The sequence below is a fragment of the Pseudomonas sp. GL_117 genome (assembly GCF_057835125.1).
Genome location: NZ_CM174418.1, coordinates 4,061,715 through 4,173,343, shown reverse-complemented (window position 1 = coordinate 4,173,343; position 111,629 = coordinate 4,061,715). Strand labels below are relative to the sequence as shown.

At 61.1% G+C, this 111,629-nt stretch carries 110 protein-coding genes, 9 tRNA genes and 4 pseudogenes (2 of these 123 cut by a window edge); 91 read left to right on the top strand and 32 right to left on the bottom strand.

Annotated features, from left to right (window positions below):
* On the bottom strand, positions 1–874 hold the 5' portion of the coding sequence (locus AC3ISR_RS18900; protein WP_192296850.1) for an HlyD family secretion protein. 173 nt of this gene lie to the left of the window's left edge; the window shows 874 of its 1,047 coding nt (coding positions 1–874); it begins with the start codon at positions 872–874; its stop codon lies off the left edge, out of view.
* A 183-nt stretch (positions 875–1,057) separates the two neighbouring features.
* On the opposite strand from AC3ISR_RS18900, the gene gltX reads away from it, so the two are divergent.
* From gltX to AC3ISR_RS18850, 10 genes are all read left to right on the top strand, one after another.
* The gene (gene gltX, locus AC3ISR_RS18895; protein ID WP_053128828.1) at positions 1,058–2,539 is read left to right on the top strand and encodes a glutamate--tRNA ligase; all 1,482 of its coding nucleotides are present in this window, start codon (positions 1,058–1,060) and stop codon (positions 2,537–2,539) included.
* A 147-nt stretch (positions 2,540–2,686) separates the two neighbouring features.
* Positions 2,687–2,762: transfer RNA gene (locus AC3ISR_RS18890), tRNA-Ala, on the top strand.
* Between the two features lie 79 nt (positions 2,763–2,841).
* Positions 2,842–2,917 (top strand) — tRNA-Glu (locus AC3ISR_RS18885).
* Between the two features lie 50 nt (positions 2,918–2,967).
* Positions 2,968–3,043: transfer RNA gene (locus tag AC3ISR_RS18880), tRNA-Ala, on the top strand.
* A gap of 78 nt (positions 3,044–3,121) precedes the next feature.
* Positions 3,122–3,197: transfer RNA gene (locus tag AC3ISR_RS18875), tRNA-Glu, on the top strand.
* Between the two features lie 183 nt (positions 3,198–3,380).
* Entirely contained in the window at positions 3,381–3,920 is a 540-nt protein-coding gene (locus AC3ISR_RS18870; RefSeq protein WP_192296849.1) for a TetR/AcrR family transcriptional regulator, read from the top strand.
* Positions 3,921–3,935: 15 nt separating this feature from the next.
* On the top strand, positions 3,936–4,769 hold the full coding sequence (locus AC3ISR_RS18865; RefSeq protein ID WP_192296848.1) for an alpha/beta fold hydrolase: 834 nt from the start codon (positions 3,936–3,938) through the stop codon (positions 4,767–4,769).
* Positions 4,770–4,807: 38 nt separating this feature from the next.
* Positions 4,808–5,242: an acyl-CoA thioesterase gene (locus AC3ISR_RS18860; RefSeq protein WP_226455105.1), complete on the top strand. Its 435-nt coding sequence runs from the start codon at positions 4,808–4,810 to the stop codon at positions 5,240–5,242.
* Between the two features lie 55 nt (positions 5,243–5,297).
* Positions 5,298–6,257 carry a tRNA dihydrouridine synthase gene (locus tag AC3ISR_RS18855; protein ID WP_226455106.1) on the top strand — a complete coding sequence of 320 codons (960 nt, stop codon included), beginning with the start codon at positions 5,298–5,300 and terminating at the stop codon, positions 6,255–6,257.
* A gap of 123 nt (positions 6,258–6,380) precedes the next feature.
* Positions 6,381–7,634, top strand: coding sequence for a hypothetical protein (locus tag AC3ISR_RS18850; protein WP_463983393.1), 1,254 nt, complete (start codon positions 6,381–6,383; stop codon positions 7,632–7,634).
* 3 nt (positions 7,635–7,637) lie between these two features.
* On the opposite strand, the gene AC3ISR_RS18845 is transcribed toward AC3ISR_RS18850, so the two are convergent.
* The gene (locus AC3ISR_RS18845; RefSeq protein WP_463983394.1) at positions 7,638–10,916 is read right to left on the bottom strand and encodes a sensor domain-containing protein; all 3,279 of its coding nucleotides are present in this window, start codon (positions 10,914–10,916) and stop codon (positions 7,638–7,640) included.
* 65 nt (positions 10,917–10,981) lie between these two features.
* A complete protein-coding gene (locus AC3ISR_RS18840) occupies positions 10,982–11,872 on the bottom strand; it encodes a LysR family transcriptional regulator (RefSeq protein ID WP_192296843.1) in 891 nt (296 codons plus the stop codon).
* A 140-nt stretch (positions 11,873–12,012) separates the two neighbouring features.
* Here AC3ISR_RS18840 and leuC point away from each other — a divergent pair, with 140 nt between their 5' ends.
* The 19 genes from leuC (at position 12,013) to AC3ISR_RS18745 (ending at position 31,057) form a co-directional block, all read left to right on the top strand.
* Positions 12,013–13,431, top strand: a complete 1,419-nt coding sequence (gene leuC / locus AC3ISR_RS18835) for a 3-isopropylmalate dehydratase large subunit (RefSeq protein ID WP_192296842.1) — start codon at positions 12,013–12,015, stop codon at positions 13,429–13,431.
* Between the two features lie 10 nt (positions 13,432–13,441).
* On the top strand, positions 13,442–14,086 hold the full coding sequence (gene leuD / locus AC3ISR_RS18830; RefSeq protein ID WP_015884976.1) for a 3-isopropylmalate dehydratase small subunit: 645 nt from the start codon (positions 13,442–13,444) through the stop codon (positions 14,084–14,086).
* A 146-nt stretch (positions 14,087–14,232) separates the two neighbouring features.
* Positions 14,233–14,997: a class I SAM-dependent methyltransferase gene (locus tag AC3ISR_RS18825; RefSeq protein ID WP_463983395.1), complete on the top strand. Its 765-nt coding sequence runs from the start codon at positions 14,233–14,235 to the stop codon at positions 14,995–14,997.
* A gap of 53 nt (positions 14,998–15,050) precedes the next feature.
* Positions 15,051–16,133: a 3-isopropylmalate dehydrogenase gene (gene leuB, locus AC3ISR_RS18820; protein ID WP_021491199.1), complete on the top strand. Its 1,083-nt coding sequence runs from the start codon at positions 15,051–15,053 to the stop codon at positions 16,131–16,133.
* Between the two features lie 64 nt (positions 16,134–16,197).
* Positions 16,198–17,310 carry an aspartate-semialdehyde dehydrogenase gene (asd, locus tag AC3ISR_RS18815; RefSeq protein ID WP_192296839.1) on the top strand — a complete coding sequence of 371 codons (1,113 nt, stop codon included), beginning with the start codon at positions 16,198–16,200 and terminating at the stop codon, positions 17,308–17,310.
* A 250-nt stretch (positions 17,311–17,560) separates the two neighbouring features.
* Positions 17,561–18,571: an aspartate-semialdehyde dehydrogenase gene (locus AC3ISR_RS18810; RefSeq protein ID WP_192296838.1), complete on the top strand. Its 1,011-nt coding sequence runs from the start codon at positions 17,561–17,563 to the stop codon at positions 18,569–18,571.
* 162 nt (positions 18,572–18,733) lie between these two features.
* Complete coding sequence (locus AC3ISR_RS18805) at positions 18,734–21,313, top strand: FimV family protein (RefSeq protein ID WP_192296837.1); 2,580 nt, start codon at positions 18,734–18,736, stop codon at positions 21,311–21,313.
* A gap of 194 nt (positions 21,314–21,507) precedes the next feature.
* A complete protein-coding gene (gene truA, locus AC3ISR_RS18800; protein WP_192297231.1) occupies positions 21,508–22,332 on the top strand; it encodes a tRNA pseudouridine(38-40) synthase TruA in 825 nt (274 codons plus the stop codon).
* A gap of 64 nt (positions 22,333–22,396) precedes the next feature.
* The gene (locus AC3ISR_RS18795; RefSeq protein ID WP_305391231.1) at positions 22,397–23,017 is read left to right on the top strand and encodes a phosphoribosylanthranilate isomerase; all 621 of its coding nucleotides are present in this window, start codon (positions 22,397–22,399) and stop codon (positions 23,015–23,017) included.
* 244 nt (positions 23,018–23,261) lie between these two features.
* Complete coding sequence (gene accD / locus AC3ISR_RS18790) at positions 23,262–24,182, top strand: acetyl-CoA carboxylase, carboxyltransferase subunit beta (protein WP_192296835.1); 921 nt, start codon at positions 23,262–23,264, stop codon at positions 24,180–24,182.
* Positions 24,179–25,486, top strand: coding sequence for a bifunctional tetrahydrofolate synthase/dihydrofolate synthase (gene folC, locus AC3ISR_RS18785; protein ID WP_463983396.1), 1,308 nt, complete (start codon positions 24,179–24,181; stop codon positions 25,484–25,486). The genes accD and folC overlap by 4 nt, the downstream gene beginning before the upstream one ends.
* The gene (locus tag AC3ISR_RS18780) at positions 25,470–26,129 is read left to right on the top strand and encodes an SPOR domain-containing protein (RefSeq protein WP_226455115.1); all 660 of its coding nucleotides are present in this window, start codon (positions 25,470–25,472) and stop codon (positions 26,127–26,129) included. Before folC ends, AC3ISR_RS18780 begins: the two co-directional genes overlap by 17 nt.
* A gap of 274 nt (positions 26,130–26,403) precedes the next feature.
* On the top strand, positions 26,404–26,961 hold the full coding sequence (locus AC3ISR_RS18775; RefSeq protein WP_003192538.1) for a CvpA family protein: 558 nt from the start codon (positions 26,404–26,406) through the stop codon (positions 26,959–26,961).
* A gap of 41 nt (positions 26,962–27,002) precedes the next feature.
* On the top strand, positions 27,003–28,508 hold the full coding sequence (gene purF / locus AC3ISR_RS18770) for an amidophosphoribosyltransferase (RefSeq protein ID WP_017737850.1): 1,506 nt from the start codon (positions 27,003–27,005) through the stop codon (positions 28,506–28,508).
* A gap of 65 nt (positions 28,509–28,573) precedes the next feature.
* The gene (locus tag AC3ISR_RS18765) at positions 28,574–29,785 is read left to right on the top strand and encodes an O-succinylhomoserine sulfhydrylase (protein WP_017737849.1); all 1,212 of its coding nucleotides are present in this window, start codon (positions 28,574–28,576) and stop codon (positions 29,783–29,785) included.
* Positions 29,786–29,796: 11 nt separating this feature from the next.
* Positions 29,797–30,561, top strand: coding sequence for an SDR family oxidoreductase (locus AC3ISR_RS18760; protein ID WP_124410364.1), 765 nt, complete (start codon positions 29,797–29,799; stop codon positions 30,559–30,561).
* Between the two features lie 107 nt (positions 30,562–30,668).
* Positions 30,669–30,744: transfer RNA gene (locus tag AC3ISR_RS18755), tRNA-Val, on the top strand.
* Between the two features lie 54 nt (positions 30,745–30,798).
* Positions 30,799–30,875 (top strand) — tRNA-Asp (locus AC3ISR_RS18750).
* A 105-nt stretch (positions 30,876–30,980) separates the two neighbouring features.
* Positions 30,981–31,057, top strand: a tRNA-Asp gene (locus AC3ISR_RS18745).
* 237 nt (positions 31,058–31,294) lie between these two features.
* On the opposite strand, the gene AC3ISR_RS18740 is transcribed toward AC3ISR_RS18745, so the two are convergent.
* Entirely contained in the window at positions 31,295–32,578 is a 1,284-nt protein-coding gene (locus tag AC3ISR_RS18740) for an NAD(P)/FAD-dependent oxidoreductase (RefSeq protein ID WP_192296831.1), read from the bottom strand.
* 184 nt (positions 32,579–32,762) lie between these two features.
* Here AC3ISR_RS18740 and AC3ISR_RS18735 point away from each other — a divergent pair.
* Positions 32,763–32,839, top strand: a tRNA-Val gene (locus AC3ISR_RS18735).
* A gap of 83 nt (positions 32,840–32,922) precedes the next feature.
* Here the strand turns inward: AC3ISR_RS18735 and AC3ISR_RS18730 are convergent.
* A pseudogene (locus AC3ISR_RS18730) lies at positions 32,923–33,159 on the bottom strand (helix-hairpin-helix domain-containing protein).
* A 457-nt stretch (positions 33,160–33,616) separates the two neighbouring features.
* Between AC3ISR_RS18730 and AC3ISR_RS18725 the strand changes: the two are divergent.
* The 5 genes from AC3ISR_RS18725 to AC3ISR_RS18705 all read left to right on the top strand — a co-directional run bounded on the left by AC3ISR_RS18725 (position 33,617) and on the right by AC3ISR_RS18705 (position 37,222).
* Positions 33,617–34,333: a DUF969 domain-containing protein gene (locus AC3ISR_RS18725; RefSeq protein WP_463983448.1), complete on the top strand. Its 717-nt coding sequence runs from the start codon at positions 33,617–33,619 to the stop codon at positions 34,331–34,333.
* Positions 34,330–35,280, top strand: coding sequence for a DUF979 domain-containing protein (locus tag AC3ISR_RS18720; protein ID WP_192296829.1), 951 nt, complete (start codon positions 34,330–34,332; stop codon positions 35,278–35,280). The genes AC3ISR_RS18725 and AC3ISR_RS18720 overlap by 4 nt, the downstream gene beginning before the upstream one ends.
* Positions 35,281–35,287: 7 nt before the next feature.
* Entirely contained in the window at positions 35,288–35,917 is a 630-nt protein-coding gene (gene pcp, locus AC3ISR_RS18715) for a pyroglutamyl-peptidase I (protein ID WP_463983449.1), read from the top strand.
* Positions 35,918–35,995: 78 nt separating this feature from the next.
* Complete coding sequence (locus tag AC3ISR_RS18710; protein WP_192296827.1) at positions 35,996–36,448, top strand: anti-virulence regulator CigR family protein; 453 nt, start codon at positions 35,996–35,998, stop codon at positions 36,446–36,448.
* Between the two features lie 108 nt (positions 36,449–36,556).
* On the top strand, positions 36,557–37,222 hold the full coding sequence (locus AC3ISR_RS18705; protein WP_489324401.1) for an HAD-IA family hydrolase: 666 nt from the start codon (positions 36,557–36,559) through the stop codon (positions 37,220–37,222).
* 28 nt (positions 37,223–37,250) lie between these two features.
* On the opposite strand, the gene AC3ISR_RS18700 is transcribed toward AC3ISR_RS18705, so the two are convergent.
* Together AC3ISR_RS18700 and csrA are read right to left on the bottom strand one after the other, a co-directional pair.
* Complete coding sequence (locus AC3ISR_RS18700; RefSeq protein WP_192296825.1) at positions 37,251–37,514, bottom strand: hypothetical protein; 264 nt, start codon at positions 37,512–37,514, stop codon at positions 37,251–37,253.
* Between the two features lie 209 nt (positions 37,515–37,723).
* Positions 37,724–37,918: a carbon storage regulator CsrA gene (gene csrA / locus AC3ISR_RS18695; protein ID WP_003192511.1), complete on the bottom strand. Its 195-nt coding sequence runs from the start codon at positions 37,916–37,918 to the stop codon at positions 37,724–37,726.
* Positions 37,919–38,180: 262 nt separating this feature from the next.
* Between csrA and AC3ISR_RS18690 the strand changes: the two genes are divergently transcribed.
* On the top strand, positions 38,181–38,546 hold the full coding sequence (locus AC3ISR_RS18690) for an SPOR domain-containing protein (protein ID WP_192297230.1): 366 nt from the start codon (positions 38,181–38,183) through the stop codon (positions 38,544–38,546).
* A 31-nt stretch (positions 38,547–38,577) separates the two neighbouring features.
* On the opposite strand, the gene AC3ISR_RS18685 is transcribed toward AC3ISR_RS18690, so the two are convergent.
* The 3 genes from AC3ISR_RS18685 to AC3ISR_RS18675 form a co-directional block, all read right to left on the bottom strand.
* A complete protein-coding gene (locus AC3ISR_RS18685) occupies positions 38,578–39,267 on the bottom strand; it encodes an endonuclease (protein WP_192296824.1) in 690 nt (229 codons plus the stop codon).
* A gap of 4 nt (positions 39,268–39,271) precedes the next feature.
* Positions 39,272–39,523 (bottom strand): DUF1654 domain-containing protein, encoded by a 252-nt coding sequence (locus AC3ISR_RS18680; protein WP_192296823.1) that lies wholly within the window; start codon positions 39,521–39,523, stop codon positions 39,272–39,274.
* 171 nt (positions 39,524–39,694) lie between these two features.
* Complete coding sequence (locus AC3ISR_RS18675) at positions 39,695–40,783, bottom strand: asparaginase (RefSeq protein WP_192296822.1); 1,089 nt, start codon at positions 40,781–40,783, stop codon at positions 39,695–39,697.
* Positions 40,784–41,266: 483 nt separating this feature from the next.
* Here AC3ISR_RS18675 and AC3ISR_RS18670 point away from each other — a divergent pair, with 483 nt between their 5' ends.
* From AC3ISR_RS18670 to AC3ISR_RS18640, 7 genes are read left to right on the top strand one after another with little or no spacing between them, the layout of a single operon-like run.
* Complete coding sequence (locus tag AC3ISR_RS18670; RefSeq protein ID WP_463983451.1) at positions 41,267–42,226, top strand: sugar ABC transporter substrate-binding protein; 960 nt, start codon at positions 41,267–41,269, stop codon at positions 42,224–42,226.
* A 57-nt stretch (positions 42,227–42,283) separates the two neighbouring features.
* Positions 42,284–43,837, top strand: coding sequence for a sugar ABC transporter ATP-binding protein (locus AC3ISR_RS18665; RefSeq protein ID WP_463983452.1), 1,554 nt, complete (start codon positions 42,284–42,286; stop codon positions 43,835–43,837).
* Positions 43,834–44,811, top strand: a complete 978-nt coding sequence (locus tag AC3ISR_RS18660; RefSeq protein WP_226455123.1) for an ABC transporter permease — start codon at positions 43,834–43,836, stop codon at positions 44,809–44,811. Before AC3ISR_RS18665 ends, AC3ISR_RS18660 begins: the two co-directional genes overlap by 4 nt.
* A gap of 3 nt (positions 44,812–44,814) precedes the next feature.
* Entirely contained in the window at positions 44,815–45,837 is a 1,023-nt protein-coding gene (locus tag AC3ISR_RS18655; protein ID WP_192296818.1) for a LacI family DNA-binding transcriptional regulator, read from the top strand.
* A 23-nt stretch (positions 45,838–45,860) separates the two neighbouring features.
* Positions 45,861–46,778 (top strand): ribokinase, encoded by a 918-nt coding sequence (rbsK, locus tag AC3ISR_RS18650; RefSeq protein WP_192296817.1) that lies wholly within the window; start codon positions 45,861–45,863, stop codon positions 46,776–46,778.
* Positions 46,775–47,179, top strand: coding sequence for a D-ribose pyranase (gene rbsD, locus AC3ISR_RS18645; protein ID WP_192296816.1), 405 nt, complete (start codon positions 46,775–46,777; stop codon positions 47,177–47,179). Before rbsK ends, rbsD begins: the two co-directional genes overlap by 4 nt.
* Before the next feature lie 26 nt (positions 47,180–47,205).
* The gene (locus AC3ISR_RS18640; RefSeq protein ID WP_192296815.1) at positions 47,206–48,234 is read left to right on the top strand and encodes a nucleoside hydrolase; all 1,029 of its coding nucleotides are present in this window, start codon (positions 47,206–47,208) and stop codon (positions 48,232–48,234) included.
* 18 nt (positions 48,235–48,252) lie between these two features.
* Here the strand turns inward: AC3ISR_RS18640 and AC3ISR_RS18635 are convergent, their stop codons facing one another.
* A complete protein-coding gene (locus AC3ISR_RS18635) occupies positions 48,253–48,465 on the bottom strand; it encodes a hypothetical protein (RefSeq protein ID WP_192296814.1) in 213 nt (70 codons plus the stop codon).
* Positions 48,466–48,619: 154 nt separating this feature from the next.
* Between AC3ISR_RS18635 and AC3ISR_RS18630 the strand changes: the two genes are divergently transcribed.
* Positions 48,620–48,928, top strand: coding sequence for a hypothetical protein (locus tag AC3ISR_RS18630; RefSeq protein WP_192296813.1), 309 nt, complete (start codon positions 48,620–48,622; stop codon positions 48,926–48,928).
* Between the two features lie 144 nt (positions 48,929–49,072).
* Positions 49,073–49,393, top strand: coding sequence for an I78 family peptidase inhibitor (locus tag AC3ISR_RS18625; protein ID WP_192296812.1), 321 nt, complete (start codon positions 49,073–49,075; stop codon positions 49,391–49,393).
* 73 nt (positions 49,394–49,466) lie between these two features.
* On the opposite strand, the gene AC3ISR_RS18620 is transcribed toward AC3ISR_RS18625, so the two are convergent.
* Together AC3ISR_RS18620 and AC3ISR_RS18615 are read right to left on the bottom strand one after the other, a co-directional pair.
* Complete coding sequence (locus AC3ISR_RS18620; RefSeq protein WP_003234260.1) at positions 49,467–49,679, bottom strand: cold-shock protein; 213 nt, start codon at positions 49,677–49,679, stop codon at positions 49,467–49,469.
* Between the two features lie 289 nt (positions 49,680–49,968).
* Positions 49,969–50,283 carry a hypothetical protein gene (locus tag AC3ISR_RS18615; protein WP_192296811.1) on the bottom strand — a complete coding sequence of 105 codons (315 nt, stop codon included), beginning with the start codon at positions 50,281–50,283 and terminating at the stop codon, positions 49,969–49,971.
* A gap of 366 nt (positions 50,284–50,649) precedes the next feature.
* Here AC3ISR_RS18615 and thrS point away from each other — a divergent pair, with 366 nt between their 5' ends.
* The 9 genes from thrS (at position 50,650) to AC3ISR_RS18570 (ending at position 58,106) form a co-directional block, all read left to right on the top strand.
* The gene (gene thrS / locus AC3ISR_RS18610; RefSeq protein WP_192296810.1) at positions 50,650–52,572 is read left to right on the top strand and encodes a threonine--tRNA ligase; all 1,923 of its coding nucleotides are present in this window, start codon (positions 50,650–50,652) and stop codon (positions 52,570–52,572) included.
* Entirely contained in the window at positions 52,572–53,123 is a 552-nt protein-coding gene (gene infC / locus AC3ISR_RS18605) for a translation initiation factor IF-3 (protein ID WP_169850653.1), read from the top strand. The genes thrS and infC overlap by 1 nt, the downstream gene beginning before the upstream one ends.
* A 60-nt stretch (positions 53,124–53,183) precedes the next feature.
* Entirely contained in the window at positions 53,184–53,378 is a 195-nt protein-coding gene (gene rpmI, locus AC3ISR_RS18600; protein WP_002553160.1) for a 50S ribosomal protein L35, read from the top strand.
* A gap of 30 nt (positions 53,379–53,408) precedes the next feature.
* Complete coding sequence (gene rplT, locus AC3ISR_RS18595) at positions 53,409–53,765, top strand: 50S ribosomal protein L20 (RefSeq protein ID WP_003174975.1); 357 nt, start codon at positions 53,409–53,411, stop codon at positions 53,763–53,765.
* Positions 53,766–53,874: 109 nt separating this feature from the next.
* Complete coding sequence (gene pheS / locus AC3ISR_RS18590; RefSeq protein WP_017737822.1) at positions 53,875–54,891, top strand: phenylalanine--tRNA ligase subunit alpha; 1,017 nt, start codon at positions 53,875–53,877, stop codon at positions 54,889–54,891.
* A gap of 26 nt (positions 54,892–54,917) precedes the next feature.
* Positions 54,918–57,296, top strand: a complete 2,379-nt coding sequence (gene pheT, locus AC3ISR_RS18585) for a phenylalanine--tRNA ligase subunit beta (RefSeq protein WP_192296809.1) — start codon at positions 54,918–54,920, stop codon at positions 57,294–57,296.
* A 3-nt stretch (positions 57,297–57,299) separates the two neighbouring features.
* On the top strand, positions 57,300–57,602 hold the full coding sequence (gene ihfA, locus AC3ISR_RS18580; RefSeq protein ID WP_002553164.1) for an integration host factor subunit alpha: 303 nt from the start codon (positions 57,300–57,302) through the stop codon (positions 57,600–57,602).
* Positions 57,583–57,939 (top strand): MerR family transcriptional regulator, encoded by a 357-nt coding sequence (locus tag AC3ISR_RS18575; RefSeq protein ID WP_010209127.1) that lies wholly within the window; start codon positions 57,583–57,585, stop codon positions 57,937–57,939. The genes ihfA and AC3ISR_RS18575 overlap by 20 nt, the downstream gene beginning before the upstream one ends.
* Positions 57,940–58,029: 90 nt before the next feature.
* A tRNA-Pro gene (locus AC3ISR_RS18570) sits at positions 58,030–58,106 on the top strand.
* A 69-nt stretch (positions 58,107–58,175) separates the two neighbouring features.
* Here AC3ISR_RS18570 and AC3ISR_RS18565 read toward each other — a convergent pair.
* The 5 genes from AC3ISR_RS18565 to AC3ISR_RS18545 form a co-directional block, all read right to left on the bottom strand.
* Positions 58,176–59,357 carry a tyrosine-type recombinase/integrase gene (locus AC3ISR_RS18565; RefSeq protein WP_463983610.1) on the bottom strand — a complete coding sequence of 394 codons (1,182 nt, stop codon included), beginning with the start codon at positions 59,355–59,357 and terminating at the stop codon, positions 58,176–58,178.
* Positions 59,243–59,644, bottom strand: a complete 402-nt coding sequence (locus AC3ISR_RS18560; protein WP_463983453.1) for a hypothetical protein — start codon at positions 59,642–59,644, stop codon at positions 59,243–59,245. Before AC3ISR_RS18560 ends, AC3ISR_RS18565 begins: the two co-directional genes overlap by 115 nt.
* 83 nt (positions 59,645–59,727) lie before the next feature.
* Positions 59,728–60,057, bottom strand: a complete 330-nt coding sequence (locus tag AC3ISR_RS18555) for a hypothetical protein (RefSeq protein WP_463983454.1) — start codon at positions 60,055–60,057, stop codon at positions 59,728–59,730.
* Between the two features lie 50 nt (positions 60,058–60,107).
* Positions 60,108–60,899, bottom strand: a complete 792-nt coding sequence (locus AC3ISR_RS18550) for a DNA-methyltransferase (protein WP_463983455.1) — start codon at positions 60,897–60,899, stop codon at positions 60,108–60,110.
* A 49-nt stretch (positions 60,900–60,948) separates the two neighbouring features.
* Positions 60,949–61,353, bottom strand: a complete 405-nt coding sequence (locus AC3ISR_RS18545; RefSeq protein WP_463983456.1) for a hypothetical protein — start codon at positions 61,351–61,353, stop codon at positions 60,949–60,951.
* Between the two features lie 359 nt (positions 61,354–61,712).
* Between AC3ISR_RS18545 and AC3ISR_RS18540 the strand changes: the two genes are divergently transcribed.
* Entirely contained in the window at positions 61,713–62,105 is a 393-nt protein-coding gene (locus AC3ISR_RS18540; protein ID WP_463983457.1) for a hypothetical protein, read from the top strand.
* A 62-nt stretch (positions 62,106–62,167) separates the two neighbouring features.
* Here AC3ISR_RS18540 and AC3ISR_RS18535 read toward each other — a convergent pair whose 3' ends face one another.
* Positions 62,168–64,252 (bottom strand): DNA cytosine methyltransferase, encoded by a 2,085-nt coding sequence (locus AC3ISR_RS18535; protein ID WP_463983458.1) that lies wholly within the window; start codon positions 64,250–64,252, stop codon positions 62,168–62,170.
* A 76-nt stretch (positions 64,253–64,328) separates the two neighbouring features.
* Here AC3ISR_RS18535 and AC3ISR_RS18530 point away from each other — a divergent pair, with 76 nt between their 5' ends.
* Both AC3ISR_RS18530 and AC3ISR_RS18525 read left to right on the top strand, forming a co-directional pair.
* Positions 64,329–64,529, top strand: a complete 201-nt coding sequence (locus AC3ISR_RS18530) for a hypothetical protein (protein WP_463983459.1) — start codon at positions 64,329–64,331, stop codon at positions 64,527–64,529.
* A 78-nt stretch (positions 64,530–64,607) separates the two neighbouring features.
* Positions 64,608–64,838 carry a hypothetical protein gene (locus AC3ISR_RS18525; RefSeq protein WP_463983460.1) on the top strand — a complete coding sequence of 77 codons (231 nt, stop codon included), beginning with the start codon at positions 64,608–64,610 and terminating at the stop codon, positions 64,836–64,838.
* Positions 64,839–64,882: 44 nt separating this feature from the next.
* Here the strand turns inward: AC3ISR_RS18525 and AC3ISR_RS18520 are convergent, their stop codons facing one another.
* On the bottom strand, positions 64,883–65,278 hold the full coding sequence (locus tag AC3ISR_RS18520) for a protein kinase family protein (RefSeq protein WP_463983461.1): 396 nt from the start codon (positions 65,276–65,278) through the stop codon (positions 64,883–64,885).
* On the opposite strand from AC3ISR_RS18520, the pseudogene AC3ISR_RS18515 reads away from it, so the two are divergent.
* The 6 genes and pseudogenes from AC3ISR_RS18515 to AC3ISR_RS18490 form a co-directional block, all read left to right on the top strand.
* Positions 65,208–65,705, top strand: a pseudogene (locus AC3ISR_RS18515) (phage minor tail protein L); the annotation flags it as partial. The gene AC3ISR_RS18520 and the pseudogene AC3ISR_RS18515 sit on opposite strands and share 71 nt — an antisense overlap.
* A gap of 2 nt (positions 65,706–65,707) precedes the next feature.
* Positions 65,708–66,454 carry a C40 family peptidase gene (locus AC3ISR_RS18510; RefSeq protein ID WP_463983462.1) on the top strand — a complete coding sequence of 249 codons (747 nt, stop codon included), beginning with the start codon at positions 65,708–65,710 and terminating at the stop codon, positions 66,452–66,454.
* A gap of 164 nt (positions 66,455–66,618) precedes the next feature.
* Positions 66,619–67,395, top strand: a pseudogene (locus AC3ISR_RS18505) (PAS domain-containing protein); the annotation flags it as partial.
* A 99-nt stretch (positions 67,396–67,494) separates the two neighbouring features.
* Positions 67,495–67,932 carry a methyl-accepting chemotaxis protein gene (locus AC3ISR_RS18500; protein ID WP_225595239.1) on the top strand — a complete coding sequence of 146 codons (438 nt, stop codon included), beginning with the start codon at positions 67,495–67,497 and terminating at the stop codon, positions 67,930–67,932.
* A 290-nt stretch (positions 67,933–68,222) separates the two neighbouring features.
* Positions 68,223–68,513, top strand: a complete 291-nt coding sequence (locus tag AC3ISR_RS18495; protein ID WP_463983463.1) for a hypothetical protein — start codon at positions 68,223–68,225, stop codon at positions 68,511–68,513.
* Positions 68,514–68,576: 63 nt separating this feature from the next.
* Positions 68,577–68,690 (top strand): annotated as a pseudogene (locus AC3ISR_RS18490) (tail assembly protein); the annotation flags it as partial.
* Positions 68,691–69,009: 319 nt separating this feature from the next.
* Here AC3ISR_RS18490 and AC3ISR_RS18485 read toward each other — a convergent pair.
* The 3 genes from AC3ISR_RS18485 to AC3ISR_RS18475 form a co-directional block, all read right to left on the bottom strand.
* Positions 69,010–69,336 (bottom strand): DUF2388 domain-containing protein, encoded by a 327-nt coding sequence (locus AC3ISR_RS18485; RefSeq protein WP_192296805.1) that lies wholly within the window; start codon positions 69,334–69,336, stop codon positions 69,010–69,012.
* A 118-nt stretch (positions 69,337–69,454) separates the two neighbouring features.
* Positions 69,455–69,697, bottom strand: a complete 243-nt coding sequence (locus AC3ISR_RS18480; protein ID WP_463983464.1) for a hypothetical protein — start codon at positions 69,695–69,697, stop codon at positions 69,455–69,457.
* A gap of 151 nt (positions 69,698–69,848) precedes the next feature.
* Positions 69,849–70,691 carry a lipopolysaccharide biosynthesis protein gene (locus tag AC3ISR_RS18475; RefSeq protein ID WP_489324400.1) on the bottom strand — a complete coding sequence of 281 codons (843 nt, stop codon included), beginning with the start codon at positions 70,689–70,691 and terminating at the stop codon, positions 69,849–69,851.
* A gap of 377 nt (positions 70,692–71,068) precedes the next feature.
* Between AC3ISR_RS18475 and AC3ISR_RS18470 the strand changes: the two genes are divergently transcribed.
* The 6 genes from AC3ISR_RS18470 (at position 71,069) to AC3ISR_RS18445 (ending at position 78,560) form a co-directional block, all read left to right on the top strand.
* The gene (locus AC3ISR_RS18470; protein ID WP_463983466.1) at positions 71,069–71,737 is read left to right on the top strand and encodes a GntR family transcriptional regulator; all 669 of its coding nucleotides are present in this window, start codon (positions 71,069–71,071) and stop codon (positions 71,735–71,737) included.
* Positions 71,738–71,814: 77 nt separating this feature from the next.
* Entirely contained in the window at positions 71,815–72,621 is an 807-nt protein-coding gene (locus AC3ISR_RS18465; protein WP_489324399.1) for an ABC transporter substrate-binding protein, read from the top strand.
* A gap of 11 nt (positions 72,622–72,632) precedes the next feature.
* On the top strand, positions 72,633–73,409 hold the full coding sequence (locus AC3ISR_RS18460; protein ID WP_192296801.1) for an amino acid ABC transporter permease: 777 nt from the start codon (positions 72,633–72,635) through the stop codon (positions 73,407–73,409).
* A gap of 2 nt (positions 73,410–73,411) precedes the next feature.
* Positions 73,412–74,191 (top strand): amino acid ABC transporter ATP-binding protein, encoded by a 780-nt coding sequence (locus AC3ISR_RS18455; RefSeq protein WP_192296800.1) that lies wholly within the window; start codon positions 73,412–73,414, stop codon positions 74,189–74,191.
* A gap of 30 nt (positions 74,192–74,221) precedes the next feature.
* Positions 74,222–75,832, top strand: coding sequence for a gamma-glutamyltransferase family protein (locus AC3ISR_RS18450; protein ID WP_489324398.1), 1,611 nt, complete (start codon positions 74,222–74,224; stop codon positions 75,830–75,832).
* Positions 75,833–76,175: 343 nt separating this feature from the next.
* Entirely contained in the window at positions 76,176–78,560 is a 2,385-nt protein-coding gene (locus AC3ISR_RS18445) for a TonB-dependent siderophore receptor (protein ID WP_463983469.1), read from the top strand.
* A gap of 118 nt (positions 78,561–78,678) precedes the next feature.
* On the opposite strand, the gene AC3ISR_RS18440 is transcribed toward AC3ISR_RS18445, so the two are convergent.
* The 3 genes from AC3ISR_RS18440 to AC3ISR_RS18430 are packed head-to-tail and all read right to left on the bottom strand — an operon-like array spanning position 78,679 to position 83,124.
* Positions 78,679–79,602 (bottom strand): sulfonate ABC transporter substrate-binding protein, encoded by a 924-nt coding sequence (locus AC3ISR_RS18440; RefSeq protein WP_463983470.1) that lies wholly within the window; start codon positions 79,600–79,602, stop codon positions 78,679–78,681.
* Positions 79,599–80,930 carry an LLM class flavin-dependent oxidoreductase gene (locus tag AC3ISR_RS18435; protein WP_192296796.1) on the bottom strand — a complete coding sequence of 444 codons (1,332 nt, stop codon included), beginning with the start codon at positions 80,928–80,930 and terminating at the stop codon, positions 79,599–79,601. The genes AC3ISR_RS18440 and AC3ISR_RS18435 overlap by 4 nt, the downstream gene beginning before the upstream one ends.
* A gap of 1 nt (position 80,931) precedes the next feature.
* Complete coding sequence (locus tag AC3ISR_RS18430) at positions 80,932–83,124, bottom strand: TonB-dependent receptor (RefSeq protein ID WP_463983471.1); 2,193 nt, start codon at positions 83,122–83,124, stop codon at positions 80,932–80,934.
* A gap of 208 nt (positions 83,125–83,332) precedes the next feature.
* On the opposite strand from AC3ISR_RS18430, the gene AC3ISR_RS18425 reads away from it, so the two are divergent.
* The gene (locus tag AC3ISR_RS18425; protein ID WP_226455140.1) at positions 83,333–84,385 is read left to right on the top strand and encodes a LacI family DNA-binding transcriptional regulator; all 1,053 of its coding nucleotides are present in this window, start codon (positions 83,333–83,335) and stop codon (positions 84,383–84,385) included.
* Positions 84,382–84,996: a TetR/AcrR family transcriptional regulator gene (locus AC3ISR_RS18420; RefSeq protein ID WP_463983472.1), complete on the top strand. Its 615-nt coding sequence runs from the start codon at positions 84,382–84,384 to the stop codon at positions 84,994–84,996. Before AC3ISR_RS18425 ends, AC3ISR_RS18420 begins: the two co-directional genes overlap by 4 nt.
* 138 nt (positions 84,997–85,134) lie before the next feature.
* On the opposite strand, the gene AC3ISR_RS18415 is transcribed toward AC3ISR_RS18420, so the two are convergent.
* Positions 85,135–87,891 carry a beta-glucosidase gene (locus AC3ISR_RS18415; protein ID WP_463983473.1) on the bottom strand — a complete coding sequence of 919 codons (2,757 nt, stop codon included), beginning with the start codon at positions 87,889–87,891 and terminating at the stop codon, positions 85,135–85,137.
* Between the two features lie 512 nt (positions 87,892–88,403).
* Between AC3ISR_RS18415 and AC3ISR_RS18410 the strand changes: the two genes are divergently transcribed.
* The 19 genes from AC3ISR_RS18410 to AC3ISR_RS18320 all read left to right on the top strand — a co-directional run bounded on the left by AC3ISR_RS18410 (position 88,404) and on the right by AC3ISR_RS18320 (position 107,956).
* A complete protein-coding gene (locus AC3ISR_RS18410; protein ID WP_192296791.1) occupies positions 88,404–88,628 on the top strand; it encodes a hypothetical protein in 225 nt (74 codons plus the stop codon).
* Between the two features lie 76 nt (positions 88,629–88,704).
* Positions 88,705–90,435 (top strand): type II secretion system ATPase GspE, encoded by a 1,731-nt coding sequence (gene gspE / locus AC3ISR_RS18405; RefSeq protein WP_463983474.1) that lies wholly within the window; start codon positions 88,705–88,707, stop codon positions 90,433–90,435.
* Positions 90,432–91,634 (top strand): type II secretion system inner membrane protein GspF, encoded by a 1,203-nt coding sequence (gene gspF, locus AC3ISR_RS18400; RefSeq protein ID WP_463983475.1) that lies wholly within the window; start codon positions 90,432–90,434, stop codon positions 91,632–91,634. Before gspE ends, gspF begins: the two co-directional genes overlap by 4 nt.
* 20 nt (positions 91,635–91,654) lie before the next feature.
* On the top strand, positions 91,655–92,071 hold the full coding sequence (gene gspG, locus AC3ISR_RS18395; protein ID WP_192296788.1) for a type II secretion system major pseudopilin GspG: 417 nt from the start codon (positions 91,655–91,657) through the stop codon (positions 92,069–92,071).
* 9 nt (positions 92,072–92,080) lie between these two features.
* Positions 92,081–92,512 (top strand): type II secretion system protein, encoded by a 432-nt coding sequence (locus AC3ISR_RS18390; RefSeq protein WP_192296787.1) that lies wholly within the window; start codon positions 92,081–92,083, stop codon positions 92,510–92,512.
* The gene (locus AC3ISR_RS18385) at positions 92,509–92,877 is read left to right on the top strand and encodes a prepilin-type N-terminal cleavage/methylation domain-containing protein (protein ID WP_463983476.1); all 369 of its coding nucleotides are present in this window, start codon (positions 92,509–92,511) and stop codon (positions 92,875–92,877) included. The genes AC3ISR_RS18390 and AC3ISR_RS18385 overlap by 4 nt, the downstream gene beginning before the upstream one ends.
* Entirely contained in the window at positions 92,874–93,494 is a 621-nt protein-coding gene (locus tag AC3ISR_RS18380) for a prepilin-type N-terminal cleavage/methylation domain-containing protein (protein ID WP_192296785.1), read from the top strand. Before AC3ISR_RS18385 ends, AC3ISR_RS18380 begins: the two co-directional genes overlap by 4 nt.
* Entirely contained in the window at positions 93,491–94,213 is a 723-nt protein-coding gene (locus AC3ISR_RS18375) for a general secretion pathway protein GspK (RefSeq protein WP_192296784.1), read from the top strand. The genes AC3ISR_RS18380 and AC3ISR_RS18375 overlap by 4 nt, the downstream gene beginning before the upstream one ends.
* Positions 94,210–95,247: a PilN domain-containing protein gene (locus AC3ISR_RS18370; RefSeq protein WP_192296783.1), complete on the top strand. Its 1,038-nt coding sequence runs from the start codon at positions 94,210–94,212 to the stop codon at positions 95,245–95,247. The genes AC3ISR_RS18375 and AC3ISR_RS18370 overlap by 4 nt, the downstream gene beginning before the upstream one ends.
* Complete coding sequence (gene gspM, locus AC3ISR_RS18365) at positions 95,222–95,833, top strand: type II secretion system protein GspM (RefSeq protein ID WP_192296782.1); 612 nt, start codon at positions 95,222–95,224, stop codon at positions 95,831–95,833. The genes AC3ISR_RS18370 and gspM overlap by 26 nt, the downstream gene beginning before the upstream one ends.
* Positions 95,830–96,354, top strand: a complete 525-nt coding sequence (locus tag AC3ISR_RS18360) for a cupin domain-containing protein (protein ID WP_463983477.1) — start codon at positions 95,830–95,832, stop codon at positions 96,352–96,354. The genes gspM and AC3ISR_RS18360 overlap by 4 nt, the downstream gene beginning before the upstream one ends.
* Complete coding sequence (gspD, locus tag AC3ISR_RS18355; protein WP_463983478.1) at positions 96,351–98,549, top strand: type II secretion system secretin GspD; 2,199 nt, start codon at positions 96,351–96,353, stop codon at positions 98,547–98,549. Before AC3ISR_RS18360 ends, gspD begins: the two co-directional genes overlap by 4 nt.
* 763 nt (positions 98,550–99,312) lie before the next feature.
* On the top strand, positions 99,313–101,706 hold the full coding sequence (locus tag AC3ISR_RS18350) for a TonB-dependent receptor plug domain-containing protein (protein WP_463983479.1): 2,394 nt from the start codon (positions 99,313–99,315) through the stop codon (positions 101,704–101,706).
* 25 nt (positions 101,707–101,731) lie between these two features.
* A complete protein-coding gene (locus tag AC3ISR_RS18345) occupies positions 101,732–102,697 on the top strand; it encodes an amino acid ABC transporter permease (RefSeq protein ID WP_192296776.1) in 966 nt (321 codons plus the stop codon).
* A complete protein-coding gene (locus AC3ISR_RS18340; RefSeq protein ID WP_192296775.1) occupies positions 102,690–103,463 on the top strand; it encodes an amino acid ABC transporter ATP-binding protein in 774 nt (257 codons plus the stop codon). The genes AC3ISR_RS18345 and AC3ISR_RS18340 overlap by 8 nt, the downstream gene beginning before the upstream one ends.
* An 18-nt stretch (positions 103,464–103,481) precedes the next feature.
* Positions 103,482–104,405 (top strand): ABC transporter substrate-binding protein, encoded by a 924-nt coding sequence (locus AC3ISR_RS18335; protein WP_463983480.1) that lies wholly within the window; start codon positions 103,482–103,484, stop codon positions 104,403–104,405.
* A 12-nt stretch (positions 104,406–104,417) separates the two neighbouring features.
* Positions 104,418–106,001 carry a flavin monoamine oxidase family protein gene (locus AC3ISR_RS18330; protein WP_463983481.1) on the top strand — a complete coding sequence of 528 codons (1,584 nt, stop codon included), beginning with the start codon at positions 104,418–104,420 and terminating at the stop codon, positions 105,999–106,001.
* Positions 106,002–106,012: 11 nt separating this feature from the next.
* Positions 106,013–106,447: a RidA family protein gene (locus AC3ISR_RS18325; protein ID WP_463983482.1), complete on the top strand. Its 435-nt coding sequence runs from the start codon at positions 106,013–106,015 to the stop codon at positions 106,445–106,447.
* A gap of 156 nt (positions 106,448–106,603) precedes the next feature.
* The gene (locus AC3ISR_RS18320; protein ID WP_463983483.1) at positions 106,604–107,956 is read left to right on the top strand and encodes an LLM class flavin-dependent oxidoreductase; all 1,353 of its coding nucleotides are present in this window, start codon (positions 106,604–106,606) and stop codon (positions 107,954–107,956) included.
* A 27-nt stretch (positions 107,957–107,983) separates the two neighbouring features.
* Here AC3ISR_RS18320 and AC3ISR_RS18315 read toward each other — a convergent pair whose 3' ends face one another.
* Positions 107,984–108,553 (bottom strand): hypothetical protein, encoded by a 570-nt coding sequence (locus AC3ISR_RS18315; protein WP_463983484.1) that lies wholly within the window; start codon positions 108,551–108,553, stop codon positions 107,984–107,986.
* A complete protein-coding gene (gene ssp4 / locus AC3ISR_RS18310) occupies positions 108,550–109,464 on the bottom strand; it encodes an Ssp4 family T6SS effector (RefSeq protein ID WP_489324397.1) in 915 nt (304 codons plus the stop codon). The genes AC3ISR_RS18315 and ssp4 overlap by 4 nt, the downstream gene beginning before the upstream one ends.
* A gap of 188 nt (positions 109,465–109,652) precedes the next feature.
* Here ssp4 and AC3ISR_RS18305 point away from each other — a divergent pair, with 188 nt between their 5' ends.
* Positions 109,653–110,141 carry an Hcp family type VI secretion system effector gene (locus tag AC3ISR_RS18305; protein ID WP_192296768.1) on the top strand — a complete coding sequence of 163 codons (489 nt, stop codon included), beginning with the start codon at positions 109,653–109,655 and terminating at the stop codon, positions 110,139–110,141.
* Positions 110,142–110,212: 71 nt separating this feature from the next.
* On the opposite strand, the gene AC3ISR_RS18300 is transcribed toward AC3ISR_RS18305, so the two are convergent.
* The 3 genes from AC3ISR_RS18300 to AC3ISR_RS18290 form a co-directional block, all read right to left on the bottom strand.
* Complete coding sequence (locus AC3ISR_RS18300) at positions 110,213–111,049, bottom strand: 5'-nucleotidase, lipoprotein e(P4) family (RefSeq protein WP_463983486.1); 837 nt, start codon at positions 111,047–111,049, stop codon at positions 110,213–110,215.
* A gap of 199 nt (positions 111,050–111,248) precedes the next feature.
* Positions 111,249–111,347 (bottom strand): OprD family outer membrane porin, encoded by a 99-nt coding sequence (locus AC3ISR_RS18295; RefSeq protein WP_489324396.1) that lies wholly within the window; start codon positions 111,345–111,347, stop codon positions 111,249–111,251.
* A gap of 4 nt (positions 111,348–111,351) precedes the next feature.
* Positions 111,352–111,629, bottom strand: partial view of a DUF1835 domain-containing protein gene (locus AC3ISR_RS18290; protein ID WP_489324395.1) — the final stretch only. The gene runs 901 nt beyond the window's last position; the window shows 278 of its 1,179 coding nt (coding positions 902–1,179); its start codon lies off the right edge, out of view; its stop codon occupies positions 111,352–111,354.

Sequence of the window (111,629 nt, the reverse complement as noted above, 5' to 3'; positions counted from 1 at the left end):
CACCGGAGGCGGCGAACAGGCTGTCGACCCGGGCCTCGATGGGCGTGTCGGGGTAGGCGTCGAAGGTCAGCTTGGCCTTTTGCCCGGGTTGCATGTGGCCGATCTGGGTTTCCTTGAAGTTGGCCTGGATCCAGATGTCTTGGTCGGGGACGATCGACAGCAGGTAGGCGCCGGCCTGCACGTACTGGCCGTTGCGTGCGGCACGCTGGCCCACCAGGCCGCTGATCGGCGCGTGGATCTCGCTGCGGGTGAGGTTGAGTTCGGCCTGGGCCAGGTCGGTCCTGGCGTTGGCGATCAGCGCGTCGAGGCGCTTGATCTCGGCGTTGAGGGCGTTGACCTGCTGGCGCTGGCCCTGCAGGTCGGCCTGGGCCATGGTCACCTGGGAGCGGGCGATGTGGTTGTCGGCGGAGAGGGTGGTCACGCGTTCTTCCGAGACGTAGCCGGGCTTGCGCAGGGTTTGTGCGCGGGACAGGTCGATCTGCGCGCGGCCGAGGCTGGCCTGGCTTGACGCGACTTTGGCCGCGCCGGCGGCGATCAGGCTGGCTTGCTGGGTGAGTTTGCTCTGTGCCTGGGTGCGTTCGGCCTCGCGCATGGCCAGGGCGGCGTTGGCGCGGTCGACGGCGAGGTGGAAGTCGTCGGCTTCGAGCTGTACCAGGAGCTGGCCTTTTTGTACGTGTTCGTTATCGCCGACCTTGACCTCGACGATGCGGGCGCCGAGCTGGCTGGACACGCGGGTGATCTCACCCTGCACATAGGCGTTGTCGGTGCTTTCATAGAAGCGGCCCTTGAAGAACCACTGGGCGAAGAAGCCCAGGCCGATCAGGACTACGAGGCACACGAAGATAAACAGTCGGCGTTTCAGTGGAGCTGGCATGGGCGAGGTGTCTGTAACAAGAGGTAATGGAATATAGCCAGCCAAACATCTGTCCAATAGCCATGACTGGCCTCCAGACCGAAGCTTGGCCTAAATGCCCTTCTGCTGGAGCCCAAGTGCCGAGGGCTGTTACCATTCGCGCCTTGTTTCAATTCCAGTTTTATCGCCAATTCGAGACCCGCCATGACCACCGTCCGCACGCGCATCGCGCCATCGCCTACTGGGGATCCCCACGTCGGCACTGCCTACATCGCCTTGTTCAACTACTGCTTTGCCAAGCAGCACGGTGGTGAATTCATCCTGCGGATCGAAGACACCGACCAATTGCGCTCGACCCGTGAGTCGGAGCAGCAGATTTTCGATGCCCTGCGCTGGTTGGGCATTACCTGGGCCGAGGGCCCGGATGTCGGTGGTCCGCACGGCCCGTATCGCCAGAGCGAGCGCAGCGACATCTACAAGCAGTACACCCAGCAACTGGTCGACATGGGCCACGCGTTCCCATGCTTCTGCACCGCCGAAGAGCTGGACCAGATGCGTGCCGAGCAACAGGCGCGTGGCGAAACCCCACGTTACGACGGCCGCGCGCTGCTGCTGTCGAAAGAAGAAGTGGCCCAGCGCCTGGCGGCCGGCGAGCCCCATGTGATCCGCATGAAAGTGCCGAGCGAAGGCGTGTGCGTGGTGCCGGACATGCTGCGCGGTGACGTCGAGATCCCGTGGGATCGCATGGACATGCAAGTGCTGATGAAGACCGACGGCCTGCCGACGTACTTCCTGGCCAACGTGGTCGACGACCACCTGATGGGCATCACCCACGTGCTGCGCGGTGAAGAATGGCTGCCGTCGGCGCCTAAGCTGATCCTGCTCTACGAGTACTTCGGCTGGGAACAACCGCAACTGTGCTACATGCCGCTGTTGCGTAACCCGGACAAGAGCAAGCTGTCCAAGCGCAAGAACCCGACCTCGGTGACGTTCTACGAGCGCATGGGCTTCATGCCGGAAGCGATGCTCAACTACCTGGGCCGCATGGGCTGGTCGATGCCGGACGAGCGCGAGAAGTTCTCGCTGCAGGAAATGGTCGACAATTTTGACCTGTCCCGCGTGTCCTTGGGGGGGCCGATCTTCGACATCGAGAAACTGTCGTGGCTCAACGGCCAATGGCTGCGTGACCTGCCGGTGGAAGAGTTCGCCAGCCGTGTGCAGCAGTGGGCGTTGAACCCCGAGTACATGATGAAGATCGCACCGCTGGTGCAGGGCAGGGTGGAGACGTTCAGCCAGGTCGCACCGTTGGCCAGTTTCTTCTTCGCCGGTGGCGTGAACCCGGATGCCAAGTTGTTCGAATCCAAGAAGCTCTCGGGCGATCAGGTGCGCCAATTGATGCAGTTGATCCTGTGGAAGCTGGAAAGCCTGCGCCAATGGGAGAAGGACGCGATCACCGCGACGATCCAGGCGGTGGTGGAATCCCTCGAATTGAAATTGCGCGATGCCATGCCGCTGATGTTTGCCGCGATCACCGGGCAGGCCAGTTCGGTATCGGTGCTGGATGCGATGGAAATTCTCGGCCCGGACCTCACGCGTTTCCGTCTGCGCCAAGCCCTTGATTTGCTTGGTGGTGTGTCGAAGAAAGAAAACAAAGAGTGGGAAAAGCTGTTGGGCGCTATCGCTTAATCAGCCTGCTGCAACGGCGAAACCCAGGTTTTCCGGGGTTTCGCCGGTAAGTGATTGTTATCCCGGCAAAAAACTTTGGAAATTGTTGAAAATAAATTTGACACACTTCCAAACCGCCATTAAGATTCGCCCCGTCCTCACCGATGAGGGGCTATAGCTCAGCTGGGAGAGCGCTTGCATGGCATGCAAGAGGTCAACGGTTCGATCCCGTTTAGCTCCACCAATTTACAGGTTCAAGGTCTGGCCACACCGTCCTTGAATCGATCAGTTCTCAGCGCTGATCATGTTGTACAGAAGGTTTTGTCCCCTTCGTCTAGTGGCCTAGGACACCGCCCTTTCACGGCGGTAACAGGGGTTCGAGTCCCCTAGGGGACGCCAGTTTCAACAAGCAGTTCGCAAGGTCTGCTGCGTCGCGAGACGAAAAATCCGGGGCTATAGCTCAGCTGGGAGAGCGCTTGCATGGCATGCAAGAGGTCAACGGTTCGATCCCGTTTAGCTCCACCAATTTACAGTTCCAAGGTTCCGGCCACACCGTCCTTGGATCGATCAGTCTCAGCCTGATCAGTTGTACAGAAGGTTTGTGTCCCCTTCGTCTAGTGGCCTAGGACACCGCCCTTTCACGGCGGTAACAGGGGTTCGAGTCCCCTAGGGGACGCCACGATTACCCGCTCTGCGGGATTTTTAAGGGTCATTCAATTATTGAATGGCCCTTTTGTTTGTCTGGCGTTCGGCCAATTCTTTTACTCCCTTCATACTTTCTCTTCAGACCAATGGTCATGTCGGTCGCTTGCCAAATATTATTATGGTAATAATATTCAACCCATGAGAACCGGAGGCTTTGATGAGCGATAAAAAAGCACAAACCCGCGAACGCATTTTGCAGGCGGCCAGCGCGGCGTTGATCCAGCGTGGCCCGGCCGAGCCGAGTGTCGGTGAAGTCATGGGGGCGGCGGGGCTCACCGTCGGTGGTTTTTACGCGCACTTCGAAAGCAAGGACGCGCTGATGCTGGAGGCATTCACTCAATTGCTGGCCAAGCGTCGTGCGGCCATTGACGATATGGATGCGCTGTTGACCGGTGAAGAGCGCCGAGGCCTTGTGGCGGCGTTTTACCTGTCGCGCAAACACCGCGATTCCACCGTTCAGGCCTGTCCGATCCCGGCGACCGTCGGCGAAATGAGCCGCCTGCCGGATGAATTCCGCCAGGCGCTGAACGAGCACTGTGAGCTGATGGCCGCCCAATTGGCCGCCAGCCCGGAAGACACCGACAAGGCCCTGGCCGACATGGCGTTGATGATCGGTGGCCTGGCCCTGGCGCGGGCCCTCGGCCCTGGCGAATTGTCTGACCGTGTATTGCGTGCCGCCAAGTCGGCCGTGCGCTAGAAGAGGGTTCTAAGGATGGGCACGCTGACCTGGATTCGTCGCTTCAACGGCACCCTGGGGCATCTGGCGCCGCAAACCGTGGCCAACCAGATGCGACGTGCGTTCATGACGCCACGCGAGCTGCCGCCACGCGACTGGGAGTTGCCGTTGCTGGCGCAATCAGAGCGCATCACCCTGCGTTTCGGCCTGTCGGCGTTGCGCTGGGGCCAAGGGCCCGCCGTGCTGTTGATGCATGGCTGGGAAGGGCGCCCCACGCAGTTCGCCAGCCTGATCAGCGCATTGGTGAATGACGGTTATTCCGTGATTGCCCTCGACGGCCCCGCCCACGGGCGTTCGCCCGGGCGTGAAGCCCATGTGCTGCTGTTCGCCCGCGCGATGTTGGAGGCGGCGGCCGAGTTGCCGCCGCTGCACGCCGTGATTGGTCACTCCATGGGCGGCGCCAGCGCGATGCTGGCGGTGCAACTGGGGCTGCGTACCGAAGCACTGGTAAGCATTGCCGCGCCGTCGCGATTCCTTGATGTGCTCCGAGGGTTCACCCAGATGGTCGGCTTGCCGGCGCGGGCCCGCTCGGCGTTTATCCAGGAGGTCGAACACACCTTCGGCATGCCGTTGAAGCATCTGGATGTGGCCCACTACCAAATGAACATCCCCGGCCTGATCGTGCATGCCGAAGACGACACCTTCGTCCCCGTCAAAGCCTCCCAGGCGATCCACGAAGCCTGGTTCGACAGCCGCCTGTTGCGTCTGGAGCAGGGCGGTCATCAGAAAGTCCTGGCCGACCCCCGGGTGACCGACGCGGTGCTGGCGCTGTTGGCCGGCCGCCGTCTACAGGCGCGGCAAACCGCCTGATACACTGCCCGGCCGAGATCAATCGACTGGAGCAAGGCATGGGCTGGGATCTGGCAACGCCGTTTATCATCGACCTGCAGGTCGGCGCCGAAGACATCGACGGCCTGGGCCACGCCAACAATGCCGTTTACGTGTCCTGGCTGGAACGCTGCGCCTGGCGCCATTCCCAGCGCCTGGGCCTGGACCTCACCGAATACCGCAGGCTGGATCGCGCCATGGCGGTGGTGCGCCACGAGATCGATTACCTCGCCGCCGGCTACGAAGGCGACGAACTGCAACTGGCCACCTGGATCGTCGACTGGGACCAGCGCCTGAAAATGACCCGCCGCTTCCAATTGGTCCGCCCCCGCGACGGCGCGACCCTGCTACGGGCACACACCACCTTTGTCTGCATCGAGCTGTCCAGCGGCAAGCCCAAGCGTATGCCCGCCGAGTTTCTTGACGGTTATGGCCCCGCCCTGACAGGGGGTTAACGGTTGCCGCAGGAAACCCAGTAAACTGCGCCACGATTTTTGTTGAGTGTTTTCCATGCAAATTGCTTTGGCGCCCATGGAGGGGTTGGTCGACAACATCCTGCGGGACGTGTTGACCCGCGTGGGTGGGATCGATTGGTGCGTGACCGAATTCATCCGCGTCAACGACCGCCTGCTCACCCCGGCGTATTTCCACAAACTTGCTCCCGAGCTGCTGCACGGTGCCCACACCGCGGCGGGCGTGCCGCTGCGCGTGCAGTTGCTTGGTTCCGACCCGGTGTGCCTGGCGGAAAACGCCGCGCTCGCTGCCGAGTTGGGCTCCGAGGTGATCGACCTGAACTTCGGTTGCCCGGCCAAGACGGTCAACAAGTCCCGTGGCGGCGCGGTGTTGCTCAAGGAGCCGGAGCTGCTCAACCAGATCGTCGAGCACGTACGCCGTGCCGTTCCCGCGCACATCCCAGTTACCGCGAAGATGCGCCTGGGTTTCGACAGCCCGGATGGCGCCCTGGTCTGCGCCACGGCTCTGGCCGAAGGCGGCGCCGCGCATATCGTGGTGCATGCGCGGACCAAGACCGACGGCTACAAACCGCCGGCGCACTGGGAGTGGATTCCGCGCGTGCAGGATGTGGTCAAGGTGCCGGTGTTTGCCAACGGCGACATCTGGAGCGTTGAAGACTGGAAGCGTTGCCGCGAAGTCAGCGGCGCCGAAGACATCATGCTCGGCCGTGGCCTGGTGGCGCGGCCCGACCTGGCGCGGCAGATTGCAGCGGCGCGGGCCGGTGAAGAAGTCGTGGAAATGACCTGGGCGCAGATGCAGCCCATGCTCCAGGAGTTCTGGACCCAATCGGTGGCGCAACTGACCGAGCGCCAGGCGCCGGGCCGTTTGAAACAATGGCTGGCAATGTTGACGCGCAACTACCCTGAAGCGGTTGAACTGTTCACCGCGATGCGCCGGGAGACCGATCTAGAGCAGGTCAGCCGGCTGTTGGGCATGCCCCATCCGGCGGCGGCATAACGCGAAGAGATCTGCAGCAAGGGCGCCATCGGCGCCCTTTTCTTATTGTGAAACGTGATCCTCGGAACCGGGCAAGGCAAAATCCCACGAACTTCTGGGCATATCTCACAGGAATCTTCGCCCATGAATGCTTCGAACTTGAAATCCCCTACCTTTGCCTTCACTGCCCCGTCGACGCTCTCTGCATCAAAGGCCATAAAGTCTGTCGTGAACGCCTTCGACGTCGGCGAGCGGCGCTTTGGTGAGCACTTTGACGTAAGCACCCATGCTGCCGTCATCAAAATGATGATGGCGACGCTTGGCCCCACGCCTGCCGATATGTTCAATCAAGTGACGCCTACCGCAAACGGCTACGACGTGATGATGAAGGATGAGTTCAACGCTCGCATCACGCACGAAGAGCTGCAGCTAGTCGCGCAGGTGTCCAAATTCAGTGGCAATGATGCGCAAGCCGTCAGGGCCGCCAACTTTGCGTTGACGGTGTTTGTAAAGCGCAGGCAGCAGATCGGTGGCTACGCCAATTTTCACGCGGCGCTGACAAAGTCACTCCAGGGCGAAACCACTCTGCGGTGCTTGCAGGGTATGGGGGTGTATGGGCTTTCCCAGTATGTGCCGCCGAGCAGGATGGTTGGCGAAGGCGTAGTGGCAGTGATGGAGACCCATAATTTTGGCAGTGCGCTGGTAGTGGACGGGCTTGGGCACGCTAACGGCAAGCCGCGTCAGGTAGGCGGTCGCTATGGTTACAGGCTGTTCGCCGACAAGCCTCGGGGAGGCGCACCCACACCGAAGGTGGTTGCGGGCCGAAGACCCCTGGATATTTGGGGTGGTTTCTACCAAGGGACACCGGGGAACTGCGTGACGGTGTCGGCAATCAAGGCGGCTATGATGAGGTTCGGGCAGTGCCCCGCGGATATTTTTCGGGAGGTCACTGCCACTGCCGAAGGTTATGCAGTCGTTATGCGCGATGGTTTCAGGCTGACGCTGACCCATGAGCAATTGCGCAAGGCGAGGGCCGCTTCCGGCTTTCGCGGCAACGACTGTGCAATGCTGGAGGATGCCTATTTCCTGTTCGCCGTGAGCGCCAGGCGCGCGCAGCTGGAAAACAACGACTTTCGTGGCGGGCAGAGTTTCGACGTTGCCATCGATACCCTCAATGACGGTGAATACCCCGGGCAGGCGCTGCGTCGGTTGGGGTTGTACGCCTATATCCGCGAAAGCGATGTGAACGAGTTGATTGCCGGCGCTATCGGCACCCTGTCTGACGGTGGTCACTCGATGACGGTGATTGGCGGCGTGCTCGATTATTATGGGAGCCGGCACACGCTGCAGACGTCGCAATGGAAGGGGACTTATTTGCGGGCGCTGAAATTGGTGTGACAGCTATTCCAGCAAGCGCCTGAACGCCTCAATCGGCAACGGCCGACTGTGCAGATACCCCTGAAACACATGGCACCCCAACCGTTGCAGGAACGCCAACTGCTCCAGTGTTTCCACACCCTCGGCAATCACTTCCAGGTTCAGGCTGCGAGCCATGGCCACGATGGCGCGGATGATTTCCGCGTCGTTCGGGTCATGAGTCGCATCGCGCACAAACGACTGGTCGATCTTCAGTGCATCCACCGGCAGGCGCTTGAGGTAGGTCAGCGATGAATAGCCGGTGCCGAAATCATCCATCGCGAAGCTCACGCCGAGCTTTTTCAGGCGGCGCATCTTGGCCACGGTGTCGTCCAGGTTCTGGATCACGATGCCTTCGGTAATCTCCAGTTTCAGCAGGCTGTAGGGCAGGTCGTGCTGATCGAGGCTGTGCACCACGCGTTCAACGAAGTCGTTCTGGCGAAACTGCCGGGGGCTGATATTCACGCACAGGCTGAAGCGCAACGGGTCCACCAGGCCGTCAGAGATCAATTGCTGAAATGCACCGCAGGCTTCATCGAGAATCCAGGTGCCGACTTCCAGGATCAGCCCGCTGTCCTCCAGCACCTTGATGAACTCGGCAGGGGACTGCGCGCCCAGTTGCGGGTGCTGCCAGCGCACCAGGGCTTCGGCGCCGATGATGTGGTTGCCGCGTGCATCGACCTGGGGTTGGTAGTGCACGCTGAATTCGCCGCGTGACAGGGCCAGGCGCAGGTCGGTTTCCATGCGCAGGCGTTCGCTGGCGGTTCTTTGCATGCTGTTGTGGAACATCTGCGTGGTGTTGCGCCCCGAATCCTTGGCGCGGTACAGGGCGATGTCGGCGCGCTTGAGCAGGTCGGCCGGCGTCGAGCCATGGTCGGGGATCAGCGCTACGCCAATGCTCGGGGTGACCTGCAGGCGGTGGCCGTCGAGAAACATCGGCTCCGAGAGCAACTCACGCAGGGTGTCGGCCAATTCCTGCACCTGGGTACTGACCTGCGAACGCGTGCCGTCGAGGCCGCTGAGCAGTACCACAAACTCATCGCCGCCCAGGCGGGCCACGGTGTCTTCCATGCGCACGCTGGCTTCCAGGCGGGCGGTGACGATTTTCAGCACGGTGTCGCCGACCGGGTGGCCAAGGGAATCGTTGATGTGCTTGAAGTGGTCCAGGTCCAGGAACAGCAGCGCGCCTCGCAGGTTGTGGCGCTTGAGCAGGGCGATCTGCTGGCTCAGGCGGTCCATCAGTAGGGCGCGGTTGGGCAGGTTGGTCAGCGGGTCATGGTAGGCCAGGTGGCGGATCTGCGCCTGGGCATTCTTCAACAGGCTCACATCGCGGGCGGTCAGCAGCAGGCACGGCGTTTCATTCAGGGTGATCGGCTCGACCGAAACTTCCACCGCCAACACATCGCCGCGCTTGTTGTGCCAAAGCATCTCCAGGTGGTGGATGCGCCCCTTGATCTGCAATTCAGCCAGCAGCGCCGAGCGTTGGTTTTCATCGGCCCAGATGCCGATTTGATACAGCGTGAGCCCGATGGCTTCTTCCGCGCGGTAACCCGTGAGGCGGCAAAAGCCATCGTTGACCTCGACATACCGACCGGTGTCGCGCTCGGTAATGGAAATGGCGTCGGGGCTGGAATGGAACGCCTTGGCGAACTTCTCTTCGCTGGCCTTGAGCGCGGCTTCCGAGCGTTGCTGCTGGGTGATGTCGCGCAAGGTGGTGACGATGCACGGTTGGTCGCCGACCTTGATCAGCCGGCTGGCGATCACGCAGGTCAGGCTTCGCCCATCCTTGTGGCGAGCGATGATGGCCACATTGCTCAATGACTGTTCGCGAATCACCCGCTCGATGCGTTGCAGGCGCTTGCTGGAGTCGTCCCACAGGCCGATCTGCTCGGCACTTTTGTCGAGCACTTCGGCCGCGGTCCAGCCAAAGGTCTGGGTAAACGCGGGGTTGATTTCGATAAATACGCCGCTGTCCAGGCCGGTGACGCAGATCGGATCGGGGCTGGCCTGGAACAGGCTGGCGAATTTCTCTTCGGAGGCGCTCAGGCGTTGCTCGCGTTCGACCTGGTCGGTGATGTCCAGCAGGGTGCCGGCCATACGCAATGGCGCGCCCTTTTCGTCGCGGTAGAGGCGCGCGCGGCTTTCCAGGTAGCGCGAACTGCCGTCCTCCATGGGCACGCGGTAGGTCAGTTGGTAGTTGCCGGCCGGGCCTTCGCGCAGGGTGCGATAGGCATTGCGCATGTTGTCGCGTTCTTCATCGGGCATGCCTTCGAAAAACGCGTCGAAGGACTCGTGGAACGGCTCGGGTGGCAGGCCGTGCAGTTGCGCGGCGCGAGCCGAGCCGTAGAGCATGCCGGTGGGAATGTGCCAGTCCCAGGTGCCCAGTTGCGCGGAATTGAGCGCCAGGTCGAGGCGTTCCTGGCTGTCCTTGAGCGCCTGATCGGCGTTTTTGCGTTCGGTGGTGTCAACAAAGGTGCTGATCAGATAAGCCTCACCCTCCAGCTCGACCTTTTGCGCGCTGAGGGTGCCATCGTGGATCTGGCCGTTGCTGGCGCAAAACTGCACCTCCATGGTGATCGGCTCGCCCTTGCGCTGAGTAGCCTTGACCAGCTGCGCGCGCTGCTCGGGGTGGCGCCACAGGCCCAGGTCCAGGGTGGTGCGGCCGATGGCATCGGCGACCGGCCAGCCGAAATGGATCTCGAAATACTGGTTGGCTTCACTGATCAAGCCGTCGGCCTGGCGGGTCAACAGCACCATGTTCGGGCATAGGTGAAACAGCGTGGCGAAGCGCTTTTCGGAGTGGCCGAGGGCGGTTTCCCGTTCACGCTGCTGGGTGATCTCACGGATCACCCCGATCATCCGACGCCGCCCGGTCTTGTCCGGCGCCAGGCTGCCGTTGATTTCCAGCCAGTGATAGCTGCCGTCGGGCCACTGGATGCGGTGGCGCATCGCCTGCTCGAACGGTTCGCCGGCCAGCACCGCATGGAAGGCCCGCACGACCTTGGCGCGGTCGGCCGGGGCGAGCAGGTCGAGGTAATCCAGGTCTTTGGGCAGTGGCGCGCGCGGGTCGAAGCCGAACAGCGCCTGGGTCCCCCGTGACCAACTGATCCTGCCGGTGTCGATTTCCCAGCACCATGCCCCCAGCCGGGCACCGTTGAGGGCTGCCAGCAATTGCGGGGCGCTGTCCCAGCTCTGTTCCGCCTCTTGGGGGTCCAGAGCGTAAATGCGGGGCAGGGGTGGCACGGAATCGACGGGATTGCGCATTATCAAAGGGCCTTGGCTCAATGGGCGTAAGGCGCGGTTTCACGTAAACCTGAGGCCGCACGGCTTCATGCCGGTATTCCTGGCAGATCGACCTGTGCATCCAATAGGCTCATGAAAGCCCGCGCTGCGTTCGACAACGTCCTTTCGGTGTGCACGATATAGCCTAGCTGGCGACTGAGTTGTATGCCCGGTAAAGCGATGCTCGCCACCTGATCATCCAGCATGGTGCGCGGCAAGACGCTCCAGGCCAGGCCGATGGACACCATCATCTTGATAGTTTCCAGGTAGTTAGTACTCATCGCGATGTTCGGCGTCAGGCCCTGGGCTTCGAACAAGCGCCTGACGATATGGTGTGTAAAGGTGTTGCCGCCGGGAAAAACCGCCGGATGACCGGCAATATCGGCCAGGCTGACGTGGCCGTTGCTGGTCAGGCTGTGCTCCGGCGCCACGACAAAATCCAGCGGGTCATCCCAGACCGGGGTCGCACGCACCAGGTGATGGGGGTCGGGCGCGAGGGTGATCACTGCCACCTCGGCGCGGCCGTGGAGGATTTCCTCGTAGGCCACTTCCGAATCGAGGAACTGAATATCCAGCGCCACGTTCGGGTATTTACGGGTAAAGGTGCGCAACACGGGCGGCAGGCGGTGCAGGCCGATGTGGTGACTGGTGGCCAGGGTCAGGCGCCCGCTGACTTCGCCCGTCAGGTTGGTGAGGGCGCGACGGGTGTCGTCCAGCACGTTGAGAATCTGATAAGCCCGTGGCAATAGGGCCCGCCCGGCCTCGGTCAAGCCGACTTCGCGGCCCAGGCGGTCGAACAGGCGCACCTTCAATTGTTGCTCCAGGCCGGCAATGCGTTTGCTGATGGCCGGCTGGGTCAGGTGCAGGCGCTCACCGGCTCCGGAGAAGCTGCCGGTCTCGGCGATGGCAATAAAGGCATTGAGGTTGGCCAGGTCCATGGTTGTATTCCAGTTGGTAATCCAAAGCATAAAAAATATGAATTTGAGTTATTTAATGTAGCGCCATACCATCAGCCTCACAAGCCAAAGGGTTATTGAAATGCCCAGGGCATAGAAAGACCGATGATGAGGACCGACTGATGGCCGGCAAAACGCTTTACGACAAACTTTGGGATTCCCATGAAGTGAAACGGCGCGACGATGGCTCGTCGCTGATCTATATCGACCGTCACATCATCCATGAAGTGACCTCGCCACAAGCGTTCGAAGGCCTGCGGCTGGCAGGGCGCAAGCTTTGGCGCGTCGACTCCATCATCGCCACCCCGGACCACAACGTACCGACCACCCCGGAACGCAAGGGCGGCATCGACGCGATCGTCGACACCGTGTCGCGTTTGCAGGTGCAAACCCTCGATGACTACTGCGACGAATATGGCATCACCGAATTCAAGATGAATGACGTGCGTCAAGGGATTGTCCACGTGATCGGCCCGGAGCAGGGTGCAACCTTGCCGGGTATGACGGTGGTCTGCGGCGACTCCCACACCTCCACCCACGGTGCCTTCGGTGCCTTGGCCCACGGCATCGGCACGTCCGAGGTTGAGCATGTGTTCGCGACCCAGTGCCTGGTCGCCAAAAAGATGAAGAACATGCTGGTGCGCGTCGAAGGCCAATTGCCGTTCGGCGTGACCGCCAAGGACATCGTCCTCGCCGTGATCGGCAAGATCGGCACCGCCGGCGGTAACGGGCATGCCATCGAGTTCGCCGGCAGCGCGATTCGCGACTTGTCCATCGAAGGCCGCATGACTATTTGCAACATGTCCATCGAAGCCGGTGCCCGTGTGGGCATGGTGGCGGCGGACGAAAAGACCGTTGAATACGTCAAGGGCCGCCCATTCGCACCGACCGGCGCAGACTGGGACGCTGCCGTCGAAGCCTGGAAAGACCTGGTCTCCGACGCCGACGCGGTGTTCGACACCGTGGTCGAACTCGATGCCGCACAGATCAAGCCGCAAGTCAGCTGGGGCACCTCGCCGGAAATGGTCCTGGCCGTCGACCAGAACGTGCCGGACCCGGCCAAGGAAGCCGATCTGGTCAAGCGCGGTTCCATCGAACGTGCCCTGAAGTACATGGGCTTGCAGGCCAACCAGGCGATCACCGACATCCAGTTGGACCGCGTGTTCATCGGCTCCTGCACCAACTCGCGGATCGAAGACCTGCGCGCTGCGGCGGTGATCGCCAAGGGCCGCAAAGTCGCCTCGACCATCAAGCAAGCCATCGTGGTGCCGGGTTCGGGCCTGGTGAAGGCACAAGCCGAAGCCGAAGGCCTGGACAAGATCTTCCTCGAAGCCGGTTTTGAGTGGCGCGAGCCGGGCTGCTCGATGTGCCTGGCGATGAACCCGGACCGCCTGGAGTCGGGCGAGCATTGCGCGTCCACCTCCAACCGTAACTTCGAAGGGCGCCAGGGCGCCGGTGGGCGTACCCACCTGGTCAGCCCGGCCATGGCTGCTGCGGCGGCCGTCAACGGTCGTTTCATCGACGTTCGCGAATTGATCTGAGGAATACCCGATGCGTGCTTTTACCCAACACACCGGCCTTGTCGCCCCTTTGGATCGCGCCAACGTCGACACCGACCAGATCATCCCCAAGCAGTTCTTGAAGTCGATCAAACGCACCGGTTTCGGCCCGAACCTGTTCGACGAGTGGCGCTACCTGGACGTGGGCTACGCCTACCAGGACAACTCCAAGCGCCCGCTGAACAAGGACTTCGTGCTCAACGCCGAACGTTACCAGGGTGCCAGCGTGTTGCTCGCCCGCGAGAACTTCGGTTGCGGCTCCAGCCGTGAACACGCGCCGTGGGCCCTGGAAGAATATGGCTTTCGCAGCATCATTGCGCCGAGCTATGCCGATATCTTCTTCAACAACAGCTTCAAGAACGGCTTGCTGCCGATCATCTTGAGCGACGCAGAAGTCGACGAGTTGTTCAAGCAGGTGGAAGCCGAAGAGGGCTACCAGCTGACCGTCGACCTGGCCGCGCAAACCGTGACCCGTCCGGATGGCAAGGTGTATCACTTTGAGGTCGATGCGTTCCGCAAGCACTGCCTGATCAACGGCCTGGACGATATTGGCCTGACCTTGCAGGACGGCGATGCAATTGCCGCCTTTGAAGCCAAGCACCGGGCTAGCCAGCCTTGGTTGTTTCGCGATGCCTGATTTGATGTAAGCAGGACTGGCCCTTTCGCGAGCAAGCCCGCTCCCACATTCGACCGAGTTCCTTCAGTTGAAATGCGGCCAAATGTGGGAGCGGGCTTGCTCGCGAAGACGGCAGCACAAACACCGTAAGTCCCAAGGAAACCCTCATGACCACCACCGCCCACACCCAAGTCGTGCAAAAACAATTCGGCGAACAAGCCTCGGCCTACCTGAGCAGTGCCGTGCACGCCCAGGGCACCGAGTTCGCGCTGCTCCAGGCCGAACTGGCCGGGCAGGGCGCTGCACGACTGCTGGATCTGGGCTGCGGTGCCGGTCATGTCAGCTTTCACGTCGCCCCTCTGGTTAAAGAGGTGGTGGCCTACGACCTTTCCCAGCAGATGCTCGATGTCGTCGCGGGCGCTGCAAACGATCGGGGCCTGGACAATATCCGCACCGTCCATGGCGCCGCCGAGCGCCTGCCGTTCGCCGATGGCGAGTTCGACTTCGTGTTCAGCCGCTACTCGGCGCACCACTGGAGCGACGTCGGCCTGGCCCTGCGCGAAGTGCGCCGGGTGCTCAAGCCGGGCGGGGTAGTGGCGTTTGTCGATGTCTTGTCACCGGGCAGCCCGCTGTTGGACACTTACCTGCAAACCGTCGAAGTGCTGCGCGACACCAGCCACGTACGCGATTACTCCGCCGCCGAATGGATGCAGCTGCTCAGCGAGTCCGGCCTGCATGTGCGTAACAGCAGCCGCCAGCGCCTGCGCCTGGAATACACCTCGTGGGTCGAGCGCATGCGCACGCCCGAAGTGCTGCGCGCTGCCATCCTTGAGCTGCAACGGGCGATGGGCCAGGAAGTACGCGATTACTACGAGATTCAAGCCGACGGCACCTTCAGCACCGACGTGCTGGTGGTGTTTGCCGAGCGCTGAGCAATTTTTCCCGACCTGCCCGCGGGCGGGTCGCTTGATGAAATGAGGAACCCATGAGCAAGCAGATTCTGATTCTCCCTGGCGACGGTATTGGTCCGGAAATCATGGCCGAAGCGGTCAAGGTGCTGGAGCTCGCCAACAGCAAGTACAGCCTGGGCTTTGAACTGAGCCACGACGTGATCGGCGGTGCCGCCATCGACAAGCATGGCGTGCCACTGGCCGACGAAACCCTGGACCGCGCCCGCGCGGCCGACGCCGTGCTGCTCGGCGCCGTGGGTGGCCCGAAGTGGGACAAGATCGAACGTGACATCCGCCCTGAGCGCGGCTTGCTGAAAATCCGTGCGCAACTGGGCCTGTTCGGCAACCTGCGCCCGGCGATCCTCTACCCGCAGCTGGCTGACGCGTCGAGCCTCAAGCCGGAAGTGGTCGCGGGCCTGGACATCCTCATCGTGCGCGAGCTGACCGGCGGTATCTACTTCGGCTCGCCACGTGGCGTGCGCGAGCTGGAAAACGGCGAACGCCAGGCCTACGACACCCTGCCGTACAGCGAGAGCGAAATCCGCCGTATCGCCCGTGTCGGTTTCGACATGGCCCGTGTGCGTGGCAAGAAAGTCTGCTCGGTCGACAAGGCCAACGTGCTGGCCTCCAGCCAACTGTGGCGCGAAATCGTCGAAGAAGTGGCCAAGGACTACCCGGATGTCGAGCTGAGCCACATGTACGTCGATAACGCCGCCATGCAGTTGGTGCGTGCGCCCAAGCAGTTCGACGTGATCGTTACCGACAACCTGTTCGGCGACATCCTGTCCGACCAGGCGTCGATGCTCACCGGCTCCATCGGCATGCTGCCGTCGGCGTCCCTGGACACCAACAACAAGGGCATGTACGAGCCTTGCCACGGCTCGGCGCCGGACATCGCGGGCCAGGGCATTGCCAACCCGCTGGCGACTATCTTGTCGGTGTCGATGATGCTGCGTTACAGCTTCAACCTGAGCGAAGCGGCGGATGCCATCGAGAAGGCCGTGAGCCTGGTGCTGGATCAGGGTTTGCGCACCGGCGACATCTGGTCGCAGGGTTGCACCAAGGTTGGGACGCAAGAAATGGGCGACGCAGTAGTCGCCGCGCTGCGGAATCTGTAATCTCTCGGGCCCGCTTGCAGTTGTTGCTGCAAGGCGGCCCACTTTTTAACAAGGTGTAGTTGCGATGAAACGTGTAGGTCTGATCGGTTGGCGCGGTATGGTCGGTTCCGTGCTCATGCAGCGGATGCTGGAAGAGCAGGATTTCGATCTTATTGAGCCGGTGTTTTTCACCACTTCGAACGTGGGTGGCCAAGGCCCGTCCGTGGGCAAGGATATTGCCCCGCTCAAGGACGCCTACAGCATTGAAGAGCTGAAAACCCTCGACGTGATTGTGACCTGTCAGGGTGGCGACTACACCAGTGAAGTCTTCCCCAAGCTGCGTGAAGCCGGCTGGCAGGGTTACTGGATCGATGCTGCATCGAGCCTGCGTATGCAGGACGACGCCGTGATCATCCTGGACCCGGTGAACCGCAAGGTCATCGACCAGCAGCTGGATGCGGGCACCAAGAACTACGTCGGCGGCAACTGCACCGTCAGCCTGATGCTGATGGGCCTGGGTGGCTTGTTCGAAGCCGGCCTGGTCGAGTGGATGAGCGCCATGACCTATCAGGCGGCCTCCGGTGCCGGTGCGCAGAATATGCGTGAGCTGATCAAGCAGATGGGCGCAACCCACGCGGCCGTCGCCGATCAACTGGCCGACCCGGCCAGCGCGATCCTCGACATCGACCGTCGTGTGGCTGAAGCCATGCGCAGCGATGCGTACCCGACCGAGAACTTCGGCGTGCCGTTGGCCGGTAGCTTGATCCCGTGGATCGACAAGGAACTGCCGAACGGCCAGAGCCGCGAAGAGTGGAAGGCCCAGGCCGAGACCAACAAGATCCTCGGTCGCTTCAAGAGCCCGATCCCGGTGGATGGCATCTGCGTGCGTATCGGCGCGATGCGCTGCCACAGCCAGGCGCTGACCATCAAGCTGAACAAAGACGTGCCGATCGCTGATATCGAAGCGTTGATCAGCTCGCACAACCCATGGGTCAAGCTGGTGCCGAACAACCGCGACATCAGCATGCAGGAGCTGAGCCCGACGAAGGTCACCGGTACCCTGAATGTACCCGTGGGCCGTCTGCGCAAGCTGAACATGGGCAGCCAGTTCCTGGGCGCGTTCACGGTTGGCGACCAACTGTTGTGGGGCGCGGCTGAACCGCTGCGGCGCATGCTGCGGATCTTGCTGGAGCGTTGATCGCTTGAGGCAATCAGGAAACCCGCGCTCTGGTGACAGGCGCGGGTTTTTTGTTGTGCTTTCGGGCCTCTTCGCGAGCAAGCCCGCTCCCACATTTGATTGCATTTCAATTGGAGAAACTCGGTCGAATGTGGGAGCGGGCTTGCTCGCGAAGAGGCCATCAGCGACACCCCAAGACCCGGTCCAATTGCCTCACCCCCAACCACCCGGTAAAGTGCCGCTCCCCCCCGCAATGCCCGAGGCAGCCCCCATGACCCAGACCTTTGAAATCGCCGTGATCGGCGCCACCGGCACCGTGGGTGAGACCCTGGTGCAGATCCTCGAAGAACTGGATTTCCCGGTGGGTACCCTGTATCTGCTGGCTGGCAGCAACTCGGCGGGGGCATCGGTGCCGTTTCGCGGCAAGAACGTGCGGGTCAAGGAAGTCGACGAATTTGACTTCAGCAAGGCGCAGCTGGCGTTCTTTGCAGCCGGGCCGGCCGTCACCCTGAGTTTCGCCCCGCGCGCCACGGCAGCCGGGTGTGCGGTGATCGACCTGTCGGGTGCCTTGCCTGCCGAACAGGCGCCGCCGGTGGTGCCGGAGGCGAATGCGCAGGTCCTCAAGGGCCTGAAAAAACCTTTCCAGCTTGCCAGCCCGAGCCCGTCCGCAACCAACCTGGCGGTGGTCCTGGCGCCATTGCGTGGCTTGCTGGACATCCAGCGCGTGAGTGTCACCGCCAGCCTGGCCGTGTCTGCCCAGGGGCGCGAAGCCGTCAGCGAGCTGGCGCGGCAAACCGCTGAACTGCTGAACGTGCGCCCGCTGGAGCCGAAGTTCTTTGATCGGCAAATGGCCTTCAACCTGTTGGCACAAGTCGGTACGCCAGATGCCCAAGGTCATACAGCCCTTGAGAAACGTCTCGTACACGAACTGCGCGCGGTGCTGGAAACTCCTTTACTAAAGATTTCCGCAACTTGCGTTCAAGCCCCGGTGTTTTTTGGCGATAGCCTGACAGTGTCATTGCAGCTGGGTGCAGCGGTCGACCTCGCCGCCGTCAACCGCGCACTCGACGCAGCGCCGGGTGTAGAGCTGGTGGAGGAGGGTGATTACCCAACCGCGGTTGGCGACGCAGTCGGACAAGACGTGGTGTATGTCGGACGGGTTCGCGCAGGTGTGGATGATCCGTCGGAACTAAATCTGTGGCTGACGTCAGATAACGTACGCAAAGGCGCGGCACTGAACGCCGTACAGCTGGCACAGTTGTTGATAAAAGACCTTGCGTAAAAGATACTTGGCGGCAATTTGTAGATTGATTCTAACCAGGCGCTATGCTTGGCCCCAAGCTGGAAAAGTTGCGCGTCGGTGACCTATCGGCTCGCCATGCCTAATGGCAGCGGTTACCAACCTTCTCGCAGGCCGGGGAGTGTTCAAACAAAGGATGAGGCTATGGTTCAAGTTCGCAAACTGGTGTTAGCAATAGCGGCCGCCTCGGCGCTGTCCTCCGGTATGGCGCAGGCGCTGCAACTTGGGGAGATGACCCTCAAGTCGAAGTTGAACCAGCCCTTGTCGGTGGAAATCGAATTGCTTGATGTCGGCGGCCTCACGGCATCCGAGATCACGCCGAGCCTGGCTTCCTCCCAGGCGTTTGTGGATGCGGGCGTGGATCGCCAGGCGTTCCTCAATGACCTGACCTTTACCCCCGTGATCAATCCCAGTGGCCGCAGCGTGGTGCGCGTCACCTCCAGCAAGCCGCTTCCGGAATCCTACGTACGTTTCCTGTTGCAGGTGCAGTGGCCCAATGGTCGTCTGATGCGCGACTACAGCGTGCTGCTTGATCCCGCCAAATTTGAACAACCGGCAGCTGCCGCCCCAGCGCCGCGCTTGTCGGCGCCGGCGAGTGCCGCGCCCGCTGCACCTGCCGCCCCTGTCGTAAGCAAGCCGAACCAGCACACCACGACTTCTCACGACACCTTGTGGGAAATTGCCGCGAAGAACCGCAACGGCGGCTCGGTCCAACAGACCATGCTGGCGATCCAGGCACTCAACCCTGGCGCCTTTATCGATGGCAACATCAACCGCTTGAAGACCGGCCAGGTCCTGCGCCTGCCGGATACCGTACAAAGCACCGCGCTGCCACAGCCACAGGCGATTGCCGAAGTCACCGCGCAAAACGCCGCCTGGCGCCAGGGCCGTCGCTCGGCGACCAATCAAGTCGCGGGCAAGCAGCAACTGGATGCCACCAAGCGCACCCAGGCGGGCAATGCGCCGTCGAGCACCACGACCAAGGACAACCTGAGCCTGGTCTCGGCCGAGTCCGCCAAAAAGGGCGCGAAAGGCAAGGCCGCTGACGGCCGCGCCCTGAGCGACAAGCTGGCGATGACCCAGGAAGAGCTGGACACCACCCGTCGCGACAACGCCGAGCTGAAAAGCCGTGCGGCGGACCTGCAAAGCCAGTTGGACAAGTTGCAAAAGCTGATTCAACTGAAAAACGACCAGTTGGCGCGTTTGCAGGCTGAAAAAGGTGATCCCGCTGCGGCAGCTGCAACGGCACCCATCTCTGCACAATTGGCTGGCGAGCCGGCCGCGACGACGCCTGCCGCTCCGGTAGCGGCGCCCGTTCCTGCGCCTGTCCCGGCGGCGCCTGCGCCTGAGCCGATCAAGCCTGAAGCGGCACCTGCCAGCGCGGACGACAAATTCAACGACCTGCTGACCAATCCGGTGGTGCTGGGTGTGATCGGTGGCGCGGCGGGCCTGGTGGTGTTGTTGCTCCTGCTGCTGTGGGCGCGCCATCGCAATGCCCGTCGCGAAGAGGAAAAGCACCTGCGCATGGCCCGTGCCCTGGCCGAAGAACCGGTGTTCACCTCCGATATTGACCAGGATCTGCCACCGGACAGCTTCGAGGGTCTGGAAGTCCCGCCGCCGAACGTCAAGCTGTCAGCCGCTCCGGCGCCTGCGCCTGCCCCTGTGGTCGAGCAGACAGTCGTGCCAACCGTCGCCTCGGTGCTCTCGCCGCTGGCAGTGGCCGTTGCCCCGGTCAACGCCAACGATGCGCTGGCCCAGGCCCAATCCCTTGTCGACCGCGGCCATCTGAACCAGGCCGCCGACGTATTGGAGCAAGCGATCAAGCACGAACCCAAGCGCAGCGATTTGCGCTTGAAGCTGATGGAGGTCTACGGCCTGCAAAACGACAAGGACGGCTTTGTCACCCAGGAGCGCCAGCTGGTAGCCAACGGTGAGAACCATGCCCAGGTCGAGCAGCTCAAGTCACGCTTCCCGGCCATGGCCGTGCTCGCGGCGGGTGTCAGCGCCGCAGTGGCCGCCGCCGCCCTGGACGCTCAATACGTCAAGGACCTGCTGGAAGACAAGCCGGTGGCACCGGCACCGGCACCTGAGGCCTTCGAGACTGATTTCGACCTGAGCCTGGATGAATTGGAAGCCGCTTCGCCTGCCAGCCTGGACGATGAGTTGAGTTTTGAGTCGGTGCTGCAACAGCAGACCGAAGCCAAGGCCAGCCCGGACGACCTGTCCGACTTTGATTTGGACCTGCAACTCGATGAGCCGGCTTCGGCGCAGGCCGATGACGACTTCCTGTCAGGCCTTGAAGAGCAGATGCAGGATGTGCCTGCCGTCGAGCCGCCGACCCTGACGCCCGCTGCGCTGGACGATTTTGACCTGCCGGAAGACTTCGACCTGTCCCTGGCCGACGAGCCTGAAGCGGCTGCCAAGCCTGATGCCTTTGCGTCCGAGCTGGATGACGTCAACGCTGAGCTGGATCGTCTGTCCCAGAGCCTGGAGCATCCGCCTATCGAGCCATCCTTTACCGCTGAAGATGCGGCGCTGGGTGGTGATGAGCCGGAGTTCGACTTCCTGTCCGGAACCGATGAAGTAGCGACCAAGCTGGACTTGGCTCAGGCGTACATCGACATGGGTGATGCTGATGGCGCGCGGGACATCCTGTCCGAAGTGCTGACCGAAGGTGACGAGTCTCAGCGCGGCGAGGCCAAGGAAATGCTCGGCCGCATTTGAAGGGTAACGAAAATCCACTGTGGGGGCGGGCTTGCCCGCGAAGGCGTAGTGTCAGTCAATGATGTCGTGACTGAGTGACTGCCTTCGCGAGCAAGCCCGCTCCCACATTTGGGCGGTCATCTTTATAATGGCCGCCTTTGCGTAACTCATCAGGCTCTCAGTTCTTGGCAAATATAGATAACGCGGCCGCCGAAATGGCGGCCGCAGGCTTTTACCGCATCGCCCTGGGCGTGGAATACAAAGGCTCGCGCTATCGCGGCTGGCAGCGCCAGGCGTCGGGTGTGCCGACGGTGCAGGAGACCCTGGAAAAGGCTCTGTCTAAAGTCGCTGACTCGCCGGTATCGCTGATGTGCGCCGGGCGTACCGACGCTGGCGTGCACGCCTGCGGCCAGGTGGTGCACTTCGACACCCAGGCCGAGCGCACGATGAAGGCGTGGGTGATGGGCGCCAATATCAATTTGCCCCATGACGTCAGTGTCAGCTGGGCCAAGGTGATGCCTGCGCACTTTCATGCGCGTTTCAAGGCCATTGCCCGGCGCTATCGTTATGTGATCTACAACGACCAGATCCGCCCGGCTCATCTCAACGAAGAAATCACCTGGAACCACCGCCCGCTGGACGCCGAGCGCATGGCCGAGGCCGCGCAGCACCTGGTCGGTGTACATGATTTCAGCGCGTTCCGGGCGGGCCAGTGCCAGGCCAAGTCGCCGATCAAGGAAGTCCACCATCTGCGGGTCACGCGCCACGGCAAGATGATCGTGCTGGATATTCGTGCCGGTGCGTTCCTGCACCATATGGTGCGCAACATTGCTGGCGTGCTGATGACCATCGGCACGGGCGAGCGCCCGGTGGAATGGGCCAGGGAAGTGCTGGAAAGCCGCATCCGCCGTACCGGCGGGGTGACGGCGCATCCGTTCGGGTTGTACCTGGTGGATGTGGAGTACCGCGACGAGTTCGAATTGCCGGAACGTTTTATCGGGCCACACTTCCTCACAGGTTTCAGCGAACTTGGCGGCTGACGCCCGGAAAAGCATTTGTTACCATCCGGGACTTTCTCGGCCCAACCCCTGAGGTTTCCACGACATGCCAGCCGTTCGCAGCAAGATTTGCGGGATTACCCGCATAGAAGACGCGCTGGCGGCAGTCGAAGCGGGCGCGGACGCCATCGGTTTCGTGTTTTATGCCAAGAGCCCGCGGGCGGTTAATGTATTGCAGGCGCGGGCGATCATCGCCGCGTTACCGCCGTTCGTGACCACGGTGGGCTTGTTCGTCAACGCCAGCCGCTGCGAACTCAATGAGACCCTGGATGCCGTTGCGTTGGACATGCTGCAATTCCATGGCGACGAAAGCCCCGACGAGTGTGAGAGCTACCAGCGTCCATATATCAAGGCGCTGCGGGTCAAGGCCGGGGACGATGTCGCCGCGGCCTGCGCCATCTACACGGGCGCTCGCGGGATTCTGCTGGACACCTATGTCGAAGGCGTGCCGGGCGGTACGGGTGAAGCGTTTGATTGGTCACTGATTCCCGAAGGCTTGAGCAAGCCGATCATCCTGGCGGGCGGGCTCAATCCCGCGAACGTCGCGGCCGCTATCGAACAGGTGCGCCCGTACGCCGTGGATGTCAGCGGTGGAGTGGAGCAGGGCAAGGGCATCAAGGATCACGGCAAGATCCGCGCATTCATGCAGGCTGTGCGCGGGATGTGACGGCTGGCAGTCTGCCGCCGTCCATAACTACCACTGTGTAAAACAGCCCGGCGCCGCCTGTAGGTGGCCCGGAAATGAAGTGGCAACCTTGCGCTGGCAGGTTGTCTGGAAGGCTGAGGATGCATGCGGGAAATGGCTGGTCGAACGTCTGACCCCGTCCAGCATGTGTCATCGCCACATATGAATTTAGCTCAAGGGCATACGCGGGGCTGTGTTCAAGCCACCGGTACTGGAGAAAGAAAGCATGAGCAACTGGTTAGTAGACAAACTGATCCCTTCGATCATGCGTTCCGAGGTGAAGAAAAGCTCGGTTCCTGAAGGTCTGTGGCACAAGTGCCCATCCTGCGACGCGGTGCTGTACCGCCCGGAGCTGGAAAAGACCCTGGACGTTTGCCCCAAGTGCAATCACCACATGCGCATCGGTGCCCGCGCCCGCATCGACATCTTCCTGGATGCCGACGGCCGTGCCGAGCTGGGTGCTGACCTCGAGCCGGTTGACCGTCTCAAGTTCCGCGACGGCAAGAAGTACAAGGATCGCCTGACCGGCGCGCAGAAGCAGACCGGTGAGAAAGATGCGCTGATCTCCGTCAGCGGCAAGCTGCTGGGCATGCCGGTGGTGGTTTCGGCGTTCGAGTTTTCCTTCATGGGCGGCTCCATGGGCGCCATCGTCGGTGAGCGCTTTGTTCGCGCCGCCAACTACGCCCTGGAAAACCGTTGCCCGATGATCTGCTTCGCTGCCTCCGGTGGTGCGCGCATGCAGGAAGCCCTGATCTCCCTGATGCAAATGGCCAAGACCTCCGCGGTACTGGCGCGTCTGCGTGAAGAAGGCATCCCGTTCATCTCTGTACTGACCGACCCTGTCTACGGCGGCGTTTCCGCCAGCCTGGCGATGCTGGGTGACGTGATCGTCGGCGAGCCAAAGGCCCTGATCGGCTTTGCCGGCCCGCGTGTGATCGAGCAGACCGTGCGTGAAAAACTGCCGGAAGGCTTCCAGCGCAGCGAGTTCCTGTTGGAGCACGGTGCGATCGACCTGATCATCCCGCGTGGCGAGCTGCGTCCGCGCCTGGGTAGCCTGCTTGCGCAAATGATGGGCCTGCCGACGCCTGTATACGTCGCGCCAAAGGTCGAGCCAATCGTCGTACCGCCGGTGCCTGCAAACCTATGACCCAACGTACCCTGGGCGAATGGCTCGCCTACCTTGAGCAGTTGCATCCGTCCGCCATCGACATGGGCCTGGAGCGCTCGCAACAGGTAGCGGCCCGCCTCGGGTTGGGACGGCCGGCACCGCGTGTGATCACGGTGACCGGCACCAACGGCAAAGGCTCCACCTGTGCCTTTGTCGCGGCGCTGCTGCAGGCCCAAGGGCTGAAAGTGGGCGTCTACAATTCTCCGCACCTGCTGCGTTATAACGAGCGGGTGCAACTCAATGGCGTCCAAGCCACTGATGAGCAACTCTGCGAAGCCTTCGCCGCACTTGATGCCGGGCGTGGCGAGACATCCCTGACCTACTTCGAAATGGGCACCCTGGCGGCGTTCTGGCTGTTCGAGCGTGCGCAGCTGGATGTGGTGGTACTGGAAGTCGGCCTGGGCGGGCGTCTGGATACGGTCAACGTGGTGGATGCCGATCTCGCGCTGGTGACCAGTATTGGCGTGGATCATGCCGATTACCTGGGGGATACCCGTGAGTCGGTGGCCTATGAAAAGGCTGGGATCTTTCGCCAGGGCAAGCCAGCCCTGTGCGGTGACCTGGACCCGCCGCATACCTTGCTGGACAAGGTGCGCGAGCTGGATTGCCCGTTCTTCCTGCGTGGGCGTGAATTCAATCTCGAGATCGGCGAGCAGCACTGGCAATGGCGCGGGCGGGATGCGCGTGGCCAGGTTGTAGAGCTGCGCGACTTGCCGCTGTTGAATCTGCCGATGGAAAACGCCGCGCTCGCGCTGCAAGCCTACCTGTTGCTGGATCTGCCATGGGATGCCGAGCAGATCGCTGCGACGTTGCTGGCGACCCGCGTGGTAGGGCGCCTGGATCGGCGTGTATTCGAATGGGAAGGCAAGCGCCTGAACCTGTTGCTCGACGTGGGGCATAACCCTCACGCCGCTGAATACCTGGCGCGCCGCCTGTCGCGCACGCCGCCGGTCGGTCGTCGTCTTGCGGTATTCGGGCTGCTGGCCGATAAGGATCTGGATGGCGTGGTTGCGCCATTGTTGGGCGATGTCCAGGCCTGGGCGGTCGCACCGTTGGATTCGCCGCGTAGTCGTCCGGCTGTTGAGCTGGAGCAGGCCTTGCAGAACCTTGGCGCGCCGGTGGCGTCGTATGCAAGCGTCGCGGCTGCCCTTGAAGCGCAGTGCGCGGTTGCCACGCCTGACGACGAAATTCTGTTGTTCGGATCATTTTATTGTGTTGCCGAGGCGCTTGAGTGGTTGGCCCGGCGCTCCACGGAGGAAGCTGCACATGGCATTACTGGATAGCGCATACAAGCAGCGAATGGTTGGAGCCCTGGTTCTGGTGGCATTGGCGGTGATTTTCCTGCCGATGCTGTTTTCCCGTCAGGACGAACAGCGCCAGGTTGTGGTTGAGGCGCCGGCTGCGCCCCAGGCGCCGGTGGTGCCTCAAGTGCAGGTGGAGCCGGTGGTGGTGCCTGAGCCGCAGGCCTTGCCTGAGGAAGAGCCGGTGCCGACCGATGAGGAAGTGGCCGCGCAAGCCGCACCGTCGACGCCGGTGCAGCCAAGTGTGCCGGTGGTCAAGCCAGCGCCGGCGCCCGTCGTGGCGGCCAAGCCTGCTGCGCCGGCACCTGCGCCCAAGCCTGTAGCGCCGCAGCCGGCCGCGCCGGGCAAGCCGGATGTGGGCCAGAGCCGTATTGATCCGAATGGTCTGCCGATCAGTTGGTCGATCCAGCTCGCCAGCCTGGCCAATCGCGAAAGCGCCGAAGCCTTGCAGAAAAAACTGCGCGCCCAAGGCTATAACGCCTACATCCGCAGTGCCGATGGCAAGAACCGGGTGTTTATCGGGCCGTTGATCGAGCGTGCCGAAGCGGATCGCCTGCGCGATTTGTTGGGGCGCCAGCAGAACCTCAATGGTTTTGTGGTGCGGTTCCAGCCTGAGCGCGGTTGAATAGCTGCCGCCTCCGGTTGGCAATGCGGTTCAAATGTGGGGGCGGGCTTGTGTGGGAGCGGGCTTGCTCGCGAATGCGGTGTATCAGCTACAGATACCTCAGCTGACCCACCGCATTCGCGAGCAAGCCCGCTCCCACATTCGTTTTATAGTGGGATTGAAATTGGATTCCTTGGCCACAAACTACTGATTTGCAAGGCGCCTACAATCACAGCTTACCGATAGCCCAGCGCTCTGCTAAAATGCGCCGCCTTATCCGTCTGTAGGCTGCACTGTGCCATTTACCTGGGTTGATTGGGCGATCGTTGCAATCGTCGCCATCTCCGCTTTGATCAGTCTAAGCCGCGGCTTCGTAAAAGAAGCACTGTCGTTGCTGACCTGGATTATCGCAGGAGTCGTAGCCTGGATGTTCGGTGGTTCACTGTCGGTCTACCTGGCCGGATACATCGAGACACCTTCGGCTCGCGTCATTGCGGGCTGCGCCATCATGTTCATCGCCACGCTGCTGGTGGGGGCAATGGTCAATTATCTTATTGGCGAGTTGATACGTGTCACCGGCCTCTCCGGGACCGATCGATTCCTCGGCATGGCCTTCGGCGCCGCGCGTGGCGCGTTGCTGGTGGTTGTGGCAGTCGGGCTGTTGAGCCTGGGGCCGGTACAGCAGGATTCGTGGTGGCAGGAGTCGGTACTCGTGCCAAAATTTCTATTGGTTGCGGATTGGTCCAAGAACCTCATTCTGGGGTGGAGCAGTCAGTGGCTGGCCAGCGGAATCAGCGTACCCGCTGATCTTCCGTTCAAGGAACACCTCTTGCCGGCCAAAACGCCTCAGTAAGCTGTGTTCAGTCAAGATTCATTAAGTAGGGGTTGCGTCGCATGTGTGGCATCGTCGGTATCGTCGGTAAGTCGAACGTCAATCAGGCGCTGTATGACGCGCTAACCGTCCTCCAGCACCGCGGCCAGGACGCTGCCGGTATTGTGACCAGCCACGACGGCCGGTTATTCCTGCGCAAGGACAATGGCCTGGTTCGTGACGTGTTCCATCAGCGTCACATGCAGCGCCTGGTCGGGCACATGGGTATTGGTCATGTGCGTTACCCGACTGCCGGTAGCTCGACTTCGGCCGAAGCTCAACCGTTTTACGTCAACTCGCCTTACGGCATCACCCTGGCGCATAACGGTAACCTGACCAACGTTGAACAGCTGGCCAAGGAGATTTACGAATCTGACCTGCGCCACGTCAACACCAGCTCCGACTCGGAAGTGCTGCTCAACGTGTTCGCTCACGAGCTGGCCCAGCGCGGCAAGCTGCAGCCGACCGAAGAAGACGTGTTCGCCGCCGTCACCGACGTGCACAACCGTTGCGTGGGTGGCTACGCCGTCGTGGCGATGGTGACCGGTTACGGCATCGTCGGTTTCCGTGATCCGCACGGCATCCGTCCGATCGTGTTCGGCCAGCGTCACACCGACGAAGGCGTCGAGTACATGATCGCTTCCGAAAGCGTCTCCCTGGACGTGCTGGGCTTCACCCTGATCCGCGACCTTGCGCCGGGCGAAGCGGTGTACATCACCGAAGACGGCAAGCTGCACACCCGTCAGTGCGCCGTGGCACCGAAACTGACCCCTTGCATCTTCGAACACGTCTACCTGGCGCGTCCGGATTCAATCATCGACGGCGTTTCGGTCTATAAGGCGCGCCTGCGCATGGGCGAGAAGCTGGCCGAGAAGATCCTGCGCGAGCGGCCTGAGCACGATATCGACGTGGTGATCCCTATTCCGGACACCAGCCGTACCGCTGCGCTGGAGCTGGCGAACCACCTGGGCGTCAAGTTCCGCGAAGGCTTCGTGAAGAACCGCTACATCGGTCGTACCTTCATCATGCCGGGCCAGGCAGCACGCAAGAAGTCGGTGCGCCAGAAGCTCAATGCCATTGAGCTGGAGTTCCGCGGCAAGAACGTGATGCTGGTGGACGACTCCATCGTGCGCGGCACCACCTGCAAGCAGATCATCCAGATGGCTCGCGAAGCCGGTGCGAAGAACGTGTACTTCTGTTCGGCAGCCCCAGCCGTGCGTTATCCGAACGTTTACGGCATCGACATGCCGAGCGCCCACGAGCTGATCGCCCATAACCGCACGACCCAGGACGTAGCCGACCTGATCGGCGCCGATTGGCTGATCTATCAGGATCTGCCAGACCTGATCGAAGCGGTCGGTGGTGGCAAGATCAAGATCGAGCAGTTCGACTGCGCCGTGTTCGACGGCAAGTACGTAACCGGTGACGTCGATGAGGCCTACCTGAACAAGATCGAGCAGGCGCGTAACGACTCGTCGAAGATCAAGACCCAGGCGGTCAGCGCGATCATCGATCTGTACAACAACTGAGTAGACACCGGCCCTGAGGGGCCGGTTTTGTATCTTAAATAAAGAATTGAGTAAGGAGTCGCAGCATGAGTCAGGAATGGGATGCCGGTCGGTTGGACAGCGACCTCGATGGCGTAGCTTTCGATACCCTGGCTGTGCGCGCCGGTCAGCACCGCACGCCGGAAGGCGAGCACGGCGACCCGATGTTCTTCACGTCCAGCTATGTGTTCCGCACCGCTGGCGATGCAGCTGCGCGTTTTGCCGGTGAAGTGCCGGGCAACGTCTATTCGCGTTACACCAACCCGACCGTGCGGGCATTCGAAGAGCGTATTGCGGCCCTGGAAGGTGCTGAGCAGGCGGTGGCGACGGCGACTGGCATGGCGGCGATCCTGGCGGTGGTGATGAGCCTGTGCAGCGCCGGCGACCATGTGCTGGTGTCACGCAGTGTGTTCGGTTCGACCATCAGCCTGTTCGAAAAGTACTTCAAGCGCTTCGGTATCGAAGTGGACTACGTGCCGTTGGCGGATCTGTCCGGCTGGGATGCGGCGATCAAGGCCAACACCAAATTGCTGTTTGTCGAGTCGCCCTCCAACCCGCTGGCCGAGTTGGTGGACATTGCCGCGCTGTCCGAAGTGGCTCACGCCAAGGGCGCGATGCTGGTGGTCGACAACTGCTTCTGCACGCCTGCATTGCAACAGCCGCTGAAGCTGGGCGCGGACATTGTCGTGCACTCGGCCACCAAGTTCATCGACGGCCAAGGCCGTTGCATGGGGGGGGTGGTTGCCGGTCGTGGTGAGCAAATGAAGGAAATCGTCGGCTTCCTGCGTACCGCCGGGCCGACCCTGAGCCCGTTCAATGCCTGGATCTTCCTCAAAGGCCTGGAAACCCTGAGCCTGCGCATGAAGGCCCATTGCGCCAACGCCCAGGCCCTGGCCGAGTGGCTGGAGCAGCAGGACGGTATTGAGAAGGTGCATTACGCCGGTCTCAAGAGCCATCCGCAACACGAATTGGCCCAGCGCCAGCAGCGTGGTTTCGGGGCGGTGGTGAGTTTCGAAGTGAAGGGTGGCAAGGACGGCGCCTGGCGCTTTATCGATGCCACGCGCCTGATCTCCATCACCGCCAACCTGGGTGACAGCAAGACCACCATCACGCACCCGAGCACCACCTCCCACGGGCGCCTGGCGCCGCAAGAACGCGAGGCGGCCGGTATCCGTGACAGCCTGATCCGCATCGCGGTGGGCCTGGAGGATGTGGCTGACTTGCAGGCTGACCTGGCTCGCGGGCTGGCGGCCTTGTGATCGAGTGGTCCTTGGAGGCGGCGGCAGCCAGTAACGGGCGCGTCGCGCTGGTGACTGGCGCGGCGCGGGGTATTGGTCTCGGGATTGCCGCGTGGCTGATCAGCGAAGGCTGGCAGGTGGTTCTGACTGACCTGGACCGTGAGCGCGGTTCCAAAGTATCCAAAGTGCTGGGCGAGAATGCCTGGTTTATCAGTATGGATGTGGCCGACGAGAAGCAGGTTGCGCAGGGCGTTGCCGAGGTGCTTGGGCAGTTTGGGCGCCTGGATGCGTTGGTGTGCAATGCGGCGGTGGCCGATCCGCGCAATATCACATTGGAAAGCCTTGATCTGGCGTATTGGAATCGTGTGCTGGCGGTCAACCTGAGTGGGCCGATGTTGCTTGCCAAACACTGTGCGCCGTACCTGCGTGCCCATGGCGGTGCCATCGTCAACCTGGCGTCGACCCGGGCCCGTCAATCGGAGCCGGACACCGAAGCCTATGCGGCGAGCAAGGGCGGTTTGTTGGCCCTGACACACGCCTTGGCGATGAGCCTTGGGCCGGAAGTGCGGGTCAATGCGGTCAGCCCGGGTTGGATCGATGCGCGTGATCCTGCCGCACGGCGCGCCGAGCCTTTGACGGACGCTGACCACGCCCAGCATCCAGCGGGCAGGGTTGGCACGGTGGAGGACGTCGCGGCGATGGTGGCGTGGTTGTTGTCGCGTCAGGCCGGGTTTGTCACCGGCCAAGAGTTTGTCGTGGACGGTGGCATGAGCAAGAAGATGATTTACAGCGAGTAGGGCAGGTGGTCGTCTTGAAGTAATTTTGTCTTTTTCAGAAAAACTTCAAGCAGGCTATTGACTTAGGTCCGTTACCTGCGTAAATTTCGCGGCCTCAACGAAGCAAAGGGTGATTAGCTCAGCTGGGAGAGCATCTGCCTTACAAGCAGAGGGTCGGCGGTTCGATCCCGTCATCACCCACCACTTCTTGACAGTTTTGCCTTAGGGTAAGACGCAACGTAAAGGTTGCACCGACGCGCAGCGGTAGTTCAGTCGGTTAGAATACCGGCCTGTCACGCCGGGGGTCGCGGGTTCGAGTCCCGTCCGCTGCGCCATATTTTCCAGGCTTGATTTTTCGGGCTTGAGATTGAACAACTAAGGTTGATCAATCAGATGTTTAAAGACGGTTGAATGTTTGTGTTCAACTGGTCAAGCGATACGCAGCGGTAGTTCAGTCGGTTAGAATACCGGCCTGTCACGCCGGGGGTCGCGGGTTCGAGTCCCGTCCGCTGCGCCATATCTGCATCAAGGCCCACTGAACGCCTTGAAGCACAAAGAAAGCCTCTGGCTACTTTGATCCGATAGCAAAAACCCTGGTCGAAAGACCGGGGTTTTTTGTGTCTGCGATTTTATTTTATGTGGGAGCGGGCTTGCTCGCGAAAGCGGTGGATCAGTCAATAAATCTGGCGACTGGCACACTGCATTCGCGAGCAAGCCCACTCCCACACAAGCCCGTTCCCACAGTTGGATTCGGTCAGAATCCCAGCTTATCCCGCAGCCCGTAATACCAGGCTCCCAGTGCTGCGAATGGTGTGCGTAACAGCTGTCCACCCGGGAATGGGTAGTGCGGCAGGTCGGCAAACGCGTCAAAGCGCTCTGCCTGGCCTCTCAGTGCCTCCGCCAATACCTTGCCCGCCAGGTGCGTGTACGTCACACCATGACCACTACAGCCCTGGGAGTAATAAATGTTGTCGCCCAGGCGACCTACTTGCGGTAAGCGCGACAGGGTTAGCAGGAAATTGCCGGTCCAGGCGTAGTCGATCTTTACATCCTTGAGCTGCGGGAACGCCTTGAGCATCTTCGGGCGGATGATCGCTTCGATATTTGCCGGGTCGCGCGCGCCATACACCACGCCGCCGCCGAATATCAGGCGCTTGTCGCTGGTGAGGCGGTAGTAGTCGAGCAGGTAGTTGCAGTCTTCGACGCAGTAATCCTGTGGCAGCAACGTTTTTGCCAGTTCGTCCCCCAGTGGGGCTGTGGTGATGACTTGGGTGCCGCACGGCATCGACTTGGCCGCCAGCTCGGGCACCAGATTGCCCAGGTAGGCGTTGCCCGCGACAATGATGAACTTGGCCCTGACCTTGCCCTCGGCAGTGTGTACCACCGGATTGGCGCCGCGTTCAATGCGCAGTGCAGCGGATTGCTCATAGATCGTACCGCCCAGTGACTCCACGGCCGCGGCTTCACCCAATGCCAGGTTGAGCGGGTGGATGTGCCCGCCGCTCATGTCGAGCAGGCCGCCGACATAGTTGTCACAGGCCACCACCTCGCGGATGCGGCGCTCGTCCAGCAGCTCCAGCTGGGTATGGCCATAGCGCTCCCACAGGCGCTTCTGCGACTCCAGGTGGCCCATGTGCTTGCTGTTGAGCGCGGCGAATACGCCGCCGTCTTTCAGGTCGCACTGGATCTGGTATTTGGCGACCCGCTCGCGAATGATCTTGCCGCCCTCAAACGCCATCTGCCCGAGCAACTGCGCCTGCTTGGGGCCGACACTGCGTTCGATCACATCGATGTCGCGGCTATAGCTGTTGACGATCTGCCCGCCGTTGCGCCCCGACGCGCCAAACCCGACCTTGGCGGCTTCCAGCACCGTCACGCGAAAGCCGTTCTCCAGGAGAAACAACGCGCTGGACAGGCCGGTGTAACCGGCGCCAATCACGCATACATCGGTTTCGACGTCACCTTGCAGCACCGGGCGCGGCGGAACCGCGTTTGCGGACGCGGCGTAATACGACTGGGGGTAGGGGGTGTTCGCCATCCTGGAACCTCTGTTTTATATTTTTTACGAGTGCGCCGATCCTACCTGAGTTGAAAATTGCCTGCCAGCCACCCGAAAACCACGGGTCTACCCGGCGCAAATAAAAAATTCGCATATTCATAGGGTTAGCTGCAAAAAAGATGTTGACACCCCTCCGGAATTCCGTAGAATGCCGCCTCACAGCAGGCACGTAGCTCAGTTGGTTAGAGCACCACCTTGACATGGTGGGGGTCGTTGGTTCGAGTCCAATCGCGCCTACCAAACAAAATCCGCTCTGCTGGGCGGTCTAGAAGGGCTCACCGAAAGGTGGGCCCTTTTTTGTTGTCTTGGTTTTTTGCGCGGCGTTACGCCTTGGCACGTCTCGCAATATCCACCGCCGCAGTGATAGCCGCCCGAGCGTGCGGGCTGTTTTTCCGGCACGTCGAGCCTAACGCTGCTTAGGCTTGCGCGAGGATGTCACCGACATCTGACGCCCCTGGTTCGGCCAGGGATTGGATGCCCATTTGCTCCAATCGGGCAGCCACAGTGGGACCTACGCCCTTGAGCGCAAGCAAAAAGTCCTTTTTTCGGGTGTCGGGTATTTGGGCTTACTGATCAGTCAGCAAAAAAGCTGAGCCACCGATAGCAGGCAGATGATCTGTACAACCATCTGGCAGCGGATCTCACCATTCGTTGTCGCCATACCCATTTGTCCGGCGTACATAGTGAATTACCTCTTCGTCAGCAAAGCGAAGCAGCGAAATACGCTCTCGCTCCAATGAGTATAGGTCCTGCGCCGGATTCGTCACTGTTGTCGCGGTCACGGGGGGCGGCCCTGGATCGCTCTTGAATTGCCGACAAAATTTATTGGTGTGCAGCAACAATTTTTCTTGTTGGACACCTCCCCATCCCAGACAGCAAAGTTGCCGCCACTGACGCTCGACCTTCCGGGTCAACAATAAAAAACCGAGCCGACTGCCCGCCACATTCTTGCTGCGAACCCTTTGTTCGCATCCTGCTGTAATGGCGCCGCAGCGCGCACATAAGGACTTCATCGTCATGCAAACTGTTGTGAGCCTATGGCCGTTGATCGGCGTACTTGTCATCGTGGTTGGCTTTGTCTTGCGCTTCAATCCGCTGTTGGTGGTCACCGCTGCCGCCATCGCGACCGGGCTTGCTGCCCATTTTCCCTTGGAGAAAATCCTCGCCAGCATGGGTGAAGGTTTCCTTCAGACCCGCGCCCTGCAACTGATTCTTTTATTACCCCTGGCCGTGATTGGGCTGCTGGAACGCCACGGTTTGCGCCTGCATGCGCAGAACTGGATCGCACGGTTCGAACGTGCGACCGTCGGGCGCCTGTTGATCATCTATTTGTTTGTGCGCGAATCCACTGCAGCCATGGGGCTGACCAGCCTGGGCGGGCATCCACAGATGGTGCGGCCGCTGTTGGCGCCGATGGCGGAAGGTGCGGCGGAAAAACGCTACGGCAAACTGCCAGACAAGGTGCGCCACAAGGTGTTGGCCATGTGCGCGGCGACCGACAACGTTGGGCTGTTTTTCGGTGAAGACATCTTTGTCGCTTTTGGTGCCATCGCGCTGATGCACACCTTCCTGCTCGGCTCCGGAATCGATGTGGAGCCGCTGCATATTGCCGTGTGGGGCATCCCTACGGCGATCTGTGCCTTCATCATTCACGCGATCCGCCTGCACCGATTCGACCGCCGGCTCACCCGTGAGCTGACGCCGGTCGCTACCGCCGTGGAGGCCGCGCAATGATTATCTCCATTCAATATCTGTACTGGCTGGCCGGTGTGCTGTTGCTGATCACGGCGGGCATGATCGTGCTGGATCGCACCCATCCCAAGCGTTGGTCCAGCGCGTTGTTCTGGCTGCTGTTCGCTATTCCGTTCCTGGTCGGCGAGCGCTTGCCGTCTGTGGTTATCGGCGTCGGTGTGGTGGTGATGGCGTTGATCGCAGGCTTGGGCGGTGTCGGGCGAGGAGCCCATGCCGAACTGCATGACAAGGCTTCCCGTGCCAGCGCCGGTCGCCTGGGGCACAAGCTGTTTATCCCGGCACTGGCCATTCCGTTGACCACGGTAATTGGCTCGGTATTGCTCAAGCACACCGAGATCGGCGGTGTACCGTTGCTGGACCCGAAAAACACCACCTTCGTGTCTCTCGGCATCGGCTGCCTGATCGCCCTTGGCCTGGCGTGCTGGCTGACCCGTGATACCCCGGTGCAAGCCTTGCGTGAATCCCGACGCCTGACCGAAGCCCTGGGCTGGGCCATGGTGCTGCCGCAGATGCTGGCGATGCTTGGGCTGTTGTTCAATGAGGCGGGGGTCGGCACTGCTGTGGCTCACGTCACCACCACCTACATCAACCTGGATTTCAAGTTGGTGGCGGTGATGGTCTATGTGCTTGGCATGGCGTTGTTCACGGTGATCATGGGGAACGGCTTCGCCGCGTTTCCGGTGATGACCGGTGGTGTCGGCGTGCCGGTACTGGTCGGCATCTACGGCGGCAACCCCGCGGTGATGGCGGCCATCGGCATGTTCTCCGGTTACTGCGGCACACTGATGACGCCCATGGCGGCCAACTTCAATATTGTGCCCGCCGCGCTGTTGGAGCTGCCGGACAAGAACGCGGTGATCAAGGCGCAGTTGCCGACTGCGTTGATGATGCTGGTGGTCAATATCGTCCTGCTTTATCTGTTGATGTGAGGCGAAGATGCGAACGCTACTGCTGACGGGGTTTGAGCCCTTTGATCAAGCCCCAGTGAACCCGTCCTGGGAGGCTGCGCGCCAGCTGGACGGGGTGCTGCTGGACGACGGTGTGCAGATTGTTGCGCGCTGCTTGCCTTGCGCATTTGCCACGGCGGGTGACTGCCTGGCCCAATTGATTGCCGAGCTGCAACCTGTGATGGTCATTGCGACTGGGCTGGGGCCTGGGCGCAGTGATATTTCCATCGAGCGGGTGGCGATCAACGTCAACGATGCGCGTATCCCCGATAACCTGGGCGCGCAGCCTATCGACACTGCTGTCGTGGTGGGCGGTCCGGCGGCGTACTTCAGTACGTTGCCGATCAAAGCGATGGTCAAGGCTGTACGCGAGGTGGGGATTGCGGCGTCGGTTTCGCAGACGGCGGGGACGTTTGTGTGCAACCAGGTGTTTTATCTGTTGCAGCATGCACTGGTGGGGACAGAGGTACGTAGCGGGTTTGTTCATGTGCCCAACCTGCCTGGTTCGGGCGAGCCAACGATGGCGCTGTCGACCCTGGTCGAGGGGTTGCGGGTCGCCGTGCTGGCTGCTTGGAAAACCTCGGTGGATGTCGTTGAGGTCGGCGGTCGGGTGAGTTGATGAGGTCTCGCTGATTCTGCGTGAGAAACCCTAGGCTCGGCTACAGTTCAGGAACATTCCTGTTCTGGACGATTCGCCATGATCAAGTATCCCAAGTTCATGTCTGTGGTGTTGTCACTGGCCTTGTCTGCGGGTAGCGCTATTGCCTTGGCTGATCCGGGCAATGGCAAGGGCGGCGGTAATAACAAGGGGCATGACCAGGGCGGGCAGGGGCATGATAAATCCAGGGGCAAAGGTGCTTCGGACGCTCGCGGCCCCAGCATCGACCGCGGCGGTGTACTCAATGTGCTGGTGGGGCATCGGGACTACTGGAGTCCAGGCCCTGCATTGCCCCCCGGCATCCAGAAAAACCTGGCGCGCGGCAAGCCCTTGCCACCAGGGATCGCAAAAAAACTCGATGGTCGTTTAGCCGGCCAGCTCCCCCATTACGATGGCTATGAGTGGCGGCAAGCGGGCACTGATCTGATATTGGTAGCAATTGCTACGGGCGTCATCTATGAAATCCTCAATGGCGCGTTTGACGGACGTTGATGGCTAGCCGACTGGGCGCCCAGGCACCGGCAGCGTTTACAAGCACACAGGTGATCCGTAGATTGCAGCGGGCTGATTGTTTGTTACCGCCCATGAGGAAATTACGCAGTGTCTATCCCCGTTGCCCAGCATTACCGCGCCTTTCTGTTCGATATGGATGGCACCCTGCTCAACTCCATCGCTGCCGCCGAGCGGGTGTGGAGCACTTGGGCGCAGCGTCATGGCCTGGACGTGACGGCGTTCCTGGCCACCATTCATGGCGCCCGCGCCATTGACACCATCACGCGTCAGGCGCTGCCCGGGGTCGATCCTGAGGTTGAGGCGCAGTGGATTACCGAAGCCGAAATCAACGATGTCGAAGGCGTTGTCGCGATTCCTGGGGCCGTTGCATTCCTGAGTGATTTACCGGGCGATCAATGGGCGCTGGTGACGTCTGCCCCGCGGGCACTGGCGTTGCGTCGCCTGCAGGCTGCGGGTATTACGCCGCCCGCCGTGTTGGTGACGGCCGAAGATGTGGCCAGCGGCAAGCCGGACCCAGCCTGTTATGTGCTCGGTGCGCAGCGGCTGGGGGTGTCGGTTGAGGACTGCCTGGTATTCGAGGATGCGGCCGTAGGTATTCGAGCCGGGGAAGCGGCGGGTGCGGATGTGATGGTCGTGACGTCGACGCATCTGGAGCCGATGGTGACCAGGCACCCTTCTATAGATGGATATGAACAATTGCAGGCCAAGCGCAACGCTGAAGGTTTGCTCTACGTGCACGGCAGGGTTTTGTAGCCGCCGACGCTCAGGCAGGCGTGGTTCATCAGCTCGCCGTTTTCCGGTGCGCGCGATGAGCTGCGCGCCTGCACAGCTTTCGCTGGACGATCACCTGGATCGGCTTGAGGCAAAACACGAACAGGTAGGTGCACAGGAATAGCCCGAGGTCGAGCCATGAGCTCACTTCGTTACCGAAAGTGCGTTCCGCTTCCAATTTGAGGGCATATTCCATCCCGAGGAAGGCAAGCGCAATCAGCAAGGTGATTGTCCAGGCGCGGGTGGAAATGTGTTGCGTAGAGGTAAGCCTCATCGACGTGCTCCTGAGTGCACTCTGATGGCCGGGGGAAACTCAGGAGGTTCGGCTATGAATTGGCGGACAAGTTCCAAACTTCGACACAGTTTCATCTTTCGCAGGCAATAAACCGGCAGGGCATTCGCGACTCGCGAAAAGTGCGAGCAGGCCCAAGGGGTTTTCGCCAGCCGTTACAGTAAACGAAAGGGCTGGCTACTGAGGGCGCGTCAAGGCGTCTGGTTTTTGTCCGGAGCAGTCAGGCCGGCCTGGATGCGCTGGTAAATCTCTTCGCGATGCACGGCAACATCCTTCGGAGCGTTGATGCCGATTCGTACTTGCTGGCCGCTAACGCCCAGGATGGTGATCGTGATGTCATCACCGATGTTTATGCTTTCACCGACTTTGCGGGTGAGTATAAGCATGGACTTCTCCTTGATTACTTTTAAGGACACATGTTTCAGACAGGGCAGGTGTCGGATGTGTGTAGCTTACTGCTAAGCGCTTCCCTGTGACTGCCTCTTTTAGGACGCATAGAGGCGACATTAATTCCCATGGCGGCATCATACAGGTCTGCGATACATGATTCGCATTGTTTAAGCCAACGTTTATGACGGCCAGAATAGACAGTGAATGATAAAGTTGCCTCTTTATCCTTAAAGGAGCAGGGCAGTGCGTAAAGTAGCGATGGCAGTTGCGGTGTTGGCGTTGGCCGGTTGCGGTGAAGGCAAAAGCGTCGATGCCCCCAAGGCCAAGCCTGCCGTGACTGAAAGCCAGCCACAGACCGGTACGATTGCCGCCCAGGAATGGGATGTGCGCGTAGGCCCGCCCGACCACAAGTTGCAGGCCATTACAGACCTGACCGCGTGGTTGCTGGAACATGGTTTCAATTTTTATATCGTGAAGGTCGACGGCAAGGACGAAGTACTGCTGGGGCCATTTGCAACCAAGGCCGAGGCCGAGGCCAAGCAAGCGCTGCTCAACGAGAAGATGGCCCGCGCCAAGAAAACCGACACCGAGTCGCAGGTCATCGAGCACAAGGCGGCGCAGTAACAGACGGCTTGGGCGGCAATCCCGCCCACGTTCAACCGCAGGCTTTCAGGTTTACCGGGCCGACGAATTCATTGCCGCGTCCCATCACGCACGCTACGGTCTGGTTGCGTTGACGCTCCCAGGGTTGCACTGGGTAGGTCTTGTTCCAGGCTTCATACAGTTGGCGATCCTGTTTCGACAGGCGCAAACCGTATTGCTTGCTCATATAGAAGTAAGTCCGCGCAATCATCCCGCGAACCGACGGACGTGGCATGACCTTCTTGGCCTTGAAGTCCACTTGGGTCAGGCATGAGCCGTACTGCCCGCGTTGTACTGGCAGCCAGCCAAAACTGAAGTTGTTGCGGTCGCCATTCACCTCGCCAATGCTCGGCACCAGGTTGTGCAGGTCGGCTTCGGCGCGCTTGAACACGTCATCATGACGCGTACAGTTCTTGCGCCCGCCGTTCTGCCAGCACTGGCGCTGATGCCCGATCTGCCAGGCCGGAACGATGTGCTCCCATTCGATACGTGCGGCACGGCTGGCGCTCTTGCGGGGGATGTAACCGCAGGCTTTCAGGTCTACACGGTTGCCGGTGTATTTGCAGCCGCAATAGAACTCGGTGGATTGCGGGGCATAGAGTTTCCAGGCGACTTTCTTGGCTTCGCTGAACGTTCGCGGTGCTTGCGCCTGGGCGCTAATGGCAAAAAACAGGCAACACACAGCAATAAAACGGGCACTCATTGAATCAATCTTCCTTCGGCACAACCCAGAAAATCTGCACACCACCATCATCCCGGTAGGCGAGGGTGACGTTGTCGTTCTCTGCGATTTCCTCGAGCAGGCGCTGCCACTCGTCTTCCGGCTCATCCGGTAGGCGGAAGATCAAGGCTGCCTTCGCTTTCTGGGCATTGGTCGAATTGATGATCTTTTGCACACGCGTCGCCAGGCGTGTGTAGGCATCAGGTGGAGTTGACGCTGCGGAAGAAGACTTTGCCACGGAAGATTCCTTGATAAGCTGTACGTGCATACAGTATTTAACTGTGCGCAATTTCGCAACTGCTTAAAACTCAGGAAGCCTGATTGACGTCGATAAAGGTGGTTTGGCGCAGGGGTCATTGCGGGGGGAGGCAGGGGCGGTAAACCACCCCTGCCGGTCAATCACTAGGAATCAATATTCCCAGAACATCCGTTGCAGCTCTTTGCTGTCCTGGGTCTTGGTCAAGGCGACCATCGCGAGGATGCGGGCTTTTTGCGGGTTCAGGTCATGGGCGACTACCCAGTCGTATTTGTCGTCAGGTTGTTCGGCATTGCGCAGAACGAAACCACCGGCATTCACGTGGGAAGAACGAATGATCTGTACGCCTTGTTTACGCAGTTCCTGCAGGGCAGGGACGACCTTGGATGACACCGAGCCATTGCCGGTGCCGGCGTGGATGATGGCTTTGGCGCCAGCCTGGGCCAGCGCCTTGTAGGCGGTGTCGCTCACGTTGCCGTAGCCATAGGCGATTTCAACGTCGGGCAGGCTCTTGATGTTCTTGATGTCAAATTCCGAATCCATGGTGTGGCGCTTGGCTGGCAGGCGGAACCAGTAGGATTTGCCTTCAACCACCATGCCCAGCGGGCCCCATGGGCTCTTGAAGGCTTCGGTCTTGATATTGATCATCTTGCTCACGTCACGACCCGACTGGATCTCGTCGTTCATGGTCACCAGCACGCCTTTGCCGCGTGCTTCTTTGCTGCCGGCAACGGCCACGGCGTTGTACAGGTTGAGCATGCCGTCCGCCGACATGGCGGTGCCTGGGCGCATCGAGCCGACCACGACGATCGGCTTGTCGGTTTTTTCCACAAGGTTCAGAAAGTAGGCGGTCTCTTCGAGGGTGTCGGTACCGTGGGTGATCACGATACCGTCCACATCCTTGCTATCGGCCAATTCGGCAACACGACGGCCCAGTTGCAGCAGGTTGTCGTTGTTGATGCTCTCGGACGCAATCTGCATCACTTGTTCGCCACGCACATTGGCGACTTGGCTAAGCTCAGGAACACCGGCGATCAGTTGTTCGATACCGACCTTGGCTGCCTGGTACGTGGCACTGTTGGCCGCGCTGGCGCCAGCGCCAGCGATGGTACCGCCGGTGGCGAGGATCACCACGTTGGACAGTTTGGTCTTGGTTTCAGCTTCCTTTGCCTGGGCGGCAACGGGGAACAGCAGCAGTAGGGCCAACGCGCCCGGAACAATGTTCTTCAGTGCAGATTTCATTATTTTTCTCTCTGGTTTGTGATGAGTGCTGGTGCAGGTTCATCTAGAGCGCTCGGGCGGTTCTGAACGCCGCGAGGTTCAGGGGAACAGCAGGATCTGTACCAGCCTGGACAAGTTTGTGTTCATAAAATAAATCGTTGATTTTTAAGGGTTTGGTTTGGATTTTTAAGCGACTCGGACGATCTGCTGTCCGGCTTTCCGAACAGCTGGACGTTATCGCGTTCGGTTGTCCGAAAAAATGATCGGATCTTCTCTGGGCGTGTATGACTTCAGCCCAAAGGCCTGTCGTTTTAGAGAACGACCGAGCGCTGGCGATGTTTAAGGACGTGGCGTGAAGGTGGGGGGGCAGAGGGCCTGGATGAAAGGCTGTGGGATACCGTTGACAAATCTCGACAAGGTTCTCATAGTTTCAATAACGCAAACGTTTGCGAGATATTTCCATGCAGGCGTTGCTCACAATAATCATAAGATCGGAGTGAACCCATGAAGCTGCCATTCGCTGGACGTCTTCTTGCTGTCGCTGTGCTGGCTGCCGCATCCGCCGCCTTACCTCTTTCCTCTGCATTTGCCGATGACGCCGCCGCCAAACCCAAGGTCGGCCTGGTCATGAAATCACTCGCCAACGAATTCTTTGTCACCATGCAAGACGGTGCCAAGACATATCAGAAAGAACACGCCGCCGATTTCGACATGATCACCAACGGGATCAAGAACGAAACCGATACCAGTGCGCAGATCGATATCGTCAACCAGATGATCCTCGCCAAGGTGAATGCGATCGTGATCGCCCCTGCCGACTCCAAGGCACTGGTCACTGTGCTGAAGAAAGCCTCGGATGCCGGTATCAAGGTCGTCAATATCGATAACCGCCTTGATCCGGACGTGCTCAAAAGCAAGAACCTCGACATCCCGTTTGTAGGCCCCGACAACCGCAAAGGCTCCAAGCTGGTGGGGGACTACCTGGCCAAGCATCTGGCAGCGGGTGACAAGGTCGGCATCATTGAAGGTGTGCCGACCACCACCAACGCCCAGCAGCGCACCGCGGGCTTCAAGGATGCGATGGACGCGGCCGGCATGAAGATCGTTTCCACCCAATCCGGTAACTGGGAAATCGACCAGGGCAACAAGATCGCCGCCGCGATGCTCAGCGAAACGCCAGACCTCAAGGCCTTGTTGGCCGGTAACGACAACATGGCCCTGGGCGCGGTCTCCGCTGTTCGCGCAGCTGGCAAGGCTGGCAAAGTACTGGTCGTAGGCTACGACAACATCGAAGCCATCAAGCCGATGCTGCAAGACGGCCGCGTCCTGGCGACCGCCGACCAGGCTGCTGCCCAGCAAGCCGTGTTCGGCATCCAGAACGCACTCAAGCTGGTCAAGGGTGAAAAGGTCGATGCCAAAGACGGCGTGATCGAAACCCCGGTCGAACTCGTCATCAAGCAGTAATCCCGGCAGCACCCAACAGCGCCCGTTCGTCCTGGACGGGCGCCTGGAGATTTTCCTATGTCATCTTCCGCCCCGAACGCTGTCCTCTCGGTCAGCGGTATCGGTAAGACCTATGCCCAGCCGGTTCTGTCCGACATCACCCTGACGCTCAATCGGGGAGAAGTACTGGCGCTGACCGGAGAAAACGGCGCAGGCAAAAGCACCTTGTCGAAGATTATCGGCGGGTTGGTCACGCCGACCACCGGGCATATGCAATTCAATGGTCAGGACTACCGTCCTGGCAGTCGTACCCAGGCTGAAGGGCTGGGGGTGCGCATGGTCATGCAGGAACTCAACCTGCTGCCGACGCTGACCGTCGCCGAAAACCTGTTTCTGGATAACCTGCCCAGCCACTGTGGCTGGATCAGCCGCAAGCAACTGCGCAAGGCCGCGATTGAGGCCATGGCCCAGGTCGGCCTGGACGCGATCGACCCGGACACCCTGGTCGGCAGCCTGGGTATCGGCCATCAACAAATGGTCGAGATCGCGCGCAACCTCATCGGCGACTGCCACGTGCTGATCCTCGATGAACCGACGGCCATGCTGACCGCCCGTGAAGTCGAGATGCTGTTCGAGCAAATCACCCGCCTGCAGGCTCGGGGCGTGGCAATCATTTATATTTCGCATCGGCTGGAAGAGCTCGCCCGTGTCGCCCAGCGCATTGCGGTGCTGCGTGACGGCAAGCTGGTGTGCGTCGAGCCAATGGCCAACTACAACAGCGAGCAATTGGTGACCTTGATGGTCGGTCGCGAGCTGGGCGAGCACATCGACCTGGGCCCGCGCACCATCGGCGATCCGGCCCTGACAGTAAAAGGCCTGACTCGCTCGGACAAGGTTCGCGACGTGTCCTTTGAAGTGCGCGCAGGCGAGATCTATGGCATCTCCGGCCTGATCGGCGCCGGTCGTACCGAGCTGTTGCGCCTGATCTTCGGTGCCGACCTGGCCGACAGCGGCACCGTGGCGCTCGGCTCGCCAGCCCAGGTGGTGAGCATTCGTTCGCCGGTGGACGCGGTGGGCCATGGCATTGCGCTGATCACCGAGGACCGCAAGGGTGAAGGCCTGCTGCTGACCCAGTCCATCAGCGCCAACATAGCCTTGGGCAACATGCCGGAAATTTCCGCTGGTGGGGTGGTCAACAGCCGCAACGAAACGGCCTTGGCCAAGCGCCAGATCGATGCCATGCGCATCCGCAGTTCCAGTCCGGCGCAGTTGGTCTCTGAACTGTCCGGTGGTAACCAGCAGAAGGTGGTGATTGGCCGCTGGCTGGAGCGCGACTGCTCGGTGATGCTGTTCGATGAGCCGACCCGTGGCATCGACGTAGGTGCCAAATTCGACATTTATGCCTTGCTTGGTGAACTGACGCGCCAAGGCAAAGCGCTGGTGGTGGTGTCCAGCGACCTGCGCGAACTCATGCTGATCTGCGATCGCATCGGGGTGTTGTCCGCCGGGCGCTTGATCGAGACCTTCGAGCGCGACAGCTGGACCCAGGACGAATTGCTTGCCGCCGCCTTTGCCGGCTATCAGAAACGTGACGCGCTGCTGAACGACGCAGCGCTTAGGGATACCCCATGAAAACCACAATTTCCCCGGGCAAAACCGGCGGCAACTTCTACGGCCTGGGTACTTACCTGGGGCTGGCTGGCGCGTTGCTGGCAATGATTGCGCTGTTCTCGGTACTCAGCGATCACTTCCTGTCCTACGACACCTTCAGTACCCTGGCCAACCAGATCCCGGACCTCATGGTGCTGGCAGTCGGCATGACTTTCATCCTGATCATCGGCGGCATCGATTTGTCGGTGGGCTCGGTGTTGGCATTGGCGGCGTCGGCGGTCAGCGTGGCGATCCTTGGCTGGGGCTGGAGCGTCTTCCCCGCCGCCATACTCGGTATGGGCTGCGCCGCGCTGGCGGGCACCATCACCGGTTCGATCACCGTGGCCTGGCGTATTCCGTCGTTTATCGTGTCCCTTGGCGTGCTGGAAATGGCCCGTGGCGTGGCGTACCAAATGACCGGTTCGCGTACCGCCTACATCGGCGACTCGTTTGCCTGGCTGTCCAACCCAGTGGCCTTCGGCATTTCACCGTCGTTCATCATTGCGCTGCTGGTGATCATCGTCGCCCAACTGGTGTTGACCCGTACGGTGTTTGGTCGCTACCTGATCGGTATCGGCACCAACGAAGAAGCGGTGCGCCTGGCAGGGATCAATCCCAAGCCCTACAAAATCCTGGTGTTCAGCCTCATGGGCCTGTTGGCCGGTGTGGCGGCGCTGTTCCAGATATCGCGTCTGGAAGCGGCGGACCCGAATGCTGGTTCTGGCCTTGAACTGCAAGTGATTGCGGCGGTGGTTATCGGTGGCACCAGCTTGATGGGCGGTCGCGGTTCGGTAATCAGTACCTTTTTTGGTGTGTTGATTATTTCGGTACTGGCCGCCGGTTTGGCGCAGATCGGTGCTACGGAGCCGACCAAGCGCATCATTACCGGTGCCGTGATCGTGATTGCGGTGGTCCTGGATACCTACCGCAGCCAGCGCGCCAGTCGGCGGGGCTGACCCATGGCAACGATCAAGGATGTGGCCGCGCTTGCAGGTATTTCCTACACCACGGTCTCCCATGTGGTGAACAAGACGCGCCCGGTCAGTGAGCCGGTGCGCATCAAGGTGGAAGCGGCGATCAAGCAACTCGACTACGTGCCTAGCGCCGTTGCGCGTTCGCTCAAGGCCAAGACCACTGCCACCATCGGCCTGCTGGTGCCCAACAGCCTCAACCCGTATTTCGCGGAGTTGGCCAGGGGCATCGAGGATTACTGCGAGCGTAACGGCTATTGCGTGATCCTGTGCAACTCCGACGACAACGCGGAAAAACAGCGTAACTATTTACGGGTGTTGCTGGAAAAGCGCATCGACGGCCTGATCGTGACGTCGGTGGGCGGCGACGACAGCGGCCTGGCCGCTGGCTTGAGCGCAGTACGCACGCCCATGGTGATTGTCGACCGGGCGCTGGACGGCATTGATGTCGATCTGGTGCGCATCGATCACGAACAGGGCGCTTACCTGGCGACTCGGCACCTGCTTGAGTTGGGTCATCGGGACATCGCCTGCATCGGCGGCCCGGCGCACACCCGCGTCGCGCAGATGCGCCTGGCAGGCTACCACCGCGCGTTGCGTGAGGCAGGCGTGGACGTGGCGCCCGACCGTACCCAGGAAAGTGATTTCACCAGCACCGGTGGTTATGCCGCTGCCGTGCAATTGCTGGCGCAAAACCCGCCCAGCGCGATTTTCGCCAGCAACGATATGATCGGTTTCGGCGTTCTGCGTGCAGCTGCCGAGCGTAATATCCGTGTGCCGGGCGAGCTGTCGGTGATCGGTTTCGATGACATTCAAATGGGCCGCTACGTGTACCCGGCGCTGACCACGGTCGGGCAGTCGATCGTGCAACTGGGCGAGACGGCGGCCGAGCTTTTATTGCGACGAATTGCGACACCCCAACTGCCGATCGATCAACGCATCGTGACGCCGAGCATTGTGTTGCGCGAGTCCACGGCGCCCGTCGCCGGTGTGTTTGCCCAATACCGCTGAACCGAATTGATGAGTACTGATGTATGTCCGCAAACGTAGTGGTAATAGGCAGCTTGAACATGGACTTGGTCACCCGGGCCAGCCGGCTGCCCCGTGCCGGTGAAACCTTGATCGGCCAGACATTCTCCACAGTGCCCGGCGGCAAGGGCGCCAACCAGGCGGTGGCGTCGGCGCGGCTGGGCGCGCAGGTGGCGATGGTTGGTTGTGTCGGCAGCGATGCCTACGGCAGCGAGTTGCGTGATGCGTTGCTGGTCGAAGGCATCGATTGCCAGGCCGTCAGTACCGTGGAAGGCTCCAGCGGCGTGGCGTTGATCGTGGTGGATGACAGCAGCCAGAACGCCATCGTGATCGTCGCCGGCAGCAACGGCGCGCTGACACCCGACTCATTGCAGGCGTTTGACGCTGTGCTGCAGGCGGCCGACGTGATCGTCTGCCAGCTGGAGGTGCCGATGGACACGGTCGGGTATGCCCTGCAGCGTGGCCGTGAGCTGGGCAAGACCGTGATCCTCAACCCGGCGCCGGCCAGCAGCCCGCTGCCTGCCGAATGGTACGCCTCGATCGATTACCTGATCCCGAATGAAAGCGAAGCCACGGCGTTGAGCGGCGTGACGGTCGACTCCCTCGACAGTGCCAAGCTGGCTGCTACGCATTTGATCAAGGCGGGTGCCGGTAAAGTCATCATCACTCTGGGTGCCCAAGGTGCGTTGTTCGCCGACGGCCAGGGGTTTGAGCATTTGCTCGCGCCCAAGGTCAAGGCGGTGGATACCACGGCGGCCGGCGATACCTTTGTCGGTGGTTTTGCCGCCGCGCTGGCCAACGGCAAAAGCGAAGCCCAAGCCATCCGTTTCGGCCAGGTTGCCGCCGCGCTGTCGGTGACCCGTGCCGGTGCGCAACCCTCCATTCCTACGCTGCGCGACGTACAAGGTTTTGTACCCTCATGAAAAAGACGCCACTGCTTAATATCGCTTTGTCGCGCGTGATCGCCTCCCTGGGCCATGGCGACATTCTGGTCATCGGTGATGCGGGGTTGCCCGTGCCGCCGGGTGTCGAGTTGATCGACCTCGCGTTGACCCAGGGCATTCCTGATTTCATCAGCACGTTACGTGTGGTGCTCAGTGAAATGCAGGTGGAAAGTCATGTGTTGGCGCAAGAAATCCTGCTCAAGCAACCGCCGGCGCTGGCGGATCTCAATACGCTCAATGGGCAGGCGGCGCTCGGTGAGCGGCGTCTGCTCAGCCATGAAGCGTTCAAGCAGCTCAGCCGCCAGGCGCGTGCCGTGGTGCGTACCGGCGAGTGCCAGCCGTATTGCAATATCGCGCTGGTGTCCGGCGTAACGTTCTAGCGTGTCCCAACAACAAGGAGTGTTTTATGCAACGTGGTCTTCCAACCCTGAGAAATCTGTTTCGGAGTGTTCTGCTCTTGTCCGCACTCACTGCAGCAAGCGCCCAAGCGGCGGAAAAGATCGACCTGATCATTGATACCGATCCCGGCGCCGACGATGTGGTGGCCTTGCTGTTCGCATTGGCGTCCCCGGAGGAATTGCAGATCCGTGCGCTGACCACCGTCGCCGGCAACGTGCGCCTGGACAAGACCTCACGCAATGCGCGCCTGGCCCGCGAGTGGGCAGGGCGCGAGGACGTTCCGGTCTATGCCGGTGCGCCGAAGCCGCTGCTGCGCACGCCGATCTATGCCGAGAACATCCATGGCAAGGAAGGTATCTCCGGGGTCACCGTGCACGAGCCGAAAAAAGGCCTGGCTGAAGGCAACGCCGTTGATTACCTGATCAAGACCCTGAGCACCGCCAAGCCCCACAGCATCACCATCGCCATGCTCGGCCCGCAAACCAACCTGGCACTGGCACTGACCCAGGCCCCGGAAATCACCCAGGGCATCAAGGAAGTGGTGGTGATGGGCGGCGCGCACTTCAACGGCGGCAATATCACGCCGGTGGCCGAATTCAACCTGTTTGCCGACCCGGCAGCAGCGGAGATTGTGCTCAAGAGTGGCGTGAAGTTGACCTACCTGCCGCTGGACGTGACCCACAAGGTGCTTACCAGTGAAGCGCGCCTGAAGAAGATTGCCGACCTGAACAGCAATGCCAGCAAGGTCGTCAGCAATATTCTCAACGAGTACGTCAAAGGTGACATGGAGCATTACGGCATCCCGGGTGGCCCGGTGCATGACGCCACGGTCATTGCCTATCTGCTCAAGCCTTCGTTGTTCAGTGGTCGTCAGGCCAACATGGTGGTGGACAGCCGCGAAGGCCCGACTTTCGGCCAGACCATCGTCGATTGGTACGATGGCCTGAAGCAGGAAAAGAATGTGTTCTGGGTTGAAAACGGTGATGCCCAGGGCTTCTTTGATCTGCTGACCGAGCGCCTGGCGCGCCTGAAGTAACGCTTTCGGCGGTGTTGCTTACTCGCGCTCGGGGTCGTGTGCCCCCTTGTGATCGGCTGGGTATTTTTCGAATACCTGGCCGATGAACGCTTGCGCAGCCTGGGTGCCCAGCTCCTTGACCAACAGGTCGATGCCGATGATTGCCAATTCTTCCGGGCTTCCGGGGCTATAGGAGCTCTGTCCCAGGGGCCACTTGGCTTTGATGTCGGCTTGGAGCGTTACGGTGGTCATGGAAATCTCACGGGCTGAAGTGCGGGGCGGTGCGCTGGAACGCGGCTTTTACGCGGGCAGTTAAGCATTTTGCGCCGCGTTTGGCACTGCTACTTAGGCATGAGGCAAGCGCTGTGCGACACTGTTCTCCTGTTTAATTACCGGGGAACACCGCGTGCAGATCGATTTGAACAACCCCGAGAACCTGACACTGGCCGCTGTGCGCCAGTTGATTGCGAGTGCCAGTGACGACGAGCACACGCAGTTGCGGGTGACCAAGGCCGGTATTGCCTACATCTCGTCCGGCAGGGCCGTAGGTGGTGTGGAGATTGATGGTCTGTTGTTTCGCCTGGAGACCTGGGCCAAGGGTTCCGGATATGTCGGCAACGTGGCGGCCAGCGACGAGGTCTGGGTGACGCAGATTTTCAACGCCCTCAAGCAGAATTGGCCGAAGCCGCCGTTTGACTACATCGACATCTACTGACTGCGTTCATATTTGGTGACGATTGACCTGGCGAATACCGCTTGAGAGTCAGGCAGACTTGCCCACCGGCGGTTTACGTCTTGAAACCAATCCGCCTCACAGCTGTCGCACGATCTCTGTCCATTTTTTTACATAGGAGGCTTCATGCCTTGGAAGCTCGCATCATTCGGTACTTTGTTGGCAGCACTCGCATTGGCGGGTTGCAGCACCCCGGGTGCCTCTGAGCCAGCCAAAGACGCCGCCGTGACCGATGCAGGTCATAGCCGCTGTGAGTCGAAGGCCGCCGAGTTCGCAATCGGCCAGAAAGCGTCTCCCCAGTTGCTGGAGCAGGCCCGTGCCCGCGCTGGTGCGCAGAACGCCCGGATTCTCAAGCCCAATGACATGATCACCCTGGAATACCGCTCCGACCGCCTGAACCTGAACACCGATGACAACCTGGTGATCACGCGCGTCAATTGCGGCTGATTGCTTCCAGCTTTTTGCAGCGCTCATAAAAAACCCCGTCACATGGACGGGGTTTTTTTAGCTCAGCGGAGAATTACTCGCCGCGAACCTGTGCAGCTTGCATACCCTTTTGGCCTTTCTCAGCCACGAAGGAAACGGTTTGGCCTTCTTTCAGGCTTTTGAAACCGTCGCTTTCGATAGCTTTGAAGTGTACGAACAGGTCGTCACCGCCACCTTGAGGAGTGATGAAGCCGAAGCCTTTTTCATCGTTGAACCATTTAACGGTGCCGGTTTGGCGATTAGACATGGTGTATCTCCAAGAAACATATATTTTCAGTAGTACTGTGCTGCTCAGGCCAACTGGGCACACTGGGCTATCATAGTCGAAATGTTCGGCTTGGGAGCCCCCCCAAGGCATTGTTTGCTAATCAATAGCGTTGCGTTTAGTGCTTTTTTCGACTGAAAGCCCCGATCTACGGGGCTTTCAGCCGAAATGTCAGCTGGTAAAAAAAGCCGTAAAAGCTGCGTAATTTGTATGAAATGGCTGTTTTTGGGCTGTTTTTTCGGCAAGACGACCGTCTGATCAGTGGTCGTTCTTACTTTTTCTTCACGACTTTGCAGGACGAAATCGCCGAGACCGCTTTGTTTTTGAGCTCGGGCTTGGCATCCGGGTTGCTCATCAACTCTTTGATTTCTGCCGTGGTCAATTCGGCATTGATCTTGTCGGCGCCGCATTCGCAATGGTCTTTGGCAGTTTTAGCGTCTACGTTCTGGCTGGCTGCAGCGCTGCAGTCTTTGACGAAGCTGTCGCGGGCTCCGGCCGGCCAGTTCGACGGGGCGGCTGCCTGTGCGCCAAGGGACAGAAGACTCAGGGAGGCGGCGAGAGCGAGGGTCGAGGTAAAACGCATCATGGGATGCTCCTTTGGGTCGGGGACAAACGGCAATTCTCAGGGGATTGGAGGTGGTGCGTACAGCTCAAGTTCCGTTTTGCAGCTATAAAGCCTGGAATTTGTCTTTACCAGGCATGGCTTCGGCGCGATGACCGTTCATCTGTGCTAGCATCGGTGCCCTGGCTATTTCCAGGTGTGCCATTTGCCGCCTTGCCATGTTCTTTTTAGCTCACTCCAGTCACTCTGGTTCGATTATCGGTTGGCCGAAAGGCTCCTGCCGCTGTAAGGCAGGCGTTCATCACTGAACGGCCTGGTATTGGATCTTGTACTGGCTCATCCCAACCCACGTGACCTTTGGTAGGGGTCACCACTAGGAGAGGAGGCGCCATGCCAACTATTACTCTTCCCGACGGCAGTCAACGTTCATTCGATCATGCGGTTTCCGTAGCCGAGGTCGCCGCATCCATCGGTGCCGGTCTGGCCAAGGCCACCGTCGCCGGCAAAGTCGACGGCAAGCTGGTTGATGCCAGCGACCTGATCACCAGCGACGCCAGCCTGCAAATCATCACGCCCAAGGACCAAGAGGGGCTGGAGATCATTCGCCACTCTTGCGCGCACCTGATTGGCCACGCGGTCAAGCAGCTGTACCCGACGGCGAAAATGGTAATCGGCCCGGTCATCGACGAAGGCTTCTATTACGACATCGCCTATGAGCGTCCTTTCACTCCGGACGACCTGGCCGCTATCGAACAGCGCATGCATCAGCTGATCGAAAAAGATTACGACGTGATCAAGAAAGTCACGCCGCGCGCCGAAGTGATCGACGTGTTCACCGCCCGTGGCGAAGACTACAAATTGCGTCTGGTGGAAGACATGCCGGACGAGCAGGCCATGGGCCTGTACTACCACGAAGAATACGTCGACATGTGCCGTGGCCCGCACGTGCCGAACACGCGTTTCCTCAAGTCGTTCAAGCTGACCAAGCTGTCCGGCGCCTACTGGCGTGGCGACGCGAAGAACGAGCAGCTGCAGCGGATCTACGGCACCGCCTGGGCTGACAAGAAGCAGCTGGCCGCTTACATCCAGCGCATCGAAGAAGCCGAAAAGCGTGACCATCGCAAGATCGGCAAGCGCCTGAACCTGTTCCACCTCCAGGAAGAAGCACCGGGCATGGTGTTCTGGCACCCGAACGGCTGGACCCTGTATCAGGTGCTTGAGCAGTACATGCGCAAGGTGCAGCGCGACAATGGCTACCTGGAGATCAAGACTCCCCAGGTCGTTGACCGCAGCCTCTGGGAGAAATCCGGGCACTGGGCCAACTACGCCGACAATATGTTCACCACCCAGTCGGAAAACCGCGATTACGCCATCAAGCCAATGAACTGCCCTTGCCACGTGCAGGTGTTCAACCAGGGCCTGAAGAGCTACCGCGAGTTGCCGATGCGCCTGGCCGAGTTCGGTGCCTGCCACCGTAACGAGCCATCGGGTGCGCTGCACGGCATCATGCGCGTGCGTGGTTTTACTCAGGACGACGCCCACATCTTCTGCACCGAAGAGCAGATGCAGGCTGAATCCGCTGCGTTCATCAAGCTGACCATGGACGTTTACCGCGATTTCGGCTTTACCGAAGTCGAGATGAAGCTGTCCACTCGTCCGGAAAAACGCGTCGGTTCCGACGAGTTGTGGGATCGCGCCGAATCCGCACTGGCCGCAGCGCTAGACAGTGCGGGCCTTGCGTACGATCTGCAGCCTGGCGAGGGGGCCTTCTACGGTCCTAAGATCGAGTTCTCGCTGAAAGATTGTCTTGGTCGTGTCTGGCAATGTGGTACTTTGCAGCTCGATTTTAACCTGCCGATCCGTCTGGGAGCCGAATACGTCTCCGAAGACAACAGCCGTAAACACCCGGTTATGTTGCACCGGGCGATCCTCGGCTCGTTCGAGCGGTTCGTCGGGATCCTGATCGAGCACTACGAGGGTGCATTCCCTGCGTGGCTGGCGCCGACCCAGGCAGTGATCATGAATATCACTGATAAACAGGCAGATTTTGCCGCTGAAGTTGAAAAAACTCTCAACGAAAGCGGATTTCGTGCCAAGTCCGACTTGAGAAATGAAAAGATCGGCTTTAAAATCCGCGAGCATACTTTGCTCAAGGTTCCCTATCTTTTGGTTATCGGAGATCGGGAAGTCGAGATGCAGACTGTCGCTGTGCGTACTCGTGAAGGTGCTGACCTGGGCTCGATGCCCGTCGCCCAGTTCGCTGAGTTCCTCGCGCAAGCGGTTTCCCGGCGTGGTCGCCCAGATTCGGAGTAATTATTATTAAGCGTGAAATGAGACAAGATAAACGAGCTGCACCGAAAGCCCCGATCAACGAGAATATCTCGGCACGCGAGGTTCGGTTAATTGGCGCTGACGGCGAGCAGATTGGCATCGTCTCGATTGATGAAGCGCTTCGTATCGCTGAAGAGTCCAAATTGGACCTGGTGGAAATCTCCGCCGACGCAGTCCCGCCTGTTTGCCGGGTGATGGACTACGGCAAATCGATCTTCGAAAAGAAGAAGCAGATTGCTGCGGCGAAGAAGAACCAGAAGCAGATTCAAGTAAAAGAAATCAAGTTTCGTCCAGGGACGGAGGAAGGGGATTACCAGGTAAAACTGCGCAACCTGGTACGTTTCCTGAGTGATGGGGACAGGGCCAAGGTATCCTTGCGATTCCGCGGCCGTGAGATGGCCCACCAGGAGCTGGGTATGGAACTCCTCAAGCGGGTTGAAGCTGACCTGCTCGAGTACGGTTCCGTCGAACAGCATCCTAAGATGGAAGGACGCCAGCTGATCATGGTCATCGCCCCGAAAAAGAAGAAGTAATCAACAGGGCACGGCAGGCCTTCTGATTATGTTTATCAACTGAATGCGGAGTATCCGAACATGCCAAAGATGAAGACTAAAAGTGGTGCTGCTAAGCGGTTTCTGAAAACTGCTAACGGTATCAAGCACAAGCACGCTTTCAAGAGCCACATCCTGACCAAAATGTCGACCAAGCGTAAGCGTCAACTGCGCGGTAGCAGCTTGCTGCATCCGTCTGACGTGGCAAAAGTCGAGCGCATGCTGCGCCTTCGTTAATTTTTGGATCAAGAATAGAGGAAGTAACTCATGGCTCGTGTAAAGCGTGGCGTCATTGCCCGTAAACGTCACAAAAAAATTCTGAAACTTGCTAAAGGCTACTACGGCGCGCGTTCACGCGTATTCCGTGTTGCCAAGCAAGCGGTAATCAAGGCAGGCCAATACGCTTACCGTGACCGTCGTCAGAAAAAACGTCAGTTCCGCGCTCTGTGGATCGCTCGTATCAACGCTGGTGCACGTGTTAACGGTCTGTCCTACAGCCGTTTCATCGCTGGCCTGAAAAAAGCTTCCATCGAGATCGACCGTAAGGTTCTGGCCGAACTGGCAGTGAACGAAAAAGCGGTGTTTGCTGCGATTGTCGAGAAAGCTAAAGCCACTCTGGCTTAAGTACCCCCGACAATCACCCTGGGCTGCTCCTGTAGCCCAAGGTGGTAAACGTCTTAAATAGGGGAAGAGCCTTCAAGCTCTTCCCCTATTTTGTATCTGGAGTCTGTACATGGAAAACCTGGACGCGCTCGTCGCTCAAGCTCTTGAGGCTGTGCAAAGCGCTGAAGATATCAATGCCCTGGAGCAAATCCGGGTTCACTACCTTGGCAAAAAGGGTGAATTGACTCAGGTGATGAAGACCCTGGGGAATTTGCCGGCTGAAGAGCGTCCGCAAGTCGGTGCGCTGATCAACGTCGCCAAGGAGCGTGTCACAGAGGTGCTCAATGCGCGTAAAGCGACGATGGAGGAGGCTGATCTTGCGGCCAAACTCGCCGCCGAGTCCATTGACGTAACCTTGCCTGGCCGTGGCCAGGCCTCGGGCGGCCTGCATCCGATCACCCGGACTCTGGAACGTATCGAGCAGTTCTTCACCCACATTGGCTACGGCATTGCCGAAGGCCCTGAGGTCGAAGACGACTATCACAACTTCGAGGCGCTCAACATCCCAGGCCATCACCCGGCCCGGTCGATGCACGACACCTTCTATTTCAACGCGAACATGCTGTTGCGCACCCATACCTCGCCGGTACAGGTCCGCACCATGGAAGCGAACAAGCCGCCGATCCGCATCGTCTGCCCAGGCCGTGTGTACCGTAGCGACTCCGATATTACCCACTCGCCGATGTTCCACCAGGTCGAAGGCCTGCTGGTTGATCGCGACATCAATTTCGCCGACCTCAAAGGCACCATCGAAGAGTTCCTTCGCGTGTTCTTCGAGAAGGAGTTGGCGGTACGTTTCCGTCCATCGTTCTTCCCCTTCACCGAGCCATCCGCCGAAGTCGACATGGAATGCGTGATGTGCAGCGGTAAAGGCTGCCGCGTCTGCAAACAGACCGGCTGGCTGGAAGTGATGGGCTGCGGCATGGTTCACCCCAACGTGCTGCGCATGTCCGGGATCGACCCGGAAGAGTTCTCGGGCTTTGCCTTCGGCATGGGCGTTGAGCGTCTGGCCATGCTGCGTTACGGCGTGAACGACTTGCGTCTGTTCTTCGACAACGACTTGCGGTTCCTCGCGCAATTTCGCTAGTCGTAACGAATCTTTAGGAGAGCAGGATGAAATTCAGTGAACAATGGCTGCGTGGCTGGGTAAACCCGCAGGTAGGTCGCGACGAGCTGGTTGCCCGTCTGTCGATGGCCGGTCTTGAGGTCGATAGCGTTACCCCGGCCGCCGGTGTTTTCAGCGGTGTGGTGGTGGGCGAGGTGTTGAGCACCGAGCAGCATCCGGATGCCGACAAATTGCGTGTGTGCCAGGTCAGCAATGGCGCGGAAACCTTCCAGGTCGTGTGCGGAGCGCCCAACGTGCGCCCGGGCCTGAAGATCCCGTTCGCCATGATCGGTGCCGAACTGCCGGGCGATTTCAAGATCAAGAAGGCCAAGCTGCGTGGCGTCGAGTCCAACGGCATGCTGTGCTCCCAGGCCGAACTGCAAGTAGGCGAGGGCAACGATGGCCTGATGGAACTGCCGGCCGACGCGCCAGTGGGTCAGGACATTCGCGTTTACCTGGAACTGGAAGACGCAAGCATCGAGGTCGACCTGACCCCGAACCGTGGCGACTGCCTGTCCCTGGCCGGTCTGGCCCGTGAAGTGGGCGCGTTGTACAACGCCCCAGTCACGCGTCCAACCGTCGCCGCTGTGCCAGCGGTACACGATGAGGTGCGCCCGATTGAAGTGCTGGCGCCAAACGGCTGCCCGCGTTACCTGGGTCGTGTGATCCGTAACGTCGACCTGTCCAAGCCGACCCCACTGTGGATGGTTGAGCGTTTGCGTCGCGCCGATGTGCGCAGCATCGACGCGGCCGTCGACATCACCAACTACGTGATGCTCGAGCTGGGCCAGCCGCTGCACGCCTTCGATCTTGCCGAGATCAATGGCGGCATCCGCGTACGTATGGCGGAAGAAGGCGAGAAGCTGGTACTGCTTGACGGCCAGGAAGTCAGCCTGCGTGCCGACACCCTGGTCATCGCCGACCACTCCCGCGCTCTGGCGATTGCCGGCGTGATGGGTGGCGAGCACAGCGGTGTGTCCGCGACCACGCGTGACGTCTTTCTTGAAAGTGCGTTCTTCGACCAGATCGCCATCGCGGGCAAGGCGCGTTCCTACGGCCTGCACACCGATGCCTCGCACCGTTACGAGCGTGGTGTGGACTGGAAGCTGGCCCGTGAAGCCATGGAGCGCGCCACTGGCCTGCTGCTGGAAATCACTGGCGGCGAAGCCGGCCCGATCACCGAAACCGTCAACGAACAGTACCTGCCGTCCGTTGCGCCGATCACCCTGCGGGCCAAAAGCGTTGAGCAAATGCTTGGCCTGGTGATCGAGCCGGCTGAAATCGAGCAACTGCTGTCGGCCCTGGGCCTGGCGATCTCCGTGAGTGGGGAAGGGCAGTGGCACGTTGAAGTGCCAAGTCATCGTTTCGACATCAGCCTCGAGGTCGACCTGATCGAAGAGTTGGCCCGCCTGTACGGCTACAACCGCCTGCCGGTTCGTTACCCACAAGCGCGCCTGGCACCACAACCCAAGGCCGAGGCGCGCGCGCACCTGCCTGAGTTGCGTCGTCTGCTGGTTGCCCGTGGTTATCAGGAAGCGGTGACCTACAGCTTCATCGATCCGAAGCAGTTCGAACTGTTCAACCCAGGCGTCGAGCCGCTGTTGCTGGCCAACCCGATTTCCAACGACATGGCTGCCATGCGTTCGTCCCTGTGGCCAGGCCTGGTGAAAGCACTTTCCCACAACCTGAACCGTCAGCAAGATCGCGTGCGCATGTTCGAAAGCGGCCTGCGTTTCGTCGGCCAACTGGATGGTTTGAAGCAAGAGCCGATGCTGGCTGGCGTGGTGTGCGGTAGCCGCCTGCCTGAAGGTTGGGCGCAGGGCCGCGATGCCGTGGACTTCTTCGACGTCAAGGCTGATGTAGAAGCGGTACTGGGCTTTGCTGGTGCGCTGGATGCATTCAGCTTTGTACCCGGCAGCCACCCGGCGTTGCACCCGGGCCAGACTGCGCGCATCGAGCGTGAAGGTCGTTTGGTTGGTTTCATCGGTGCCATTCACCCTGAATTGTCGAAAACCCTCGGTCTTGATCGCCCGGTCTTCGTCTTCGAACTGGTCCTGGCGGAAGTTGCCGCGGGCAAGATGCCGAAGTTCAGCGAGCTGTCGCGCTTCCCTGAAGTGCGCCGCGACCTGGCGCTGATCGCCGACCGTGAAGTGGCCGCCACTGCTGTCCTGGATGTAATCCGTGAAAATGCAGGGGAATGGCTGACAGACCTCAGGCTATTTGACGTCTATCAGGGTAAAGGTATTGATCCGCATAGAAAAAGCCTTGCAGTTGGCTTGACCTGGCAGCATCCATCGCGCACTCTTAATGACGATGAGGTGAATACCACGACACAAAATATCCTCACCTCGCTCGAACAAAGGTTGAACGCCACGTTAAGGAAGTGACGTATGGGGGCTTTGACGAAAGCTGAGATGGCGGAACGTCTGTACGAAGAGCTGGGTCTGAACAAACGCGAGGCCAAGGAATTGGTCGAGCTGTTTTTTGAGGAAATCAGACACGCTCTGGAAGACAACGAGCAGGTCAAATTGTCCGGTTTCGGCAATTTCGACCTGCGGGACAAACGCCAGCGGCCTGGCCGCAATCCAAAAACGGGAGAAGAAATCCCGATCACGGCTCGCCGTGTGGTCACCTTTCGTCCAGGGCAGAAGTTGAAGGCCCGAGTTGAGGCTTATGCTGGAACCAAGTCATAACGACGAGCTACCCGTCATCCCAGGCAAACGCTACTTCACCATTGGTGAAGTCAGCGAGCTCTGTGCGGTAAAACCGCACGTGCTGCGCTATTGGGAGCAGGAGTTTCCTCAACTCAACCCCGTCAAACGCACCGGGAACCGTCGGTATTATCAGCGCCAGGATGTGCTGATGATCCGACAGATCCGCGCGTTGCTCTATGACCAGGGGTTCACCATCAGCGGTGCGCGCCAGCGTATGTCCGGTGATGAAGCCAAAGACGACACCACCCAATACAAGCAAATGATCCGCCAGATGATCGCCGAGCTAGAAGATGTGCTGGTGGTTTTGAAGAAGTGATACCGGCTTTTAAAATACTTCCACATTTCAAAAGCTTGCGGTATATTCCGGATCGCTTCATCAAGAAGCGAACCCAGTAACACGCCTAGTCGGGGCGTAGCGCAGTCCGGTAGCGCACTAGCATGGGGTGCTAGGGGTCGAGTGTTCGAATCACTCCGTCCCGACCATATTTTTCAGTGACTTAGCCGAACTCTAGCCAGTTCGGCTTTTTTACGCGTAGGGACTTTTGCGGGGGATCATCCCAATTTCCTCCTCAAGATGGTCAGCGCTGGCCCACGAGAGTCAGTAGCCGACACTTTGTTCGCAGCCTCAATCAAGTGCTGCAACTCCGGGGTAGAATAGTGGCTCGTAATGCTGCCGTTCTTATGACCCAACAACGCTTTCCGATCTTCCTCCGTCACGCTCGCTGCACGTAGCCTTCTGCCAAAGGTGTGCTTCAAGTCGTGAATCCTGATCGACCCGAATCCGGGGTGTGCTGGCGCCTGGTGGGCTTTCTCCCATTTGTCCGCTGCGCGCACCCTGGCTTTCTTCCAGGCCGAATCATTCATTCGATGCATCGCCGTTGGTCCGAACTGATCTGGCTGCCCATACGGGAACACCAGGTCTTTGTGCAGACCGCGCTGGCCATCGATGATGGATAGCGCCACATTGTTCAAGATCACCAGGCGCTCATCGCCGTTCTTTACCCCTGCTTTTTCACTCCGCCCGCCGAACCCGGCAGGTATCAGAAACACGCTGGTGTTCAACGCCGGCACCCGAATTTCCCAATCCCACCGCAACTTGCACACTTCCTGCTCCCGACAACCCGTGTTCACCTTATAGAGGGCCATCCTCAAAAGGTGGTCGGGAAGCTCAGGAAACAACAGGGCCTGCTCTTCCCAGGACATTGGGTAGGGTTTGCGGCTCGACTTCTTCTCCTCAAGCATCGAGATCATCGGCACGCTTTCCAACCACGGCCGCTTTTCCGCATCGCGCCACTTTCGGTGGCACAGGTTCAAGATCCTGACGACTCGCTGCAGGGCAATGTTGACCGTCCTGTTCGACACGCCAGGCTTGACCTTCCCCTTGTCCGTCTTGCTCGGCTTCTGCCGATCACGGATGAATGGGGCCAGGGCCCCGTCATCGACGTGCGTGATCGGCAGATCTCCGATGTATGGGTCAAGCTGTTCGATGTGGGACGCGGAAAGGCCGATCGATGCTTGGTCTTTGAACTCGACCAGAAACCGGGTGGCTGCCTCACGCCAGGTTCGCACCTGGCGCACGCCGTAAATCTTTTCCTGCCGCAGCTTTTCCAGCCGATGAATCAAGTACTGCTCGGCTTCTTCCCTCTCGCTTGCTCCAGTGCTTTCTTGAAGTCGGCTACCTCTGACGACTTTGTCGATGTGCCAAATCCCGTTCCTCTGGTAGAGGCCCGACATTGTTTTTCGCGCCATTGTTTTGCTCCTTGGCGCCCACTGCGGGGCGGATTGTTGTCCTGATCGGCGTGCTTTTCAATTGCCATTCGTTCGATGTAGGCGTCTGCCCACTGGTCCAGCTCATGACGGTCGAAGGCAACGCCCTGTTTTCCAATAGGGAATTCGCGGATGTGAGGGCGGACGGTGTTCTTGAATTCTTCCCGGCACATGCCGAGGTAAGCTGGGGCGTGCATCGCCCGGATGAAGCGCGGCGCGGTCTCTAGGACAGGCGCCAGCTTTGTGTTGGCCATAGGAAATCCTCGCCACGCCGTTGCCGGGTGGATTGATTGGATGGTTTGGGGTTTCCTTGCCGCGTTGGGCGGCAGAAGATGGGTTAATCCATTTGGTACCAGACGCCGCAGTCGACACCGTCGGCAGTTAGCGATTTATACATGGCCTGCACGCCGGCGTAGCGGCGGTTGCCTTGCCCACCGAAGGGTGCGTCCAGGTGAAAGGCGCGCGCATGATAGGTGCTTGCCGACTGCATCCAGCCTTGAAGGCCAGCATCGTGCAGGGTCTTTTCGCGCAGCAGGCCGACGCGGAGGTATACGCGGTCGAGGTTGGCGCTACCGCCGTCGTCAGGTGCAGCTGCTGCCGCGACCTTAACCGCCTCGATGGCGCGCGCGACTGAGGCTGCCAGTGCCGGTAACTTATCTTTGGTCATGGGGAATACCTCGCCCGCCGCTCACCGGCAGGCATGTAGGGGGATTGGGGTTAGGCTGTTGCGAACAGGTCGATTTGCGGTACCGGTGCGTCGCGCTCGGCAATTGCATCAGCGATGCGTTGATGGGCTATATCGAAGTAGCCGAGGCGGTTTCCTGACTCGTCGAGATCACGCTCAATACCGATGAAATGCCGTCCCAACTGCATACATGCCACGCCGGTGGTGCCGCTGCCCATGCTGTTGTCCAGCACAACCTGTCCAGGTCGGGTGTAGGTGCTGATCAAGAACGACATCCAGGCCACAGGCTTCTGCGTCGGGTGAAAGCTGCCGGCCTGCTTGTCGCTGGAGAAGAACTGCACCGAGCGCGGGTACCGCTCCGTCGAGTCGTACTCGGTCAGGGCCAAGGCTTTGCCGTAGCACTCCGAGTTGACCGTCTTGCGCTTTGCTGTCTTGCGCTCATGTCCGCTGGACATCTGCGGGTTGTACACCGGCTGCTTGCGGGAGAAGACCTGGGCGCTTTCGTGAGCCCGCAGCGGTTGCTTCTTGGAGTTTAGGAAGCCGGTGGCGTTGCCTTTCTCCCAGATCCACTCGTACCGGTACAGCTTCGGGTTGCTCGCCACCAGCATCGACGCGAACGGCTGGGCTGCGCACAACACGATTGCGGCTTCCGGCTTGGCGATCCGCAAGTACTCCCGCCAGAGCGGCTCGAGCGGGATGATGGTGTCCCAGGCGCACTGGGTGGTGCCGTAGGGCAGGTCGGCCAGCACCATGTCCACGCTGGCATCCGGCAAATGCTTCATGACCTCCAGGCAGTCGCCCAGATAGAGCTGGTACTCGCTCATGGCCTTGGCCCCTTGTAGATGAAGACGTAGGCGAACCAGAGGGTGGCGATCATGGCGTTACCGCCAGCTTCTGCCATTCCTTATAGTTGTCGGCGTACTCCCAGCAGTAAGTAGCCGGCCAGGCGCCGCGCGTTCCTTCCTTCACGATGTTGTAGTTCCAGCCTCCCTTGGCCGGGGTGGTCTTAATCCAGACGTGCTGCGGACCGCCAAGGAACCACCCGTGGTACTGGTTAACGGCCTCAGTCATAAAATCGTTGAAATCGTGGTGGCCTTTGCTCATGACGATGTAGGTATCACTTCCAACGCTCTCAACGTCGAGCGGATACTTTTGTTTGGGCATGACTTCGTCCTTGCCGCTATAGCGGCTGACTTTGATGGGGAAGGGGTAGAGCGATAAGTGGCGCAGGCGCGACGCGCCGCATATTCCTGCAGCCTGAACTAGTGTCGGCAGCATAGGTCATCTGAAAGACGGGAATAAAACACGGAGCTTCCGGAGAGACCCGTCGCAAGGCTATTGCATGAGCTGTATCGACGATTTCCGTACTACGTCCCAAAAGTTGCTTATTGAGCTTGACGCTACCACAACCATAATGATGGTCTTGGTTGCTTCAAAAAACGTCACAGGCCCAGAGTGGGAAGAGGCAGTGAAAGACCAAAAAGCCGCTTTTGACGACTGGATCACCTTTCTCAATTCCCCTAACACTCCTTCCACGGATCAGACCTGATACGAGGTTTCTTTCTTCGTTACCAGATCATGGGCATTCACAACCGTCATGCCGCTGGCTCCTCCTGATAGGTAAGGGAATTAACTGAATGGAAATCGAAAATGGCGCTCTGGGATTATTGAAACGCTACCGGTACTTAATACTACTGTTGATGGTTGCCGCCTCGCTGGTGAGCGCGACTTTAAGATTCGTGGGGGACTGGAGAAATTTCTGGACCGTGCTGATGCTGCAAGCCTGGTTCGGTCAAGCTGTGTTCGCTTATCTTCGTGGTGGCTGGGTTGCGATCGGGCCTGGAGGGCTCTCCATAGACGCCTCGCCTACGTGGAGGGCAGTTTTAGCCGGCGTTGCGTTTGCAATTTATCTGATCGGCTTTGGAATCGATGGCTATCCGAAGAAGGAGTCTGTCCACGACAGGCGGCCCTCCGACTGGACCATGCCTACTCGAGAAGAGATTGGACGATCTTCTGAGAAAACTAGATAGCACTACTTTGTTAGGCACGGAGAGTCCTTGCCGGGCCATGCCCGGTTGGTGGAGTGGGGGAGTTATGCGGCGCGTGCTTGTCGCTCTTCGGCGCGCCATGGATCGTTGGCCCTGGCCAGTGCTGCCATGGGCGGTGGGCTCACACTGTTGCCGCACATGTGCACCTGCTGCGTGACGGTGAATGGCTTGCCGTCGGCGCCGTGTGTGATGTGGTAGTCGGTGGGGAAGCCCTGGGCCTTGTACAGCTCGGCCGGTTTGAGCATCCGTAGGCAGATGTCGACGATCACGTAGGGCGTACCCTTAACCATGACGGTGACCAGGGCCAGGCGGTCCTTGGTGGTGATGGTGGGTGTCGGCGCATCGCAGGCGCTGACGTTCTCGGTGCCGTAGTAGCTGATCAGGAAGGCGGCGACGCGCAGTGCACCGGCTTCGTGTTCAGGTGACAGGGTGAGCGACACAAGCGAGCTCTTGCCGCCGCCACCGGCTGTGATGGTCGGTGCCGGATTATCCAGGCCCTGGCCGACACTGCCGCCGAATGCACGCTCCATGAATGCGCTGACCAACCCGTGGTGCTGGCCGCCTGCGCTGATGGTGTGCAGTGGGTCATTGGCATCCCGTGCATCACAGTTGCCGCGCATGTGCACCAGGTGCGCTGTCGCCAACTGCTGCTGGCTGCCGGTGTTGGTCACCGTGGTCATCGGCTCGCGTATGTCCTTGGCGTGCACGGTGTTGAATCCGCCGTTGGCCTGGATCATCACCGCGGTGCTGACGGACTGCCCTCCGCCGCTGGCGGTGACCGTGCCCACCGGGCCGCAGATGTCGTTCACCCCGTGGGAGCGGCGCTTGTTTGCGCCGGAACCCTCGCCGTGCCCGGCCTGGACGATGCAGGCCGAGGCGAGTGCCCGGTGGTTCTGGGTCATCAGGGTGCCGGTGGGTTGATCCACGCTTACGGGCTTGCCTGAGTATGCTGGGCCACCGGCCCCGACCATCAGTGGGCTGATCAGCGTCAGCTCGCCGCGATTCGCACAGGTCACCGTCGGCAGTGGTTCGAGCGGGTCATTGATCCGGTCGCTGCCCTGGTGCGTTGCCGGAGCGATCACTGGGCTCACCACCGAGAAGGCGCCGCCCTTGGGGTAGGAGGTGATCGTGCGCAGCGGCTCGCCGGCTGACTGCACCGATTCAACCGACCAGTTCGCAATCGGCACAATGAACGGCGACGGGCTGTCGATGACGAACTTTTTCATGCCCTTGGCGACCCTGCGCAGGGTGGCGTCGGCCAGTTCTTTCTTGCGGCCGAAGATGCTTTTGCCCAGGTCAGTGAAGTCGATGCAGTCGGCGGCGGTCTTCCACTTCTGCTGACCCTTGACCGGGCTCTTCGCGTGGGTAGGCTCCGGCCACACCACCGGCCGGCCGTCGCACCGGGCGATCATGAACAGGCGCTCCCGGCTGGTGGGCGCGCCGAAGTCGCACGCCTTGATAACCTTCCACTCCACTACATAGCCCATGCCTTCCAGCAGGGCCACGAAGCGGCGCCAGGTGCGGCCGCGCTGTTTCGGGTCAGGCACAAGGAACTGGTTCGACACCGGCACCTGTTCGCCTGGCTCGGCTACCCGGTTGGTAGTCTTTCCTTTCTTGGTCGGGTGCGGCACCTGGTCCAGGGTCACCACCCGGCCGGTGGCCTTGTCGCGCTTGGCGATCAACCGGCCCCATTGCAGGATCTGCTTCACGTTCTCCAGGCTGATCACCCGGGGCCGCTTCATGCCTGCCCACTTGAGCCCGATCCACGACAGGTTTCGGATCTCGCGCTTACGCGGCTGGCCGCCGGCTGCCTGGGAGTGGTGTGTGCAGTCCGGCGACATGTGGAACCAGCCGACGGCCTTGCCGTCGCACTCTGTGTCCGGGTCGCCCTCGAACACGTCGGTGGTGAAGTGCTGCGCGCCCGGGTGGTTCATGGTGTGCATGCTGATCGCTTGCGGGCTGTGGTTCTTCGCCACGTTCACCGTGCGGCCCAGTCCGATCTCCAGGCCGGTCCCGGCACCGCCGCCACCGCAGAAGAAGTCGACAACGATCTCATCGTCCTGAGGGTTGAAGCCGAGTCCGTATTGGGTTTTGAAATCGAAGGGGTTTTTCTTCTGTTGTGCGGACATAGGGGATCCTCGCCGGCTGGCGTGATTGGTTTAAGTGGGTGATATGCTTTGCTGCTTATCAAACAAGGAGGTGGTAATGGCCGGTAAAAAGCTTGAATCGTTCCGCGAGTGGTTCACGCCGCGTAAGCGGTTATGGGCAGGGCTCGCTTTGCTTGTCACTGCGACATTCGGGCCGCTTTTCTATCCAAGCTTCAATGGTTATTGGGGTATCTTTATTGCTCCTGGGATCATGTTTCTCTGCAGTGCATGGAATCCCGAAGCTCGCGATAAGCGCTGATAGCCTCGCCAGCTGGCGTGATTCGTTGATATGGGGTATTACGGGTGACCGGCACGGAGCCGGATCAAGGAGGATCAAGTGGACAACAAACCTTCAAACAAGCTGCTTGCAGAGCAAAGCGGCCTCACTGAGGCTGAAGTCGGAACGTATTTGACGGCGCTTGAGTTGCAGCCCGATGGAACGTGGATGGCTTACTTCGGTATTGAGATCGAGCGCTCGCCAGATGCCAGTGCAAAGTTGAATGCAGCACGGACGTTATTGATCCCAGCCTGGCTCGCAAAGCATTGGGTTGATCGCGATATTGGGTAGGCTCCGCCCTCCGTGATACCGGATGCAGCGAGCAGGGTGGGTTGTCAGTCGTTCTCGCCGTTGTCGTCAGCGTTCATTTGAAGCGATTCGGCAAAGCCTGCTTGCCGTAATTTGCGCGCCACGTTTTGAGATATGTCGATTTCGTGGCGCTTGATTTCAAGCATCTGAGCGGACTTCTCGGCGCCCAACGAGTGGGCATGTGCGATAAGTCGCCAGATGGTGGTGCGGTCCTTCGTTTCGCCCAGGCCGGCGGTGAGCGCCTCCAGCCGGTCGCGCATTCCCTGGCGGAAGTAATGGCGGATGATGTCGGACGGCCCTTTGATCTTCGGCGGCGCCGGTGGCAGATCCTCGGCCTTGGCGTTGATCACCACACGCCCGACGTTCGCCGCCGGCAACATCAACGGGCGCGTCACGGCGTTGTGCCTGGCGTTCGAGGACATGCTCAAGTTCAAGCTGACGGTTCGCGAGACCCTGGTCCAGTACCTGGATGCGGCGAACTTTCCGGAGGGGAATCCAACGGCTGATCCGACCCAGGAGACGCTGGAGATCTGGTTCATCGACCAGAAAACCAGTGAGGACGGCGAAGCGGTGGTCTGGGAGCTGTCTTCCCCGGGCGAGATCGACAACCACGGGCTGCCGGGACGGCAGATGACGACGTTTTGCCACTGGGCCATGATCAATGGCTACCGGGGGCCGGATTGCGGCTACACCGGCGCGGCGATGTTCGACGAAGAAGACAACCCCACGGACGATCCGTCGAAGGATCAGTGCAAGGGTTGCCTGTCCTCCTGCAAGTTGCGGTTTGGCGAGAACAACGAATTGGCCTTCGGCGGATTCCCCGCCATTTCCCTGATTGCCCGGAGCTGACCATGCGCAAGCACATCATTGCGGCCATCCAGGCGCACGCGGCGGCGGAATATCCACGCGAGTGCTGCGGCCTGTTGCTCGCCGTTGGCCGGGCACAGAAGTACTTCCCGTGCCGGAACATCGCCACGGAACCGAATGAAGAGTTTCGGCTTGATCCAGAGGACTACGCTGCGGCGGAAGACCTGGGCGAGGTTATCGGGATTGTTCATTCGCACCCGGACGCGACCAGCAGGCCGTCGCCGCATGACCAGGCCATGTGCGAGGCCACCGCCTTGCCCTGGCACATTCTGTCATGGCCAGAGGGCGACATGCGCACGATCACGCCAACGGGCATCACGCTGCTGCTCAAGCGCCCCTTCGTACATGGCGCCTGGGACTGCTGGCAGGTCTGTGCTGACTGGTACCAGCGTGAGTTGGGCTTGGAGTTTGAAGCCTTCCAGCGCACCGACGGCTGGTGGGAGAGTGCGGAGAACGCCAGCCTGTACGAGGCGAACTACGAGGCTGCGGGGTTTGTGCGCGTCGATCAAGCGCAGCGCGGTGACCTGATCGTCATGCATGTGGGGCGGACGGTTCACCTGAATCATGCTGGGATCTACCTGGGCACTGATACGGCATTGGCCGGAGAAGGGTCGGGCGCGTTTCTGCTACACAACCTATACGGTCGCCCCTCCGAGATCCTCGTCTATGGCGGTCCCTGGTATGACCGAACCCGTCTGATTCTTAGACACAAAGATGCTCAAAACGATTAAAAGGCCCGTTTAGTAAGGCGGGGAGAGATCGTGTTGCGCATCTCATGGACGCAGCATCCTATTTGCTCAGTGCGTCATAGGCAGCTACATTTTTATCATCAGATGCCCTTAATTTGCGCAATGACATGCCGATAGAGTAGATATGACCCAAGAGGCTATTTCGTATGTTCAACGCTAGGCTTAAAAAGCAGCTTCAATCACAAGAAAGCGAACTGTTTGAGCTGCGCCAGCTACGCGATGGCTTGAACCGTGAAATGTTGACGCTGAGTATCGACTCGACGTTTAAAATTACGGCATGCAACGAAAATTTTGGAGCTGCTTTGGGCTACGCTCCGGACCGACTTCTAGGTCGCGCCATGGCAGATATTGTTCCGCAGTACGTTTCGAAGCTGCCGTGCTTTCATAACTTCCGAGCTGCAGTTGCTGCGGGCAAGTCTATCACCGACGATTACAGGTACCTTCACGCTGACGGTTCATTGGTTTGGATTCATGCACATTGGCAGCCCATCACAGATGAGAGCGGCCAGCTAAGTCATGTCACATGTTATGCGACAAATATCACGTCCCGAATAGAAAAAGCCTCAGAAAATGCATCGTTCATTAACGCGCTGTTACGTTCTACTGCGGTGATTGAGTTCGATCTTTCTGGGCATGTGCTCACGGCAAATGACCAATTTTTACAAGCAATGGGCTATAGCATGGGACAGGCGAAAGGGAGCCATCACCGTATTTTTTGCAAGCCAGAGCATACTTCCTCCCAGGAGTACAAGGATTTTTGGTTAACGTTGAACAGAGGAGAGTTTGTCGCTGGTCGATTTGAACGTATAGATAGTCGCGGCCAAACCGTTTGGCTGGAAGCTACTTACAATCCGGTCTATGACCCAGAGGGAAAACTTTGCAAAGTGGTAAAGTTCGCGACGGTAGTAAGTGATCAGGTGGCCCGGGAACAAGAAGTCAGTGGTGCAGCCAAAACAGCATTCGAAATATCGCAGCAAACTGATGTAAGCGCTCAACGAGGTGCGGTCGTAGTTAATGACACTATGCATACAATGCGTAAAATCGCCGTTGATATGCAGGCAGCCTCTGGGGGAGTGGAGGCGCTTGGCAAGCAGTCACTGTTGATCAGCTCAATTATTCAGACGATCAGCAGCATCGCCCAGCAAACCAATCTTTTGGCTTTAAACGCAGCGATTGAAGCAGCTCGCGCAGGCGAGCAAGGTCGAGGTTTTGCCGTTGTGGCTGATGAGGTCCGACAGCTAGCTGGACGAACCAGCACAGCTACTGAAGAAATCGCGTCAGTTGTGTTGCAGAACCAGAAACTGGTAGATGAAACCGTCGCAGAGATGGCAAATAGCAAATCTCAAGCCGAGCAGGGCCTTGAACTTGCCACTCAGGCAGGCCAGGTTATTGTTGAAATTCAAGATGGAGCCAAGCGAGTGGTTGACGCGGTGGGTAGGTTCGCTACACAGGTGGCTTAGCAATTGGGTTGGCTCTGTAAAAGGTTCAGCTAGGGTTTGATGTTCATCTGGTGGGCAATCATTGCAATAAGACTGCAATTCAATACGCACTATTTGCGAGGTAAGATTCAACTGTGTTTTATCTAGAGGCCGATTAACCTCCTTGTGAACCCTAAGAGCCACGCATATGCGAGTCTTTCGTTTTTCCTCTTTGTAGATGATAAAGTTCTGATAAACCAAAGAGGGAGCTACATGCGGATTTGATAACTGCGATAGCGGTGGCGATGCTGGCAGGTTGCATGGCTCCAACCATGAACGAGGCGCGCCAGGCAGGACCATACAAAGTGCTCACCTCGAAAAAAACCGACGCTACACTGGCTAAATGCGTTCATTACGAATGGCAGAACCAGCCGATCTTCGGCGGAGCGCCAGGTGCAACGCTTCAACCTGGACGCGATACGGGCTACACCGTATTCACCGAGGATTCTCAGTATTTCGTCTACATCCAGCCGCAGGGCGCGGGCTCAGTAGCCAAGTATTACGTGGTGGTCGGCAATTGGATCGCTAACAAAAGGTTGGCGGCCCTACAAGGCTGCCTGTAGTCACAAGTCAAATCACCAAAAGGCTCGCTTCGGCGGGCCTTTTTAATGCCTGGAGAACACCACATGGCGGCACTGGCCATCAATTATCAGCCAATGACCACGATTCTGCTCAATGGCCAGCTTCGGCAGTTTGGCCGCTCTTCTCGAATGGCTGTGAGATCGCCACCCGGGGCCCTGACTTTCGCTCCTGAAGCTTTTTCAGAAACTGGAGACGGATAGCGCCGCCGAGCTTCCTAAGCTCCTTCAGCGCATTCGGATCCCACTCAACCTACTCAGCGGCCATCAGCGATATCGGCCTCTGCCTCGCCAATCAAATCGTCGATAGCTTTTTGCGAGCATCTGGTGATAGCTCAATCTCAACACCGAAGTAGGCAATCCAGCTTCCGTCTGCCTGCAGTTCAAGGGCTGCCAAGTACGTCCTGTACTGTAAATGCCAGGTGAAAAGGATGTCGCCGAAACGAAAGGTCTCGCATCGCGGCCTGCTTGAGGGCCGTTTTCAGAATGATGTAGCTATCGATTGGGCCAGCTGCATGTCTGACATGAGCGGAGAAGGATAGGTCGAATGGTAGTATCTGGATGCCTGCTCAAACTCTGCGCCACGAATCTCGCCGTCTGAACCAATGAATGCCAGGGCGTCGGTCTTGGCTGACTTGAAGATCTTCGGCGGCTCGGTCGTGAGAGATGTGGTCGCGCCAATTAAAATGGTCGGCGCGGAGATTGTGAGAAATATCGCGGCAGCGATAGGGTTGGCGCCATCACCTGATACGGCCGGTGTGCTGATAGACACCAAGAGGGCAATTGCCAGAGTCTTCCATGAATCCATTCTTCGATGCTTCCATTGCGATCTGAGGGCGCCACCTTAGCAGGGTCGGGGATCGCCAGATACAAGAAGCCCGGGGCAGGGCCGGGCTGTACGCCCAGGCTTGTAGCAGTCGCGAATCTTATGCTGTGACAGATCGCGCGTCTTTGGTCCTCACAATCCTTCCCGCCTTCACCTCATCCGCATAACCCACCAGCCTGTCGGCTTCCTCATAGAGCGTGCCCACCAAACCCATCAGGGCTATGGCATTGGCATCGCTGAGTAGGCTGGCCAACCTATCCAGGTCGACACAGGACTGCTCAAGGTTGAAGTCGATGGCCTTTAGGTTGCGGCGCAGTCGCTGGTTTGGCTTGGTGAGCACCATTAGGCTTACTTAAAGTCACATTGCTACTTTGCGAATTACCGACTGCCACATGCCCGTGGTGAGTGGCGCCGACCTTGCTCGGGCGATACGTAAAGGCGCAGTTGTTGGTCGAATGCTGCCAGGCATCGCCGGCCTGCCCAACCGGCACCAGTTATCCAAGCAACGCCTGTGCTTGCGCCAACGTCACTCGCGGCACCACTGCCTCCGGAATCCTCGAACAATCCGAAAGGTTATAAACCCTGAACCCATCCCCGACGACCTTCTCGGACATCAACTCAAACGACGGCAATATCCGCGTGTGATAGTGCTGGTCCAGCCCGCAAGGGGAGTTGATGCCCTCCCGCTTTTCGTAAAACCTTCCCGATTTCTCGTTCAGATCCACCCCCACCAAAAACACCTTGGAAAACCCGAGATGATAGGCCAGTTGCAAGGCCAGGTAGGCCACGGTGCGTGCGTCAAAGAAGCCCTCGCTCATGTCCTTGCTGAACCCAACAGGCCGCTGGCGAAATCCCGGCAACGCATGATTGGCGACCAGCGCCTCATGTTTGCCCAGAACAGCGTCGAGCCAGGACGGGCGTTTTGCCTTGGATAGCGGATACACCCGTCCGGTAGGACGAATGCCCGACGAACGTGCATGATCTTCCCAAAGTGCCACGTTCTGGCTGACAGCCATCGCGTACTTGAACAACTCCGGCTGTTGCTCGGAAAAGCTCTTGTCGGTGCAGGCGTAAAAACACGGTTTAACGCCGGTATCCATAAACATCGAAATAGCGCCATTCATCGTGATCATCGGCACATGGGCAAACTGTTCGAGTGGAAACGACTTGGCTGACATGCCGGACGCGATGATGAACACAGGCCCGGTGCGGGTGTTTCTACAGGCGTCAAAATCGTGCAGGGTCTGCTGGGATCGCCGTGATCCCGACGCTGCTGCATACAAAGCCTGCTGACTGTCGCGGGCAGGCGTGGTGTCGACGAGGGACATCGGTTTCATCGGACCCAACCATGCAATAAAGTAAAAATGTGTATAGGGTCGGATCTTAGGGGGCTCGGATAATTCAATTGATGAAGAAAACTACATAAACCCCCGCCTCAAAACGTCTGCCCCATGGAGAACTGGAAAATCTGCTTGCCCGCTCCCGCGTTGGGTGTGTACCGGCCCCGACAACGCTACCGTTCGGCACAGTATTGGGGCAGCCGCTGGGCTATTCGGTAGCACAACCCGCCTTCCTTGCCTGCATGTCCGAAAGCCGAGCATGCCGGTTACTTTCTTTAAATCAGTGACTTAATCCGGCTACACAGCAGTTGGCACACATCCTGCTTTTTTGCATCCGTGGATAATTGGATACAAAAATTCAAAAGGTGCTGCCGATGCAATTTGCCCCCGCTTACGTAGACCGCCAGCCCCTCACCGCCGAGGAGGAGGCCTACAACTTTCTGCTCGATGCCATTTGCGGTGGCCGCTACCGCAAGGGCGACCGGCTGATCGCCGAGGACATCGCCAGTGAAATCGGCATGAGCCGCATGCCGGTGCGTGAAGCGTTCCGCCGCCTGGATGCCCAGGGCCTGGTGACCCTGCGCCCCAACCGTGGTGCGATCGTCAGCGGCCTGGACATCGATGAATTGCACGAAGTCTTCGAAATGCGCAGCGCCCTCGAAGGCCTGGCAGTGCGTGTCGCGGTCGGCCGTATCGGCGAACGCCAACTGGCCGCCCTGGAGCGCATGCTCGACGAGATGGACGACTACCGCGACGAAAGCGCCGCCTGGGTCAGTCGCCACCGCGCCTTCCACGAATACCTGTGCAGCCTCAGCGGTCGCCCGCGCTTGATGAAGCAGATTTCGGCGCTCTATTCGCTGGTGGAAGCCCCCATGCGCCTGTGGTTGCAACACGGCGACAAACCCCTCAGCGCCCGCCAGGAACACGCGGTGATCCTCGCGGCCATCCGCGCCGGTGACGCCGCCCGCGCCGAAGCCGTGGTGCGCGAGCACATCGAAGGCACCGTGCCGGCGCTGATCCAGTTTTTGCAATCGGAACAATAATCAGAGGAGGGCCCAAGCCCGCCCATGTTTTGACTTTGAGTCCTGCCCCGTTATTCAACGAACTGGAGTGTCTGGTCATGCATAAACGCCGCGCCTTGCTGGTGGCTGTCTCCCTCGGGCTCTGCACACCATGGGCCGTTGCCGCGCCCCAGGTGCCGGAGCGCTTGCAGAAAGTCGACAAACTCACCTACTGCTCGGGGATGGATTCACCGCCCTTGGTGTCCTTCGATGAAACGCAGAAACCGCGCGGGTTGACCGTCGACCTGGGCCTGGAAATCGCCAGGCGCCTGGGCGACAAACAGGTGCAGTGGCGCGTGATCCCGTTCTCCGGCCTGGTGCCGGCGTTGCTCGCCCAGCAGTGCGACATGATCGTCGACCAACTGTTCGACAAGCCCGAGCGGCGCCAAGTGATCGACATCGTCAACTACATGTATTCCAGCCAGTCGGTGGTGGTGCCCAAGGGCAACCCCAAGGGCATCAAGACCCTGGATGACTTGTCGGCGCACAAGGTTGCGGTGCTCAACGGTTCCACCATCAAGACCCTGCTCGACACGCAAAACGACAACCTGACCAAGGCCGGCAAGCCGCCAATGAAACTGGTGGTGTACAACACCGACACCGATGCCTTCCAGGCCCTGCGCATCAACCAGGTCGACGCCTACGGCACCACCGTGGAAACCGCCGGCTACTACGCGGCGATGGCCCCCGACCTGTTCCAGGAAGGCGTGCCGGCGTTCAGTCGCATCCTCACCGGCCTGGGCATGCGCAAGGACGATCCACAGCTCACCGCCGCCGTGCAGCAGGTGATCAGCGACATGCGCAGCGACGGCAGCTACACGCAATTGCTGAACAAATGGCATGTCAGCAGCGACACACTCGACTGAGGTTTGCCACCATGAACTTCAATTGGGATGTGTTCTGGCAGTACCTGTTGCAGCCCAGTGGGGTGTACCTCACCGGGCTCTGGCTGACCTGCCTGATCAGCGTGTTGGCCATGCTGCTGGGCTGCGTGCTGGGGTTGGCGGCGGCGCTGTTGCGGCTGTCGAGGAACCCGCTGCTGCACCTGCCGGTGCGCTTTTATGTGTGGCTGATGCGCGGCACGCCACTGCTGGTGCAGATCGTGTTTCTGTACACGGCGCTGGCGGCGGGCGGGCTGTTCCGCTTCGAAGACATCGAGCTGTTCGGCCTGATCGTGCCCGGCAATATCCAGGCGGCCATCATTGCCCTGGGCCTCAACGAAGGTGCGTACATGGCCGAGATCATTCGTGCCGGCATCGGTGCGGTGGACAAGGGCCAGTACGAAGCCGGGCGTTCCCTGGGCATGGGCTTTGCCAAGTTGATGCGGCGCATCGTGCTGCCCCAGGCGTTCCGCGTGATCGTGCCGCCCCTGGGCAACGAGTTCAACGTGATGCTCAAGAACACCACCCTGGTCAGCGTGATCGGCGTGCAAGAGTTGCTGCTCAGTACGCAGATGGTCACCTCGGCGACGTTCCGTGTGTTCGAGTTGTACCTGGTGGTCGCTATCTACTTCCTGATGCTCACCACCCTGTGGGGCTTCTTCCAGCGCTGGCTGGAGGCGCGCTTCGGCCAGTCCGACCGACCATCCGGGCCACCGCCCGCGTCCAGCCGCATGTTCGGGCGCAGCACCTTGAAACTGCTGAGGGGACGCTGACCATGGCGCATAAAAGTGAAGAACTGATCATCGAAGCCCAGGACCTGCACAAGTCGTTCGGCGACTTGCAGATCCTCAAGGGCATCTCCTTGAACGTGCGGCGCGGTGAAGTGGTGGTGTTGATCGGCGCCTCGGGCTCGGGCAAGACTACCTTTATCCGCTGCATCAACCTGCTCGAAGACATCCAGGGCGGACGCATCCGCGTCAACGGCCGCGCCATGGGCTATCGCGAACGCAGCGACGGCAGCCTGGTGCGCGACTCAGAACGCAACATCGCCCGCCAGCGCCGCGACATCGGCATGGTGTTCCAGCGCTTCAACCTGTTCCCGCACATGACCGCGCTGGAAAACATCATCGAAGCGCCGATTCACGTGCTCGGCACACCGCGTGCCGAAGCCCTCGAACAGGCCCGTGGCTTGCTGGCGCGGGTCGGCCTGGCGGACAAGGCCAGTCACTACCCGTCGATGCTTTCCGGCGGCCAGCAACAACGCGTGGCGATTGCCCGTGCGCTGGCGATGAAACCCCAGGCCATGCTGTTCGACGAGCCCACCAGCGCCCTCGACCCGGAAACCGTCGGCGAAGTGCTGCAAGTGATGAAGGAGTTGGCCGAGGAGGGCATGACCATGGTGGTGGTCACCCACGAAATGGGATTTGCCCGTGAAGTGGCCGACCGCGTGGTGGTGCTCGACCAGGGCGAACTGATCGAACAGGGGCCGCCGGAACAGATTTTCAGCCACCCCAGCCACCCGCGGACCCAAGCGTTTCTCAGCCGCGTGTTATGACTTCAAACCTTGTGTGGAAGAGCCTTTGCCATGTTGAAATTTTCTGCTCACGAGTACCCCTATCCGTCGCAACGCCAGAGTGTGTTCGCCAGGCGCGGCATGGTCGCTGCCTCCCAGCCGCTGGCGGCCCAGGCCGGTATCGAAATCATGCAACAGGGGGGCAATGCCATCGACGCGGCGATTGCCACGGCGGCGGCGTTGACCGTGGTTGAACCCACCGGCTGCGGCCTGGGCGGCGATGCGTTTGCATTGGTGTGGTGCAAGGGCCAGTTGCACGGCCTGAACGGCAACGGCCATGCGCCGGCGGCCTTGAGTGTCGAGGCGGTCAAGGCGGCAGGGCATGAACAGATGCCGTTGTACGGCTGGACCCCGGTCACCGTACCCGGTTGCCCGTCGGCCTGGGCCGAGCTGTCACAACGCTTCGGCAAGCTGGCGTTTGCCGCGTTGCTGCAACCGGCCATTCGCCTGGCGCGTGACGGTTTCCCGCTGTCGCCGGTGGTCGCCCAGCAATGGCAGAGCGCGCTGGACGAATTCAGCCCCCATCGCGACGCAGTGCTGGCCGCCTGGTTCGACACCTTCCTGATCGATGGCCGCGCACCCCGGGCGGGGGAGATTTTCCGCAACCCGGCCCAGGCGCGTACCCTTGAGGAACTCGCTGCCAGCCGTTGCGAAAGCCTGTATCGCGGCGCCTTGGCTGCACGTCTCGATGCGCATTCCAGGGCCACGGGCGGCTACCTGCGCGCCACGGATCTGCAAGACTACCGCGCCCAGTGGGTCGAACCGATCCACATCAACTATCGCGGCGTCGACGTCTGGGAAATCCCCCCCAGCGGCCAGGGCCTGGTCGCCTTGATGGCGCTGAAAATCCTTGAAGGCTTCAGCTTCGATCACCGCGACAGCCAGCAGACCTGGCACCGCCAGTTGGAGGCGATGAAACTCGCCTACAGCGACGGCCTGCACTACATCACCGACCCCCTGCACATGCGCGTGGCCGTTGCGGATCTGCTCAGCGACGACTACAGCCGCCGCCGCCGTGCCCAGATCAGCGCACACGCCCAGCCGCCCAAGCCGGGCGATCCCCACGCCAGTGGTACGGTGTACCTGGCCACGGCGGATGCCGAAGGCAACATGGTCTCGTTCATCCAAAGCAACTACCACGGCTTCGGCTCCGGCGTGGTACTGCCCGACAGCGGCATCGCGTTGCAGAACCGTGGGCAGGAATTCAGCCTCGACCCGACCCACGCCAACTGCCTGGCACCGGGCAAAAAAACTTTCCACACCATCATCCCCGGCTTCCTCACCAAAGACGGCGAAGCTCTCGGGCCGTTTGGCGTGATGGGCGGCTACATGCAGCCCCAGGGGCATGTGCAGATGGTGATGAACCTGCTGGACTTCGGCCTCAACCCGCAAGCGGCGCTGGATGCGCCGCGCTGGCAATGGTTGGGCGGCATGAAGGTCGGTATCGAGCAGGGCGCTTCCCGCGACCTGGCCAATGCCCTGGCGCGGCGGGGGCATCAGGTGCAGATCGCCAGCGACCTCACCGATTACGGGCGCGGGCAGATCATCCTGCGTGATCCGGTCAGCGGCGTGCTATGCGGTGGCACCGAGCCGAGGGCCGACTCCCATATCGCCCTCTGGTGACCCCCGACGACCTGTAGTGAGCGGGCTTGCCCGCGCTGGGGGGCGAAGCCGCCCCAAATCGGTCTCTGGTGCCCCCCGACGACCTTGTAGTGAGCGGGCTTGCCCCGCGCTGGGTGGCGAAGCCGCCCTAAACCCAGGCACCGCGGTGTATCAGAAAGACCGAGGCGCCTGGATTTGGGGCGGCTTCGCCCCCCAGCGCGGGGCAAGCCCGCTCACTACATAGGGCGCGCGCTAACACAGCGAGGTATTTGGCGCGGGATGAAAAATAATTGAAATAGTCTGTCCCTTTTTTTCGCGTCACCGGTCATTTGAGGTAAGTGCACATCATCGAGAGCTTCCTTCAATGCCCGTAGTCCGCCCCTTGCTCAACCTGAGCCTGCTGCTGAGCCTCAGCGCCGGCCCGCTATTCGCCACTGTCAGCTACGCCGACGACGCCCGCCGCAGTTACCAGGTACCCGCCGGTAGCCTGAGCGCGGCGCTCACCCGGTTTGCCGGGCTGGCGGGGGTCAACCTGTCGGTGGACCCGGCACTCGTCAGCGGGCGCAGCAGCAGTGGCTTGTCCGGCGAGTTTGCCGTGGAGGAGGGCTTCGCACGCCTGCTGCAAGGTTCCGGCCTGCAACTGCAACCCGTCGGCGATTCAGCCTACATGCTCATCCCGGCACCGGATGGCAGCAGCCTGGAACTGGCCCCGACCTCGATCCTCGGCACCACCGGCCTGTACGACGGCGACACCTACGCGGGTGGCCAAGTGGCGCGGCGTGGCGCCCAGGGCATTCTCGGTACGCGGGACTTCATGGAAACCCCGTTCAGCATCACCACCTACACCGCCGACGCGGTGAAGAACCAGCAAGCACGCACCCTGGGCGAACTGATCGCCAGCGACCCATCGGTACGCGCCACCAACCCGGCCGGTGGGCGCTACGAGCAATTCACCATCCGCGGCTTCAGCCTGTTCAACAGTGATGTGTCCTATAACGGCCTGTACGGCGTGCTGCCGACCTACAGCATTGATATGGAAATGGCCGACCGCGTCGACATCTTCAAAGGCCCGACCCAGTTGATCAACGGCATCTCGCCCCGTGGCAGCGTGGGCGGCGGGATCAACGTAGTGCCCAAGCGCGCCACCGACAAGGACATCACCTCGTTCACCGGCACCTGGGCTTCCGAAAGCCAGGCGGGCGGTGCAGTGGATGTGGGCCGGAGGTTTGGCGAGGACAACAAGTTCGGCATCCGCTTCAACGGCGTGAAGCAGTCCGGCGACACCGAATGGGATCACCAGAGCGTCGACCGTGAAATGGCCGTGCTCGGCCTGGATTTCCGTGGCGAGCGCCTGCGCCTTTCCACCGACATCGGCCACACCGAGCGCGACACCGACGCCCCTCAGGAACGCGTGCAAGTCGCCGCCGCCGCGCCGGTGCCCAGCGCCAACGATGTGCGCCGCAACTATGCGCAATCCTGGAGCAAGGCGCGCACCAACGACACCTTTGGCACGGTCAACGGCGAGTACGACCTCAGCGACAACGTGATGCTCTACGGTGGCTTCGGTGCGCGTAAAAGCAACCATGACTTCCTGCGTCACGCGGTCTCCGTCACTAACGCCGCCGGCGATTTCAGCGTGCTGCCCCGTGACTTCACCCGCGATGAAAATGTGCGCACCTACACGGCGGGCGTGCGCAACTGGTTCCATACCGGGCCGGTGAGCCATGAGGTCAACCTGGCCGCCAGCTACTTCGACATGGATTTCACCAACGGCGGCGCGCGGTACGCGACGGCCTCCAGCAACCTCTACAACCCGGTGCAAACCCCGACACCGTCCACGGCCACGCGCCAGGACGCCAAGGTCTATACCGAGAACAAATTCAGCGGCGTGGCCTTGTCCGACACCCTGGGCTTCTTTGACGACCGCCTGCTGCTGACCCTCGGCGCACGCTGGCAGCGGGTCAAGGTGACTGACTGGAGCAACGGCGTCAAAGGCAAGACCGGCTACGACGAAGAAAAGGTCTCGCCCTCCGGCGGCCTACTGTTCAAGGCCACCGACCGGCTGTCGCTGTACGCCAACTACATGGAAGGCCTGAGCCAGGGCAAGATCGCGCCGACCGCGTCAAAAAACAGCGACGAAATCTTCCCGCCGTTTATCAGCCGCCAGGTCGAAGTCGGGGCCAAATACGACGCCGGTGCCGTCGCCGTGACCGCAGCGGTGTTCCGCATCAAGCAACCGGCCTATGAAACCAACGCCACCACGAACCTGTTCGGGCCCAACGGCAAGCGCGAGAACACCGGTGCAGAACTGAGTGTGTTCGGCGAACCGCTCAAGGGTGTGCGTTTGCTTGGCGGCGTGATGTATATCGACAGCAAACTCAAAGACACCACCAACGGCGCCTGGGACGGCAACCGCGCCCCGGCTACTCCCAAATACAACGTCAACCTTGGCGCCGAGTGGGATGTGCCGGGCCTGGAAGGCTTGACCCTGACCAGCCGCGGCATCCACTCCAGCTCGCAGTACCTGGACCAATCCAACGTCAAGGAAATCGACGCCTGGAACCGCATCGACGTGGGCGCGCGGTATGCCTTCAAAGTGGACGACAAACACGTGACCCTGCGCGCAAACGTGGAAAACGTCGCGGATAAACGCTACTGGAGCTCGGCCGGTGCATCGGACGACAGCGAGCCAGGCCTGACATTGGCGACACCGCGCACCTACCTGCTCTCGGCCACTGTCGATTTCTAACGGGTGCACACCCATCAAAATGTGGGAGCGGGCTTGCTCGCGAAAGCGGAGTGTCAGTCACAACATGTATTGGCTGACCCACCGCATTCGCGAGCAAGCCCACTCCCACAGGTTGATTTCAGTTGTTCTCTATGGCTTTTTTCACGTCGATGGATTTGGGCAACAGGTGGTTCTGGTAGAACAGATCCGCCGTCGCCTGCTGCGCCTGGAGGATCTTCTCGTCAATCGGCAGGATCGGTGACGGTGGGCGATTGTCCATGTACCGCGCGATCACGTTCTCCGGCAGGCCCATAAAACCGGTCAGCACTTTCAGACTGTCTTTGCGATGGCTGCGTGTCAGCGCTTCGGCGGCGCTGAGTTCATTCAATAAATCATGCACGAACGCGCCATTCGCTTTGGCATACTCGCGCCGCGCGGTATACACCGGCCCCGACAACCCCAGCCCCTCGCCGTTGGCCAGCACATGGCTCGGGCTCTGGCTCAGGGCCAGGGACGAGTAGGGTTCCCAGATCGCCCAGGCATCCACGCTGCCTTGTTCGAACGCGGCACGCGCGTCGGCCGGCGGCAGGTACACCGGCTGGATGTCCTTGTAGCTCAGCCCGGCCTTGTTCAGGGCACGCAGGATCAGGTTGTGGGAGCTGGAGCCTTTCTGGAACGCGACTTTTTTGCCCTTGAGGTCCGCCACCGAATGCAGCGGGCTGTCGTCTCGCACCAGGATGGTTTCTGCGCTGGGCTTGGGTGGTTCGGCGCCGATATAGACCAGATCGGCACCCGCCGCCTGGGCGAACAACGGCGGGATGTCTCCGGTGGAGCCCACATCCAGTGCGCCAACGTTGAGCGCTTCAAGCATCTGCGGGCCGGCGGGGAATTCGATCCACTTCACAGCGGTCTGTGGGAAACGTTGTTCCAGCAGGCCGTGTTCCTTGGCCAGCACCAGGGCGATGGAGCCTTTCTGGTAGCCGATGCGCAGGGTGGCGGGGTCGGCGGCCAGGGCGGTCTGGGTCACGGCCAGCAAGGCCAGCAGCAGGGCGGGAATTTTCATGCGCGGTCCTTTTTGAAACGGTTTTCAGGGCGTGCCAAACCGAGGTTTTCCCGCAAGGTCGTGCCGCTGTATTCGCTGCGGAACAGGCCGCGTCGTTGCAGCTCGGGCACCACCCACTGGGCGAAATCCTCGAGGCCGCCGGGCAGGTGCGGCACCAGGATATTGAAGCCATCCGCCGCGCCCTGTTCGAACCAGCGTTGCAGCTCATCGGCGATCTGCGTGGGGGTGCCGATCAGACTGTAGTGCCCGCGACCACCGGCGATCCGTCGGCCCAACTGGGCCAGTGTGAGGTTTTCGCGCAACGCCAGGTCACTGAGCAACTGCTGGCGGCTGCGCTGCCCGCTGTCGGTCAGTGGCAGCTCCGGCAGCGGGCCATCCAGCGGGTAGCCAGACAGGTCGAAGTTACCGAGCATGCGCCCCAGCAATGCGACGCCGACTTCGGGCTCGACCAACGCCTGGAACGCCTCGAACTTGGCCTGCGCCTCGGCCTCGGTCTGCCCGACCACCACAAACACGCCGGGCATGATTTTCAGTGAGTCGGCCTCACGTGCGTATTGCGCCAGGCGCCCCTTGAGATCGGCATAAAACCCCTGGGCATTTTCCAGCGAAGTCTGCGCGGTAAATACCACCTCGGCGGTTTGCGCCGCCAGGTCACGACCGGCCTCGGAAGAGCCGGCCTGTACGATCACCGGCTGGCCTTGAGGCGAACGGGCCACGTTCAGCGGGCCCTTGACGCTGAAGTGTTCGCCCACATGCTCCAGTACATGCAGTTTGGCCGGGTCGTAGTAGTTGCCGCTGGCCTTGTCGCGCCCGAAGGCGTCGTCTTCCCAGCTGTCCCACAACCCGGTCACCACCTGATGAAACTCGCGGGCGCGGCTGTAGCGCTCGGCGTGGCCGAGGTGTTCGTCGCGGCCGAAATTCTGCGCCTCGGCGGCGGCGTCCGAGGTCACCAGGTTCCAGCCCGCACGCCCGCCGGACAGGTGATCCAGCGAGGCAAATTTGCGCGCCACATGGTACGGCTCGTTGTAGGTGGTGGTCGCCGTCGCGATCAGGCCGATATGCTCGGTCACCGCGCTCAGCGCCGAGAGCAAGGTCAGCGGCTCGAAATGATCCGAGCGCGCCATGTGGCTGGCAATCGCGCCGGTGGCCGCCGCCACGCTGTCGGCGACGAACAGCGCATCGAACTTCGCCGCTTCGGCGACCCGCGCCAGGTGTTTGTACTGGGCGAAATCCAGCCCGGCATTCGCCGGAACATCCGGGTGACGCCAGGCGGCAACGTGGTGCCCGGTGGCCATGAGGAAAGCGCCGAGTTTGAGTTGACGGCTCATGCTAGAAATCCTTGCGCAGTTGCACGCCGAAGTAACGTTCATCGTCACGGGGTACGGCGCGGTAGATGTAGTTGCCGCCGCTGGCGAGCATCGGCGAGTAGGACTTGTCGGTGAGGTTCTTGGCTAGCAGGGCGACGCGCCAGCCGTTGCTGTAGTCGGCCAGGGCGACGCTGGCGTTCCAGATGCCGTAGGCGTCTTGTTTGGTGTCGACGTTCTGGCTGATGTCGTACTGCACTTCGCTCTGCCAGCTGTAGTCGGTGCCCAGTTCGATGTCGAGGCCGTTATCCAGCGGGATGCTGTAGTCGGCGCGCACGTAGCTTTTCCAGTCCGGGCTGTACGGCAGTGGCTTGCCATTTACGTTGCAGGTTGCCGCTGCACCCGCCGGGCAGGCGAACTCGTCGATGCGCGCGCGGGTATAGGCCAGGGCGCCGGAGAGCTTGAGTTGCTGGGTGGCCTGCAAGGCGTAATCCAGCTCGACGCCTTCGGTGCTGACGCTGCCGGCGTTGATCAAACGGGTCACCACTTGGCCGGCGACGGTGTCGAAGAAGTTCGCCTGGTAGTTGTCGTAGTCGCTGTGGAACACCGCGAGGTTGGTGGTCAGGCGGTTGTTCCAGGCGCTGGCCTTGATCCCGGCTTCCCAGGTGTTGGAGGTCTCGGGCTTGAGCGCGTCGGTGTCACGCGGTTGCATGTTGAAGAACACGTTGTAGGCCGGGCCTTTGTAGCCGCGCGAGTAGGTCAGGTAGCTGGTGACGGTATCGCTGATGTCGTACTGCACGCCCAGGCGCCCGGACCAACCGTCTTCATCCACCGAGCCGGAGCTGGAGGTGGCCGGTTGAATCCCGCTGACCGTGGTGGCCGAGGTGGAGACGCGGCGGTGATCGTATTTCAGCTCGTCGTGGGTGTAGCGCAGGCCGGCGATGCCGCGAAAGCGTGAGGTGAAGTTCAGCGTGGTCTCGCCGAACACCGCGTAGCTGTCGTTGGTGGTGCTGTAGTCGGCAATGCCACGGTCGGTGCGCGTGGTGGTGGTCAACGTGCGCTGGTAGGTTTCTTCATCCTTGCCGTGCATGTAGAACAGGCCGCCGACGTACTCCAGCAATTCACCTTTGGGCGAGGCCAGGCGCAGCTCCTGGGAGTACTGGTTGAACTCCAGTTGGCCCTTGTCGGCGGTGCCGGGGAACGCGGCGGTCACCGTGCCGAGACGGTCGCCATCCTGGTACTGGGTGTTGTCCCAGCCGCGCCAGGCGGTGATCGAGGTCAGGGTGTAGTCGCCGAGGTTCCAGTCCAGTTGGGCCGACAGGCCTTTGTTGGTGTCTTCGACATGGCTGCGGGTGTCGGTGTTGATGTCGCGGTTGTCGCTGGAGGCGCGCACCGGGCCCAGGGCGTTGGCGAACGTCGGGGTCAGGGACTTGCTGACCACGCCGTTCGGTGCATCGTCGTGGGACTGCATGTAGTCGGCGATCAGGGTCAGTTTCACGGCGTCGTTGGGGGTGAACTCCAACTTGCCGCGAATGCCCTGGTGGTTGTAGCCGTTGACCTCCTGGCCGTTGTGCTGGTTGTCGACGTTGCCGTCATAGCTGCCGAACAAGGTGCTGACCGAGCCCTTGAGCACATCCGGGACAAGGCTGCCGCCGATGCCGAAACGGGTGCGGCTTTCGTTGCCGCTGTAGTAGGACTGGTCGATATAGCCGTGGGTCTCGGCGGTCGGCGCCTTGCTGGTGATGTTGAGTACGCCGGCCGAGGCGTTCTTGCCGAACAGCGTACCTTGGGGCCCGCGCAGTACTTCGATGCGTTCCAGGTCGAGCAGGTCGAGGGTGGCCTGGCCGGGGCGGGCGTAGACCACGCCGTCGATCACCGTGGCCACCGTCGGCTCGACGCCGGGGGAGGTGGAGATGGTGCCCACGCCGCGCACGAACAGCGAGGTGTCCTTGTTCGACGCGCCGGTGCGGAAGTTCAGCGACGGCACCTGTTGCGCGATGCTCGCCACGCCGTTGCGGTTGTCGCGCTCCAGTTGCTCGCCGTCCAGCACCGAGACCGCCACCGGGACTTTTTGCAGCGATTCTTCGCGGCGAGTGGCGGTGACGGTCACGGATTTGAGCGTCGGTTCCTGCTCATCGGCCGCAAAGGCGCCGGGCACCGGGAGTGCCGTAAGACCAGCGAGAAACAGTAGATGGGTATGCCGTGGGAAGTGATACATGCTGTGCCCGCTCAAAAAAAATGCCCTGAACCGCTGCTGTTGCGCAACCTGCAGCGCCTGTGAATTCGTCTTTGGCATTCGCTCGAGCGAGTAGCAGACAACGCGCTTTGTTAGCGCTAACATCGGCATTATTGGTGGGGCTGGTTTAGAACGTCAAATACTGAAAAATTAGTCCTATATGCCTTTTGGTTTCTAGCAGGATTTCCCCGTGAGCGAAGACAAACCGCGCAAACGCCGTGGCGCCGGACGCGTCACCCTCAACACCGTGGCGCGCCAGGCCGGGGTGTCGGCGATTACCGTGTCGCGTTACTTCAACCAGCCGGAGCAGGTTTCGCCAGAGCGCCGCGAGCGCATTGCCGCGGTGGTGGCCGAGTTGGGTTACGTGCCCAACCTGGTCGCTGGCGGGCTGGCGTCGGCGCGGGGGCGGATCGTGGCGATGGTGATCCCGAACATCTCCGGGCCGATTTTTGCCAATACGATCCAGGGCTTCAGCGACACCCTCAGTCGCCACGGGTATCAGCTGTTGCTGGCGTCGAGTTACTTCAGCGCCGAACAGGAAGAAAGCGCGGTGCGCGCGTTTCTCGGCTGGTCGCCGGCAGCGCTGGTGTTGACCAGCCGCTTCCACAGCGCGGCCACCGAAAAGATGATCGCCGACGCCGACATCCCGGTGGTGGAAACCTGGGACTACGTACCCGAGCGTGAGCCGTTGCAGATCGGCTTTTCCCACTACGCGGTGGGCGTCACGGCCGCGCGCTACCTGCATGCCCAGGGCTACCGGCGCATCGCCTTCGTGCACAACAGTGTGGCGGGGGATTTCAGCGCGATGGAACGGGGCGAGGGGTTTGCCGCGACGCTGAGCGAACTGGGCGTGCAGCCCTGGACCTTCGCCCCCGACGCCGGCCTTGCGCCGTTCGAAGCGGGCAAGCAGGCAATGCAAGTGCTGATGAGCCACGCCACGCCGCCCGATGGGATTTTCTTCGCCAATGACAACCTCGCCGCCGGTGGCTTGCTGGCGGGGCAACGCGCCGGGCTGAGAATCCCCGAGGACTGCGCCGTGCTGGGGTTTGGCGACTACCCTTTCGCCGAAATGCTGCTGCCGAGCCTCAGCACCATCAAGCCGCCCGCGCTGGAGATCGGTGTACTCGCCGCCACCCGCGTGCTGGAAAGCCTGGGTGTGCTGCCGCTGGAGGATGAGGTACAACGGTTGAACCTGTTGGACTGCCGCCTGATCGAACGGGAAAGCTCAAGGACGCTGCCATGACCGAACCCACGCCCAAGACCCGTCGCGCGCCCAAGGGCGAAAAACGTCGCGAAGAACTGCTGGACGCGGCCTTGCAGGTGTTTTCCCTGGAAGGCTACAGCGGTGCCTCGATGGCCCAGGTGGCGGCGATCGTCGGTATCTCCGTGGCCGGCTTGCTGCATCACTTTCCCAGCAAGATCTCGTTGTTGATGGGCGTATTGCAGCGGCGCGACGAGGTCAATCAGCGGATTGCCGACCAAGTGCGTGCGGAGAAATCGTTGTCCGGCTTGCTCGGCAGCTTGCGGGCGATCAACCGTTCGAATGCCACGGCACCGGGGGTGGTGCGTGCGTTTACCATCTTGAATGCCGAGAGCCTGTTGGATTCCCACCCGGCGTGGGGTTGGTTCCAGGCGCGCTACACGGCGATTCACCAACGCATGCAGGGGCAGTTCGCCGAGCTGGTGGCGATGGGGGAGGTGCGCGAGGACGTGGATCTGGCCGGGCTGGTGGAAGAAATCCTGGCCATGATGGATGGCTTGCAGATCCAGTGGCTGCGGTTTCCCGAGCAGGTGGACCTGGTGGCGCGCTTCGATAGCTATATCGCCGGTGTCGAGGCAGCGATCAGACCCTGATATCAGCTGATGTATGGAGATCAAAATGTGGGAGCGGGCTTGCTCGCGAAAGCGGTGGGTCAGTCCCCTTATGCGGTGAAGGACACTCCGTATTCGCGAGCAAGCCCGCTCCCACAAAAAAGCAACCGTGCTTAGGGATCAGTTAGCGGCAGCGCTGCCTTGTGCGCTGTCGTCGCTCATGTCATAGCCGTCGCCTGCACTGGTGTCACTGTCATCATTTTCATTCTGATGCAGCACCCCTCCGGTCTTCACCTGGGGCAATTCACGCAGTGTCGAGTTCAGCGCCGAGCGCGGCAGCGGGTTGCTGGTGGTGGTCGACAGTTCCTGGCGGAACGGGTTGACCAGCTTGGCGTTCAGGCGGATGTCCTGGGAGGACGCGCCCACCGACAGGTTGAAGCTGTCGGCATCCACTACCCATTGCTTGCTCTTGACGTCGTAGTAGGCCAGCGAGCGGTCGTTGAGTTCGATGGTCACGCGCTTGCTCTCGCCCGGCTTCAAGAACACCTTCTTGTAGCCCTTGAGCTCCTTGAGCGCTCGCTCGACTTTCGGATGGTTCTGGCCCACGTACAGCTCGGCGACTTCCGCCCCCGCGACCTTGCCGGTGTTGGACAGGTCGAACGATACCTTGATCGGTGCACCTGCCACCGCGACGCCAGGGGTCACGCTGATGTTGCTGTAGCCGAAGGTGGTGTACGACAAGCCATAGCCGAATGGGTACAGCGGCTTGATGCCTTTCTTCTCATAACCGCGGTAGCCGAGGAACAGGTCGTCCTTGTAGCTCATCTCGGCCAGGGTTTCCTGGTTGTCGAATGTCGGGAAGGTCGCGTAGATCGGGTTGTCTTCGATGTTGCGCTCGATGCTGATCGGCAGCTTGGCCGACGGATTGACCTTGCCCAGCAGGATCTCCGCCAACGCCTGGCCGCCGTTCTGCCCAGGGTAGAACGCATGCAGCGCCGCCGGCACCTGGTCGATCCAGTCGCTCATCTTCAAGCCAGTGCCGCCATGCAGGGTCACCACGGTGTGCGGGTTGACCTTGGCGATGCTCTGGATCAACTGGCTCTGGAACTCCGGCAAATCGAAGCTGTGGTCGAAACCTTCACCCTCGTATTCGTTGCTGTTGCCGGCCGCCACCAGGACCGCGTCGTACTGCGCCAGATCCTTTGGTGCCACCAGCGAGGCCCAACTCATCTGCACGCCCACCAGGCCGCCCATGGTCGAGAGGTAGCCGTTGCGGCGCGAGTATTCGAGCTTGATGTCCACTGCTTTGCCCGCTTGCAGGTTGACCTTGGCGAACACCGGAATGGTCGGCGGGATGCTGTTGTTCGGCAGGGGTTTGCCGTCGCCATTGTCGAGGATCTTCTTGCCGTCGACATACAGGCGCACGGCCCCGTCGGCGCGGATCTTGAACACCTGTTCGCCACTGACCGTTGGCGTGACCTGGCCGCTGTAGCGGATCGAGGTGGCGGCGGTGTCGCCGTTGACCGGCAGGCTGTCGGTGGACCAGTCCAGATCAACGTGGGTGTCGGTGCGGCTGGCAGCCGCGTCGCCGGACCAGTTGGTGTTGCTGAAGAACTCGGTCTGCAAGCCCTTGACGCGGTTGCCGGCGCTGTCGGTGTGGGTCCAGACCGAGGCGCTCGGGTCCAGGGACAGGCCGTCGATAAACTCGACCTTGGCGCCCGGAGCCAATTGCTGCAAGCCGCTCAGCTCGCTGATGTAGTTGGCCGCCATCACGTTGGCACTGCCGAAACCGGTCGGCGGCGCATACTTGGCGAGGTTGCCGACCACGGCGATGCGCTTGGCTTTCTTGGCATCCAGTGGCAGCAGGTTGGCCTGGTTTTTCAGCAGCACGATGCCTTCGCGTGCGGCATTCAGGGCCACGCGGTTGCTGGTGGCGCTGTTCATGTTGTGGTTGGTCAGCGGTGCCTTGCTGTCGAACTTGTACAGGTAGACCTGCTTGAGGATGCGCCGCACCTTGTCATCCAGGGTCGCGCCGCTCAGCTCGCCGCTGTCCAGGAACGGCTTGAGCACCGAGCTGTTCATCTGGTAGCCCATCATGTCCAGGTCGGTGCCGGCCTGGGCGGCGGGCAGGCCGTTGACCACGGCGTTGTAGTCACTCTGCACAAAGCCCGGGTAGCCCCATTCGGTCTTGAGGATGTCGTGGATCAGGTGTGAGTTCTCGCAGGCGAACTCGCCGTTCACCTTCTGGAACGCGCACATCATCATTGCCACCTTGCTGTTCTTCGAGGCGGACTCGAACGGCGGCAAGGTCATCTCGCGCAACACGCGCTCGCTGATGATTTCGTCGAGGTGGAAGCGGTTGCTTTCCTGGTCGTTGGCCGCGTAGTGCTTGGCGTTGGCCCACACCCCGCGCGACTGAATGCCGTTGATCAACGCCGGACCAAGGCTGGCACCAAGGAACGGATCTTCACCGGACAGGTACTCGAACGCCCGCCCGCTGTAGGGCATGCGGTACAGGTTCACGCCAGGCCCGGTGACGAACTGGTAACCGCCGCTGGCCGTGTCGTAGCCCAGGGCGCGGCCCAGGTCGATGGCGCGACGCGGGTTCCAGCTGGCCGCCAGGTTCGGCCCGGACGGGTACACCACGCCTTGGGCATTGCCTTCGCTGGTGTAACGCACGCCGACGCCGCCATCGGCACCGTGAATCTGCGGCACGCCGTACTGGCTCAGCGGCTTCACATCCCAGCCACCGATGCCGCCGATGTAGGCGAGTTTTTCTTCCGTGGTCATCTTCGCCAGGGTCTTGTCTGCCGCCTTTTCGGCACGGCTGACCATGCCTTCATTCAGCGCCGGGCTGGTCGCCGCGTGCGCGTGGGACACGGCCAGCGCCAGCAGGGCGAACGCCGACTGCGCACCGATCATCTTGCGTTTATTCATGGGGTTTCTCCGAACAGCGGTGTGTTGAAAATAGGGCGTGAAGACGTGCGTCGCATACAGCACGCTCGTCACTTTTTTACGGGCAATAGTTCGCCTTGATCGCAATGTTTAACCGATGGCTAATTGCAATTACTTGGCGGATTTCGCAGTTTTATAAGTTTAATAATTGTATTAATTATTGTTGTGGGTGATGTCTTGGTGATATTGCGGGATGGCATTTTGAATCGCGGAAACGCCATAATTAAGGCAATTCTTGCGGTTATCTGTCAAACAAAAGCTATTTTTTGCGTGAAATAAGAAATATTTCATTACGATTTTGAACTAAGGCTAAACCTACCAGTCGATTGGTTTAAGAAAATAAATGCAGCAATGGCGAACTAGTGGCTTTGCGCGGTAGTTCTAAAAGGCCATGTTTTATACGTGCTGTCATATACAACGCTTTGGTGTAGGGTCTTGAGCCGATTCAAGACGCCACTCGAGCAAATCGCTGTTTTTTGATCTGGAGAAATTCGATGAAAGTATCCCTGTTGAGTGCCGGTGTAGTCCTGGGTGTTGCACTGAGTGGCGCGGCCATGGCGGCTGAATCCACCGACGCCGATGCCAAGTCCGGCGCCACCGATTCCACGGTGATCACCCAGGCCCACGACGCCAAGGCGGTCAAAAAGCAGAAGGCCGAAACCACTCGCGGCGGTCGCCCGCTGAATGGCCAGCAGGTCGCGCCGAAGGCCTCTAACTAACGGCTTGCGCCCCTCTCTTTGTGGGAGCAAGCCCGCTCCCACAAGGGTTTTTACCTAGTCCCTCAGATAGCTGCTCATGCCAAGTCCCGCAACGCCCGTCGATGCCTGCCAGATGCCCATCCCGACCACCGAACAGGTGTGCGCCTGGCTGATGCAGCATGCCGGTTTGAAAACCGTCGACCTGGAGCGTGCCCGGCGCTTGTCCCAGGAGTCTGACGAGGCCGGGTTGCTCAGCCTGTTGACCCGCCTGGGGCTGGTCTCCGAAGTCGAACTGGCCAAGGCCTGGGCCGACTTGATCGGCGCGCCGCTGTTGCTCGCCGATGCCGCGCCACCGTTGCTGGACCCGTTGCCCAGCCTCACCGAACGCTTCATGCGCCACTACCAGGTGGTGCCGGTGGGGTGGCGCGATGACGGCTTGAGCGTGCTGGCCGCCAACCCGGCGCAGGCGTACCCGTTCCAGGCGCTGGCCTATGCGTGTGGGGTGCCGATCTGGCTGGCCATCGGCCCGCGCAATGAAGTCGACACGCTGATCGAGCGCTACTACGGCCAGGGCCGTTCGGCCATGGGCACCCTGATCGAGAACCTCGACGAGCAGGGTGGCGCGCTGGAAGACATCGAACACCTCAAGGACATGGCCTCCGAAGCGCCGGTAATCCGCCTGGTCAACCTGATTCTGCAACGCGCCGTGGAACATCGGGCGTCGGACATTCATATCGAACCCTTCGAAAATCAGTTGCAGGTGCGCTACCGCATCGACGGCGTGTTGCACGAGGCCGAAGCGCCGCCGTCCAGCTCCTCGGCGGCGGTGATTTCACGGGTGAAGATCATGGCGCGCCTGGACATCGCCGAGCGCCGCCTGCCCCAGGACGGGCGCATCATGCTGCGCATCCAGGGCAAGGAGCTGGATTTGCGGGTGTCCACGGTGCCCACCAGTTTTGGCGAATCGGTGGTGATGCGCCTGCTCGACCGCCAGACCGTGCAGTTCGATTTCCAGAGCCTGGGTTTCGACGGCCAGCGTCTCGACGCGTTTTTGCAGGTGCTGGAACGACCCCACGGCATCCTGCTGGTCACCGGGCCGACCGGCTCGGGCAAGACCACCACGCTGTACACCGCGTTGTCGCGGCTCAACACCGCCGAACGCAAGATCATCACCGTCGAAGACCCGGTGGAATACCAGCTCGAAGGCATCAACCAGATCCAGGTCAAGCCCGCCATCGGCCTGGATTTCGCCGCAGCCCTGCGCTCTATCGTGCGCCAGGACCCGGACGTGATCATGATCGGCGAGATCCGTGACCTGGAGACCTGCCGCATCGCGATCCAGTCGTCGCTGACCGGCCACCTGGTGCTGTCGACGCTGCACACCAACAGCGCGGCGGCGAGTATCACGCGGCTGCTCGACATGGGCGTGGAAAGCTACCTGATTGCCTCGACGGTCAACGGCATCCTCGCCCAGCGCCTGGTCCGCCGTCTCGACCCGGCCACCCGCGAAGCCTTTGACGCACCGCCCGAATTGATCGCCGAACACGGCCTGGATCGCTTTACCGATGCGAGTCCGATCCGGCTTTACCGCCCGCGTGCCGATGCCCCCGGCGGCGGTTACCACGGGCGCAGCGCAATCACCGAATTGCTGGTGATGAACGACGAACTGCGCAGCCTGCTGATGCGCCAGGCCGACGCCGCCACCCTTGAACACGCCGCGCGCCGCAGCGGCCTGCGCACCCTGCATGAAGAGGGCCTGCGCCAGGCCGTGGCGGGCGTGACCTCGCTGGAAGAAGTGCTGCGCGTCACGCGGGGCGACGGCACATGAGCCTGTTCAAATACCGCGCCCTCGACAGCCAGGGCGCTGCGCAAAACGGCACCCTCGACGCCAAGGACCAGGCCGCTGCCGTCGCCGCCCTGCACAAGCGCGGCCTGCTGTTGTTGCAGATTGCGCCGGCGGGCAGCCAGGGCCTGCGCCAGGCCTTGGGGCGCGGTCAGTTGAAGGCGGCGGCGTTGGTCAGTTTCACCCAGCAACTGGCCACGCTGCTGGGCGCCGGGCAACCGTTGGAACGCTCGCTGGGCATCCTGCTCAAGCAACCCGGCCAGCCCCAGATGCGCGCCTTGATCGAGCGAATCCGCGAACACGTCAAGGCCGGCAAACCGTTATCCAAGGCCCTGGAAGAAGAGGGCAGCCAGTTCTCGCCGCTGTACCTGAGCATGGTCCGCGCCGGTGAGGCCGGTGGTGCATTGGAAAACACCCTGCGTCAGCTCAGCGACTACCTGGAGCGCAGCCAGCTCCTGAGGGGCGAGGTGATCAACGCGTTGATCTATCCGGCGTTCCTGGTGGTGGGCGTGCTCGGTTCGCTGGCGCTGCTGTTGGCCTACGTGGTGCCGCAGTTCGTACCGATCTTCAAAGACCTCGGTGTACCCATCCCGTTGATTACCGAAGTGATCCTTGGCCTCGGCCAGTTCCTCGGCGCCTGGGGCCTGGCAGTCCTGGCCGGGGCTATCGTGACGATCTGGACCCTGGCCGCGCGCCTGCGCAACCCGCAACGGCGTGAACGCTACGACCGCCGCGTGCTTGGCATCCGCGTCATCGGCCCGCTGTTGCAGCGCATAGAAGCCGCACGCTTGGCCCGCACCCTCGGCACCTTGTTGAGCAATGGCGTGGCCTTGCTGCAAGCGCTGGTGATCGCGCGCCAGGTCTGCACCAACCGCGCGCTGCAAGCCCAGGTCGCCCAGGCGGCCGAGTCGGTCAAAGGCGGCGGCACCCTGGCCAGCGCGTTCGGCGCCGAGCCGCTACTGCCGGACCTGGCCCTGCAAATGATTGAAGTCGGCGAACAGGCCGGTGAACTGGACAGCATGCTGCTCAAGGTCGCCGATGTGTTCGACGTTGAAGCCAAACGCGGCATCGACCGCCTGCTCGCCGCACTGGTGCCGTCCCTGACCGTGGTCATGGCGGTGCTGGTGGCGGTGATCATGCTCGCGATCATGCTGCCGCTGATGAGCCTGACCAGCAATATATGAACCCCCGAGGACCCACCCCCATGCGCTTGAAACCTGCACGCCGCCAAAGCGGCTTCACCCTGTTGGAAATGCTCGCCGTGATCGTGCTGCTGGGCATCGTCGCGACCATTGTGGTCCGCCAGGTCGGCGGTAATGTCGACAAGGGCAAATACGGCGCGGGCAAGGCGCAATTGGCGAGCCTGGGCATGAAGATCGAAAGCTATGGGCTGGACGTCGGCTCACCGCCCAAGACCCTGCAACAGCTGGTCGACAAGCCCGCCAACGCCGCAGGCTGGGCCGGCCCGTACGCCAAGCCGTCGGACCTCAAGGACCCGTTCGGGCATGCCTTCGGCTATCGCTTTCCCGGTGAGCACGGTGCGTTCGACCTGATCTTCTTCGGCCAGGACGGCCAGCCCGGTGGCGAAGGCTACAGCGCCGACCTGGGCAACTGGGAATAACCCGCGACCATGCCCAACCCTCAACGCGGCTTTACCTTGCTGGAGATGCTGGTGGTGATCGTGTTGATCAGCATCGCCGCCGGGTTGCTCGGGTTTGGCCTGCAACAAGGGCTCAAGACCGCCCGCGAGCGCCAGGCGGTCGGGCAGATCGTCGATGCCCTGCGCAGCACGCGGGCGCGGGCGATTGTCAGCGGGCACACCGCCACGACTGTGTTTGATCTGCGTGGGTTGAGCGTTCAGGCCCCCGATCGGCCACCCAGGCACTGGCCGGCCGACCTGCAAGTGACCCTGCACACCGCCGAACAAGTGGGCGCTGCGGTGGCGTTCTACCCGGATGGCAGCTCCACCGGCGGCAACCTGTTGCTGGCCAGTGGCAGTCGGCGTTGGCGCATCGACATCGGCTGGCTGACCGGCAGCGTGCAATCCAAGGCGTTGCCATGAAGCGCCAGGCGGGGTTCACCCTGCTGGAGATGCTCGCCGCCCTGATGCTCATGGCGATCTGCAGCACGGTGCTGCTGGTCGCGTTTGGCCAGAGCGCGCGGTCGTTGTTGCAGGTCCAGCACAGTGATCGCCTGACCCACGCGGCGCTCAGCGTGTTCGATCAGGAAGCGGCGGGGCTGCTGGCCAGTGGCATCCGCCAGGGCAACCTGGCGGGCATCGCCTGGCACTTGCACATCGCCCAGCAACCCACGCGCCTGGGCCAGCCGCGTTTGTTTCGCCTCGATCTGACGGTGCGCGAAGGGCCGCGCCAGGCGCAGTTCAGCACGCTGAAATTGCGCGCCGCCAGCGACAAGGTGCCGTTATGAACCGGCGCCAGCAGGGGTTTACCTTGCTCGAAATCATGATCGTGCTCAGCTTGCTCGGCGTGCTGCTGACCCTGGTCGGCGGCGCGTTGCTGGGGGCCAACCGTGCGGTGCTCAAGGCCCAGCGCTACACGGTGAGCCTGGATGAAATGCGCGCCGCGCAGCAGTTTTTGCGCACGGCGATCAGCGAAGCGCTGCCACTGGACGTGACCGAAGACGACAGCCAGACCCCCGGTTTTTTTGTCGGCGCGGCGCAGCGCCTGCAGTTTGTCGCGACCTTGCCTGGGGTGCTTGGCGGTGGAATTCAGCGCTTCACCCTGCAACTGCACGGCGATGACTTGCAGGTGGCGTTCGCGCGCTTTGAATCCACCGCCCAGGTCAGCGTGCCGGCCGCGCGCAGTGAGCCGCAGGTGCTGTTGCGCGATGTCGAGGCCTTGCAATTCAGTTATCGCGGCGTGTCCCCCAAAGGCCAGGCCACTGGTTGGATCAGCACATGGCCGTGGACCAAGCGCCTGCCTTACGCGGTGCGTATCGACGCCACGGTCGGCGGGCCGGTGCCGTGGGTCAGCCAGGTGGTGGCGCTGCGTCTGAACCTGTCCGGCGGAGCGTCGGATCAATGAAGCAGCAACGCGGCGTGGCCTTGTTGCTGGTGCTGTGGGTGCTGGCGTTGCTCAGCCTGTTGCTCGGTGGCCTGGCCGGGTGGGTGCAACTGCAGACGCGCCAGGCGACGTGGCATCGCCAGCACACCCAGGCCGTGCTGGCGGCGGAGGCGGGCGTCGCGCTGGTGATGCAGGCGCTGGCTGATCCGCTGCAGCGCAAACAGTGGGTCGCCGATGGGCGGCAAATGCCGTTGGTATTTGACGACGCGCAGTTGCGTGTAAGCCTGCGCAGCGAGCGCGGCAAGTTGTATCTGAACAGTGCCGAGCCGGCTGATTTCGCCCGCGTGGCCTTGGCCTGCGGCGCTTCCGCGGCCCAGGCTGCGCGCCTGGCCAAGGACCTGGAAACCCGCCGCAATCAAGGTGTGGCGCCGTTCCGGGTGGTTGAAGAGTTGCGTCAGTTGCCGGGCATGACCCAGGCGCTGTACAGCCGGTTGGTGCCGCAGATCACTTTATGGAGCGGCCTGGACCGGCCCGATCCCGCCTTCGCCAGCACACTGCTGCGCAAGGCCTTGAACCTGCCGCAACAAAGCACGGTGGGGGCTGATCCCGGCGAAGTGCTGGTGATCAGCAGCCGGGCAGAACGCCCTGGCGGTTACCACGCGCGGTTGCAAGTCACCGTTTTATTGAGCCCATCGGAGGGAAGCGCACAACCGTATCGGGTGTTGCGTTGGCAAGAATGAATCGATCGTTATCCAAACCCTTGGCGCAACTTGAGCAGTGGGCTCAACCCATTGCCCAGCGCTGGCGCGGCAGCCTGTTGCTGCAAGGCTGGCGCCTGTGGCTCAACGAACTGCGCGGCTGCCTGCCGGCGTGGTTGCTGGCGCACGAGCCACCTGAGCGCAGCTACCCCTGGCCGTTGACGGCGCCGGTAGGGCCGGTGCCCGAGAATGTGCGCCAGGTGTTGCTGCTTGCGCCTTCGACGGTGCTGGTGCAGAGCCTGCAACTGCCGCTGGCGGCGGCCCGCAACCTGACGGCGGTGGTCGGTTATGAACTTGACCGTTTCACCCCGTTCGACGCCGAGCAACTGTACTTCGTCGCACACCAGGAGCGGCGCACCAGCACGCACCTCAAAGTGACGCTGGTGGCGATCCAGCGCACACGCCTCGACCAGATCCTGCTCGACTGCGCAGCCCTGGGTTTGCATCCCCATCAGGTCGATGTGCCGGGCCTGGGCATCGACCTGCTGCCCGCGCCGTTGCGGCCACGCCAGCGCGCCCGCGGCAAGGGCCTGCAACGCAGCCTGCCGTGGCTGTGCGCGGCGTTGGTGATTGCGGCGATGCTGTTGTGGCTCAACGACCGCCAGCGCGTGCTGGATGTGATGCACGCCAGCGTCCAGCAGCAAAAACACCAGGTGGCCCAGGTCCAGCAGCTGCGTCAGCAACTGCTCAATACCCGCGGTGCAGCGAACTACCTGACCCGCCGCAAAGCCGCCCAGCCGCCCTTGGCGGCACTGCTTAACGAGTTGACCACCTGCCTGCCCGCCGACACCTGGATCGAGCAATTGGAAATCACCGATGGCGCCGAGGTGTCGCTCTCCGGGCAAAGCGCCAAGGCCAGCGCCTTGATCACCCGGATCAAGGCGTGCCGCAGCCTGGAAAACGCCAGGTTCGAAGGGGTGATCCAGCCCGATGCGCAAACCGGCAAGGATCAGTTTGCCCTGCGCGCCCACTTGCACCAGGAGGCCAACGATGCGCCGACCCCTGACACCCCGTGAACGTCGCGGCGCCGCGCTGTTGGTGCTGGCCCTGGTGCTGGGCGCGACGTATTGGCTGTTGATCGACAGCTGGTTCGCCGGCCCGCTGCGCGACATGGGCGAGCGCGCCGAGCAACTGCGCGAACAGCAGCAACGTTACGCCGGGCTGTTGCAGCAGGGCGCGTCGTTGCGTGAGCAATTGGAGCAGGCGCGCCAGGACCCGGCGAGCAGCACCAGCCTGTTGCCCGGTGACGACCCCAGCGCCGTGGCCGCCGATTTGATGCAACGCGTCGCCGACCTGATCAGCAGCCAGGTCAGCCTCGGCGGCGGCTGCAAGTTGACCCAGCGCATGCCGATCACCCCGGAGCAGGACGACAGCGAGCCGTACCGCCAGGTCAAGCTCAGCCTGACCCTGGACTGCGCCATCGAACCGCTGACCGCCATCTTGCATGCCCTGGAATACCAGCGGCCGTTCCTGTTCGTGGATGAAATGAGCATCCGCCGCCGCGCCGATGCGCCGGCCAGCGGTGGCGCCGGGAAGCTGGTGGTGCACCTGCTGGTGCGCGGTTATCTGCAACCGGCTGGCGCCGGACAGGTGGCCCGATGATTCCGGTATTGCGCCCCCTCGAGTGGGGCTTGCTGGGTTTGTCGACGGCATTGGGCCTGTTGATGCTTGGCATTTTGAGCAGCATCGGCGACGCGCCGCAGTGGCTGCCGGCACCCGCGCCGAGCGCGCGCAGCACCGCGGCGGCCAAGGTGCTGGCCGCCCCGCAGGCGAGCCTGGAAAGCCTGGCCGGCACCTGGCAGGCGCCGTTGTTCAGCCCCGATCGCAGCCCTGATCGCGCGGTTGGCCAGGCGCAGGCGTCGAGCCTGTCGAGCCTGGTGTTGACCGGCATTGTTCTCGACGGCGAGCTGCGCGTGGCGCTGCTCAAGCCGGCCGACGGCCCCGCGCTGAAAATCCACCAAGGCCAGGCCCTGCCCAACGGCTGGCTCCTGGAACACCTGACACCCCGCGAAGCGCACTTCGCCCTCGATGGCCGCACGCAAACCTTGAGCCTCAAGGCCCTGCGTCTGCCGCCGCCATCGACCACCCCCCCGATTACTCTTCCTCACGAGCCCACCCCTTGATCGATACATTGCGTACCACCGCGTTTTGCCTGGCCACTGCCGTTTCCCTTGGTGGCTGCGGCTCACTGCCCGACCACCTCGACGCCGATGACGCGCTCATGCACGAGGCGATGCAGGGCACCGGCTCACAACGTCCGCCGCAGGACCCGGCCAGTGAGCCGGCGGTAGCGGCCGACACCCAACAGGCCAAGGCTGCGCCGCAGCGCCAGTTGATCCGTGGCAACCAGCAATTCGTGCGCCCACCCACGGCGGCGGCAGCGGCGCAGCAGAGCGGCGGCGACATTGTGTTCAACTTCGCCGACCAGCCCATCGAAGCGGTGATCAACAGCGTGATGGGCGACCTGCTGCACGAGAACTACAGCATCGCCCAGGGTGTGAAAGGCAACGTCAGTTTTTCCACCTCCAAACCGGTGAACAAGCAGCAGGCACTGTCGATCCTCGAGACCCTGTTGTCCTGGACCGACAACGCGATGATCAAACAGGGCAACCGCTATGTGATCCTGCCCGCCAACCAGGCCGTGGCGGGCAAGCTGGTGCCGCAGATGCGTGTTGCACAGCCGTCCAATGGTTTGTCGGCGCGGCTGTTCCCGCTGCGCTACATTTCCGCCACCGAGATGCAGAAACTGCTCAAGCCCTTCGCCCGGGAAAATGCCTTCCTGCTGGTGGACCCGGCGCGCAACGTGCTGAGCCTGGCGGGTACGCCGGAGGAGTTGGCCAACTACCAGGACACCATCGACACCTTTGATGTGGATTGGCTCAAAGGCATGTCGGTGGGTGTGTTCGGCTTGCAGCGCGCGTCGGTGGCCGAGTTGATGCCCGAGCTGCAAAAAATGTTCGGCCCCGACAGTGGCATGCCGTTGGCCGGCATGGTGCGCTTCCTGCCGATCGAACGGACCAACTCGGTGGTGGCGATCTCGTCGCAGCCGCAGTACCTCAGTGAGGTCGGTGACTGGATTCATACCATCGACGAAGGCGGCGGCAACGAGCCGCAGATGTACGTGTACGACGTGCGCAACATGAAGGCCACCGACCTCGCCAAATACCTGCGGCAGATCTACGGTACCGGCGCGATCAAGGATGATGCCCCGGCCAAGGTCGCGCCGGGCTTGCGCACGGCGACCCTGTCGTCGCCAGGCACCAACAGCACGTCGGGCAGCACGCCCGGCGGCCTGAGCAACAATCTGAACAACGACCCGTCTGTTGCCGATGATGAGGAGCAGGCACCCGAGTCCGACCAGGACAATCCCGAGCAGGGCGCCACTGAGGACGCCCCGGCCAAAAGCCTCGACGCCGGCACCCGCATCACCGCGCAGAAGAGCAGCAACCAATTGCTGGTACGCACGCGTCCGGTGCAATGGAAAGAAATCGAATCGGCGATCAAACGCCTCGACAACCCGCCGCTGCAAGTGCAGATCGAGACGCGCATTCTCGAGGTCAAGCTCAGCGGTGAACTGGACCTCGGGGTGCAGTGGTACCTGGGGCGCCTGGCGGGCAATTCCGCCAGCACCACCGTGGCCAACACCGCCGGCAGCCAAGGCGCCCTGGGCGGCGGCGGGGCAGGGCTGGGGGCGACGGATTCGTTGTTCTACTCGTTTGTCAGCTCCAACCTGCAAGTGGCCTTGCATGCGTTGGAAACCAACGGCCGCACCCAGGTGCTGTCAGCGCCCTCGCTGGTGGTGATGAACAACCAGCCGGCGCAGATCCAGGTGGGCGACAACATTCCCATCAGCCAGACCACGGTGAACACCGGCACCTCGGACACCACCCTGAGCAGCGTCGAATACGTCCAGACCGGGGTGATCCTCGACGTGGTGCCACGGATCAACCCGGGTGGCCTGGTGTACATGGACATTCAGCAGCAGGTCAGCGATGCCGAGACCCAAGCGGCCAGCGACACGCAGAGCAACCCGCGCATCTCCACGCGCTCGGTCTCCACCCAGGTGGCGGTACAGAGTGGCCAGACCGTGCTGCTCGGCGGCTTGATCAAGCAGGACAACGCCGAATCCGTGAGTGCGGTGCCCTACCTCGGCAAAATCCCCGGCTTGCGCTGGTTGTTCGGCAACACCAGCAAGTCCAAGGACCGTACCGAGCTGATTGTGTTGATCACACCAAGGGTGATTACCAGCGGCAGCCAGGCGCGGCAGGTGACGGATGATTATCGTCAGCAGATGCAGTTGCTGCGGCCGTCCAATTGAAGATGCACCGGGCGATAGCTTTGGTTCGGTGGGTATATCCGTTGGTTAGGTAACGGCGGCTTAGGGTTGCGCTCTAACAGCGGCTCACTTTTGGAAAGCCCTAAAAGTAAGCAAAAGGCCTTCGCCCCTACATTCGGCACCTCGCCTGCGTTCGGCCAGCGTGTTTTACGGGGCGACCCCAGATCAAAAACCAGAGCGCGGCGGCCTTAGAACCGACCGGTATGTGCGGGTCGAACGGGGTCAAAACTGTGGGAGCGGGCTTGCTCGCGAATGCGGTGGATCAGCCAATGAATGAGTTGACTGACACACCGCATTCGCGAGCAAGCCCGCTCCCACATTTGGATCTCCATGTATTCAGATGGAACTGTGGTTTGCGCTTTTCAAAAGTGAGCCGCCGTTACCGCAGCAATGGATATGCACTCAAAAACATCATTTATATGTATAAAAAAATCCATAAATAATGAAATACAAGAATATTAGCTTAGACCAAAACAGCATTATATTTTCAAAACCCATTCCGTTATGTTTGATCGCAACAGCCTACCCCTGACCTCGGATGGTACTCATCGTGATTCAGATTCTGCTCCCATAACCGGGTAATCATGCCCGTAGCAGAATCGTTGGAAGGGAATTCAACGTATGTTGCCGATTCACACCCCGCACGCGCCTTAGCCCCCAATCGCCGCCACACCCCCCAAAAAACGAGCACCGCGCACGACCGCGTGGCTGCCCGACTTCGCGATTTGGATAAGCAGGAATGGCTATGAAGCAAGCGCTAACACCCACCGCCGTACTGGCCCTGGCAATGCTGGCCAACGCCGCCCAGGCCCAGGATGACAGCACCCTTTCGACCGTAGTGGTCACCGGCAACCGTGGCGCCGAGCAGCGCACTGTCACCAGCAGCGCGGTGCCGATCGATGTGGTCAGCGCCAAGCAATTGCAGAACACCGGCAAGCCCGGTTTGATGGAAGCCCTGAGTGCGGTGATCCCGTCGCTGACCCTGCCGGAAAAAACCGGCTGGGACGCCAGCGGTATCGCCCGCGCCCCCAACCTGCGTGGCCTGAGCGCCGCTGAAGTGCTGGTGCTGGTCAATGGCAAGCGTCGCCACACCAGCGCCACCCTGAACATCAACGGGATCAACACCGGCGCCGCGCCGGCTGACCTTGACCTGATCCCCATCAGCGCCATCGACCATGTGGAAGTCCTGCGTGACGGCGCCGCCGCCCAATATGGCTCGGACGCCATCGCCGGGGTGATCAACGTGATCCTCAAGGCCGACACCAGCGGCACCTCGGTGACCAACGCAGGCCTGGGTTACGACGGCAAGAAACAGACCGTGCAACAGAGCCTCAACAAGGGTTTTGAAATCGGCAACGGCGGCATTGTGCAACTGGCCCTTGATGCGCGCAGCCAGAACGATGACAACAAGGCCAGCGCCAACGGTTACACCTACGCCCAGGCCCATGAGCAGGCGGGGCGTTCTACCTACGGCGGCTACGGCACACCCAAGACCAATCTGCTGACCCTGGGCTACAACGCCGAGCTGCCGCTCGATGACAGCTTCAGCCTGTATTCCTTTACCACCTACTCGCGGCGCAAGGCCGAGCAGGGCCAGAACTTCCGCCTGCCGACCATCACCAACACCATCACCACCGGCCCCAACGGCTACCCCGGCGGCTACACGCCGACCTGGTTTATCGACGAAGACGACTTCCAGGCCGCCTTCGGTGGCAAAGGCACCGTCGGCGAGTGGGACTGGGATTTGTCCACCACCTACGGGCGCAACGACGCGGAGCAGGGCACCACCCACAACCAGAACCCGTCCCTGGGCGAGGCCACGCCGAATCACTTCACCTCGGGCACGTGGATTTCCACCGAACTGACCACCAACCTCGACTTCAAGCGCGGCTTCGACATTGGCCTGCAAAAGCCGCTGGACCTGAGCTACGGCTTCGAACACCGGCGCGACACTTATGAGGTGCAGGCCGGTGACTATGCGTCCTACGCCAACGGCGGCTACTGCGTGGCCCCGGGCAATTGCGCGTCGTCCGGGGCGCAGGTCACCAACGGCATTTCGCCGGATGAAGAAGCCACCGCCTCGCGCAACAGCCTGGCCAGCTATGTGGACGTGGGCTTCAACCCGGTGCCGGACTGGTACGTGGGCACCGCGTTGCGTTACGAACACTACAACCAGGGCGTCGGCGCCACGCGCAGCGGCAAGCTGACCACCCGTTATGACTTCACCCCACAATTCGCCGTGCGCGCCACGGTGAGCAATGGCTTCCGCGCGCCGTCCCTGGCCAACAGCCTGTTCAGTGCGCGTTCCACCACCTATGGCGTGGTGGACGGGGTGTATCAGTCGATCAACTACGGTGTGCTGCCGGTCGGTTCGGCCGCCGCCCAGGCCCTCGGTGCACAAGAGTTGAAACCCGAGCGCTCGACCAACTTCAGCCTCGGTTTCACCCTCACACCCACCGACCGCCTGAGCTTCACCGCCGACGCCTACGTGATCAACCTGCGCGACCGCATCACCCTCACCGGCACCTTGCTCGGTCCGCAAATCACCCAAGTCCTGCAAGGCAACGGCATCACTTCCACCTCCGGCGGCCAGTACTTCATCAACGGTGCCGACACCCGTACCAAGGGCCTCGACCTGGTCAGCAACTACAACCAGGACCTCGGTGCATACGGTTCGCTGAAGTGGACCGCCGCATTCAACTGGAACCAGACCAGGATCCTCAACTACAAGGAGTCCACCACGATCCTCGGCACCTCCTACGACCTGATGGATCGCCAGGCGCGCAACCTGATCACCGGCGTACAGCCGAGCACCAAGCTGATCCTCGGCGGCGATTGGAGCATCGAGCGCTTCAACCTCAACCTGGCCCTGACCCGCTACGGCTCCTATAAGGAGGTCAACGTCTCCGCCGACCGCAGCCTCGACCGGGTCTACAGCGCCAAGTGGATCACCGACCTCGACCTTGGCTACAACCTCACCAAAGACCTCAACGTCGCCATCGGCGCCAAGAACCTGTTTGACGTCTACCCGAAAAAACAAGGCGTGCCGAGCAGCACCATGGTCAGCAGCTACGGCACCTATTCGCCCTTCGGTTTTACCGGCGGTTACTACTACACCCGGCTGACTTACGCCTTCTAAGGCCACAACCCGCGAGGAAGAGAACATGCCCATCGTCGCCAAACCCTATGATCTGATCGAGCATGCCAGCCCGGTCCGCACGGCGCGTGTCGCCACTCCGATCAAGACCCTGCAAGTCGTTCCCGCGCGGCATCCCTGGCGCTGGGCCGGGTCGATCTTTGCCGCGTTGGTACTGCTCGGCATCGTGCACTCCCTGGCCACCAACCCGCGTTGGGAGTGGGGCGTGTTCGGCCAGTGGTTCTTTTCGCCGTCGGTGCTGCGTGGCCTCGGCCAGACGTTGTTGCTGACGCTGCTGAGCACGCTGTTCAGCATGCTCCTCGGCACCGGCCTGGCGCTGGCGCGGCTGTCGGGCTCGCCGCTGCTGGCCGCGTTGGCCTGGGGCTACATCTGGTTTTTTCGCTCGATGCCGGCGCTGTTGGTGCTGATCATCCTGTACAACTTCGCCTACCTGTATGACCACATTGTGCTGGGCGTGCCGTTCACCGACCTGGTGTTCGCCGAGTGGTCCACCGTGGACGTGCTCAGCCAATTCACCGTGGCGGTGCTGGGCTTGAGCCTGATGCAGGCGGCCTACGCGGCGGAGATCATTCGTGGCGGCCTGATCGGTGTGGACGCCGGCCAGCACGAAGCGGCGGCCGCCCTCGGGTTACCGGCGTCGCGGCGGGTGTTCCGGATCATCCTGCCCCAGGCGCTGCGCTCGATCCTGCCGTCGGGTTTCAACGAGATCATCGGCCTGGTCAAGGGCACTTCCATCGTCTACGTGCTGGCCTTGCCCGAGCTGTTCTACACCGTGCAGGTCATCTACAACCGCACCCAGGCGGTGATCCCGCTGCTGATCGTGGCGACGGTCTGGTACTTGATCATCACCACCGTGCTGACCAGTGCGCAGTACTACGTCGAGCGCTACTTCGCCCGTGGCACTGCGCGGGTGCTGCCGCCCACGCCGTTGCAGCGCATCACGCGCTGGCTCAAGGAGAAATCCCATGAGTGAAGCCCGCGCCGGTCGTATTCAAATCCAGGGCGTGGGCAAGCGCTTTGGCAATCAACAGGTGTTGAAAGACATCGACCTGACCATCGACCCCGGCAAGGTCACGGTGATTCTCGGGCCATCGGGCTCGGGCAAGTCCACCTTGCTGCGCACCATCAATCACCTGGAAAAGATCGACAGCGGCCACATCACCATCGACGGTGAATACGTCGGCTACCGGCGCAAGGGCGACCTGCTCTACGAGTTGAAAGAACGCGAAATCCTCAAACGCCGCATCGACGTCGGCTTCGTGTTCCAGAACTTCAACCTGTTCCCGCACCTCACCGCCTGGGAAAACATCGCCGAAGCGCCCCTGGCCCACCAGCGCTGGAGCAAGGCCGAGGCCCAGGCCAGGGCGTCGGCGCTGCTGGCCAAGGTCGGCCTGGCGGACAAGGCCGACGCCTACCCGCGCCAGCTGTCCGGCGGCCAGCAACAACGTGTGGCCATCGCCCGCGCCCTGGCCCTGGACCCGAAAGTGCTGCTGTTCGACGAACCCACTTCAGCCCTCGACCCGGAGCTGGTGGGCGAGGTCCTCGACGTGATCAAGGGCCTGACCCAACTCGGCGTGACCCTGGTGATCGTCACCCACGAAATCGGTTTTGCCCGCGAAGTCGCCGACCACGTGGTGTTCCTCTGCGACGGCCAGTTGATCGAAGAAGGCCCGCCCGAACAGATTTTCCGCCAACCCCGACATCCTCGCACCGCGGCCTTTCTCGGCAAGGTGCTTTAGCTCAAGGAGTGACTGCCCATGTTTATCTCTACTGCCCGTGTGGCCCTGCTGGCGCTGGCCGTCAGTACCGCGCAAAGCGCGTTCGCCGTGCAACAGGTCGACCTCAGCCCCGACCGCGTGCGCATCCATGCGCCGCGTAACGAGGCGGCCATCGCGCAAATCCCGCCGGGCTTCAAGTTCGCCCAGCCCGGCAAGTTCACCGTGGCCGTGTCCGGCGTGGCCGGGCCGCCCCTGGCTTTGCTGGCCAGCGATGACAAGACCACCATCGGCAGCGAGGCCGACACCGCGCAGTTGGTCGCTGACAGCCTTGGCCTGCAACTCAACGTGGTGCAGACCAGCTGGGAAGATTGGCCGCTGGGCGTCAGCTCGGGCAAATACGATGCAGTGATCAGCAACGTCACCGTGACCGAGGCGCGCAAGAAACGTTTCGACTTCGCCACCTATCGCCAGGACGTGCTCGGCTTTTATGTGAAGAGCACCAGCAAGATCAACGCGATCAAGCAGGCCTCGGACATCGCCGGGTTGAAGATCATCGTTGGTTCGGGCACCAACCAGGAGAAAGTCCTGTTGGCCTGGAACGAAGCGAATGAAAAGGCCGGGATCAAGCCCGCGCTGTTGCAGTACTTCGACGACCAGGCCGCCGCGCAACTGGCGGTGCAGTCCGGGCGCAGTGACGCGCTGTTCGGGCCGAACTCGGTGTACGCCTATTCGGCCGCGATCACTGGTGGCATCAAGCGCGTCGGCACCGTCAACGGCGGATGGCCGTTGCAGGCCGACATCGCCGTGACCACGCGCAAGGACAACGGCCTGGTCAAGCCGATCCATACCGCCCTGGAAAGCGCGATTGCCGGCGGCCAATACGAACAGGTGCTGCAACGCTGGGGCCTGGACGTGGAGCGTGTCGACAAGTCGCTGATCAACCCACCCGGCCTGCCGGATTAAGGAGCAGCGAGCATGGGACTGACACGACGTGAAGCACTGTCGAGTATTGCTGCGGTGGGCGGTGAGCAGGCGGTCAAGGATGCGCTGGCGGCGCTGGGCCTGGGGCCTTCGTCGCACCGCCGCCCGCAACCGCTGAAACTCAAGGACGGCCTGGGGCAGGGCACCCGCGTGCTGGTGCTGGGCGCCGGGATCGCCGGTCTGGTCACCGCGCTGGAACTGAGCCGCGCCGGGTTCACTGTGCAAGTGCTGGAGGCCCGCGACCGGGTCGGCGGCCGCACCTGGACCATTCGCCATGGCGACCGTGTGGACTACAAGGACGGCCGCACGCAAACCGCCGGGTTTGATCAGGGCCACTACTTCAACGCCGGGCCTGCGCGGATTCCCAGCCAGCACCGCACGATCCTCGACTATTGCAGTGAGTTGGGGGTGCCCCTGGAAGTGCTGGTCAACAGCAGCCATGGTGCCCAGGTGCGGCCGGATCTGGAGAAACCGGCGTTCAGCGTCGGCCAGGCGCTCAACGATACGCGCGGGCACTTGTCCGGCCTGCTGGCAAAGGCCGTGCAACGCGATGCCCTCGATGATGTGTTGAGTCGCGAGGAACGCACGCGCCTGCTGGCGTTTTTGCAGGTGTATGGCGACCTTTCGCAAGCGCTGGCATTCGAAGGCACGATTCGTTCGGGGCACCTGGACTCCCCGGCGCACCCCGGCGCGTTGCCGGCTGCGCGCAGCCCGTTGGCGCTGGATCAACTCCTGCACCCGGAGTTGTGGGGCGCGTTGCTGCACACCGAATTCCCGGAATTTTCGGCGACCATGTTCCAGCCGGTCGGCGGCATGGACCGCATCACCGATGCGTTCTACGCCCGGGTCCGTGACCACGTGCAACTCGGCGCCCAGGTGCGCCAGATCCGCCAGTTGGAAGACGGCGTGGCAGTGACGTATCACGACCAACACAGCGGCCGCGAGCAGGTGGTACGCGCCGACTACTTGATCTCGACCCTGCCATTGCCGCTGTTGGCCAAGCTGGATACCGACTTCAGCGACCCGATCAAGGCGGCCTTGCTCAGCACCCGCAGCGACCAGGCGACCAAAGTCGCGTGGCAGTCGCCGCGTTTCTGGGAGACCGACTACCGCACCTATGGCGGCCTGTCGTGGATCGAGCACCCGGCGCGGCTGCTGTGGTACCCGAGCAACGACCTCAACACCCGCGACGGTTTATTGGTGGCGGGTTATGTGACCGGCGAGGGGGCCGACCGGTTTGGCGCCAAAGCCCTGGAAGAACAGTACGCCACCTCGCAAGAAGCCGTGGAGTTGCTGCACCCGGGTTATTCCAGACACCTGCGCCACCCGCTGGCGGTGTCCTGGGAACAGATCCCCTACAGCGAAGGCCCGTGGCTGCAACGCGAACACTTTGCGGCCGAGGCCAGCGCCTTGCTCGAAGCGGGTTTCGGTCGCGTGTACGTCGCCGGTGACGGCCTGGTGCAGAGCGGCGTGGGTATCTGGCAGGAATCGGCGGCGAATTCGGCGCGGCATGTGGTCGCGCAACTGGCCGAACGGATCACTGAGCAACAACACCGCGCGGCGCTTGCCGCTTCTTGAGGAGCATCACCATGAGCGACAGCATTCAACGGACCAGCGTCGGCCACTTCCCGATCTCGCAGACCGTCACCGTACCGGCGTCGGCCAGCTTGATCTTCGTCAGCGGCACCTTGCCCGACCTGCACGATGCCAACGCCCCGGCGGGCACCCCAGCGGCTTACGGCAACACTGAGGTGCAGACCGTTTCAGTGTTCAACAAGATTCGCTCGATCCTGCGCCAGCAAGACCTGGACCTCGGTGACATTGTGCAGTTGCGCGTGTTTCTGGTCAGCGCCGAAGAGACCGGCGGCAAGCTCGACTTCGCCGGTTTGCAGGCGGGTTACACGCAGTTCTTCGGTACACCGGAGCAACCGAACAAACCGGCGCGCACGGCCTTGCAGGTGGTGGCACTGCCACTGCCCGGTGCCTTGGTTGAAGTCGAAGCCATCGCCGCCAGAACCCACTGACTCACTCGGTAAAAAACTGTGGGAGCGGGCTTGCTCGCGAAAGCGGTGTATCAGTCAAAGCTGTTCCAGCTGAACCACCGCATTCGCGAGCAAGCCCGCTCCCACATTTCTGATCCGGTTTCTCCAGTGATATCCATCTATTTCAGGAGCATTTTCATGTCTACAACACCCCGGCAACTCAAGTTCGGCGCCATTCTCACCGGTGTCGGCACTGCGCAGAACGAATGGCTGCACCCACAAATTCCCGGCGATGCCAGCGTCGACATCGACTGGTATCGCGCCCAGGCGCAGCAGGCGGAAGCGGCCAAGTTCGACCTGGTGTTCATCGTCGACAGCCCCTACATCACCGCGGATTCGGCGCCGCATTTTCTCAACCGCCTGGAGCCGTTGACCCTGCTGTCGGCCATCGCCGGCGCCACCTCGAACATCGGCCTGGTGGCGACCTTGACCACGTCCTATACCGAACCCTTCAACGTGGCGCGCCAGTTCGCGTCCCTGGACCATATCAGCGGCGGCCGTGCCGGTTGGAATGTGGTCACCACCGGCCTGGAAGGCGCCGCCGGCAACTTCGGCCGTGAGCAACATATCGATCACACCGAGCGTTATCGCCGGGCTGCCGAGCATCTGCAGGTGGTGCAGGGCCTGTGGGACTCCTATGAAGACGACGCGTTTGTGCGTGACAAGCGCAGCAAGGTGTTCCTCGACCCGCAGCGCCAGCATCGCCTTGATCACCACGGTGAGTTTTTTTCAGTGACCGGGCCGTTGAATATTGCGCGTTCGGCCCAGGGCCAGCCGGTGATCTTCCAGGCTGGCATTTCCGAATCCGGGCGCAGCCTGGCGGCCCGTTACGCCGAGGGGATCTTTGCCGGTGTGGGCAATTTCGAGGACGCCCAGGCCTACTACCGCGACATCAAACAACGCACCGCCGCTGCGGGGCGCAATCCGGATCACGTGACCATCCTGCCGGGCATCTCGCCGATCATTGCCGACACCGACGAGCAGGCCCAGGCCATCGACCGGGAACGCAACGGCGCGCTGGACCTGGACAAGGCCCTGGTGCAACTGGGGCGGCCGTTCAACTACCACGATTTCAGCCAGTACCCACTGGACGAACCTTTCCCGGAACTGGGCGACCTGGGCAGCAACGGCTATCGTGGCCACGCGGAAAATATCAAACAAGTCGCCCGCGACCAGGGCCTGACCTTGCGCCAGGCGGCGTTGCGTTTTGCCAAGCCGTTCTCCAGTTTTGTCGGCTCGCCAGAGACCGTGGCCGATGAGATCGAGCGTTGGTTTGTCGAGGGGGCGGTGGATGGTTTTAACATCCACGTCGGTGCGCCGGATGACTTTGCGCGCTTTACCGATCAAGTGCTGCCGCTATTGCGCGCGCGCGGTTTGTTCCGCAGTGAGTACAGTCACAGCACCTTGCGCGGGCACTTGGGGTTGCCGGTGCCGGTCAATCGGCATACGGCGGCGCGGGGGGTGAAGCCTTTGCAGGCGGTTGGTGCATAACTATTTCCAACGGCGTGAGCGCGGCATTTACCACCCTTTCCATTTGCCCTGTTTTTTCAGGGTGGCGATGATGTGTTCGCGCTTGTGTCGGAGTTCAACCATCTTGTCGCGCAGTTCGCGGCAGCGGTTGCTGTTGAGGATGAGTAGGCCGATCAGGGGGCTGAGAAGAGCCATGGAGTACAGGTAAATGTTGGGGGTGTACGTGATTGCGGGGAGTGAGCTCAGAAAGCACAGGCAGTAGATCCCGACATTTATCCAGACCCAATGAGCGTGACCATACAACACTTGTATTTGAGCAATAGCGAACACCACACCGATCGTCAGTCCGGAAAAAAACCAGTTGCGCAAGGTTTCTCCTTCGAGTGCCCCGCAGAGGTAGGTGACCAAAACCAGAACGCCGGTCATCGCAATTGAAAAACAGCCCGCAAGTATCCAGCCACCAATGACATGCATGTAGCGTTTGCGTAGCAGTCGAGGGTCTGTGATGTAGAAGGCTGAATAGTAGAAATCTGTTGCGCTCATGGTTTTCCAGTCAGGCGCCGGGGGCTCGTCGTAGCCCATTTTTTCCAGGATCTTTTGTGCTCGCCGTTTTTTCATTGGCGGATCTCCTCATAGAGACCGATAGCGAGTGGCTTGATGTTCCCGGACACGGCGCTACTGGTGACGCCAAATATTCCTGCCACTGAATCGCTTATGTGAGTAGCGGTGATACGTTTCATCTGTGTTGCACTGATACGTTTGGTCGCAGTGCCGGCGGCTTGCTTCAGTTTGAGTAGTTTTGTGGTCAATCGTGGGTCATTGATTCTGAGCAATTCATTATTGAGTTTTGCTCGTTCTTGTCGTGTCAGCCCTTTCAGTACCTGGCGAATTGGTTTGCCCGTTACTCGGGTACTGACATTGATTGCTTTGACTGTCGTCACGGTGGATGTCCCTATTCCAGCCAGGGCGATGCCATCCAATACTGCGACTGCCGCCTGGTACCAGGCTTCATCGTCGAGACGCTCCAGTGCTTGCGGGTCAATCCATGCAGCGGTTGTTCTACCAACGCCGATCAAGCATTGGGTGACGCTCGCGGCCATGGCGGCTTTGCCAATAAACGTAAGCACCACACTGGTCCCCGCCGTAAACGGCATGAGCGTAATTCCAGTCGTAACGACGAACCAGCTCAGTACCGCTCCTGCGCATGTCACCGCAGCGATAAGCCCTTCCGCCACCCATTCCGACTCCCGCGGCTCATGCTCCAACATCCGCTTGAACTCCACCGGCCCCACCGCCCTCGGCGCCTCACGCAACACCACCTTTTTCACCTGCACACTGCACACCGCTTGAAACTCGCGCAGTGTCAGCACATTGAAATCTTCATCGATATACACCACCCCCGCACCAATCAGCGCAGGGTCGGCGTCGATGGCGCAGAACAGTCGACGCAGGTCAATGCTGCTTTCAATTCGCTGGCGCGTGGTGCGGTGGGCCGAGGGAAATCCATCTTTGAACAGGGCGGTCGTCATTCCTTAACTCCTGGGTGTTTCGGGAGTTGAGAGGTTAAAGACGCGTTGGCGCAAATGAATGTCGGAAGTTTCGGTGTTTGCCGACAGGCGCTTCCCGATCCTGCTGTGGCGGCTTGTGGCCCTCGTGTCGGATCAGGAAAAGTTCGCCCCGCGCCATTTCCGGCGCTGACTAAGGAGAGGGAGCCAACATGGCCGTCGATATGTTTTTGAAACTGGGCGATATCAAGGGCGAGTCACGGGACCAGGCGCACCGCGACGAGATCGACATCACCGAATGGGCGTGGGGGTTGTCGCAGACGGGTTCGATGCATTCGGGTACGGGGGGCGGTGCGGGCAAGGTCGATATCAACAACCTGAACCTGAGCAAACCGCTGGATAAATCCAGCCCCAACCTGATGATGGCCTGCGCCAGCGGCAAACATTACCCCGAAGCGCGGTTGGTGGTGCGCAAGGCGGGCGGCTCCAGCCCGGTGGAGTACTTGGTGATTACGTTGAAGGAAGTCATGGTGGTGTCTTACAGCACCAGCGCAGAAAGCAAGGATGATCTGCTCTACGACCGCATCGCCTTGAATTTCGCCACCGTGGATGTCAGCTACCAGCCGCAGAAGGCCGACGGTGCCAAGGACGGTGGGCCGGTGAAGTTTGGGTGGAATATCCGGCAGAACGTAAAGGCCTGACACCTCACCGCGTGCCCGGATACCGCGTCTGCATCCCTATCGACAACGCATCCGGGCGCCAGAATTGACAACTAATTTTCCAGGTGCAACGCCTGTTGCTTGAGCTGGCGCTTGCGTTCGAAGGGCAGTTTTTCCTGGTCGCCATAGGGCGCGCTGTACCAGTTGCCGTAGGTCGGGTTGGGCAGCAGGAACCAGCGCTGGCCTAGCCAGGCCAGGTACGGTGCGGCGGCCTTGCGTTGGTCGGCCAGGGTGTTGTGTTCGGCCTGCACGAAGTCGCCGAAGGAATCCCCGGCCAGCATCAGCACGCGGGCATGGCTGGCGACCCATTGGCGTCGGCAGTTCTTACCGTAGCCAGCCTGTTCGCAGCCGCCGGTCGGGGTGCTGGCGGCCAGCACCTGTTCGTTGTGCGCCACCGGAAAACCGCGCAGGCGCAGGTTGTTGACCGTGGCCTGGACCTGGCTGTGTTCGCGGTTGGTGATGTAGTAGACGGTGATGCCTTTCTTGTCCGCCGCCTGCAAGAACTCGACGGCACCCGGCAGGGCCTGGGCCTTGGCCTGGTCGACCCAGGTGTTCCAGCGGTCGTAGGAGTAGACCTGGTTGGTGAGGATGTCCCGCGCATTGAGCGGCACGTTGTCGAGCACGGTTTCGTCGATGTCGACCACCACGGCCGGCGGCAAACCGGCGAGGTCTCGCGGCGGCAGGGCCAGGGCGTCCCAGGTCGGGTCGGCCAGGGCAGTATCCAGCTGGCGCGTGGCGCTGGCGAATATCTGGCGGTAAATCAGCTCGTGCTCGATCGACGTTTGCGTCCACAGCACTGCGTCCAGCTGGTCGTTCGCGGGTGGTTGCTGCTGGCAGCCGATCAGGGCGGTGGAAAGCAGGCACACGCCGGAAAACATCAGATTACGCATGAACAATCAGCCTCGAAATTTTAAGGTGGCGGACAACCGCGCCGTGCAACAGGTGGCCGTCGTTTGCGGATTCACCCTCGTCGCGCCAGTACAGTAGCGTAATCGCCGACCCAGGTGGTGTCGCGCAACTGATCGAACTGGCGCAGTTGCTGGCGGATCGCGTGCACGATGGCGTCTGCCAGCCGATCACCACGTGTAGCTAAAACATGCCCATGAGGCTCAGGCCCGGTACGCCGACCGAGGCAAAGTCGTAAGCGTATTTCACCTGCCAGGTGGTCTCGCCCCCCAGCGCGGGCAAGCACTTAGGGGTGGCGCCAGAGGGGGTGCAGGTTTGCGTCAATCACCCAATGCGGTTGGCCGGGTGTGACCCGTGTACCACCTACCCACCGCTCATGACTGGCATGCTCCAGCCAATACGCTTGCCCATCGAGCACCGCCCGGCCCAATTCGGTCAGCGCCAACCCTGCTGGAGTTTCCGTCAGCAAGGGGTCGGCCCCATCGATCAACGGCCGCAACAGCGCATAGAACATCATGTCCCCCAGGAACGGCAGCGGTTCGCGCTTGGCCATCAACTCGGCGA

Coding starts and splice junctions, on each gene's coding strand:
- AC3ISR_RS18435 (WP_192296796.1), bottom strand. CDS start 80,930: ATGAGCCGTCAACTCAAACTCGGCGCTTTCCTCATGGCCACCGGGCAC.
- AC3ISR_RS18320 (WP_463983483.1), top strand. CDS start 106,604: ATGTCTACAACACCCCGGCAACTCAAGTTCGGCGCCATTCTCACCGGT.
- AC3ISR_RS18350 (WP_463983479.1), top strand. CDS start 99,313: ATGAAGCAAGCGCTAACACCCACCGCCGTACTGGCCCTGGCAATGCTG.
- leuB (WP_021491199.1), top strand. CDS start 15,051: ATGAGCAAGCAGATTCTGATTCTCCCTGGCGACGGTATTGGTCCGGAA.
- purF (WP_017737850.1), top strand. CDS start 27,003: ATGTGTGGCATCGTCGGTATCGTCGGTAAGTCGAACGTCAATCAGGCG.
- AC3ISR_RS18445 (WP_463983469.1), top strand. CDS start 76,176: ATGCCCGTAGTCCGCCCCTTGCTCAACCTGAGCCTGCTGCTGAGCCTC.
- AC3ISR_RS18465 (WP_489324399.1), top strand. CDS start 71,815: ATGCATAAACGCCGCGCCTTGCTGGTGGCTGTCTCCCTCGGGCTCTGC.
- AC3ISR_RS18845 (WP_463983394.1), bottom strand. CDS start 10,916: ATGCGCAATCCCGTCGATTCCGTGCCACCCCTGCCCCGCATTTACGCT.
- AC3ISR_RS18780 (WP_226455115.1), top strand. CDS start 25,470: ATGGCATTACTGGATAGCGCATACAAGCAGCGAATGGTTGGAGCCCTG.
- ssp4 (WP_489324397.1), bottom strand. CDS start 109,464: ATGACGACCGCCCTGTTCAAAGATGGATTTCCCTCGGCCCACCGCACC.
- AC3ISR_RS18560 (WP_463983453.1), bottom strand. CDS start 59,644: ATGGCCAACACAAAGCTGGCGCCTGTCCTAGAGACCGCGCCGCGCTTC.
- accD (WP_192296835.1), top strand. CDS start 23,262: ATGAGCAACTGGTTAGTAGACAAACTGATCCCTTCGATCATGCGTTCC.
- AC3ISR_RS18460 (WP_192296801.1), top strand. CDS start 72,633: ATGAACTTCAATTGGGATGTGTTCTGGCAGTACCTGTTGCAGCCCAGT.
- AC3ISR_RS18620 (WP_003234260.1), bottom strand. CDS start 49,679: ATGTCTAATCGCCAAACCGGCACCGTTAAATGGTTCAACGATGAAAAA.
- AC3ISR_RS18500 (WP_225595239.1), top strand. CDS start 67,495: ATGCATACAATGCGTAAAATCGCCGTTGATATGCAGGCAGCCTCTGGG.
- AC3ISR_RS18555 (WP_463983454.1), bottom strand. CDS start 60,057: ATGACCAAAGATAAGTTACCGGCACTGGCAGCCTCAGTCGCGCGCGCC.
- AC3ISR_RS18850 (WP_463983393.1), top strand. CDS start 6,381: ATGAATGCTTCGAACTTGAAATCCCCTACCTTTGCCTTCACTGCCCCG.
- AC3ISR_RS18510 (WP_463983462.1), top strand. CDS start 65,708: ATGCGCAAGCACATCATTGCGGCCATCCAGGCGCACGCGGCGGCGGAA.
- AC3ISR_RS18315 (WP_463983484.1), bottom strand. CDS start 108,553: ATGAAAAAACGGCGAGCACAAAAGATCCTGGAAAAAATGGGCTACGAC.
- rbsD (WP_192296816.1), top strand. CDS start 46,775: ATGAAAAAGACGCCACTGCTTAATATCGCTTTGTCGCGCGTGATCGCC.
- AC3ISR_RS18710 (WP_192296827.1), top strand. CDS start 35,996: ATGATCAAGTATCCCAAGTTCATGTCTGTGGTGTTGTCACTGGCCTTG.
- AC3ISR_RS18685 (WP_192296824.1), bottom strand. CDS start 39,267: ATGAGTGCCCGTTTTATTGCTGTGTGTTGCCTGTTTTTTGCCATTAGC.
- gltX (WP_053128828.1), top strand. CDS start 1,058: ATGACCACCGTCCGCACGCGCATCGCGCCATCGCCTACTGGGGATCCC.
- AC3ISR_RS18340 (WP_192296775.1), top strand. CDS start 102,690: ATGAGTGAAGCCCGCGCCGGTCGTATTCAAATCCAGGGCGTGGGCAAG.
- AC3ISR_RS18520 (WP_463983461.1), bottom strand. CDS start 65,278: ATGTCCTCGAACGCCAGGCACAACGCCGTGACGCGCCCGTTGATGTTG.
- AC3ISR_RS18540 (WP_463983457.1), top strand. CDS start 61,713: ATGGAAATCGAAAATGGCGCTCTGGGATTATTGAAACGCTACCGGTAC.
- AC3ISR_RS18660 (WP_226455123.1), top strand. CDS start 43,834: ATGAAAACCACAATTTCCCCGGGCAAAACCGGCGGCAACTTCTACGGC.
- AC3ISR_RS18300 (WP_463983486.1), bottom strand. CDS start 111,049: ATGCGTAATCTGATGTTTTCCGGCGTGTGCCTGCTTTCCACCGCCCTG.
- leuD (WP_015884976.1), top strand. CDS start 13,442: ATGCGTGCTTTTACCCAACACACCGGCCTTGTCGCCCCTTTGGATCGC.
- AC3ISR_RS18410 (WP_192296791.1), top strand. CDS start 88,404: ATGAAAGTATCCCTGTTGAGTGCCGGTGTAGTCCTGGGTGTTGCACTG.
- AC3ISR_RS18450 (WP_489324398.1), top strand. CDS start 74,222: ATGTTGAAATTTTCTGCTCACGAGTACCCCTATCCGTCGCAACGCCAG.
- AC3ISR_RS18545 (WP_463983456.1), bottom strand. CDS start 61,353: ATGCTGCCGACACTAGTTCAGGCTGCAGGAATATGCGGCGCGTCGCGC.
- AC3ISR_RS18455 (WP_192296800.1), top strand. CDS start 73,412: ATGGCGCATAAAAGTGAAGAACTGATCATCGAAGCCCAGGACCTGCAC.
- AC3ISR_RS18360 (WP_463983477.1), top strand. CDS start 95,830: ATGATTCCGGTATTGCGCCCCCTCGAGTGGGGCTTGCTGGGTTTGTCG.
- leuC (WP_192296842.1), top strand. CDS start 12,013: ATGGCCGGCAAAACGCTTTACGACAAACTTTGGGATTCCCATGAAGTG.
- AC3ISR_RS18390 (WP_192296787.1), top strand. CDS start 92,081: ATGCCCAACCCTCAACGCGGCTTTACCTTGCTGGAGATGCTGGTGGTG.
- rbsK (WP_192296817.1), top strand. CDS start 45,861: ATGTCCGCAAACGTAGTGGTAATAGGCAGCTTGAACATGGACTTGGTC.
- csrA (WP_003192511.1), bottom strand. CDS start 37,918: ATGCTTATACTCACCCGCAAAGTCGGTGAAAGCATAAACATCGGTGAT.
- AC3ISR_RS18330 (WP_463983481.1), top strand. CDS start 104,418: ATGGGACTGACACGACGTGAAGCACTGTCGAGTATTGCTGCGGTGGGC.
- AC3ISR_RS18415 (WP_463983473.1), bottom strand. CDS start 87,891: ATGAATAAACGCAAGATGATCGGTGCGCAGTCGGCGTTCGCCCTGCTG.
- gspE (WP_463983474.1), top strand. CDS start 88,705: ATGCCAAGTCCCGCAACGCCCGTCGATGCCTGCCAGATGCCCATCCCG.
- AC3ISR_RS18305 (WP_192296768.1), top strand. CDS start 109,653: ATGGCCGTCGATATGTTTTTGAAACTGGGCGATATCAAGGGCGAGTCA.
- AC3ISR_RS18860 (WP_226455105.1), top strand. CDS start 4,808: ATGGGCTGGGATCTGGCAACGCCGTTTATCATCGACCTGCAGGTCGGC.
- AC3ISR_RS18440 (WP_463983470.1), bottom strand. CDS start 79,602: ATGAAAATTCCCGCCCTGCTGCTGGCCTTGCTGGCCGTGACCCAGACC.
- AC3ISR_RS18870 (WP_192296849.1), top strand. CDS start 3,381: ATGAGCGATAAAAAAGCACAAACCCGCGAACGCATTTTGCAGGCGGCC.
- AC3ISR_RS18535 (WP_463983458.1), bottom strand. CDS start 64,252: ATGTCCGCACAACAGAAGAAAAACCCCTTCGATTTCAAAACCCAATAC.
- AC3ISR_RS18840 (WP_192296843.1), bottom strand. CDS start 11,872: ATGGACCTGGCCAACCTCAATGCCTTTATTGCCATCGCCGAGACCGGC.
- AC3ISR_RS18825 (WP_463983395.1), top strand. CDS start 14,233: ATGACCACCACCGCCCACACCCAAGTCGTGCAAAAACAATTCGGCGAA.
- AC3ISR_RS18765 (WP_017737849.1), top strand. CDS start 28,574: ATGAGTCAGGAATGGGATGCCGGTCGGTTGGACAGCGACCTCGATGGC.
- AC3ISR_RS18855 (WP_226455106.1), top strand. CDS start 5,298: ATGCAAATTGCTTTGGCGCCCATGGAGGGGTTGGTCGACAACATCCTG.
- pheS (WP_017737822.1), top strand. CDS start 53,875: ATGGAAAACCTGGACGCGCTCGTCGCTCAAGCTCTTGAGGCTGTGCAA.
- asd (WP_192296839.1), top strand. CDS start 16,198: ATGAAACGTGTAGGTCTGATCGGTTGGCGCGGTATGGTCGGTTCCGTG.
- AC3ISR_RS18675 (WP_192296822.1), bottom strand. CDS start 40,783: ATGAAATCTGCACTGAAGAACATTGTTCCGGGCGCGTTGGCCCTACTG.
- rplT (WP_003174975.1), top strand. CDS start 53,409: ATGGCTCGTGTAAAGCGTGGCGTCATTGCCCGTAAACGTCACAAAAAA.
- AC3ISR_RS18640 (WP_192296815.1), top strand. CDS start 47,206: ATGCAACGTGGTCTTCCAACCCTGAGAAATCTGTTTCGGAGTGTTCTG.
- ihfA (WP_002553164.1), top strand. CDS start 57,300: ATGGGGGCTTTGACGAAAGCTGAGATGGCGGAACGTCTGTACGAAGAG.
- AC3ISR_RS18720 (WP_192296829.1), top strand. CDS start 34,330: ATGATTATCTCCATTCAATATCTGTACTGGCTGGCCGGTGTGCTGTTG.
- gspF (WP_463983475.1), top strand. CDS start 90,432: ATGAGCCTGTTCAAATACCGCGCCCTCGACAGCCAGGGCGCTGCGCAA.
- AC3ISR_RS18635 (WP_192296814.1), bottom strand. CDS start 48,465: ATGACCACCGTAACGCTCCAAGCCGACATCAAAGCCAAGTGGCCCCTG.
- AC3ISR_RS18530 (WP_463983459.1), top strand. CDS start 64,329: ATGGCCGGTAAAAAGCTTGAATCGTTCCGCGAGTGGTTCACGCCGCGT.
- gspM (WP_192296782.1), top strand. CDS start 95,222: ATGCGCCGACCCCTGACACCCCGTGAACGTCGCGGCGCCGCGCTGTTG.
- AC3ISR_RS18345 (WP_192296776.1), top strand. CDS start 101,732: ATGCCCATCGTCGCCAAACCCTATGATCTGATCGAGCATGCCAGCCCG.
- AC3ISR_RS18335 (WP_463983480.1), top strand. CDS start 103,482: ATGTTTATCTCTACTGCCCGTGTGGCCCTGCTGGCGCTGGCCGTCAGT.
- AC3ISR_RS18865 (WP_192296848.1), top strand. CDS start 3,936: ATGGGCACGCTGACCTGGATTCGTCGCTTCAACGGCACCCTGGGGCAT.
- AC3ISR_RS18810 (WP_192296838.1), top strand. CDS start 17,561: ATGACCCAGACCTTTGAAATCGCCGTGATCGGCGCCACCGGCACCGTG.
- AC3ISR_RS18485 (WP_192296805.1), bottom strand. CDS start 69,336: ATGGATTCATGGAAGACTCTGGCAATTGCCCTCTTGGTGTCTATCAGC.
- pcp (WP_463983449.1), top strand. CDS start 35,288: ATGCGAACGCTACTGCTGACGGGGTTTGAGCCCTTTGATCAAGCCCCA.
- AC3ISR_RS18670 (WP_463983451.1), top strand. CDS start 41,267: ATGAAGCTGCCATTCGCTGGACGTCTTCTTGCTGTCGCTGTGCTGGCT.
- AC3ISR_RS18665 (WP_463983452.1), top strand. CDS start 42,284: ATGTCATCTTCCGCCCCGAACGCTGTCCTCTCGGTCAGCGGTATCGGT.
- AC3ISR_RS18740 (WP_192296831.1), bottom strand. CDS start 32,578: ATGGCGAACACCCCCTACCCCCAGTCGTATTACGCCGCGTCCGCAAAC.
- AC3ISR_RS18575 (WP_010209127.1), top strand. CDS start 57,583: ATGCTGGAACCAAGTCATAACGACGAGCTACCCGTCATCCCAGGCAAA.
- AC3ISR_RS18375 (WP_192296784.1), top strand. CDS start 93,491: ATGAAGCAGCAACGCGGCGTGGCCTTGTTGCTGGTGCTGTGGGTGCTG.
- AC3ISR_RS18615 (WP_192296811.1), bottom strand. CDS start 50,283: ATGATGCGTTTTACCTCGACCCTCGCTCTCGCCGCCTCCCTGAGTCTT.
- truA (WP_192297231.1), top strand. CDS start 21,508: ATGGCGGCCGCAGGCTTTTACCGCATCGCCCTGGGCGTGGAATACAAA.
- pheT (WP_192296809.1), top strand. CDS start 54,918: ATGAAATTCAGTGAACAATGGCTGCGTGGCTGGGTAAACCCGCAGGTA.
- AC3ISR_RS18430 (WP_463983471.1), bottom strand. CDS start 83,124: ATGTATCACTTCCCACGGCATACCCATCTACTGTTTCTCGCTGGTCTT.
- AC3ISR_RS18495 (WP_463983463.1), top strand. CDS start 68,223: ATGAACGAGGCGCGCCAGGCAGGACCATACAAAGTGCTCACCTCGAAA.
- folC (WP_463983396.1), top strand. CDS start 24,179: ATGACCCAACGTACCCTGGGCGAATGGCTCGCCTACCTTGAGCAGTTG.
- AC3ISR_RS18380 (WP_192296785.1), top strand. CDS start 92,874: ATGAACCGGCGCCAGCAGGGGTTTACCTTGCTCGAAATCATGATCGTG.
- AC3ISR_RS18690 (WP_192297230.1), top strand. CDS start 38,181: ATGGCAGTTGCGGTGTTGGCGTTGGCCGGTTGCGGTGAAGGCAAAAGC.
- AC3ISR_RS18385 (WP_463983476.1), top strand. CDS start 92,509: ATGAAGCGCCAGGCGGGGTTCACCCTGCTGGAGATGCTCGCCGCCCTG.
- AC3ISR_RS18805 (WP_192296837.1), top strand. CDS start 18,734: ATGGTTCAAGTTCGCAAACTGGTGTTAGCAATAGCGGCCGCCTCGGCG.
- AC3ISR_RS18625 (WP_192296812.1), top strand. CDS start 49,073: ATGCCTTGGAAGCTCGCATCATTCGGTACTTTGTTGGCAGCACTCGCA.
- AC3ISR_RS18475 (WP_489324400.1), bottom strand. CDS start 70,691: ATGAAACCGATGTCCCTCGTCGACACCACGCCTGCCCGCGACAGTCAG.
- AC3ISR_RS18700 (WP_192296825.1), bottom strand. CDS start 37,514: ATGAGGCTTACCTCTACGCAACACATTTCCACCCGCGCCTGGACAATC.
- AC3ISR_RS18480 (WP_463983464.1), bottom strand. CDS start 69,697: ATGGTGCTCACCAAGCCAAACCAGCGACTGCGCCGCAACCTAAAGGCC.
- gspG (WP_192296788.1), top strand. CDS start 91,655: ATGCGCTTGAAACCTGCACGCCGCCAAAGCGGCTTCACCCTGTTGGAA.
- AC3ISR_RS18725 (WP_463983448.1), top strand. CDS start 33,617: ATGCAAACTGTTGTGAGCCTATGGCCGTTGATCGGCGTACTTGTCATC.
- thrS (WP_192296810.1), top strand. CDS start 50,650: ATGCCAACTATTACTCTTCCCGACGGCAGTCAACGTTCATTCGATCAT.
- AC3ISR_RS18325 (WP_463983482.1), top strand. CDS start 106,013: ATGAGCGACAGCATTCAACGGACCAGCGTCGGCCACTTCCCGATCTCG.
- AC3ISR_RS18655 (WP_192296818.1), top strand. CDS start 44,815: ATGGCAACGATCAAGGATGTGGCCGCGCTTGCAGGTATTTCCTACACC.
- AC3ISR_RS18550 (WP_463983455.1), bottom strand. CDS start 60,899: ATGAGCGAGTACCAGCTCTATCTGGGCGACTGCCTGGAGGTCATGAAG.
- AC3ISR_RS18370 (WP_192296783.1), top strand. CDS start 94,210: ATGAATCGATCGTTATCCAAACCCTTGGCGCAACTTGAGCAGTGGGCT.
- AC3ISR_RS18420 (WP_463983472.1), top strand. CDS start 84,382: ATGACCGAACCCACGCCCAAGACCCGTCGCGCGCCCAAGGGCGAAAAA.
- AC3ISR_RS18795 (WP_305391231.1), top strand. CDS start 22,397: ATGCCAGCCGTTCGCAGCAAGATTTGCGGGATTACCCGCATAGAAGAC.
- AC3ISR_RS18565 (WP_463983610.1), bottom strand. CDS start 59,357: ATGTCGGGCCTCTACCAGAGGAACGGGATTTGGCACATCGACAAAGTC.
- rpmI (WP_002553160.1), top strand. CDS start 53,184: ATGCCAAAGATGAAGACTAAAAGTGGTGCTGCTAAGCGGTTTCTGAAA.
- AC3ISR_RS18470 (WP_463983466.1), top strand. CDS start 71,069: ATGCAATTTGCCCCCGCTTACGTAGACCGCCAGCCCCTCACCGCCGAG.